101 protein-coding genes and 1 pseudogene (2 of these 102 running past the window's edge) are annotated in these 113,243 nt (G+C 64.3%); 57 read left to right on the forward strand and 45 right to left on the reverse strand.

From position 1 onward, the window contains the following. Positions 1-209, reverse strand: the beginning of a protein-coding gene (locus GTP58_RS16765; protein ID WP_161078432.1) for a GNAT family N-acetyltransferase. It extends 475 nt beyond the left edge of the window; only the first 209 of its 684 coding nucleotides appear in the window; it begins with the start codon at positions 207-209; its stop codon lies off the left edge, out of view. 86 nt (positions 210-295) lie between these two features. Between GTP58_RS16765 and GTP58_RS16770 the strand changes: the two genes are divergently transcribed. After that, entirely contained in the window at positions 296-673 is a 378-nt protein-coding gene (locus GTP58_RS16770) for a homoserine dehydrogenase (RefSeq protein WP_072786080.1), read from the forward strand. Between the two features lie 69 nt (positions 674-742). On the opposite strand, the gene GTP58_RS16775 is transcribed toward GTP58_RS16770, so the two are convergent. From GTP58_RS16775 to GTP58_RS16790, 4 genes are all read right to left on the reverse strand, one after another. Continuing rightward, positions 743-3,358 (reverse strand): BACON domain-containing protein, encoded by a 2,616-nt coding sequence (locus tag GTP58_RS16775; protein WP_161078433.1) that lies wholly within the window; start codon positions 3,356-3,358, stop codon positions 743-745. A 124-nt stretch (positions 3,359-3,482) separates the two neighbouring features. Beyond that, positions 3,483-4,667: a tetratricopeptide repeat protein gene (locus GTP58_RS16780; protein WP_161078434.1), complete on the reverse strand. Its 1,185-nt coding sequence runs from the start codon at positions 4,665-4,667 to the stop codon at positions 3,483-3,485. A 119-nt stretch (positions 4,668-4,786) separates the two neighbouring features. Next, positions 4,787-5,989 (reverse strand): hypothetical protein, encoded by a 1,203-nt coding sequence (locus tag GTP58_RS16785; RefSeq protein ID WP_161078435.1) that lies wholly within the window; start codon positions 5,987-5,989, stop codon positions 4,787-4,789. Beyond that, positions 5,990-6,856, reverse strand: a complete 867-nt coding sequence (locus GTP58_RS16790) for an HDOD domain-containing protein (RefSeq protein WP_072786084.1) — start codon at positions 6,854-6,856, stop codon at positions 5,990-5,992. It lies immediately after the preceding gene. A gap of 209 nt (positions 6,857-7,065) precedes the next feature. Here GTP58_RS16790 and GTP58_RS16795 point away from each other — a divergent pair, with 209 nt between their 5' ends. Beyond that, a complete protein-coding gene (locus GTP58_RS16795) occupies positions 7,066-7,671 on the forward strand; it encodes a DNA-3-methyladenine glycosylase (protein WP_161078436.1) in 606 nt (201 codons plus the stop codon). 132 nt (positions 7,672-7,803) lie between these two features. Here GTP58_RS16795 and GTP58_RS16800 read toward each other — a convergent pair. Further along, positions 7,804-9,204: pseudogene (locus tag GTP58_RS16800) on the reverse strand (methyl-accepting chemotaxis protein); the annotation flags it as partial. Then, positions 9,201-9,662, reverse strand: a complete 462-nt coding sequence (locus GTP58_RS16805; protein ID WP_161078437.1) for a cache domain-containing protein — start codon at positions 9,660-9,662, stop codon at positions 9,201-9,203. The gene GTP58_RS16805 and the pseudogene GTP58_RS16800, both read right to left, overlap by 4 nt. 169 nt (positions 9,663-9,831) lie before the next feature. On the opposite strand from GTP58_RS16805, the gene GTP58_RS16810 reads away from it, so the two are divergent. Genes GTP58_RS16810 through GTP58_RS16825 form a run of 4 tightly spaced genes read left to right on the forward strand, consistent with a single transcriptional unit; the run spans position 9,832 to position 14,356 of the window. Next, entirely contained in the window at positions 9,832-11,256 is a 1,425-nt protein-coding gene (locus GTP58_RS16810; RefSeq protein ID WP_161078438.1) for a KamA family radical SAM protein, read from the forward strand. Between the two features lie 9 nt (positions 11,257-11,265). Next, complete coding sequence (locus tag GTP58_RS16815; RefSeq protein WP_161078439.1) at positions 11,266-12,561, forward strand: MFS transporter; 1,296 nt, start codon at positions 11,266-11,268, stop codon at positions 12,559-12,561. Between the two features lie 7 nt (positions 12,562-12,568). After that, a complete protein-coding gene (locus GTP58_RS16820; RefSeq protein ID WP_229215612.1) occupies positions 12,569-13,468 on the forward strand; it encodes a 2OG-Fe(II) oxygenase in 900 nt (299 codons plus the stop codon). Between the two features lie 33 nt (positions 13,469-13,501). Beyond that, on the forward strand, positions 13,502-14,356 hold the full coding sequence (locus tag GTP58_RS16825) for a fumarylacetoacetate hydrolase family protein (RefSeq protein WP_161078440.1): 855 nt from the start codon (positions 13,502-13,504) through the stop codon (positions 14,354-14,356). Here GTP58_RS16825 and GTP58_RS16830 read toward each other — a convergent pair. Further along, positions 14,331-15,671 carry an aspartate aminotransferase family protein gene (locus tag GTP58_RS16830; RefSeq protein WP_161078441.1) on the reverse strand — a complete coding sequence of 447 codons (1,341 nt, stop codon included), beginning with the start codon at positions 15,669-15,671 and terminating at the stop codon, positions 14,331-14,333. The two genes, GTP58_RS16825 and GTP58_RS16830, sit on opposite strands and share 26 nt — an antisense overlap. A 101-nt stretch (positions 15,672-15,772) precedes the next feature. Here GTP58_RS16830 and GTP58_RS16835 point away from each other — a divergent pair, with 101 nt between their 5' ends. Together GTP58_RS16835 and GTP58_RS16840 are read left to right on the forward strand one after the other, a co-directional pair. After that, entirely contained in the window at positions 15,773-16,333 is a 561-nt protein-coding gene (locus GTP58_RS16835) for a carboxymuconolactone decarboxylase family protein (protein ID WP_161078442.1), read from the forward strand. A 2-nt stretch (positions 16,334-16,335) separates the two neighbouring features. Continuing rightward, complete coding sequence (locus tag GTP58_RS16840; RefSeq protein ID WP_161078443.1) at positions 16,336-17,346, forward strand: serine hydrolase; 1,011 nt, start codon at positions 16,336-16,338, stop codon at positions 17,344-17,346. Positions 17,347-17,417: 71 nt separating this feature from the next. Here GTP58_RS16840 and GTP58_RS16845 read toward each other — a convergent pair whose 3' ends face one another. Genes GTP58_RS16845 through yjgA form a run of 3 tightly spaced genes read right to left on the reverse strand, consistent with a single transcriptional unit; the run spans position 17,418 to position 19,295 of the window. After that, complete coding sequence (locus GTP58_RS16845) at positions 17,418-18,080, reverse strand: alpha/beta hydrolase (protein WP_161078444.1); 663 nt, start codon at positions 18,078-18,080, stop codon at positions 17,418-17,420. Next, a complete protein-coding gene (gene mog, locus GTP58_RS16850) occupies positions 18,077-18,703 on the reverse strand; it encodes a molybdopterin adenylyltransferase (protein ID WP_161078445.1) in 627 nt (208 codons plus the stop codon). The genes GTP58_RS16845 and mog overlap by 4 nt, the downstream gene beginning before the upstream one ends. Next, the gene (gene yjgA, locus GTP58_RS16855) at positions 18,693-19,295 is read right to left on the reverse strand and encodes a ribosome biogenesis factor YjgA (RefSeq protein WP_161078446.1); all 603 of its coding nucleotides are present in this window, start codon (positions 19,293-19,295) and stop codon (positions 18,693-18,695) included. Before yjgA ends, mog begins: the two co-directional genes overlap by 11 nt. Before the next feature lie 95 nt (positions 19,296-19,390). Here yjgA and pmbA point away from each other — a divergent pair, with 95 nt between their 5' ends. Beyond that, positions 19,391-20,743: a metalloprotease PmbA gene (gene pmbA / locus GTP58_RS16860; RefSeq protein ID WP_161078447.1), complete on the forward strand. Its 1,353-nt coding sequence runs from the start codon at positions 19,391-19,393 to the stop codon at positions 20,741-20,743. Between the two features lie 48 nt (positions 20,744-20,791). On the opposite strand, the gene GTP58_RS16865 is transcribed toward pmbA, so the two are convergent. Together GTP58_RS16865 and paaX are read right to left on the reverse strand one after the other, a co-directional pair. Further along, positions 20,792-21,922 carry a M14-type cytosolic carboxypeptidase gene (locus GTP58_RS16865; RefSeq protein ID WP_161078448.1) on the reverse strand — a complete coding sequence of 377 codons (1,131 nt, stop codon included), beginning with the start codon at positions 21,920-21,922 and terminating at the stop codon, positions 20,792-20,794. 119 nt (positions 21,923-22,041) lie between these two features. Continuing rightward, positions 22,042-22,971 carry a phenylacetic acid degradation operon negative regulatory protein PaaX gene (paaX, locus tag GTP58_RS16870; RefSeq protein WP_161078449.1) on the reverse strand — a complete coding sequence of 310 codons (930 nt, stop codon included), beginning with the start codon at positions 22,969-22,971 and terminating at the stop codon, positions 22,042-22,044. Positions 22,972-23,129: 158 nt separating this feature from the next. Between paaX and paaA the strand changes: the two genes are divergently transcribed. From paaA to paaZ, 12 genes are read left to right on the forward strand one after another with little or no spacing between them, the layout of a single operon-like run. Continuing rightward, positions 23,130-24,119, forward strand: coding sequence for a 1,2-phenylacetyl-CoA epoxidase subunit PaaA (gene paaA / locus GTP58_RS16875; RefSeq protein WP_072786099.1), 990 nt, complete (start codon positions 23,130-23,132; stop codon positions 24,117-24,119). A gap of 10 nt (positions 24,120-24,129) precedes the next feature. Further along, on the forward strand, positions 24,130-24,414 hold the full coding sequence (gene paaB / locus GTP58_RS16880) for a 1,2-phenylacetyl-CoA epoxidase subunit PaaB (RefSeq protein ID WP_072786100.1): 285 nt from the start codon (positions 24,130-24,132) through the stop codon (positions 24,412-24,414). Positions 24,415-24,422: 8 nt separating this feature from the next. After that, entirely contained in the window at positions 24,423-25,175 is a 753-nt protein-coding gene (gene paaC / locus GTP58_RS16885) for a 1,2-phenylacetyl-CoA epoxidase subunit PaaC (RefSeq protein ID WP_161078450.1), read from the forward strand. Positions 25,176-25,189: 14 nt separating this feature from the next. Further along, positions 25,190-25,747, forward strand: coding sequence for a 1,2-phenylacetyl-CoA epoxidase subunit PaaD (gene paaD / locus GTP58_RS16890; RefSeq protein ID WP_161078451.1), 558 nt, complete (start codon positions 25,190-25,192; stop codon positions 25,745-25,747). A 4-nt stretch (positions 25,748-25,751) separates the two neighbouring features. After that, positions 25,752-26,831 carry a 1,2-phenylacetyl-CoA epoxidase subunit PaaE gene (paaE, locus tag GTP58_RS16895; protein ID WP_161078452.1) on the forward strand — a complete coding sequence of 360 codons (1,080 nt, stop codon included), beginning with the start codon at positions 25,752-25,754 and terminating at the stop codon, positions 26,829-26,831. A 10-nt stretch (positions 26,832-26,841) separates the two neighbouring features. Next, complete coding sequence (gene paaG / locus GTP58_RS16900) at positions 26,842-27,651, forward strand: 2-(1,2-epoxy-1,2-dihydrophenyl)acetyl-CoA isomerase PaaG (protein ID WP_161078453.1); 810 nt, start codon at positions 26,842-26,844, stop codon at positions 27,649-27,651. A gap of 1 nt (position 27,652) precedes the next feature. Further along, complete coding sequence (paaH, locus tag GTP58_RS16905) at positions 27,653-29,230, forward strand: 3-hydroxyacyl-CoA dehydrogenase PaaH (RefSeq protein WP_161078454.1); 1,578 nt, start codon at positions 27,653-27,655, stop codon at positions 29,228-29,230. Next, positions 29,223-29,741 (forward strand): hydroxyphenylacetyl-CoA thioesterase PaaI, encoded by a 519-nt coding sequence (gene paaI / locus GTP58_RS16910; protein WP_161078455.1) that lies wholly within the window; start codon positions 29,223-29,225, stop codon positions 29,739-29,741. Before paaH ends, paaI begins: the two co-directional genes overlap by 8 nt. A 13-nt stretch (positions 29,742-29,754) precedes the next feature. Further along, a complete protein-coding gene (gene paaK, locus GTP58_RS16915; protein WP_161078456.1) occupies positions 29,755-31,065 on the forward strand; it encodes a phenylacetate--CoA ligase PaaK in 1,311 nt (436 codons plus the stop codon). Between the two features lie 9 nt (positions 31,066-31,074). Then, complete coding sequence (gene pcaF / locus GTP58_RS16920; protein WP_161078457.1) at positions 31,075-32,280, forward strand: 3-oxoadipyl-CoA thiolase; 1,206 nt, start codon at positions 31,075-31,077, stop codon at positions 32,278-32,280. Between the two features lie 2 nt (positions 32,281-32,282). Continuing rightward, a complete protein-coding gene (locus GTP58_RS16925; RefSeq protein ID WP_161078458.1) occupies positions 32,283-32,894 on the forward strand; it encodes a phenylacetic acid degradation protein PaaY in 612 nt (203 codons plus the stop codon). Positions 32,895-32,910: 16 nt separating this feature from the next. Then, positions 32,911-34,956 carry a phenylacetic acid degradation bifunctional protein PaaZ gene (gene paaZ, locus GTP58_RS16930; RefSeq protein ID WP_161078459.1) on the forward strand — a complete coding sequence of 682 codons (2,046 nt, stop codon included), beginning with the start codon at positions 32,911-32,913 and terminating at the stop codon, positions 34,954-34,956. On the opposite strand, the gene GTP58_RS16935 is transcribed toward paaZ, so the two are convergent. Next, positions 34,957-36,183 (reverse strand): Xaa-Pro peptidase family protein, encoded by a 1,227-nt coding sequence (locus tag GTP58_RS16935; protein ID WP_161078460.1) that lies wholly within the window; start codon positions 36,181-36,183, stop codon positions 34,957-34,959. A 147-nt stretch (positions 36,184-36,330) separates the two neighbouring features. On the opposite strand from GTP58_RS16935, the gene GTP58_RS16940 reads away from it, so the two are divergent. Next, entirely contained in the window at positions 36,331-37,941 is a 1,611-nt protein-coding gene (locus tag GTP58_RS16940; protein WP_161078461.1) for an S-layer protein, read from the forward strand. Between the two features lie 16 nt (positions 37,942-37,957). Here the strand turns inward: GTP58_RS16940 and GTP58_RS16945 are convergent, their stop codons facing one another. From GTP58_RS16945 to GTP58_RS17000, 12 genes are all read right to left on the reverse strand, one after another. Further along, positions 37,958-40,216: a M4 family metallopeptidase gene (locus GTP58_RS16945; RefSeq protein ID WP_161078462.1), complete on the reverse strand. Its 2,259-nt coding sequence runs from the start codon at positions 40,214-40,216 to the stop codon at positions 37,958-37,960. Positions 40,217-40,304: 88 nt separating this feature from the next. Beyond that, positions 40,305-40,808 carry a type II secretion system protein gene (locus GTP58_RS16950; protein ID WP_229215613.1) on the reverse strand — a complete coding sequence of 168 codons (504 nt, stop codon included), beginning with the start codon at positions 40,806-40,808 and terminating at the stop codon, positions 40,305-40,307. Next, positions 40,783-41,157 carry a type II secretion system protein gene (locus GTP58_RS16955; RefSeq protein WP_072786113.1) on the reverse strand — a complete coding sequence of 125 codons (375 nt, stop codon included), beginning with the start codon at positions 41,155-41,157 and terminating at the stop codon, positions 40,783-40,785. Before GTP58_RS16955 ends, GTP58_RS16950 begins: the two co-directional genes overlap by 26 nt. Before the next feature lie 4 nt (positions 41,158-41,161). Further along, positions 41,162-41,641, reverse strand: a complete 480-nt coding sequence (locus tag GTP58_RS16960; protein WP_161078463.1) for a type II secretion system protein — start codon at positions 41,639-41,641, stop codon at positions 41,162-41,164. Next, on the reverse strand, positions 41,638-43,599 hold the full coding sequence (locus GTP58_RS16965; RefSeq protein ID WP_229215614.1) for a secretin and TonB N-terminal domain-containing protein: 1,962 nt from the start codon (positions 43,597-43,599) through the stop codon (positions 41,638-41,640). The genes GTP58_RS16960 and GTP58_RS16965 overlap by 4 nt, the downstream gene beginning before the upstream one ends. Next, positions 43,596-44,120 (reverse strand): hypothetical protein, encoded by a 525-nt coding sequence (locus tag GTP58_RS16970; protein WP_161078464.1) that lies wholly within the window; start codon positions 44,118-44,120, stop codon positions 43,596-43,598. The genes GTP58_RS16965 and GTP58_RS16970 overlap by 4 nt, the downstream gene beginning before the upstream one ends. Then, positions 44,117-44,716, reverse strand: coding sequence for a hypothetical protein (locus GTP58_RS16975; RefSeq protein WP_161078465.1), 600 nt, complete (start codon positions 44,714-44,716; stop codon positions 44,117-44,119). Before GTP58_RS16975 ends, GTP58_RS16970 begins: the two co-directional genes overlap by 4 nt. Next, positions 44,704-45,273 (reverse strand): hypothetical protein, encoded by a 570-nt coding sequence (locus tag GTP58_RS16980; protein WP_161078466.1) that lies wholly within the window; start codon positions 45,271-45,273, stop codon positions 44,704-44,706. Before GTP58_RS16980 ends, GTP58_RS16975 begins: the two co-directional genes overlap by 13 nt. After that, positions 45,270-46,169 carry a hypothetical protein gene (locus GTP58_RS16985; RefSeq protein WP_161078467.1) on the reverse strand — a complete coding sequence of 300 codons (900 nt, stop codon included), beginning with the start codon at positions 46,167-46,169 and terminating at the stop codon, positions 45,270-45,272. The genes GTP58_RS16980 and GTP58_RS16985 overlap by 4 nt, the downstream gene beginning before the upstream one ends. Continuing rightward, positions 46,156-47,853, reverse strand: a complete 1,698-nt coding sequence (locus GTP58_RS16990) for a GspE/PulE family protein (RefSeq protein WP_161078468.1) — start codon at positions 47,851-47,853, stop codon at positions 46,156-46,158. The genes GTP58_RS16985 and GTP58_RS16990 overlap by 14 nt, the downstream gene beginning before the upstream one ends. Continuing rightward, positions 47,850-49,076 (reverse strand): type II secretion system F family protein, encoded by a 1,227-nt coding sequence (locus GTP58_RS16995; RefSeq protein WP_161078469.1) that lies wholly within the window; start codon positions 49,074-49,076, stop codon positions 47,850-47,852. Before GTP58_RS16995 ends, GTP58_RS16990 begins: the two co-directional genes overlap by 4 nt. 7 nt (positions 49,077-49,083) lie before the next feature. Beyond that, entirely contained in the window at positions 49,084-51,630 is a 2,547-nt protein-coding gene (locus tag GTP58_RS17000) for a M4 family metallopeptidase (protein ID WP_161078470.1), read from the reverse strand. A gap of 648 nt (positions 51,631-52,278) precedes the next feature. Here GTP58_RS17000 and GTP58_RS17005 point away from each other — a divergent pair. Together GTP58_RS17005 and GTP58_RS17010 are read left to right on the forward strand one after the other, a co-directional pair. Further along, the gene (locus GTP58_RS17005) at positions 52,279-52,935 is read left to right on the forward strand and encodes a hypothetical protein (RefSeq protein ID WP_161078471.1); all 657 of its coding nucleotides are present in this window, start codon (positions 52,279-52,281) and stop codon (positions 52,933-52,935) included. Next, a complete protein-coding gene (locus tag GTP58_RS17010) occupies positions 52,935-53,591 on the forward strand; it encodes a DUF6445 family protein (protein ID WP_161078472.1) in 657 nt (218 codons plus the stop codon). The genes GTP58_RS17005 and GTP58_RS17010 overlap by 1 nt, the downstream gene beginning before the upstream one ends. Before the next feature lie 7 nt (positions 53,592-53,598). Here the strand turns inward: GTP58_RS17010 and argH are convergent, their stop codons facing one another. After that, a complete protein-coding gene (gene argH, locus GTP58_RS17015; protein ID WP_161078473.1) occupies positions 53,599-54,996 on the reverse strand; it encodes an argininosuccinate lyase in 1,398 nt (465 codons plus the stop codon). Positions 54,997-55,092: 96 nt separating this feature from the next. Here argH and GTP58_RS17020 point away from each other — a divergent pair, with 96 nt between their 5' ends. Both GTP58_RS17020 and GTP58_RS17025 read left to right on the forward strand, forming a co-directional pair. Next, the gene (locus tag GTP58_RS17020) at positions 55,093-55,518 is read left to right on the forward strand and encodes a GNAT family N-acetyltransferase (protein ID WP_161078474.1); all 426 of its coding nucleotides are present in this window, start codon (positions 55,093-55,095) and stop codon (positions 55,516-55,518) included. Between the two features lie 202 nt (positions 55,519-55,720). After that, positions 55,721-56,137: a hypothetical protein gene (locus GTP58_RS17025; protein WP_161078475.1), complete on the forward strand. Its 417-nt coding sequence runs from the start codon at positions 55,721-55,723 to the stop codon at positions 56,135-56,137. A gap of 11 nt (positions 56,138-56,148) precedes the next feature. Here the strand turns inward: GTP58_RS17025 and GTP58_RS17030 are convergent, their stop codons facing one another. Both GTP58_RS17030 and GTP58_RS17035 read right to left on the reverse strand, forming a co-directional pair. Beyond that, positions 56,149-57,549, reverse strand: a complete 1,401-nt coding sequence (locus GTP58_RS17030; protein ID WP_229215615.1) for a YfcC family protein — start codon at positions 57,547-57,549, stop codon at positions 56,149-56,151. Positions 57,550-57,557: 8 nt separating this feature from the next. Further along, entirely contained in the window at positions 57,558-58,697 is a 1,140-nt protein-coding gene (locus tag GTP58_RS17035) for a succinylglutamate desuccinylase/aspartoacylase family protein (protein WP_161078477.1), read from the reverse strand. A 173-nt stretch (positions 58,698-58,870) separates the two neighbouring features. Here GTP58_RS17035 and GTP58_RS17040 point away from each other — a divergent pair, with 173 nt between their 5' ends. From GTP58_RS17040 to GTP58_RS17060, 5 genes are all read left to right on the forward strand, one after another. Beyond that, entirely contained in the window at positions 58,871-61,618 is a 2,748-nt protein-coding gene (locus tag GTP58_RS17040; protein WP_229215616.1) for a TonB-dependent receptor, read from the forward strand. 100 nt (positions 61,619-61,718) lie between these two features. Further along, positions 61,719-63,041: a cyanophycinase gene (locus GTP58_RS17045; RefSeq protein ID WP_161078478.1), complete on the forward strand. Its 1,323-nt coding sequence runs from the start codon at positions 61,719-61,721 to the stop codon at positions 63,039-63,041. A gap of 65 nt (positions 63,042-63,106) precedes the next feature. Then, positions 63,107-64,360, forward strand: coding sequence for a cyanophycinase (locus GTP58_RS17050; protein ID WP_161078479.1), 1,254 nt, complete (start codon positions 63,107-63,109; stop codon positions 64,358-64,360). A 64-nt stretch (positions 64,361-64,424) separates the two neighbouring features. Further along, positions 64,425-65,831, forward strand: a complete 1,407-nt coding sequence (locus GTP58_RS17055; protein WP_161078480.1) for an IgA Peptidase M64 — start codon at positions 64,425-64,427, stop codon at positions 65,829-65,831. A gap of 91 nt (positions 65,832-65,922) precedes the next feature. Beyond that, the gene (locus GTP58_RS17060) at positions 65,923-66,390 is read left to right on the forward strand and encodes a hypothetical protein (protein WP_161078481.1); all 468 of its coding nucleotides are present in this window, start codon (positions 65,923-65,925) and stop codon (positions 66,388-66,390) included. A gap of 112 nt (positions 66,391-66,502) precedes the next feature. Here the strand turns inward: GTP58_RS17060 and parC are convergent, their stop codons facing one another. Further along, entirely contained in the window at positions 66,503-68,812 is a 2,310-nt protein-coding gene (gene parC / locus GTP58_RS17065) for a DNA topoisomerase IV subunit A (RefSeq protein WP_161078907.1), read from the reverse strand. Positions 68,813-69,078: 266 nt separating this feature from the next. After that, the gene (locus GTP58_RS17070; protein ID WP_161078482.1) at positions 69,079-71,076 is read right to left on the reverse strand and encodes a DNA topoisomerase IV subunit B; all 1,998 of its coding nucleotides are present in this window, start codon (positions 71,074-71,076) and stop codon (positions 69,079-69,081) included. A gap of 211 nt (positions 71,077-71,287) precedes the next feature. Here GTP58_RS17070 and GTP58_RS17075 point away from each other — a divergent pair, with 211 nt between their 5' ends. From GTP58_RS17075 to GTP58_RS17085, 3 genes are read left to right on the forward strand one after another with little or no spacing between them, the layout of a single operon-like run. After that, positions 71,288-71,608, forward strand: a complete 321-nt coding sequence (locus tag GTP58_RS17075; RefSeq protein ID WP_139260597.1) for a hypothetical protein — start codon at positions 71,288-71,290, stop codon at positions 71,606-71,608. Then, positions 71,605-72,183, forward strand: coding sequence for an AAA family ATPase (locus tag GTP58_RS17080; protein ID WP_161078483.1), 579 nt, complete (start codon positions 71,605-71,607; stop codon positions 72,181-72,183). The genes GTP58_RS17075 and GTP58_RS17080 overlap by 4 nt, the downstream gene beginning before the upstream one ends. 32 nt (positions 72,184-72,215) lie before the next feature. Further along, a complete protein-coding gene (locus GTP58_RS17085) occupies positions 72,216-72,974 on the forward strand; it encodes a TorF family putative porin (protein WP_161078484.1) in 759 nt (252 codons plus the stop codon). Here the strand turns inward: GTP58_RS17085 and GTP58_RS31100 are convergent. From GTP58_RS31100 to dapA, 3 genes are all read right to left on the reverse strand, one after another. Then, positions 72,971-73,606, reverse strand: a complete 636-nt coding sequence (locus GTP58_RS31100) for a hypothetical protein (RefSeq protein ID WP_202413746.1) — start codon at positions 73,604-73,606, stop codon at positions 72,971-72,973. The two genes, GTP58_RS17085 and GTP58_RS31100, sit on opposite strands and share 4 nt — an antisense overlap. Before the next feature lie 270 nt (positions 73,607-73,876). Then, positions 73,877-74,479: a hypothetical protein gene (locus tag GTP58_RS17095; protein WP_161078485.1), complete on the reverse strand. Its 603-nt coding sequence runs from the start codon at positions 74,477-74,479 to the stop codon at positions 73,877-73,879. Further along, on the reverse strand, positions 74,476-75,462 hold the full coding sequence (gene dapA / locus GTP58_RS17100) for a 4-hydroxy-tetrahydrodipicolinate synthase (RefSeq protein ID WP_161078486.1): 987 nt from the start codon (positions 75,460-75,462) through the stop codon (positions 74,476-74,478). The genes GTP58_RS17095 and dapA overlap by 4 nt, the downstream gene beginning before the upstream one ends. 282 nt (positions 75,463-75,744) lie before the next feature. Here dapA and kdpF point away from each other — a divergent pair, with 282 nt between their 5' ends. Genes kdpF through kdpE form a run of 6 tightly spaced genes read left to right on the forward strand, consistent with a single transcriptional unit; the run spans position 75,745 to position 83,954 of the window. Beyond that, on the forward strand, positions 75,745-75,834 hold the full coding sequence (kdpF, locus tag GTP58_RS17105) for a K(+)-transporting ATPase subunit F (RefSeq protein ID WP_072786137.1): 90 nt from the start codon (positions 75,745-75,747) through the stop codon (positions 75,832-75,834). 1 nt (position 75,835) lies between these two features. Continuing rightward, complete coding sequence (gene kdpA / locus GTP58_RS17110) at positions 75,836-77,665, forward strand: potassium-transporting ATPase subunit KdpA (RefSeq protein WP_161078487.1); 1,830 nt, start codon at positions 75,836-75,838, stop codon at positions 77,663-77,665. A gap of 33 nt (positions 77,666-77,698) precedes the next feature. Then, complete coding sequence (kdpB, locus tag GTP58_RS17115) at positions 77,699-79,783, forward strand: potassium-transporting ATPase subunit KdpB (RefSeq protein WP_161078909.1); 2,085 nt, start codon at positions 77,699-77,701, stop codon at positions 79,781-79,783. Positions 79,784-79,825: 42 nt separating this feature from the next. Continuing rightward, a complete protein-coding gene (gene kdpC, locus GTP58_RS17120) occupies positions 79,826-80,425 on the forward strand; it encodes a potassium-transporting ATPase subunit KdpC (RefSeq protein ID WP_161078488.1) in 600 nt (199 codons plus the stop codon). Positions 80,426-80,440: 15 nt separating this feature from the next. After that, complete coding sequence (locus GTP58_RS17125; RefSeq protein WP_161078910.1) at positions 80,441-83,257, forward strand: DUF4118 domain-containing protein; 2,817 nt, start codon at positions 80,441-80,443, stop codon at positions 83,255-83,257. A 1-nt stretch (position 83,258) separates the two neighbouring features. Then, positions 83,259-83,954: a two-component system response regulator KdpE gene (gene kdpE, locus GTP58_RS17130; protein WP_161078489.1), complete on the forward strand. Its 696-nt coding sequence runs from the start codon at positions 83,259-83,261 to the stop codon at positions 83,952-83,954. 7 nt (positions 83,955-83,961) lie between these two features. Here kdpE and GTP58_RS17135 read toward each other — a convergent pair whose 3' ends face one another. The 4 genes from GTP58_RS17135 to GTP58_RS17150 all read right to left on the reverse strand — a co-directional run bounded on the left by GTP58_RS17135 (position 83,962) and on the right by GTP58_RS17150 (position 87,600). After that, positions 83,962-84,876: a GNAT family N-acetyltransferase gene (locus tag GTP58_RS17135; protein WP_161078490.1), complete on the reverse strand. Its 915-nt coding sequence runs from the start codon at positions 84,874-84,876 to the stop codon at positions 83,962-83,964. A 102-nt stretch (positions 84,877-84,978) separates the two neighbouring features. Beyond that, positions 84,979-86,148: a VWA domain-containing protein gene (locus GTP58_RS17140; protein WP_161078491.1), complete on the reverse strand. Its 1,170-nt coding sequence runs from the start codon at positions 86,146-86,148 to the stop codon at positions 84,979-84,981. A gap of 1 nt (position 86,149) precedes the next feature. Next, positions 86,150-86,755 (reverse strand): GNAT family N-acetyltransferase, encoded by a 606-nt coding sequence (locus GTP58_RS17145; protein WP_161078492.1) that lies wholly within the window; start codon positions 86,753-86,755, stop codon positions 86,150-86,152. Further along, positions 86,752-87,600: a MoxR family ATPase gene (locus GTP58_RS17150; protein ID WP_072786145.1), complete on the reverse strand. Its 849-nt coding sequence runs from the start codon at positions 87,598-87,600 to the stop codon at positions 86,752-86,754. Before GTP58_RS17150 ends, GTP58_RS17145 begins: the two co-directional genes overlap by 4 nt. Before the next feature lie 201 nt (positions 87,601-87,801). Here GTP58_RS17150 and GTP58_RS17155 point away from each other — a divergent pair, with 201 nt between their 5' ends. Together GTP58_RS17155 and GTP58_RS17160 are read left to right on the forward strand one after the other, a co-directional pair. Continuing rightward, positions 87,802-88,140, forward strand: a complete 339-nt coding sequence (locus GTP58_RS17155; RefSeq protein ID WP_072786146.1) for a cytochrome c — start codon at positions 87,802-87,804, stop codon at positions 88,138-88,140. A gap of 11 nt (positions 88,141-88,151) precedes the next feature. After that, the gene (locus tag GTP58_RS17160) at positions 88,152-88,493 is read left to right on the forward strand and encodes a cytochrome c (protein ID WP_072786147.1); all 342 of its coding nucleotides are present in this window, start codon (positions 88,152-88,154) and stop codon (positions 88,491-88,493) included. 93 nt (positions 88,494-88,586) lie between these two features. On the opposite strand, the gene GTP58_RS17165 is transcribed toward GTP58_RS17160, so the two are convergent. Next, positions 88,587-89,012: a DUF1841 family protein gene (locus GTP58_RS17165; RefSeq protein ID WP_161078493.1), complete on the reverse strand. Its 426-nt coding sequence runs from the start codon at positions 89,010-89,012 to the stop codon at positions 88,587-88,589. An 81-nt stretch (positions 89,013-89,093) separates the two neighbouring features. Between GTP58_RS17165 and GTP58_RS17170 the strand changes: the two genes are divergently transcribed. Beyond that, positions 89,094-89,675 carry a malonic semialdehyde reductase gene (locus tag GTP58_RS17170; protein WP_072786212.1) on the forward strand — a complete coding sequence of 194 codons (582 nt, stop codon included), beginning with the start codon at positions 89,094-89,096 and terminating at the stop codon, positions 89,673-89,675. Positions 89,676-89,730: 55 nt separating this feature from the next. Here GTP58_RS17170 and GTP58_RS17175 read toward each other — a convergent pair whose 3' ends face one another. After that, the gene (locus GTP58_RS17175; RefSeq protein ID WP_229215617.1) at positions 89,731-90,363 is read right to left on the reverse strand and encodes an RNA pyrophosphohydrolase; all 633 of its coding nucleotides are present in this window, start codon (positions 90,361-90,363) and stop codon (positions 89,731-89,733) included. Positions 90,364-90,565: 202 nt separating this feature from the next. Between GTP58_RS17175 and GTP58_RS17180 the strand changes: the two genes are divergently transcribed. Together GTP58_RS17180 and GTP58_RS17185 are read left to right on the forward strand one after the other, a co-directional pair. Further along, positions 90,566-92,302: a proline--tRNA ligase gene (locus GTP58_RS17180; protein ID WP_161078494.1), complete on the forward strand. Its 1,737-nt coding sequence runs from the start codon at positions 90,566-90,568 to the stop codon at positions 92,300-92,302. Positions 92,303-92,304: 2 nt separating this feature from the next. Continuing rightward, a complete protein-coding gene (locus GTP58_RS17185) occupies positions 92,305-92,907 on the forward strand; it encodes a lytic transglycosylase domain-containing protein (protein WP_072786150.1) in 603 nt (200 codons plus the stop codon). 59 nt (positions 92,908-92,966) lie between these two features. Here the strand turns inward: GTP58_RS17185 and GTP58_RS17190 are convergent, their stop codons facing one another. The 3 genes from GTP58_RS17190 to GTP58_RS31730 all read right to left on the reverse strand — a co-directional run bounded on the left by GTP58_RS17190 (position 92,967) and on the right by GTP58_RS31730 (position 97,118). Next, complete coding sequence (locus tag GTP58_RS17190) at positions 92,967-93,335, reverse strand: SWIB/MDM2 domain-containing protein (protein WP_072786151.1); 369 nt, start codon at positions 93,333-93,335, stop codon at positions 92,967-92,969. Positions 93,336-93,527: 192 nt separating this feature from the next. Continuing rightward, positions 93,528-94,895: a signal recognition particle protein gene (gene ffh / locus GTP58_RS17195; RefSeq protein WP_161078495.1), complete on the reverse strand. Its 1,368-nt coding sequence runs from the start codon at positions 94,893-94,895 to the stop codon at positions 93,528-93,530. Between the two features lie 78 nt (positions 94,896-94,973). Next, positions 94,974-97,118: a hypothetical protein gene (locus tag GTP58_RS31730; protein ID WP_161078496.1), complete on the reverse strand. Its 2,145-nt coding sequence runs from the start codon at positions 97,116-97,118 to the stop codon at positions 94,974-94,976. A gap of 164 nt (positions 97,119-97,282) precedes the next feature. Between GTP58_RS31730 and GTP58_RS17205 the strand changes: the two genes are divergently transcribed. The 11 genes from GTP58_RS17205 to GTP58_RS17255 all read left to right on the forward strand — a co-directional run bounded on the left by GTP58_RS17205 (position 97,283) and on the right by GTP58_RS17255 (position 110,271). Beyond that, complete coding sequence (locus GTP58_RS17205; RefSeq protein WP_072786154.1) at positions 97,283-98,251, forward strand: ABC transporter substrate-binding protein; 969 nt, start codon at positions 97,283-97,285, stop codon at positions 98,249-98,251. Continuing rightward, the gene (locus tag GTP58_RS17210; RefSeq protein ID WP_161078497.1) at positions 98,251-99,075 is read left to right on the forward strand and encodes an ABC transporter permease; all 825 of its coding nucleotides are present in this window, start codon (positions 98,251-98,253) and stop codon (positions 99,073-99,075) included. The genes GTP58_RS17205 and GTP58_RS17210 overlap by 1 nt, the downstream gene beginning before the upstream one ends. Beyond that, complete coding sequence (locus tag GTP58_RS17215; RefSeq protein ID WP_072786156.1) at positions 99,075-99,872, forward strand: ABC transporter ATP-binding protein; 798 nt, start codon at positions 99,075-99,077, stop codon at positions 99,870-99,872. The genes GTP58_RS17210 and GTP58_RS17215 overlap by 1 nt, the downstream gene beginning before the upstream one ends. Before the next feature lie 21 nt (positions 99,873-99,893). After that, positions 99,894-100,697: an inner membrane protein YpjD gene (locus GTP58_RS17220; protein WP_072786157.1), complete on the forward strand. Its 804-nt coding sequence runs from the start codon at positions 99,894-99,896 to the stop codon at positions 100,695-100,697. Further along, positions 100,694-100,990, forward strand: coding sequence for a PP0621 family protein (locus tag GTP58_RS17225; RefSeq protein ID WP_161078498.1), 297 nt, complete (start codon positions 100,694-100,696; stop codon positions 100,988-100,990). Before GTP58_RS17220 ends, GTP58_RS17225 begins: the two co-directional genes overlap by 4 nt. A 12-nt stretch (positions 100,991-101,002) precedes the next feature. Next, positions 101,003-102,685 carry an ATP-binding protein gene (locus GTP58_RS17230; RefSeq protein ID WP_161078499.1) on the forward strand — a complete coding sequence of 561 codons (1,683 nt, stop codon included), beginning with the start codon at positions 101,003-101,005 and terminating at the stop codon, positions 102,683-102,685. A 14-nt stretch (positions 102,686-102,699) separates the two neighbouring features. Continuing rightward, positions 102,700-104,130 carry a sigma-54 dependent transcriptional regulator gene (locus GTP58_RS17235; RefSeq protein ID WP_161078500.1) on the forward strand — a complete coding sequence of 477 codons (1,431 nt, stop codon included), beginning with the start codon at positions 102,700-102,702 and terminating at the stop codon, positions 104,128-104,130. Beyond that, positions 104,127-104,723: a 1,6-anhydro-N-acetylmuramyl-L-alanine amidase AmpD gene (ampD, locus tag GTP58_RS17240; protein ID WP_161078501.1), complete on the forward strand. Its 597-nt coding sequence runs from the start codon at positions 104,127-104,129 to the stop codon at positions 104,721-104,723. The genes GTP58_RS17235 and ampD overlap by 4 nt, the downstream gene beginning before the upstream one ends. Positions 104,724-105,000: 277 nt before the next feature. Further along, positions 105,001-107,925, forward strand: coding sequence for a ribonucleoside-diphosphate reductase subunit alpha (locus GTP58_RS17245; protein WP_161078502.1), 2,925 nt, complete (start codon positions 105,001-105,003; stop codon positions 107,923-107,925). A gap of 79 nt (positions 107,926-108,004) precedes the next feature. Beyond that, positions 108,005-109,117: a ribonucleotide-diphosphate reductase subunit beta gene (locus GTP58_RS17250; protein WP_072786163.1), complete on the forward strand. Its 1,113-nt coding sequence runs from the start codon at positions 108,005-108,007 to the stop codon at positions 109,115-109,117. Between the two features lie 125 nt (positions 109,118-109,242). Then, positions 109,243-110,271 (forward strand): YhcG family protein, encoded by a 1,029-nt coding sequence (locus GTP58_RS17255; RefSeq protein ID WP_161078503.1) that lies wholly within the window; start codon positions 109,243-109,245, stop codon positions 110,269-110,271. On the opposite strand, the gene GTP58_RS17260 is transcribed toward GTP58_RS17255, so the two are convergent. After that, on the reverse strand, positions 110,260-111,747 hold the full coding sequence (locus GTP58_RS17260; RefSeq protein ID WP_161078504.1) for an FAD-dependent oxidoreductase: 1,488 nt from the start codon (positions 111,745-111,747) through the stop codon (positions 110,260-110,262). The two genes, GTP58_RS17255 and GTP58_RS17260, sit on opposite strands and share 12 nt — an antisense overlap. 82 nt (positions 111,748-111,829) lie before the next feature. On the opposite strand from GTP58_RS17260, the gene GTP58_RS17265 reads away from it, so the two are divergent. Then, positions 111,830-112,300: a MarR family winged helix-turn-helix transcriptional regulator gene (locus GTP58_RS17265; RefSeq protein WP_167544301.1), complete on the forward strand. Its 471-nt coding sequence runs from the start codon at positions 111,830-111,832 to the stop codon at positions 112,298-112,300. Positions 112,301-113,167: 867 nt separating this feature from the next. On the opposite strand, the gene GTP58_RS31105 is transcribed toward GTP58_RS17265, so the two are convergent. Continuing rightward, on the reverse strand, positions 113,168-113,243 hold the 3' portion of the coding sequence (locus tag GTP58_RS31105) for a hypothetical protein (protein ID WP_202413747.1). Its footprint extends 899 nt past the window's final position; only the last 76 of its 975 coding nucleotides appear in the window; its start codon lies beyond the right edge, outside the window; its stop codon occupies positions 113,168-113,170.

Consider the following 113,243-nt stretch of genomic DNA (forward strand, 5'->3'; position numbering starts at 1 on the left):
CCAGTCCAGCCGTCGCAGTAGAACTGTTCGCCCGCAGCGCACCACGGCGCCAGCGCGGCAAAGTCCGGCCGGGACGGATCGGCAAAGGCGATGATGGGAGAGAAGCCCTGCGTGTAGCGCCGGATCTGCGCCGTGCCGTTGGAGTATTGCCGGTGCGGGCCATTCAGCGCGTGCCAGAAAATATGGTCCAGCAGGGGAATTGGTTCCATGCGATGTGCCTGAGTGTTATGCTTGTTTGTCTAAAACAGTTTCTGATGGGGTCACGATCGCAGTGTAGCTAAAAAACGGGGGATAAGTGGATACTCAAAAAATCGCCATCATCGGCCTGGGCCGGATTGGGGCGGCATTCTTGCGCAATATGCTGGCCCGCAGTGGGCGTGGTGTGGAACTGGTGGGCGTGGCGGAAACCGGCGACACGCCGGGCCGCCAGGAGGCGGTCACCGCCGGCCTGCATATCGCCACGCTGGACGAGATACTGGCCATGGGCAGCGGCGTGGATATTCTGTTCGACCTGACCGGCATCGCCGCCGTGCGGCGCGAGATCCGCGAAAAGCTGATGGCGCAAGCCAACCATCACACCGTGGTGGCCTCGGAAACCATCGCCCGCCTGATCTGGTCCATGACCACGGACGATGACCTGCCCGTGATTGCCGGCCGCAACACCGGCTACTGACCTCCCTGCAGAAAAAACGCCGCCCGCAGCGACTTGCTGCGGGCGGCGTTTTTATTGGCCGGCGGCGTGTTACGGCCCGATGGCGAGGAAGGTGACGGTGCCGTCGTCGGTAATCGCGCTCAGGACCCAGCCTTCGCCTGACAGCACCATCTGGCGCGGCAGCAGCAGCTTGCCGGTGGTGCTGAGCTTGTACTGCTGCAGGATTTTGCTGCCGGCGCTGTCGTACATATAGATGTCGCTGTTGCCGCTGCGGGTGGCGCCGCCGCAGAAGATGCGGCCATCGATCGACACCTTGATGTTGTTCGGCGCGGCATCGCCGATCGCCATGTAGCCGAGAATCCCGAGGTCGCTGGTATTCATGATGGCGCAGGACTTCGGCGCCGAGGCGGCGCTGTAGATGCGCGTGGCGTCGGCGCTGATCGCCACATCCTGGCCCTGGGTGCCCGGGCTGGCATGGCTGGCGGCGTTGACCTTGGCGGCAAACAGCGTGCCGCCGCCAAAGGTGGCGTAGTCGAGGTTGACGCTGGTGTGCTTGATGCTGCTGGTTTCGCTTTGCTGCACCAGGCGCTTTCCGTCGGCGCTGATGGCCATGACGCCGCCGCCGCTGAGCGGCAGGTCGTTGAGCCGCTTGGTGTCCAGCGTCAGGTAGACCTGGCCATCGCTGAGCAGCAGCAGTTCGACGCCGTTGGGGCGGATCAGCCTGATGCGGGTGTTGCTGGTGCCGGCCACTGCCAGCGGCAGCTGGGCGCTGATGCTGCGCGCGGCCAGGTTGACGATGGTGACGCGGCTGTTGTTGATGTCCACCACGTACAGCGAATCGCCATTGGGCGTCACGGCCATGTCGCCCAGGCTGGACGAGAAGCCGGTCAGCGTGCCTTCCTTGCGTCCCGTGTACACATTGTAGATGTCGATGTAGGCGCCGCCGTTGTGTGCGTACACATACGGGCGCAGCGGATCGGCGACCAGGTTGGTGTAGGGCAGGGCCGCAGTGGTGGTGGCGGCCGGCTTGGCCGCGCCGCGCCACAGGGACACGCGGATCCGTTCCAGCGCGGTCACGTCATTGTCCGACGCGGTGACCGTGATGGTGGCCGTGTTGAGGCTGTCGTCGGTGAGCTGGCTTGGATCGGCGGTCAGGGTCAGCTTGTTGCCGCTGACGGCTACCACCAGCCACGACTGGTCGCTGGTGGCGCTCATGCCGCCAAAGCTGCCGTAGTTGTCGGCGACGGTGATGGTGCGGGTCAGGCGGCTCCAGCCCGGTACGCTAATGAGCGGCACCGCAACTTCCGACGGCAGCAGCTTGTGGGCGTCCTTGTTAATCGAGAACAGCAGTTGCGTGGTGACGCTGTCGCCATTGACCTTGCCGGTGGCGGTGACCATCGCGGAGTTGGCGCCCAGGCCGGTGTTGGCCGGCAAGGCCTTGAAGGTCAGCGTGGTGCCGGCCTGGTTGACGCTGCCGCCGGTAACGTTGGCGCCCAGCCAGCTGGGCAGGGTATCGAGCTGCCATGGCCAGCTGTTGGTGCTGGTGTTGAGGTTGAGCGTGAGCGACTGGCTGCTGCTGAAGTCGCGGCCATACGGGCCGCCAAACGCCATGCTGGCGACCGAGGTCTGCAGCTTGGCCGGCGTCAGGTTGAGCGTGACCGGCAAGGTGCGCGCGGTCTGGTTGCTGGCGGTGAGCGTCACGGCGCCGCTATAGCTTCCGCTGATCAGCTTGCCGACGGTCGGATCGACGCTCAGGATGGTGGTGGCCGGGGTGGCGCCGCTGGTTGGCGATACCGCGAGCCAGGCCGCATTGCTGGCGGCGGTGAAGCCGGTGCTGATCTTGTTGTCGGTGTCCAGGCTGATGATCTGGCTCGGCACCGGCGCGCCATTGACGGCATTGAAGGTGACGCTGGACGACCCGAGCACCAGGCCCGGCGGCAGCACGGTCAGGGCGACCGGCAGCACGACATTCTGGGTATCGCTGGCAATCCTCAGCGTGCTGCTGTAGTCGCCTTGCGCGAGGCCGCTGGCGTCATAGCTGACGGTCAGGCTGCCGTCGCCGTTGCCGCTGGTGGCGCTGAGCTTGAGCCAGCTGGCGCCGCCGTTGCTGGCGGTCCAGCTGCGGCCGCCGCTGGTGATGGCCACGGTCACGCTGGCAGGCGCGGCGCCGCCGGACTGCACGCTGGCGGTCAGCGGCATGGCCGGCACGGCCGTCAGGGTGGTCTGGCCGGCAGGCACTACGGTGATGTCATACGGCAGCGACATGGGCGAGCCGGGGAACTGGCTGGCGCAGGCGTTGTCGCGGCACAGCTTGACGCTGAAGCTGCCTTTGTAATTGCCGGCCGCCAGCGTGGGCGCGGTTTGCAGCGTGGCGTGGTACTGGGTATCGCTGTCGCGCACCACTTGCGCACTCGGCAGGATGACGCCGGTGGTGTCGGTCAGCAGGGCAAAGATGGCGGTGGCGTTGCTGAAATCGCCGGGACGGACCACGGCGGCGGCGACGCTCAGGGTCTGCGAGGTGCCGGCGGTCACGCTGGCAGTGACGGTGGCGGGGGTAAAGTTCAGGGCTGGACTGGTGACGGGAGGCGTGGTGTTACCGCCGCCACCACCACCCCCGCCGCCACCGCCACAGGCGGACAAGACGGCGGCAAGACAGGTGGCGATAAACAGGGGGACGGCGGCGTAAGCGGGCCTGAGTCTCAGCATGACGGAATCCTTGTGGTAGGTGCAGCTTAATTTACTTGCAATTGTTGCGTGAACGCAACTAAGTGTCAAGTAAATGTACCGTTTTATACGGTACTGACTGCTCCAGCATACCACCGGTGTCCGCTTATTTTGCCCTGAGCTGTGCCTCATAGGCGCGCAGGCGGTCCAGTTTGCCTGCATACAGGTCGTGGGCGCCGCGCGTGGTGCTGTTTTCCATGGCCAGCGCCATATGGCTGTCGGCGGCGCGCAGGTTGCCGAGCTGATAATTGGCGACCGCCAGCCAGAAGTGGAATTCATGGTAGTCCGGCACGCGTTCCAGTTCACGTTCGAACATATTCCGGGCCCGCGTGTAATCGCCCAGCTTCATGGCCTCCTGGCCTTGCTGGAAGAAGTAGAACGGCGGGTAGGGTTCGAGCTGGGCCAGGCGGGTGCGCAGCGTGGCCGCCTCATCGAGTTTGTGCTGGCTTTCCAGCGTCTGTGCCAGGTTGGCCAGGTAAATCGTGTTATTGGGCGCCTGGTCATGGGCGTAGCGCAGCGTCTGCTCGGCGGCGTCCGGATTGCCGTGGTGCTGGTAGATCACGCCCAGCGTGTTGTAGGCGTTGAGGAACAAGGGATCGACCTCGGCCGCTTTGCGCGCCGACCAGTAGGCGTCATCGATGTGGCCGATCGACAGCAGCTCGGCGGCGCGGTTGTTGAGAAACATCGCCACGATGGTGGTTTCGCTGAGCGTTCTGGCGGTGTCGCGCGCTTTCGGCGGCACCGGGATGAAGTCCACCGTCAGCGCCGTGGCGGTGTCCATATTGTAGGTCATGTAGGGATTGCGCTCGCTGCGCGCGCGGCCCAGCGACAGGTTGACGTGGTTGCTGGCAAAGTACAGGTTGCCGGCACGGCTCCACACCTCGTCCACCTCGATCTGCTGGAATTGCACCGGCAGGTTGAGTTCGCGCGCCAGCGCGGCGGTCATGATGGCCAGCGACAGGCAGTTGCCGGCGCGCGCCTCAAAGGTCTGGGCGGCGTTGCGGGTGACGGCGGAATCGTATTCGAGCTGGAGCTTGTCGCGGCGGTAGAGCGCGTCAAACAGCATGCGGCGCGTGTCCTTGCCCGGCGAGTTATTGCCTATCTCGCGCTGCAGATAGGCGTGCATGGCCGGGCTCAGCGCAAAGACGCTGCTGGTGTCTACCGGCGCCGATGGCGGCTGGAATAGCTGGTCGTGGAATAGCTGCTGCACCGGCGCGACGGGCGCGACACGTTCACTGGCGCAGCCGCACAGCAGGGCGGCGGCGCACACTAGCATGGCCCATGATTTCATGACAGGTCTCCCTTTGCTGCGGAGCACAAGGCCGGCGCCGCACCAGGCAGCGGAATCTGCGTTCCGCGTTCAGGAAAGTATCCTCGGCTCGCGGGTGACTGTCAAACAGGAAATCGCTTTCAGGCCAGCGGGTCGGCAGAGATGGCAACCTGGGTCAGGCCCAGGCTGGCCAGGGCGTCGGCCAGGTCGTCCAGCGCCGCTTCCAGGTCGGCGCCCGGATCGTGCGGCTTGCCGGCAGTGACCAGCACGGCGCCACCGTGCGACAGCTGGACATGCAGCTGCGGCTCGTCGTCATCGTCCGACGGTGCGATGACGGCTTGCACCGTGGCCGGATCGTGCGCGGCCAGCGCCTGGTTCAGCGTCGACAGCAGGCCCAGCATGTCGTACTCGGACTGGCCCTGGGCGCGCGCGCCAAAGAACAGGTCCTGGTAGAGGAAATTCAGGGTCAGCGCCGGGTCGGCGCCGCGTGCGCGGCCCAGGCAGCGCGCCACCAGCGGCGCATGCTCCTCGGTCCATTTCTGATAACGCTCGGCGCGCTTGGCAAAGTAGGCGTCGGCGGCTTTTTCGCCGGACGGCACCTGATAGAAGACGTCATCGGCGCGCTTGAGCGCAAAGCCGAGCAGGAAGCGCAGTTCGACCGCGCTGTCGTCGGCGCCAAAGCTGGTGGCGGACCAGCCGTGCTGCAGGCTGCGTTCCAGCGCCGGCGCGGCGGCGATTTTCTTTTCGGTCAGCGAGTGGGCCGCTTCGCGCACCATGGCGTGCAGCTGGCCGTAGGTGATGCGTTCGATCTCGCCGAGGTCGTAGGCGTGGCTGACCAGCACCACCTTGGCTTTGCCGCTTTCCAGGCCGGCGCTGGTGAGGCTGTCCAGCAGCGCGTCGTAGGCGTCGCCGTCCTGGAAGTCGGCGGCCGGATCGAGGCCGCCCTGGCTGTGCACGAACACGGGAATCGCAAACGCATCGATTTCCAGGTCGGGCGCGTTGTCGCGGCGCAGGATCAGGTTGGCCGCGCCTTCTTCAATCGCGGTGCGCAGGTAGCGGTAGGCGTCCAGCGCCTCCTCGCGCGCCAGTTCGATGGCGCCGTACAGCACTTCATCCTTGCCCTGCGACAGCAGGCGGCGCAGCAGGCGCTGGAACTCCAGGTGTTTCTGGCTCAGTTCTTCGCGCGTACTGGCGGCCACGATGTCGGCGCCGGCCGATTCGTCGGCCAGGTCCAGCGCCAGCGCGCACAGTTCGGCGGTTTGTTGTTCGTCTTTGGCTTCAGGCGTGTTGGCGGCTTTGCGCGGGGCCGGGGCGGCGCCAGGACGCTTATTATTTTTGGACATTTATCGTTCGGTGTGGAAGGTTTCGTTCAGCTCGTCGAGCAGGTCGGCCGTTTCGTCCTCGGACAGGCCGAGGTGGCGGCAGGCCGCTTCGCCGCCCTTGTCCCATTCGTAGGACATGGTGCGGCCGTGCAGGCGCTGGATGCCTTTTTCCGCCAGCAGCGACAGCGCCACCAGCGAGCGGATGGCGTCGTCGGTGGACGGGTCGTCCAGCACGCGGTAGTCGTGGTGCAGCAGGATGGCCCAGGAGACGTCCGGCGACAGGCCCCAGTTGCGCGCCAGCAGGCAACCGATGGCCGCGTGGTTGGTGCTGTAGCGCGCATCTTCAATTGCGGTGAAAACGCCGCTGGCGTCGTTGCAGGCCTGGTCGTAGGTGTCGGCGTAGTCCTCGAAGCGGTTCATCAGCAGCGGCACGCCGATGTCGCAGAACAGGCCAAAGGTGTGGGCGATGTCGGGCGGGGCGATGCGCAGCTTGCGCGAGGTGAACACCAGCGCCTGCGCGCGGCGCGCGGAGATTTCCCAGAAGGCGTTGAGGTCGGCCTCCTTGCCTTCGATGGCCTGGCGCGCGAGCAGCCCGGTCAGCAGTGCCGCGCACTGGTTGATGCCGAGGAAGTTGATCGCCTGTTCCACCGACTTGGCCTTGCGCGCGGCGCCAAAGAACGGCGAATTGGCCAGCTTGAGCAGGGCGCCGGACATGCCGACGTCGTTGGCGATGATGCGGGCGATACTGCGCGGCGACGGGTCGTCCTTGCCGAGCTCGCGCTGCAGGTCGACGAGCAGGCTGGGCCGTGGCGGAATACGGATGGAGCGCATCAGCGCGTCTTCCACCGCGTTTTCTGTAGGCAAAGCTGGGGCAGCAACTGTCGTCATTGTGTTATTCAAGGGTAAAGGCGGCTCATGGCCTGCGCAACATGCGCAATCTTACCCTCGATTATCGCCGCAAGCAGGCACGGTTTGCGTGAATTTGTCGTGATTTTCTATGCACCGCACCATATTTTGTCGCGTATTGCGTGGAATCGATAACCATTTGGCACGACTTTTGTAATCGTGTGGTCCAGATTGGCATTTAGAATAGATGCATGATTACCACTCTGGCAGACATCGATTTCAGCGCGCCGGCCCAGCTCGTGGCGCCGCAACTCATCGGGGTGACGCTGCTGGTCAACGGCGTCGGCGGCCGGATTGTGGAGGTGGAAGCGTATGACGGCACGGAGCCGGCGTCGCACTGCTATATCGGCCTGACGCCGCGCAATTTTGCCATGTTCGGACCGCCCGCGCGCAGCTATGTGTACCGCTCGCACGGGCTGCACTGGTGCTTGAATTTTGTCTGCCGCGAGCCGGGCCATGGCGCTGGCGTGCTGATCCGCGCGCTGGAACCGCTGACCGGCCTCGACACCATGCGCGCACGGCGCGGCCTGGACGACGAGCGGCTGCAGTGCGCCGGGCCGGGACGGCTGTGCCAGGCGCTGGACGTGACGCGCGCGTTCAACGACCTGCCACTCAGCGCGCCGCCGTTCACGCTGGTCGCGCGCGACCCGGTCCAGCCGCCGCAGGTGCTAGCCGGGCCGCGGATTGGCATTTCCAAGGCGGTGGAGCTGCCGTGGCGTTTCGTGGAAGCCGGTTCGCGTTTTTTGAGCAAGCCCATGCGGGGTGGGCTCGATCTGGAACACGGCAACCGCCGTTGACAGCTGCACGGCCTGGTCCTGCAGGCTGGCGGCCGCAGCGGCGGCCTGTTCCACCAGCGCGGCGTTCTGCTGCGTCACATCATCCATTTGCCCCACCGCCTGGTTCACTTCGGTGATGCCCTGCGCCTGCTCGGCGCTGGCGGCGCTGATGCGGGCGATGATGTCGTTGACCTGCTGCACGGCGGCGACGATGCCCTGCATGCGCGCGCCGGCCTGCTGCACCGAGGCGCTGCCGCTGTCGATGGTGGCCACCGAGGCGGCAATCAGGGCCTTGATTTCCTTGGCGGCGGCGGCCGAGCGCTGCGCCAGCGTGCGGACCTCGGAGGCCACCACGGCAAAGCCGCGTCCCTGCTCGCCGGCGCGCGCCGCTTCGACGGCGGCGTTGAGCGCGAGGATGTTGGTCTGGAACGAGATGCCGTCGATGACGGCAATGATGTCTACGATCTGGCGCGAGCTGGCACGGATCGAGGCCATGGTGTGTACCGCGTCCTCCATCGCGGCGCCGCCATGGCGGGCCAGCTGGCTGGCGTCGGCCGCGAGCTGGCTGGCGTCGCGCGCGTGGACGGCGTTGGCCTGCACGGTGTGGGTCAGCGCATTCATGGCGCTGGCGGTCTGCTCCAGCGAGCTGGCCTGCATTTCGGTGCGCGTCGACAGGTCCAGGTTGCCGCTGGCGATTTCGCGTGCGGCGGTGTCGATCGAGCGCACCGAACCGAGGATGGTGGTCAGCGTTTGCGTCAGCGTGACCATGGTCTGGTCCAGCATGCGCGCGGTGTCGGCGATTTCGTCGCGGCCGTGCTGGCGCTGGCTGGTGGCGAGGCGGCCGGCGGCCAGCGCCATCACCACGTCGGCGATGGTGCGGATGTCGCGCAGCATGGCGCTGCGCACGGCCATGGTGACGCCCAGCGACAGCGCGATCGACAGCAGCACCAGCAGCAGCATGCTGGTGTTCAGCGTGTGGAAGTCGGCCTTGGCGCGCGCGTGGGCCTGCACGCTGAGCTGCTTTTCCAGCGCCGAGAGCTGGGCCAGCTGTTCATTGAGCAGCAGGAACTGCTGTTCTGCGCGCGCCATGGCGTTGGTGGCGATGCTCTGGTCCATCTGCGCCATCTCCATGGTGTCCAGCACGGCCTTGCGGTAGGCGGCCAGCGCCTGCTGCGCCTGGGTGGCGATGGCGCGTTCGGTGTCGGCGGCGGCGGTGTCGCCGGCCAACTGGTGCAGCTGCTGGTCGATGGCGGCGTGGCGGGTCTTGATGTCGCGTGTGAGCGCATCGAGCCGGGCCGGGGCGAAGCTGCCGTTGATCCAGGCCAGTAGCTGGTAGATGTGGGCGTGGGCGTAGCGCGCCTCGCCGCTGATGTCGGCGGCCGCTTGCAGGCGCGCGGCGCGTACCTGCACCAGGTTTTCCAGCGAGGCGTTCTGGCGCACCATGCCGAAGTAGGCCGCGCCCGCGGTGGCGATCAGCAGCACCAGCACCAGGCCGGGCGCCAGCAGCAGTTTGGGACCGATGCGCAGTTTGTTCAGCATGGCGTTCTCGCTCATTTCTTGTAGATGCCGGCTTCCAGCACGACGTCGCCGACGCGCAGGATGTAGGTGGTCTTGGGTTCGATCTTGCCGGTGGTGGGATTCTTGTACTGGTAATCGACCCAGCCCTGGCCTTTTTTGGCTGCCAGCTCGATGATCTCGCGGCGGTATTTTTTACCGCTGGCGTCGGGGATGTCGGTCAGGTCCTTGCCGACGATGGACGGGTTGACCGGGTGCGCCAGCACGATGCCGGTGTGGAGGTCGCGGATGTCGACGTACAGCGCGCCCTGCAGGAAGTCGGGATCCTTGGCGGCGACCTTTTTAATCAGGGCGTCCTTGCCGTTGGCCTTGATGAAGGCGGCGCCTTTTTCCGCCATGGCGATGGCGTCTTTTTCGGTGGGTTCATTGGCGGCGGCTGGCAGAGGCATGGCGGCGGCGGCGACGGCAAGGCAGATGGCGGCGGTCAGGGTGTGCATGGACGGCTCCTGTAGTTGGATGGCCCAATGAACTGTACGCATCTGCACCGGCCGCGAATTGCGCTGGCGCAAGCCCTGCAACATTTCCATGTGTCACTTGATTTGTGGCAATTTGCCGGATGGCAAGCGGCCTAGCATGAGGGCTCTGACTCCCAAACAGGAACCCGCGATGGATACGCCCAAATTCAAACCGTTTATACGCCAGACTATTTCGCACTCCCGCCAGTGGGAGTGGATTCCGCCGGATTTGCAGGAGGCGGTGCAGGTGGTGTCGCATGTGCTGCCGTTCCGCACCAACGAGTATGTGCTCGATCATCTGATCGACTGGAACAATATCCCGGACGATCCGATTTACCGGCTGACCTTTCCGCACCGCGACATGCTGGCGCCGGACGATTATGCGCGCTTGCGCGAGCTGGTGCTGGGCAAGGCCAACCAGCCGGCGCTGGTGGAGCTGGTGCGGCGCATCCGCATGCGGATGAACCCCCATCCGGCGGGGCAGATGACGCACAATGTGCCGCGTGTGAATGATGCGCCGCTCAAGGGCTTGCAGCACAAGTACAAGGAGACGGTGCTGTTCTTCCCCAGTTCGGGGCAGACCTGCCATGCCTACTGCACCTTCTGCTTCCGCTGGCCGCAATTCGTGGGCATGGACGATATGAAGTTCGACGCCAGGGAAACGCACGAGCTGGCGGCGTATCTGCGCGTGCATCCGGAGGTGACGGATGTACTGATTACGGGCGGCGATCCGCTGATCATGAACACGCGGTCGCTGGCGGCGTATATTGAGCCGCTGCTGGCGCCGGAGCTGGCGCATATCCAGAACATCCGCATCGGCACCAAGTCGGTGGCGTACTGGCCGCAGCGGTTTGTGTCGGATCGCGATGCGGACGACTTGCTGCGGCTGTTCGAACGGGTGGTCGCGAGCGGCAAGAACATGGCCATCATGGGCCATTACAACCACGCGGTGGAACTGCGGCAGGAGATGGCGCAGCTGGCGGTCAAGCGCATCGTCGGCACCGGCGCGACCTTGCGCATGCAGGGGCCGCTGATACGGCATATCAATGAAGATCCGGCCTCGTGGGCCGAGCTGTGGCAGACCGGCGTGCGGTTGGGGGCGATTCCGTACTATATGTTTGTCGAGCGCGATACCGGGCCGCGCGAGTATTTCCAGCTGCCGCTGGTGCGCGCGCATGAGATTTTCCAGGCGGCCTACCAGATGGTGTCGGGCCTGTCGCGCACGGTGCGCGGGCCGTCGATGAGTGCATTTCCGGGCAAGGTGGTGATCGACGGGATTGCGCAGATCGGCGGCGAAAAGGTGTTTGCCCTGCAGTTCCTGCAGGCGCGTAACGCGGACTGGGTGCGCAAGCCGTTCTACGCAAAATTCGATCCGCAGGCGACCTGGATGGACCAGCTGAAACCAGCATTCGGCAAGGAGAAGTTTTTCTTCGAGGAGGAGGGCGGCAGCCGCAGCGAATACGGCGTCGCGCCGCCGGGCACACGCAAGGTGATACCGCTGATGGCCGCCACGTCCGCGCGCGGCGAGGGTGCAGCGGCCAGCGGTGGCGGCTGCGATTCACACAACGCGGCCTAGGCGGCGAGCATGCGCGCGCCCGACTCCATACCGGCCGCCACCTCGCCGCTGGCGGCCGGGCGTGAACTGTCCGGCCGCGCGGTGCTGGTGCTGGTGTTCCTGCCGTTCGCGCTGGGGCATTTTCTATCGTGCCTGATCCGCACGGTGAATGCGACGCTGGCGCCGCAACTGGTGGCGGCGCTGGGCTTGACCCCGGGGCAGCTTGGCCTGCTGACCAGCGCATTCTTTTTCGCGTTCGCGCTGGCGCAGCTGCCGGTCGGGATTGCGCTGGACCGCTGGGGGCCGTCGCGCGTGCAGCTGCCGATGCTGTTGCTGGCGGCGGTGGGAACGCTGGCGTTTGCCGGCGGCCAGACGTTTGCGCAGTTGCTGGCGGCGCGCGCTGTCATCGGGCTGGGGCTGGGCGGCTGCTTCATGTCGGCGGTGAAGGCCATCTCGACCTGGATCGCGCCGGCACGCCTGCCGTCGGTGCAGGGCTATCTGATAGCGGTCGGCGGCCTCGGGGCCGCGTCGGCGACCTTGCCGGTGCGGCTGGCATTGCACTATATGGACTGGCGCGGACTGTTTCTGTGGCTGGCGGCAGCGGCGGCGCTGACTGGCATGCTGATACGCGTGCTGTCGCCGTCGCCGCCGGCAGCCACGCGCAAACCGGCGCTGCTGGAAGCGATGCGTGAGGTGTACCGCCATCCGGCTTTCCGCGAGACGGCATCACTGGTGCTGGTGCCGCACATGGTGTTCTTTGGCCTGCAGGGTTTGTGGATCGCGCGCTGGCTCAGCGACGTGGCGGGATTCAATGAGGAGGCGGTCGGCTATCTGCTGTACCTGGGCATGGCGGCGGTGATCTTTGGCGCGATCGCGACGGGCATGCTGACCGAATGGATGGGCCGGCGCGGCGTGCGTAGCATCAGCGTGGCGGCGGTCGGGGTGGCGCTGTTCATTGGCGTGCAGCTGGGCTTTGTGTGCAACTGGCGGCCCAGCTACCAGTTGCTGTCGGTGCTGTTTACGCTGGTGGGCACGGTGACGGGGATCGAGTACACCATCGTCGCACAAAGCCTGCCGGCTGCGCTGACGGGACGAGCGGCCACCTGTCTGAACCTGCTGATCTTCCTGGGCGCCTTTGCGGTGCAGGCGGGATTTGGGCTGGTGGTGGGCTGCTGGCGGCCGGATGGGCCGGGCCACTATCCCGCGGCGGCGTACCAGACGGCGTTTGGCGCGCTGGTGTTGTTGCAGCTGCCCGGATTGCTGTGGTTTGTGCGGCGGCGGGCAGGCAATCCGGTAGAATGGGCTTCCCATCCTTCCCGCCTTTGACGACGCGATGACTGATTCTGCAAATGCTTTTAGCACACTGCCGCAAACCTGGCGCGGCTGGATCATGGACAACCTGGAACGCGGCTGCAGCCCGCTGGACATGGCCAACAGCATGGCCCGCTCGGGCCAGCACAGCATGACGGTGGCACGCGCGGCGATCGACGAGGCGCTGCGCTTGCGCGCCAGCGGCGTTGACGGCAGCGCGCTGGCGGCGCCTGCACCGGCGGCGGAAAGCGTGTTTTCGGCGCCGCGCGAGATGCCTTTCATTGACGTCAGCAGCAACCGCATCGTGGTGCCGGACCGCGAGGTGGAGGTGCTGTTCGTGCTCAAGAAGCCGCAGGTGATCCTGCTCGGGAATGTGCTCAGCGACGAGGAATGCGATGCGATTGTCGAACACTGCGGCGCGCGCTACACGCGGTCGACGGTGACCGCGGAAGCCGATGGCGCCAGCGTGGTGCACGAGGGCCGCACTTCGGAGATGGCGTTCATCCAGCGCGGCGAGGCGGAAGTGGCCGAGCGCATCGACCGCCGGCTGGCGGCGCTGGCGCACTGGTCACCCGAATGCAGCGAGCCATTCCAGCTGCAAAAATACGGCAAGACGCAGGAGTACCGTCCGCACTACGACTGGCTCGATCCGGACAGCGCCGGCCATCGCTCGCACCTGGCGCGCGGCGGCCAGCGGCTGGCGACGTTTGTGCTGTACCTGTGCGATGTGGACCAGGGCGGCGGCACGGTGTTCCCGAATCTGGGGCTGGAGGTGTTCCCGAAGAAGGGCAATGCGCTGTGGTTCCTGAACACCGACAGCAACCACCAGCCCGACCCGCAAACGCTGCATGGTGGTGCGCCGGTGGTCAGCGGCACCAAGATCATCGCCAATAAATGGCTGCGGCAGGAGCGCTACGGGTAAAATGACGGCGATTTTTTAACTGTAGGGTGATGTATGAGATTAGTGCGTTATGGCCGTCCAGGCAAAGAGAAACCAGGCCTGATCGACGAGGAAGGCAAGCTGCGCGACCTGTCGGGCGTGATCGCTGACGTCGATGCGGCGGTGCTGGCGCCGAAGTCGCTGCGCAAGCTGGAGAAGATTCCCCCTGCGTCGCTGCCGCTGGTGCGCGGCAATCCGCGCTTTGGCGTGCCGGTGGCGCGCGTGGGCAAGTTCATTTGCATCGGCCTCAATTATGCCGACCATGCGGCGGAATCGGGCCAGCCGGTGCCGAAGGAGCCGATCGTGTTCATGAAGGCGATCAGCGCGCTGAATGGCCCGGACGATGCGATCATGCTGCCGCAAGGCTCGAAGAAGACAGACTGGGAAGTGGAGCTGGGCGTCATCATCGGCACGCGCGCGCAGTACGTGAGCGAGGCGGATGCGCTCAAGTATGTGGCCGGCTATACGGTGGTCAACGATGTCTCGGAACGCGAGTATCAGCTCGAGCGCGGTGGCCAGTGGGACAAGGGCAAGGGCTGCGATACGTTTGGCCCGGTCGGCCCGTGGCTGGTGACGTCCGAGGATCTGTACGATGTGCAGGATCTGGACCTGTATCTGGACGTGAACGGCAAGCGTATGCAGACCGGGAATACCGCGACCATGATTTTCTCGGTGGCGCAGATTGTCAGCTACCTGTCGAAGTTCATGACGCTGGAGCCGGGCGACGTGATCGCGACCGGCACGCCGCCGGGTGTGGGCATGGGCCGCAAGCCGCAGCGTTATCTGAAGAAGGGCGACACGCTGCGGCTGGGCATCGCCGGTCTGGGCGAGCAGCAGGCGGAAGTTATCGCCTGGACGGCGAAGAAGTAAGCGCTGCCTGCAGCGCGTCGGCGAGGCGGCTGGTGATTTCTGCCAGCTCCGCTTCGCTGGCGATAAACGGTGGCGCCAGCAGAATGTGATCGCCGTGGCGGCCATCAATGGTGCCGCCCATGGGATAGACCATCAGGCCGCGCGCCATGGCCGCCTCCTTGATGGCCGCGTGCAGCGCCAGCGCCGGATCGAACGGCTTTTTAGTGGCGCGGTCGGCCACCAGTTCCAGTCCGATCAGCAGTCCGCGTCCGCGAATGTCGCCGATCTGCGGATGGTTGCTGAAGGCAGTGCGCAGCATGCGCCGCAGCGCCGCGCCGCGCGTGGTGACGGCGCCCAGCAGGTTGTCACGCTGGATGACCTTTTGCACGGCCAGCGCGGCGGCGGCGGCAACCGGGTGGCCCATGTAGGTGTGACCGTGCTGGAAGGCGCCGCTGCCTTCGCGCAGCGCGGCCACGATGGGCGTGCGCGCCAGTACGGCGCCGATGGGCTGGTAGCCTGCGCCCAGGCCTTTGCCCAGCACCACCAGGTCGGGCAGCATGCCTTCCTGTTCAAACGCGTACAGCGTGCCGCAGCGGCCCATGCCGCACATGACTTCATCGAGTATCAGCAGCAGGCCGTATTGGTCGCACAGCTTGCGCACGGCGCGGAAGTAGCCCGGCGTGGGCGGCACGGCGCCGGCGGTGGCGCCCACCACGGTTTCAGCGACGAAGCCGATGACGTTTTCAGGGCCGGTGGCGAGGATGGTTTGTTCCAGTTCGTGCAGCAGGCGGGCGGTGTAGCCGTCGCCGGTTTCATCGTCGGCGCGGTCGCGGTATTCGTAGCAGGGAGAGACGCGCGGAACGTCGATCAGCAAGGGCGCGAATGGAGCACGGCGCCATTCGTTGCCGCCCACGGCCAGCGCGCCCAGCGTGTTGCCGTGGTAGCTCTGGCGGCGCGCGATGAAGGTGGTGCGCTGCGGCTGGCCGCGTTCCAGCCAGTACTGGCGCGCGAGTTTGAGCGCGGTCTCCATGGCTTCCGAGCCGCCCGAGACGAGGTAGACGTGATCGAGGTCGCCGGGAGCGTCGCCGGCCAGGCGGGTGGCCAGTTCCTCGGCCGCTTCGCAGGTGAAGAAGGCGGTGTGGGCGTAGGTGTTGCGTTCGATCTGCGCGTGCATCGCCGCCAGTACCTCGGGATGGGCGTGGCCCAGCGAAGAGACGGCGGCGCCGCCGCTGGCATCGAGATAGTGACGGCCTTCGCTGTCGGTGACGGTAAGGCCGGCGGCGCGCACGGCCAGGCGCGGTGCGCGGCGCAGGTTGCGGTGGATGATGTGGCTCATGGGACGTCCTTTTGTCAGGGGCGGAAGGACGACGATAGCGGCGATTGGCTTGCGGGTTTTTGATGTATGCCGGATCATGGCTGAATACAACAGGAGGCAGCATGGAAGACCAGGACCGGCTTGGACCCATTCCGTTCGCGCAGATGAGCGCGAGCCAGCAGGTGGCGGCGCAGGCGGTGATCGACGGGCCGCGCGGCGCGCTGTATGGGCCGTTCGTGCCGCTGATACGCAGCCCGGAGCTGATGTCGGCGGCGCAGCGCATGGGCGAATACCTGCGCTACCGCAGCGCAATCGGCACGCGGCTGACGGAACTGGCGATACTGGTGACGGCGCGGCACTGGAGCCAGCAGGTGGAATGGGCGATTCACGCGCCGATTGCACGCGACTACGGCGTGACGGCGGAAGTGATTGCGGCCATCGCGGCGCGTCAGCGGCCGGCGGCGATGCTGGCCGATGAGACGCTGGTGTATGACTTCTGCATGCAGCTGCACCAGCGGCAGCGCGTCGATGACGCCACTTACGCGGCGGCGCTGGCGGCGTTTGGCGAGCAGGGCGTGGTGGACCTAATGGGCATCAACGGCTATTACACATTGTTGGCGATGGTGATGAATGCGGCGCAGACAGCGGCGCCAGCGTCCAGCGCCGCGCCGTTACCGGAGTGAGTATGCAATTAAGCAGGTATTTCGAAGAGCTGGCGGCCACGCTGCCGGCCGATGGTCCGGGATTCAGCGCGGCGGTGCTGCGCGATGGCGAGGTGGCGTTCGAGCTGCATCACGGGCTGGCGTCGCTGGAGCTGGGCGTGCCGCTGTCGGCTGATTCGATGTATTACATGGCGTCGGAATCCAAGCAGTTCACGGCGGCGGCAATGCTGTTGCTGGTGCGCGCGGGCGCGATCGGGCTGGATGACGATGTGTGCCGTCATCTGCCGGAGCTGGCGGAGTTTGAGCAGGCTTTTCCTTTGCGCTCGCTGCTGAATCACAGCAGCGGCATACCGGACTACTTCCAGTTCCTGCGCTGCCAGCCAGGCCGGCACGAAGCGGACTACTTCAATAATGCCGACATCCTGAAAGTGATTGCACGCATGGACAGCGTGCTGTTCACGACCGGTGAAAAGCACGGCTACAGCAACAGCAATTACATCCTGCTGGCGGCGCTGGTGGAGCGCTTGAGCGGCATGTCGCTGGGGCGCTATGTGCGCGCTCAGTTGCTGGCGCCATTGGGCATCACGCGCATGGGCTTTGATGAGGACCGGCAGACGGTGCTGCCAGGGCGCGTGTTCAGCTACGAGGCCGATACCGGCGGCACAAGGCCGGGCGGCTACAAACAGCATCTGGGCAATGCGAATACGGTGGGCGATGGTGGCCTGTATGCGAGCGTGCGCGAGCTGCTGTTGTGGGAGCGCGCGTGGCACGCCCAGTGGGCGCAGCCGGACAGCCTGTTGCACGCGATGCTGCAGCCGTCACCGCTCAATGACGGCGTGGCGCCGAGCTATCGTTTCGGGCTGGAGTGGCTGCAGCGGCAGGGGCAGGAGGTGGTGTTCCACAGCGGCTGCCTGTGGGGCTTCAATACGCTGCTGCTGCGCTTGCCGCAACAGCGGCTGTCGGTGATCCACCTGTCCAATTCAGAGCGCGCGGCGCCCGACTGGGAACAGGCACTGGCGGCAGCGCTGGCCTAGCGCAAAAACGGGGTCAGGTCCGTCATTTCTACATGAGCTCGTGTAGAAATGACGGACCTGACCCCGGAGTTTTACAGGACTTTTTTGAGCCAGGCGCTGATGTGCTGGACTTCTTCCTGGCACAGCGAGTGTTGCATCGCGTATTCGTGCCATTCGACGTTGTAGCCCCACTGCACCAGCAGGTCGCGCGAGGCGGTGGCGCGCGCGATCGGGATGACCGGGTCCATGCGGCCGTGCACCAGGAAGATCGGCGTGGCTTTGCTGGCCGGCGTGTGTTCGGTGGCGGCCTGGGCGGCGATCGGCACGTAGCCGGACAGGCACAGCATGCCGGCCAGCGGCGCGCTCTGGCGCAGGCCGGTTTGCAGCGTCATCGCGCAGCCTTGCGAGAAGCCGGCCAGGATGATGCGCTCGTTGGGGATGCCACGCGCGTTTTCGCGCGCGATCAGGGCTTCGATTTTGGCTTGCGAGGCGCGCAGGCCGCCTTCGTCTTCCTGCCGGCCGAGGTCGGTGGCGACGATGTCGTACCAGGCGCGCATGACGTAGCCGCCGTTGACGGTGACGGGCATGGTGTCCGCATTCGGAAAGATGAAGCGGATCGCCGGCAGGCCGGTGAAGTCAAGCTCGTGCAGCATGGGCACGAAGTCGTTGGCGTCGGCGCCCAGGCCGTGCATCCAGATGATGGAGACGGTTGGGTTGGCGCCGGTTTCTTTTTCGATGGTTTGCAGCAGGCTCATGCGGCTCCTTGTGGGCGGATGGCGGATTTGGGTCGGAAGGCTGGGCACACGGCCGCATCGGTTTCCATGTAGGGACCGCCGATGAGGTCGATGCAATAGGGGATGGCGGCAAAGATGCCGCCCACCAGCGGCTTGCCGTCGGCGTCCTTGAGGCCGCCCAGCGTTTCAGCGATGGCTTTCGGCTGGCCGGGCAGGTTCAGGATCAGCGCGGCGTGGCCGGCGCTTTCGCGGATCACGGCGGTCTGGCGCGACAGGATGGCGGTCGGCACGAAGTGCAGGCTGATCTGGCGCATCTGTTCGCCGAAGCCGGGCATTTCCTTGGTGCCCACGGCCAGCGTGGCTTCCGGCGTGACGTCGCGCCGCGCCGGGCCGGTGCCGCCGGTGGTCAGGATCAGGTGGCAGCGCGCGCTGTCGGCCAGCTCGGTCAGCGTGGCTTCGATCTGCGCGCGCTCGTCGGCGATGAGGCGGGTTTCGACGCGGAACGGCGTGGTCAGCGCGGACGCCAGCCAGGCTTGCAGCGCCGGGATGCCCTGGTCGGCGTAGACGCCGCCGCTGGCGCGGTCGGAGACCGACACCAGCCCGATCAGCAGCGTCGGCTCGGTGGCGACGGTGTTACTCGTCATCGGCGTCGGTGCCGGCGTCTTCGTCGTCGGCGATGCCGGCGGCCTTGCGCTTGTCGGCTTCCAGCTGTTTCAGGATCTGGAAGATTTCGCGGTAGGCTTTGGGCGGCTTGTTCTCGGCCTGCTCCTTGCGTGCGTTGCGGATCAGCGTGCGCAGGTGCTGGACCTCGAGCTGCGGATTTTCCGCCAGCAGCGTGGTCAGCGCGTTGTCGTCGGCCAGCAATTTCTCGCGGCGGCGCTCCAGCGCGTGCATGGCGGCGGTTTCCGACTTGGATGCGCCTTTCCAGCTGTCGATGGCTTTCTGGATCAGCGCGACTTCCTCTTCGTCCAGGGTACGCATCTTTTTGCCAACAAACTGCAGCTGGCGGCGACGGCCTTCATGGTTGGTGATGGTCTGGCACATCAGGATGGCCTCCAGCACGTCTTCCGGCATGGGCACGCGCTTGACGCGGTCGCGCGGGGCTTCGACCAGGATTTCGCCCATCTTTTGCAGGGCGTTGGACTGGCGCTTGGCCTCGGATTTGGAAGGGCGCTCGTACTCTTCTTCGAACTCGGAAGAGCTGAAGCCGACGGCGCCGCGGTTAGGATTTACCATATTATTAACTTTCGCTAGGGCGCATGGCTGCACCCTCTAAACTGTAAACGACTGCTATGATAACTGTTTTAGCGGTCACCCGAAGAAAACAGCCCATGAGCGATACCTATTTTACCCATACCCAGGACCAGTTAAAGCAGCTCGCACGCGATGTGCTGGGCTATGCGAAAGCCCAGGGCGGCACCGATTGTGCCGTCGAAATCAGTGAGGGCAGCGGCCTGTCTGTGTCGGTGCGCAAGAGCCAGATCGAGACCATCGAGCAAAATAAAGACAAGGGCATGGGGGTGACGGTGTTCATCGGCCAGCGCCGTGGCAATGCCTCGACCTCGGACTTTTCGCCTGCCGCGCTGAAGGCGACGGTGGAGGCGGCCTACAACATCGCGCGCTTTACCGCCGATGACGATTGCGCCGGTCTGGCCGACGCCGACCAGCTGGAAATGGCGCCGCGCGACCTGCAGCTGTTCTATCCATGGGAGATCGCGACCGCCGAGGCGGTGGCGCTGGCGCAGCGCGCCGAAGCGGCCGCGTTTGCGGTCGATCCGCGCGTGACCAATTCGGAAGGCGCGGGCGTGCACGTGCAGCAGTCGCACTTTGTGGCGGCCAACTCGCGCGGCTTTATCGGCGGTTATCCGTTTTCGCGCCACACGCTGTCGGTGGCGCCGATTGCCGGCAAGGGCGCCAAAATGCAGCGCGATGACTGGTATTCGTCGGTGCGCGATGCGGCCAAGATGTCGTCGCCGGAACAGATCGGCCGTTATGCGGCAGAGCGCGCGCTGGCGCGTCTGAATGCGCGCAGCATTGATACGCGCAACTGCCCGGTGCTGTTCGAGGCGCCGCTGGCGGCCGGACTGCTGGGCGCGTTTGTGCAGGCCACTTCGGGCGGTGCGCTGTACCGCAAGTCGTCGTTCCTGCTCGACTCGCTGGGCAAGCAGGTGCTGCCGGCGCACGTACAGATTTATGAAGATCCGCATGTGATCGGCGGCGTCGGCTCGGCGCCGTTTGATGAAGAGGGCGTGCGGACGGTGCAGCGCGATGTGGTCAAGGATGGCGTGGTGCAGGGGTATTTCCTGTCGACCTATTCGGCCCGCAAGCTGGGCATGAAGACTACCGGCAATGCGGGCGGTTCGCACAATCTGTCGCTGACCTCGTCGCTGACGCAGCCGGCCGATGATTTTGCCGGCATGCTGCGCAAGATGGGCACGGGCCTGCTGGTCACGGAACTCATGGGGCAGGGCACCAACTACGTCACCGGCGATTATTCGCGCGGCGCGGCCGGCTACTGGGTGGAGAATGGCGTGATCCAGTATCCGGTCGAGGAGATCACGATTGCCGGCAATATGAAGGATATGCTGGCGCAGATCGTGGCGGTCGGTAACGATGTGCTGGTGCGCGGCACCAAGCAGACCGGCTCGATCCTGATTGAAAATATGGTGGTGGCGGGGTCTTAAGCCGTACGGCTGCGGCGCCACGCAATGTGGCGCCGCAGTGTCCGGCAGTTACTGCTGCGCCAGCAGCGATTGCAGCACGGGCTGCAGGATCGCCTTGCCCAGCTCGGCGCTGCGGGCGCCGTTCCAGCCGGTGTCCGGGTCTGGATCGTTGGCGTTGTCCTTGAACGGCATCTCCAGCGTCAGCGACAGGCAGCCGAACGCGTGGCTGATATGCGGCGAACCCATGGTCAGCGTCTCTGCCGTGTACGGGGTTTCGCCGTAGCCGAATTCGTCCTGGAAGTCCGGGCTGGCGATCAGGAAGTTATCGATGAAGTACTGCTGCGCTTCGATCTGGTCCGGCGTGAAGTCCGGCAGCGATTCGCTGCCCGCCACGAACACGTACGGCAAGCCTTCGTCGCCGTGGATGTCCAGGCACAGGTCGACGCCGACTTCGTGCATCTTCTGCTTGACCAGGAAGACTTCCGGGCTGCGTTCCATGGTCGGGTTCAGCCATTCACGGTTGAGGTTGGCGCCGGCCGCGTTGGTGCGCAGGTTGCCGCGCACCGAGCCGTCCGGATTCATGTTCGGCACCACATAGAACACGGCTTCCTTCAGGCACTGGCGGCCAAACGGATTGGCCGGGTCCAGCAGCGCTTCGACGAAGCCTTCGACAAACCATTCCGCCATGGTTTCACCCGGGTGCTGACGGGCGATGACCCACACCTTCTGCTCCGCTTCCGGATCGCCGATCACCAGCATGTTGAGGTCGCGGCCATCAACCGTGTTGCCCAGGTCAACCAGCTTGACCAGCGGCGACAGCTGGGCGTTGTCCAGCAGCGCCAGATGGCGTTCCCACGAATACGGCTCGAAGTAAGCGTAGTAGACGCTGTCGTACTCGGGCGTGTGGTTGATGGTCATGGTCTTGCCATCGTAGGTGGTCGGCACGCGGAACCAGCTGTCGCGGTCGTAGCTGGCGACGGCCTGGTAATCCTTCCAGCCATCCGGGTAGGCGGCGCTGCCGGCGTTCAGGAAATTCATGGTCAGCGGCGTGCCCTGCGCGCCCTGGACGCGGTAGTAGAACCACTGAATGATGTCGGCGTGGGAGTCCTTGCGGATGTTCAGGTCAATGGCGGCCGGATCAGCGGCGCGGACCACTTCGATAGCGCCGGCATCGAACTGCTGGCTGATTTTGATAGGCATGGCGGAATCCTGGTGAATTCTATGAAAATAGTTGGACGCGCTTATGGCGCGGAGCCGACATGATACAGGCTCATGCGCCAGTGCGCCGGTTTACTGCGCTGCCACGCCCCGGGCTGACCTCAAGCCAGCCCGCCAAAACGGTCGAAGAAGGCTGCTTCGGCGGCAGGGGCGGCGGCGTCTTCGCGGTGTAGGGCGGCGTCGATGTGCTGTTCGGCGGCGGCGTAGACCAGCACATAGATTTGCCGCGCCAGTTCGTAGGCGAGCGCGCCCGGCCACGGTGTCGGCAGCAGCTCGACCGGCAGTTGCGGGTCATGCAGCTGGACGCGGCGGTAGGCGTGGATCAGCAGCGTGCGTACCACAAACGCCGCTTCCGGCGCCAATGCCGCGCCATCGGTCGTGCCCGCGCGCAGCGCCGCCAGCAGCGGCTCGAACTGGGCGATGAAGCGGTTGTAGCCGGCCGCCACGCCTGCCACATCCCAGCCCGCCGCCACCAGGTCGCTGAGCGGGCGTGCCGCCACCTGGCGCATCGACTTGCCCTGCACCACAAACAGCCTTCCGGCCACGCCCAGCCGCTTGAGCAGCTCGTCGAGCGCCGGGCCGTCGGCTGCCGGATGGCCCATGATGCCGGGCGCAATCACGCTATAGCCTTCCCACAGCAGTTCCTTGCGCACGCTGGCGCGCTCGGCGGCGTTGAGCGCGCCGTCGCCGTTGAGCACCAGGGTCCAGCTGCCGTCCCAGTGCACATTGGGCGGCGCGTAGATGCGGCGGTAGGCGTGCACAAAGCGCGCCATCGCATCGGGCGTGATCGCATACGATGCGCGGCGGCCGTCGCGCTGTGCGCCCAGCCAGCCCTCCTGCGCCAGCCGGAACACCGAGGTGCGCAGCAGGCGGTCGTTGACGCCAAACGGCGCCAGCAGCTCGATCAGACTGCCCAGCCACACCATGCCGCCATGGGGCACGATGGCATCGCCAAAGATGGTGACCACCAGCGATTTCGAGCGCGGCGGGTCACTGGCCAGAAATCCGGCAATCCAGTCGTTGCAATTCATAGGCAGCTTACTAATCTGTACATGGAATCAATAGTTTACTTTTGCCGCGCGCTGGCCGCAGCAAAAAATTAACATAATGCACCATTTTAATATGAGTCAAAATAATCGTAGTCAAACGAAAATATGTATCGTAATATGTGGAGAAGGAGGAGACAGCCATGTACGCACAACTGGTAGAGACCGGCCTGAAACAGGTCCGCACGGCCGACGACATGAGCGCCGAAGAGCGCGCGTTCCAGGCCCGTATTGACGAGGGCATCAAAATCGAGGCCAAGGACTGGATGCCCGAAGCCTACCGCAAAACCCTGATACGCCAGATCTCGCAGCACGCCCACTCGGAAATCGTCGGCCAGCTGCCGGAAGGGAACTGGGTCACGCGCGCGCCCACGCTCAAGCGCAAATCCATCTTGCTGGCCAAGATCCAGGACGAAGCCGGCCACGGCCTCTACCTGTACAGCGCCGCCGAAACGCTGGGCGTATCGCGCGACGAACTGCTGGCCGCGCTGCACAGCGGCAAAGCCAAATACTCCAGCATCTTCAATTACCCGACCCTGAGCTGGGCCGACATGGGCGCGATCGGCTGGCTGGTGGACGGCTCGGCCATCATCAACCAGATTCCGCTGTGCCGCTGCTCGTACGGCCCGTATGCGCGCGCCATGATCCGCGTGTGCAAGGAGGAATCGTTCCATGCGCGCCAGGGCTACGACATCATGCTGTCGCTATGCCGCGGCACGCCCGAACAGAAGGCCATGGCGCAGGATGCGCTGAACCGCTGGTGGTGGCCGTCGCTGATGATGTTCGGGCCGTCGGACGCCGAGTCGGTCAACAGCGCGCAATCGGCCGCGTGGCGCATCAAGCTGTTCTCCAATGACGAACTGCGTCAGCGCATGGTCGACCAGACCGTGCCGCAGGCCGAATACCTGGGCCTGACCGTGCCCGATCCTGACCTGAAGTGGAATGCCGAACGTGGCCACTACGACTTCGGCGCCATCGACTGGGCTGAATTCCACAATGTCCTCAAAGGCAATGGGCCGTGCAACCGCGAGCGCCTGCGCACCCGCGTGCAAGCCTGGGACGATGGCGAGTGGTTCCGCGACGCGCTGGTCGCCCACGCCGACAAACAAGCCGCGCGCGCCGCTGCGGCCTAAGGAGACAAGCATGAGTAAAGAATGGCCATTGTGGGAAATTTTCATCCGCAGCCAGCATGGACTGGCGCACAAGCATGTGGGCAGCCTGCACGCACCGGACGCCGAGATGGCGGTCAATAACGCGCGCGACGTCTACACGCGCCGCAATGAAGGCGTCAGCATCTGGGTGGTGCGCGCGGCCGACATTGTTGCCAGCAGCCCTGGCGACAAGGGCGCGCTGTTCGAACCGTCCAACAGCAAGGTGTATCGCCATCCAACCTTCTTCCCGATGCCGGAAGAAGTCAAAAACCTGTGAGGCCGGGCATGGACGACAAGGTCAACTACCTGCTGCGCCTGGGCGACAATGCGCTGATCCTGAGCCAGCAGCTGTCGCAGTGGTGCGGCAAAGGCCCGGCGCTGGAAGAAGACATGGCGCTGACCAACGTCGCTTTGGACCTGCTGGGCCAGACCCGCATGTGGTACGAATACGCGGCCGAACTGGAAGGCGCGGGCCGCGACGAAGACACGCTGGCCTATCTGCGCGACGCCCACGACTTCAAGAACTGCCTGCTGCTGGAACAGCCCAACGGCAATTACGCTGACACGCTGGTGCGCCAGTTTTATTTCGACACCTGGCACTACTTCGTGATCGAAGGCCTGACGCGCAGCAGCGACGCGCGCATTGCCGCCATCGCCGAGAAGTCGCTCAAGGAGGTGACCTACCACCTGCGCCGCAGCGGCGACCTGATGGTGCGCCTCGGCGACGGCACGGAACTGAGTCACGCGCGCACGCAAAACGCCGTCAACGAATTGTGGATGTACAGCGGCGAAGTATTTGCCTACGACGCCGTGGATGAGGCCATGGTGGCCGCCGGCGTGGCGCCCGCCACCAACGAACTGCGCGCACACTGGCTGGCGCACGTGGCCGAGATCCTGGCCGAAGCCACGCTGGCCATGCCGCCCGCTGACGCCTGGATGCAGAAAGGCGGCAAGCAAGGCCGCCACAGCGAGCACCTGGGCTACATCCTGGCCGAGATGCAGTTCCTGCAGCGCGCCTACCCCGGCGCCACCTGGTAAGCAGCGAGGCTGCCATGACCACCGCCACCGTCGTCCCCGCGCAAGCGGGGATCCATGCAGAGCAAATATGGGCCTGGCTCGGCGAAGTCCCGGATCCCGAAATCCCTGTCATCTCGATTGTCGACCTGGGCATCGTGCGCGACGTACAGATAGCCGGCGATGGCGCATACGACATCACCATCACACCCACATATTCGGGCTGCCCGGCCATGCAGGTGATTGCCGACGCCATCACCGAGGCGCTGCATGCGCACGGCGTGGCCGAAGTACGGCTGCACAACCAGCTGTCGCCCGCCTGGACCACCGACTGGATGAGTGAAGCGGGCAAGCTTGCGCTGCAAGGCTACGGCATCGCACCGCCCGCGCAGCAGGTCATCGACATCAGCGGCTTGCGTGGCGGCGCCCGTGCTGCCGTCTCACGTCGCGCTGCTGCTTCCACGCCACGCATCGCCTGTCCGCACTGCGGCTCCGCGCACACCGAAATCACCAGCCAGTTCGGCTCCACGCCTTGCAAAGCGCTGTACAAATGCCTGGCCTGCCGCGAGCCATTCGATTACTTCAAGTGCCACTGAGATCATGAGCAAATTCCACCCGCTGACCATCGCCCACGTGCGCAACGAAACGCGCGACACCATCGCCGTCACCTTCAACGTGCCCGCCGAACTGCAGGACAGCTTCCGATTCCAGCAAGGCCAGCATCTGACGCTGCGCGCGCAGATCGGCGACGAAGACGTTCGCCGTTCCTACTCGATCTGCTCCGCCGTGCAGGACGGCGCGCTGCGCGTTGCCATCAAGCGCACCCAGGGCGGCCTGTTCTCCTGCTGGGCCAACGACACCTTGCAGGTTGGCCAGACACTGGACGTGATGCCGCCCATGGGCCACTTCAATGTGCCGCTGGATGCCTCCAGCGCCAGGCACTACCTGGCGTTTGCCGCCGGCAGCGGCATCACGCCCATCCTGTCTATCATCAAGACCACGCTGGCGACAGAGCCCAACAGTCGCTTCACGCTTTTCTACGGCAACCGCGCATCGTCCTCGGTGATCTTCAAGGACGAACTGTCCGACCTCAAGGACACCTACCTGGAGCGCCTGAAACTGGCCTACGTCATGAGCCGAGAGCAGCAGGACATCGAACTGTTCAACGGCCGCATCACCAAAGACAAGGCCGCGCAATTCCTCAAGTACTGGGTGCGCGTGGAAGACATCGACACCGCCTTCATCTGCGGCCCGGAAGACATGATGCTCGGCGTCTCCGCCGCCTTGCAGGAAGCCGGCATGCCGAAACAGAACATCAAGATCGAACTGTTCGCCGCCAGCATCCCCAAACACCAGCACCAGCCGCGTGCCGCCGCCAGCACTGCCGCCCATCAGCAGACCGAAGTCACCGTCATCATGGACGGCAACGCCACCAGCTTCAGCATGGAGCAGGACAAGGAATCGCTGCTCGACGCCGGCCTGCGCGCGGGCCTCGACATGCGCTACTCGTGCAAAGGCGGCGTGTGCTCCACGTGCCGCTGCAAGGTCATCGAAGGCCAGGTCGATATGGACGTCAACTATGCCCTTGAAGACTACGAAATCGCGCGCGGCTATGTATTGAGCTGCCAGAGCTTCCCCACCACCGCCAAAGTCGTCATCGACTTCGACCAGGCAGAATAACGGAGACACCATGGATTACCAGAACATCCTGTTCGACATCAGCGGCGGCGTCGCCACGCTGACGCTGAACCGTCCGGATAAGCTGAACAGCTTCACGCAAGCCATGCATGACGAAGTGCGCCACGCCATCAAGCGCGTCGCCAGCGCGGCCAGCAGCGGCAACAGCGACGAAGTACGCGTGCTGGTGCTGACCGGCGCCGGGCGCGGTTTCTGCGCTGGCCAGGACCTGTCCGACCGCGCAGTGGAACCAGGCGCCCGCGCCGTCGATCTGGGCGACTCGGTCGAGAAAAACTACGCGCCGATGGTGCAATCGCTGCGCGCACTGCCGCTGCCCGTGATCTGCGCCGTCAACGGCGTGGCCGCTGGCGCTGGCGCCAACATCGCGCTGGCCTGCGATATCGTGCTGGCCACCCAATCCGCTTCATTTGTCGAAGTGTTCTGCAAACTGGGCCTGATCCCCGACACCGGCGGCACCTATTTCCTGCCACGCCTGGCCGGCAGCGCGCGCGCCATGGGCCTGGCCATGCTGGGTGAAAAACTCACTGCCGAAAAAGCCGAAGCCTGGGGCCTGATCTGGAAAGCCATTCCTGACGCGGACTTCGCCGCCGAAGTGCAAGCGATGGCACGCCACTTCGCCAGCGCGCCAACCAAGGGCCTGGCCTTTACCAAGCAAGCCTTGCACGCCAGTCCGCACAACAGCCTGCAGCAACAGCTGGCGCTGGAGTGCGAAATGATGAGTGAACTGGGACGCAGCGACGACTACCGCGAAGGCGTCAGCGCCTTCATGGAAAAGCGCGTGCCACAATTCAAGGGGCGCTGAGATGGCGGTCCTGCACACTGACCGCAGCGTCGCCGTCATCGGCAGCGGCGCCATGGGCGCGGGCATCGCGCAAGTGGCTGCCGTTGCCGGCTACACCGTGCGTCTGTACGACAGCCGCACGGAAGCCGTGGCCAAAGCCATCGCCGACATCGCCGCCGCGCTGAACAAGCTGGTCGCCAAGCAGCGCATGGACGCCGTCGACTGCGCCGCCGCCATCGCACGCCTGCACGCCACACCGGCGCTGGCCGACGTTGCCGACGCCGGCCTGGTGGTTGAAGCGATTGTGGAAAACCTCGACGCCAAACGCGCGCTGTTCGTGCAGCTGGAAGGCATCGTGGCCGACGACTGCATCCTGGCGACCAACACCTCGTCGATCTCTGTCACCGCCATCGCGGCCGGCCTGCGCGTGCCGGGCCGGCTGGCCGGCATGCACTTCTTTAATCCCGTGCCGCTGATGGCGCTGTGTGAAGTGGTCAGCGGCCTGGCTACCGACGCCGCCGTCGCCCAGACCGTTTATGACACCGCCGCCGCCTGGGGCAAGAACCCGGTACATGCCAAGTCGACGCCGGGCTTCATCGTCAACCGCGTGGCGCGGCCGTTCTACGCCGAAGGCTGGCGCCTGCTGAACGAGCAGGCCGCCGATGCCGCCACCATCGATGCCGTGCTGCGCGAAGCGGGCGGCTTCCGCATGGGACCTTTCGAGCTCATGGACCTGATCGGCCATGACGTCAACTTCTCCGTCACGCAATCGGTATTCAACGCCTACTTCCAGGATCCGCGCTTCACGCCATCGGTGCTGCAGCAGGAAATGGTGAATGCCGGTTTCCTTGGCCGCAAGGCGGGGCGCGGCTTCTATCAGTACGGCGACGGCGCCGTCGCGCCGCAAGCGCAGCAGGAAGCCGCGCAGCGCAAACCGGAATACGTCAGCTACACCATGGAGCAGGGCGCCGCCCATGCGGTGGGCGGCGCGGTGATCGACGCACTGGCGTCGCGCCTGCGTGCGGCCAACATCGAGATCGTGCAGCGCAAGACGCCGGAAACCATCCGTCCCGCCGGTCCGCATGACGACGCGCCAGCCTTCCATTGCAACGGCGCCGCCGTCTACCTGACCGACGGCCGCAGCGCTACCCAGCGCGCGCGCGACAACCACCATCCCGACACGGTGCTGTTCGACCTCGCGCTGGATTACGGCAGCGCCAGACGCATCGCCATTGCCTGCGCCGATCAGTGCTCGCCTGCGGCCTGCCAGGCCGTGGTCGGCCTGCTGCAGGCGGCCGGTTTCACCGTCACACGGCTCGACGACGTGCCCGGCATGGCGGTGATGCGTACGGTCGCCATGCTGGCCAACGAAGCCGCTGACGCTGTCAATCAGGGCGTCTGCAATGCCGCCGCTGCCGATACCGCGATGCAGAAAGGCGTCAACTATCCGCGTGGTCCGCTGGCATGGGCCGACGCGGTCGGCATTGAGCACATCGTGCGCGTGCTGGCCAACCTCGGCGCCAGCTACGGCGAGGACCGGTACCGCGTGTCGCCGCTGTTGCGCCGCAAGCAGGCCAGCGGAGGGCGCTTCCATGAATAAGCTGCTCGACACGCCAGCCGTTGCATCGGCGTCCGCGCCGGCGCATGCCGCCGGCCGGCCGGTTGCTGGCAACGCCGCTGAACGCGCGCAGGCGCAGGCTTTGGCGGAGGCGGTTGGCGCCGCCATGTATGCACGCGATCCCGCTTCGCAAGGCCTGGGTATGCGTATCGATGCCATTGGACCCGGCCATGCGCGCCTGTCCATGCCGGTGCGCGCCGACATGCTGAACGGCCACCAGACCTGCCACGGCGGCTTCATCTTCGCGCTGGCCGACAGCGCGTTCGCGTTTGCCTGCAACAGCCATAACCTGGTCACCGTGGGCGCCGGCTGTACCATCGACTACATCGCCCCCGGCCGAGAAGGTGACGTGCTGACTGCGATCGCCGTCGAGCAAACGCTGAGCGGCAAGACCGGTGTGTACGACGTCAAGGTCAGCAACCAGGATGGCGTCACGGTCGCCCTGTTCCGCGGTAAATCGCACCGCATTCAGGGCACCGTGATACCCGCATAAAGAGGAGACACCGATGGTCCAACGCACACCCGATCCCGCCGATCTGGAGCCGATCGAGCGCGCCAGCCGCGACGAACTGCAAGCGCTGCAACTGCAACGCATGCAGTGGACGCTGAAGCACGCCTATGAGAACGTGCCGCACTACCGCGCCGCGTTCGACCAGGCAGGCGTGCATCCGGATGATTTGCGCACGCTGGCTGACCTGGCCAAGTTCCCGTTCACCGGTAAAAAAGACCTGCGTGACAACTATCCCTTCGGCCTGTTCGCGGTGCCGCAGGACCGCGTGGTGCGCGTGCATGCGTCCAGCGGCACTACAGGCAAGCCGACCGTGGTCGGCTATACCCAGAGCGATATCGACACCTGGGCGCACGTTGTGGCCCGCTCGATCCGCGCTGCGGGCGGGCGTCGCGGCGACATGGTGCACATCTCCTACGGCTACGGCCTGTTCACGGGCGGCCTTGGCGCGCATTACGGCGCCGAACGCCTTGGCTGCACCGTCGTGCCCATGTCCGGCGGCCAGACCGAAAAACAGGTGCAGCTGATCCAGGACTTCAAGCCATCGATCATCATGGTCACGCCGTCCTATATGCTGAACATCATCGAGGAATTCCAGCGCCAGGGCCTGGACCCTGTCGCCAGTTCGCTCAAGGTCGGCATCTTCGGCGCCGAGCCCTGGACTGACGCCATGCGCGCCGAGATCCAGCAGCGCGCCGGCATCGATGCCGTTGACATCTACGGCCTGTCGGAAGTGATGGGGCCGGGCGTCGCCAGCGAGTGCATCGAAAGCAAGGACGGCCCGGTGATCTGGGAAGACCACTTCTACCCGGAGATCATCGATCCAGAAACGGGCGAGGTGCTGCCGGACGGCGAAGAAGGCGAGCTGGTATTCACCTCGCTGAGCAAAGAGGCGCTGCCCATCATCCGCTACCGCACCCGCGACCTCACACGCCTGCTGCCGCCCACCTCGCGCAGCATGCGCCGCATCGGCAAGATCACCGGCCGTTCGGACGACATGCTGATTATCCGTGGCGTCAATGTGTTCCCGACCCAGATCGAGGAATTGATCTGCAAGATGCCGAAACTGGCGCCCCAGTATCAACTCGTCATCAGCCGCGAGGGACATCTCGACAAGCTGGACGTGCTGGCCGAACTGCGTCCCGAGACGGCCACCGATGACGTGGAAGCGCTGGCGCGCGAGCTGCAGCAGCGCATCAAGACCAATGTGGGCGTCAACACCACCGTCAAACTGCTGCCGCCCAATGGCATCGAACGCACGCTGACCGGCAAGGCCCGCCGCGTGATTGACCAGCGCCCGAAAAACTAAGGAGACAATGTGAATCAAGCCTATATCTGTGACGCCATCCGCACACCCTTCGGCCGCTACGGCGGCGCGCTGTCCGGCGTGCGCGCGGACGACCTGGCCGCGCTGCCGATTGCCGCACTGATCGCCCGTAACCCCGGCGTCGACTGGACGCGCGTGGATGACGTCTACTATGGCTGCGCCAACCAGGCTGGCGAAGATAACCGCAACGTTGCACGCATGGCGGCGCTGCTGGCCGGGCTGCCGGTGGACGTCCCCGCCAGCACCATCAATCGTCTGTGCGGCTCGTCGCTGGACGCGGTAGGCATGGCGGCGCGCGCCATCAAATCCGGTGAAGCGCAGCTGGTGATTGCGGGCGGCGTGGAGAGCATGTCGCGCGCGCCGTTCGTCATGGGCAAGGCCGACAGCGCGTTCTCGCGCGCTGCCAAAATCGAGGACACCACCATCGGCTGGCGCTTCGTCAATCCGCTCATGAAGGCGGCGCATGGCATCGACTCCATGCCGGAAACGGCGGAAAACGTCGCGCAGGAATTCGGCATCAGCCGCGCCGACCAGGATGCGTTTGCACTGCGCAGCCAGCAGCGCTGGGCCGCCGCCCACGCAGCTGGCGTGTTTCGCGATGAGATCGTGCCGGTGACGCTGCCGCAGCGCAAAGGCGACCCGAAGATCATCGATACCGACGAACATCCGCGCCCGGAGACCACGCTGGAGATGCTGGCCAAACTCAAGGGCGTGGTGCGTCCCGATGGCAGCGTCACTGCGGGCAACGCATCCGGCGTCAACGACGGCGCCTGCGCGATCCTGCTGGCCTCCGCCGCAGCGGCCGAGCAGTACGGCCTGCGCAAGCGCGCGCGCGTGCTGGGCATGGCCACGGCCGGCCTGGCGCCGCGCATCATGGGCTTCGGTCCGTCGCCAGCGTCCAAGAAGGTTCTGGCGCAGCTTGGCCTTTCCATCGCCGACATGGATGTGATTGAACTCAACGAAGCGTTTGCCGCACAGGGCCTGGCCGTCACGCGCGACCTTGGGCTGGCCGACGATGCGCCGCACGTCAATCCGAATGGCGGCGCCATCGCCATCGGCCACCCGCTGGGCGCCTCCGGCGCGCGCCTGGTACTGGCAGCGCTACACCAGCTGGAACGCACCGGCGGCCGCTATGCGCTGTGCACCATGTGCATCGGTGTGGGCCAGGGCATCGCCGTCGTTATCGAACGGGTATAACCATGGTCAAGGTCTACGAAATCAATGGCGTTATACCGGTGGTCCACCCGACCGCCTATGTCCATCCCAGCGCAGTATTGATCGGCGACGTCATCGTCGGTCCGCGCTGCTATATCGGCCCGCTGGCGGCGCTGCGCGGCGATTTCGGCCGGCTGATCCTGGAGGAGGGCGCCAACCTGCAGGACACCTGCGTCATGCACGGCTTCCCCGGCTGCGACACGGTGGTCGAACAGGATGGCCATATCGGCCATGGCGCCGTGCTGCATGGCTGCCGCATCGGCCGCAATGCGCTGGTCGGCATGAATAGCGTCATCATGGACAACGCGGTGGTCGGCGCAGACAGCATCGTCGCCGCGATGAGCTTCGTGCGCGCCGGCATGGAGATCCCGCCGCGCAGCCTGGCGGTTGGTTCCCCCGCCAAGGTCGCGCGCGAACTGCGCGACGATGAAATCCAGTGGAAGACCGGCGGCACCGCGCAGTACCAGGAATTGGCCGTCCGCTCCATGCAGACCATGCGCGAAACCGAGGCGTTGACCGCGCCCGAGCCGGACCGCAAACGCATCCATTGGGACAGCGCGCTGCCGCTGCACCTGCACAAGAACGCCTCAGCCTAATCAACGGAGACTCCCCATGGCATCAACCCTGCAAAGTTTCATCGCTGGCCGCTGGATTGGCAGTGAATCCGCCACGCCGCTGCACAGCGCCCTGACCAATGCGGTGATTTATCACACGCATGCCGACCGCATCGACTTCGACGAAGCCGTCACCTACGCGCGCAAGACGGGCATTCCCGCGCTGATGCAGATGAACTTCCAGCAGCGCGCCCAGCGCCTGAAGGCGCTGGCGCTGTATCTGATGAGCCGCAAGGAAGAGCTGTACGCCATCTCGCACCAGACTGGCGCCACGCGCGCCGACAGCTGGGTGGACATCGAGGGCGGCACCGGCACGCTGTTCGCCTACGCCAGCATGGGCAGCCGCGAGCTGCCGTCGTCCAATGTGCTGCACGAAGGCCCGGCCATGGCGCTGGGGAAGAACGGTGGTTTCTCCGGGACCCACATCCTGGTACCGCGCGGCGGTCTGGCGGTGCACATCAACGCCTTCAACTTCCCGATCTGGGGATTGCTGGAGAAATTCGCACCAAGCTTCCTGGCCGCCATGCCGTGCATCGGCAAGCCGGCCACCGCCACCAGCTATCTGACCGAAGCGCTGGTGCGTCTCATGAACGAGTCCGGCCTGCTGCCGGAAGGCGCGCTGCAACTGGTGATCGGCAGTACCGGTGATCTGCTGGACCGCCTGGGCGGCAGCGATGTGGTGACTTTCACCGGCTCCGCCGAGACCGCCGCCAAGCTGCGCACCAACCGCAACCTGATCACCAACGCCGTGCCGTTCACCGCCGAAGCGGATTCGCTCAACTGCGCCATCCTGGCGCCGGATGTGACGCCGGATGACGTTGAATTCGACCTGTTCGTCAAGGAAGTCGCGCGCGAGATGACCGGCAAGGCTGGGCAGAAGTGCACCGCCATCCGCCGCATCATCGTGCCGGAGAATCTGGTGGATGCTGTCGGCACGCGCCTGCGTGAGCGGCTGGCCAAAGTCAGTGTGGGTGATCCGTCGGTGGAAGGTGTACGCATGGGCGCACTGGCCTCGCGCGACCAGCTGCGTGACGTTGCCGAACGCGTCGAACTGCTCGCGCGCGGCAACGAGGTGCTGTTCAGCGCCCGCGATGGCTTCCAGCCTGTGGGCGAAGGTGTGGCGGAAGGCGCCTTCTTTGCGCCCACGCTGCTGCTGTGCCGCGACGGCCACCGCAACGACGCGGTGCATGACGTCGAGGCGTTTGGTCCGGTCAGCACCATCATCAGCTACAACGGCATCGACGAAGCGCTGGCCCTGGCTGCGCGCGGCAAAGGTTCGCTGGTCTCGACGCTGGTGACCAGGGATCCGGCCATTGCCGCTTACGCTGTGCCGATGGCGGCGGCCTCGCATGGCCGCGTGCTGATACTGGACAAGGAAGCGTCGGTTGACTCCACCGGCCACGGCTCGCCGCTGCCGCAACTGAAGCACGGTGGCCCGGGGCGCGCTGGCGGTGGCGAGGAGCTGGGCGGCATCCGCGCCGTGCGCCATTTCCTGCAACGCGCGGCGGTGCAAGGCTCGCCGACTATGCTGGCGGCGGTGACTGGCGAATATGTACGCGGCGCCAAGGTGCAGGAGAGCGAAGTCCATCCATTCCGCCGCTATTTCGAAGACCTGAATATCGGCGACTCCCTGCTGACGCATCGCCGCACCGTGAGCGAAGCGGACATCGTCAACTTCGGCGGCGTGTCGGGCGACTATTTCTACATGCACTTTGACGAAATCGCTGCCAAAGACACGCAGTTCGGCCAGCGCATCGCGCACGGCTACTTTGTGCTGTCCGCCGCAGCGGGGCTGTTCGTGTCGCCTGCGCCAGGACCGGTGCTGGCCAACTACGGCCTGGATAACCTGCGCTTCATCACGCCGGTCGCCATCGGCGACACCATACGCGCGCGCCTGACCTGCAAACGCAAGGTTGACCGCAACCGCACCGACGACAAGGGCGTAGGCCAGGGCGTCGTCGCCTGGGACGTGCAGGTCACCAACCAGCGCGATGAGCTGGTGGCCAGCTACGACATCCTGACCCTGGTGATGAAGCGCGCCTGATCAGCGCTTCAAGCCAAACGGATCGTCGATGCTGTGGGCGGGTTCGGTGAACCATTTCGGACCGTTTGCGGTCATGTAGAAATGGTCCTCGTGGCGGACGCCGAATTCGCCCGGAATGCAAATCATCGGTTCGTTGGAGAAGCACATGCCGATGTCCAGCGGGGTCTTGTCGCCGCCCACCAGGTAGGGCCACTCGTGGATATCGAGACCGATGCCGTGGCCGGTGCGGTGCGGCAGGCCTGGCAGCTTGTAGCCGGGACCGAAGCCGTCGGCTTCCAGTGAGCGGCGCGCGGCCTGATCGACTTCTTCGCATGGTACGCCCAGCTGCGCTGCCGCGAATGCCGCCGCCTGCGCTTTCTTTTCGCTGTTCCACACCGAACGCTGACGCTCGCTGACCGGACCATACACGTAGGTGCGCGTGATGTCGGAAATGTAGTTGTGCAGCTTGCAGCCGGTGTCGATGAGTACCGTGTCGCCTTGCTTCAAGGTCTGCACGTAGCTGACGCCGTGCGGATAGGCGGTCGCTTCGCCGAACAGCACGATCACGAAATACGAACCACCTGCGGCGCCGACTTTGCGGTGTGCGCGGTCGATGAAAGCCTCCACTTCTTTGGTAGTGATGCCTTCACGCAGAATGCTGGCGGTGGCGACGTGCACCGCCAGCGTCATGTCCTTGGCGCGCTGCATCAGTGCGATTTCGGCGGCGGACTTGCGGGTGCGGCAGTGTGCCGTGACGGGGCGTGCATTCTCCAGGGCATAGCCTTCGGCCAGCGGACGGATGCCGTCATAGATGAAGAACGCCGCGCTCTCGCAGATGCCGACGCGCGGCGGCTGTGCAGCATTCGGCGCGATGCCCATGCGTTTGAGCACAGCGATAAACAATGCGTACGGGCTCTCGTGCTCATGCCAGCAATTGACCGCACCATCCACCAGCATGAAGTCCTTCAGCGTGCTTTCTTCAAACGCCGGTGCGATGTATTCCACGGCGCCTTGCGCCGGCAGGATGGCGCCTACCATGCGCTCGCTCGCATGCCACTTGGTGCCGGTAAAGTAGGTCAGGTTGGCGCCAGCGTTGATGTAGATTGCTGCGATGCCTTGCGCCTGCATATAGGCTTGCGCGCGCGCGATGCGCTGCAGATGTTCGTCTTTGCCGATAGGGACTGCGCCCGCAGTCATGTCCGACAAGGAGGCCAACGCCTCTTCCATGGTCTTTCCGCCAATAGTCATTTTTATATCCCTGTTGTGATGCGCGAGGATCGCTCTTCGTGAGCTTTCGATCATATCAGTTTTGCGCTTCCGTGGACCATGGTCATGCGCCCGTAACACGCGATTGATAAGGTGCGCGCACCATTGTTTACACTTCAGGATAGCTCAATGCTGCACAATAAATTCATGATCCCTTCCGCCGTCGCCATCATGCTGACCGTCGCTGCCTGCGGCGGTGATTCAGAGCCCGCCAGCGTTGTGCCGCCGCTTCCTGCGGGGCGCTGGATCGCAGGCGATCTGCATACCCACACCACGCAGTCGGCAGACGCGGATGTCAGCCAGACGCTGGAGAAGATCCTCGGCAAGGCCTTTAGCAGCTATGGCCTGGACTGGATGGCGGTTTCCAACCATTTACGCGTATCGACGCGTGACGAAAAAGGCATAGCGCTGGCGGCGTCGATTCCGATGTCGGTGGGGGCGGAGCGCTACGAAATTCCGCGCGTGCAGGCACTGCAAGCTGCCGGTACCTATGCCGACAAACTGATCTTCTCCGGCTTCGAGTGGGATATGCCGACGCATGACCATATCGGCATTGGCCTGTTTGAAGGTACGGACAAACTGAGCTCCAGCACCAAGGGCATGAAGGAGTTCGAGTATCTGTTTACCACGCGCGATGCCGCGATGTTTGATGCCGCCGATGTCGCCGCCTGGAAGGCGAAATACGGCGAGACGCGCTACAACAAAACGGCCGACGATGCGCTGCAGGCGATCAACTGGCTGAAGCAGAATTATCCGAACACCAGCTACGCCGTCATCAATCACCCGTCGCGCAATAAAGGCAGCTACAGCATTGCCGACTTCCGCGCGTTTAACGATGCGGCGCCCAACATCATGTTCGCGATTGAAGGCATGGTTGGCAATCAGATGGAACCGGACCGTGGCGGCTACACAGCTGCCTACACCGATGACAACGCGCTGCTGCGTGTCTACGGCGGCGTGGACTATATCGTGGCCAAACTGGGCGGCCCATGGGACGCGCTGCTGGGCGAAGGCCGCCGCATCTGGAATCTGACGGATTCGGACACGCACTTCAAGATCGTTGGCGGCAATAGCAGCGGCTACTTCCCTGGCGAATATGCCAAGAACTATGTGTTCAACAGCGCCACCGGCCAGGCGGTTGTAAAAGACCTGCTGGCAGGCCTGCGTTCGGGGAAAATGTTCTCGGTGTATGGTGACCTGATTAACGCGCTGGACTTCAACCTGGCCAGCAAGGATGACCGCAAGGAGATGGGCGGCGAACTGAAAGTCGCCAGCGGCGACAAGGTGACCATCACCATCCGCTTCAAGACGCCGGCCCGGAACAATTACGAAAAGCCGGTGGACAGCGGCACGCCTGCCAACGTCAAGCCGGTGGTCGATCACGTGGATCTGATCGTGGGCGATGTGGGGGCAAAGGCGACGCCTGGCACGGCAGCCTACAGCGTCGCCACCAATGCCAGCACCAGGGTCGTCAAGCGTTTCAGCAGCGCGGACTGGAAGGTGGATTCGGATGGTTACTACAGCGTCACCTACGAAACCACGGCCAGCAAGAATCAGTACTTCCGCCTGCGCGGCACCAATCTGGGAACCAATGTCGCCGGCCTGACGCAAGGCGGTGAGCCGCTGGCCGATCAGCGCACCGGCACCACCGACAATACGCAGCGCTTCAACGACATCAATGATCGTAACTACCGCAGCCTGTGGTTTTATTCGAACCCGGTGTTTGTCACGCTGCGTTGATCATTTGATTATTTGATTATTTGGTTAGCAGGCTGACTTTGTCGAGCACAAAGGAAGTCTGCCGCGCGCGGTCTTCACGCATGGCGAATGACAGTGTTACCTGCTGCCCTTTGAACGGCAGCAGGTCGAAGCTGCGGATCTGGTAGCCGTCGGCGGGCGTCAGATTAGTGTAGGTGGCCAGTGTGGCGAGTATGGCGCTGCCGCTGGCCGCGCGCAGCGAAACCACCATGGTGTCGTGGATGGCGCTGCCGGTTTCGCTGGTGTCGATGTGCAGCGCGAAGCTCAGTTGTGCGCTGGTCGCGGCGGCCGGGATCTGCACGCGCTGCGTCAGCGTCTCGCTGCTGCGCCGGCCGTTTCCGCCCAGCCAGGCGTAGCGCGTGCCTTCGTACGGCGCCTGGCCGCTGTGCGCGCCGATCACGCGGGTGGTGCCGCGCCAGCCGGTGCCGCCGTTTTCAAAGCCGCCGTTGGTGATGCGCTCCACCGCCTCGCCGCCATCTCCACCGCCGCCACCCTCGTCGATATCGGCGCCGACGTTGATGGCGGCGTAGGCGCGCTGCACGGCGATGGCTTCTTTCGAGGTGCCGCCATACAGCTCCTGTGCCGCTTGCAGCACTTTGTTGCGCGCATCGGCATAATTGGTGGAAGAGGTGAATTTGGTGGTCAGCGCCTTGAACCAGATGCGATAGGCCTTGTCGTTGCCGATGCCGCTCATGGCGGCCGGCGTGCGGGTCAGATAGGGGCTGTAGTAGTCGCCGGTGGTGTCGGCTTTGGAACCTTGCGAGAGAAAATAGAACATCCGGTTATTCGGTCCGCTGGCGTAGTGCACGTCCAGGTTTTTCAGCACGCTGCTCCACGCGTCCGGGCTGCGGCCGTCCTTGCTGGGTTTATACAGCCAGCGCAGTGGTTGGCCGCTCTTGCTGATCTCTTTGCCCATCATCCAGTCGTTGCCGGCAGCCGGTACACTGCTGCCCGTGTCGCCGTTGCGCGCATAGGCTTCCACCATTTCGCCGCCGATGTCGGAGTTGGATTCATTGAGTCCGCCGGATTCGCCGGTGTAGATCAGGTTCGCGGTTGCCGCCGTAACTCCGTGCGACATTTCGTGGCCGATGACGTCGATCGCCCCCAGGCTGTAAAAGCTGTTGCCGTCGCCGATGTACATGCATTTGCAGCTGTCGTCATAAAAGGCGTTGTCGTAGGCCGTGCCGACGTGGGCGGCGATGTAGGTGGCGGTGTTGTTGCCGTCCAGTGATTGCCAGCCAAGCACATTCTTGTTGGTGTCATAGGTGTTCATCAAGCCCCACAGCGCATTGACGGCGGCAGTCTGGCCGTTGGCGTCGGTGGTGCTGCCGCCGCTGTACTGTTTGCCGTCGCCCCAGGTATTGCTGTTGTTGGTGTAGGTGCTGCCGGGGTTGGGATTGTTGGGCGAGCTGTGGTCGGCGTTGGTGATGGCCATGCCGCCATATTTGCCGCCCGTGCCGCGCGCGGCGTCCAGCATCTGGAAGCCGCTGGCGGTCTGGGTGGTGTTGATCGGCACTTGGCCGTTGTACTGGCTGTTGCCGGTGCCGGTCACGGTCTGCAGCGCCGGCCACTTGGCGATGATGGCGCCGTCGCGCGCATCGACCACCACGTCGTAGTAAACCAGCTTGCCGTCCAGCGCCATGCGCAGCCGCACCATGTAGGCCAGCGCGTAGCGGTCCACCACTTCGCTGACGTCGAGCGCGTTGAGCTGGTCGTCGGGCTTGTCGCCGGCGGAGCTGGCGCGTATGGTTTTCATCACGGGATAGATCAGCAGCTCGGCGCTGGGCGGCCAGCGGTGCGTGGCGCTGGCGGCAACGTCCTGCACGGCGGCGCGGATGGCGTCATCGGCGGTCAACGTCGGGGTGAGGTCGGCGGGTGTGGGCGGTGCGGCCAACGGCGCGGCGCCCGGCGTGGTTGCGGCCGGAGCGATGCCCGGACGGCGATCGGAGGAGGCGACGCTGACGATATCGCCAGCCGCATTGGTTACCACCACCGATTCGGAGCCGAACACGCGCAAGCCTTTGTAGGTGTGCTGGGCGCGCGTGATTTTCTGGCCGGTGATGCCGGGGTGCTGGCTGCTGATGCGGAAGCTGTAGTCGTTGGTCAGGCCCTGGTGCGCGTCCAGGGCGGTGAGCCTGGCCATCAGCCCCGCGCTTTCCTGCGGCGTGGCGACGGTCACCGGCGCGGACATCAGTTGAGCGGCATGCAGCGGAACGCCGGCCAGGCACAGCGCCAGCAGGGGTGAGCGTAGTTTCATGACTTCCTCCCAGGTTGGTTGACGGAAGATTCACGCTATGCCGTGGCACCGGGAGGGGTTCTGTGCTGCGTCAACAAGCGCGCCGATTTCAGTGTTTGACACCGTCACCGGGCACCGGTGTGAACAGGTCGTAGGGATAGGTGAACACCCAGTCGGCGTAGCGCGTCTTGTTGGCCAGGCCGACATCGTCGTCGTCGAAGTTGCCCTGCTTGATGGGGCGTTGGGTGGACAGCGAACGCAGGCCGACGATGCGCCCCTGCTGCCGGACCAGCACCCAGTCCGGCTTGCCGGTGACGGGGTCGTTGTACAGCCGCCGCAGGTAGCGGCGCGCGCCGGGGAAGCGCGGGTCCTTGAGCAGCTCTTCCAGCGTCAGCGGATACTGGTTGGGCTGGCCCGGTGCGGTGTAGTAGCGCTCCAGCGCGACGCGGAATTCGTGGCCAATGAAGATCAGCTCACGCTCCTTGTCGCGCCGCGTGGCGGTGGCATACAGGTCGGCGGCGATGGTCAGCCCCACGCCCATGAACGCGATCAGCATGAGCGTCCACAGGTAGGCAAAGCCGCGCTGCTCAGAACTGATCGAAGGACGTGCCATCGCGGGTTTTTCCTTTGGCGCCGCTGCGGACATCGGCGATGCCGGGTTTGTCGGCGTCGGGCGAGGGCAGCAGCTGCCAGGTGGCGGCGGATTCGGTGACGGGGTCCAGCGGTACCTGGCGGAAGTAGTGCAGTGTCACCAGGTCGGCCAGTGCGGCCGGGTACTCGCCTTTGTCGGCGTAGTATTTGTCGATGCCGCTGCGTAGCACCTGCAGGTTTTCGCGCAGCGCCACTTCCTTGGAGCGCTCGACCGAGCTGAAATAGCGCGGCACGGCGATGGTCAGCAGCAGCGAGATGATGGCCAGGACCACCAGCAGTTCGACCAGCGTAAAGCCATGGATGCGTTTCATAGGCTCACCATAGTTTCAGCGGGATGCCGTTCAGGCCCGTCTTTTCGGAGCGCGAGCTGACGTCGAACACGTCGTCGCCTTCGGACGGATTATCGGCCGGGGACGCGTAGCTGCGCAGCGACCAGCCGGTTTGCTTGTCCGGTCCGTCCTGCGCGGCAAACGGGTCGGCCGGGATGCGCCGCAGGAAGTACATATTCTGCTTGCGCGCGCTGCGCTGGTCGGGCATGCCGTTGACCAGGTCCTCCAGCTTTTTCGGGTAGCCGGAATCGCCGATGGACAGCTTGATGTGGCCATTGTCGGCGGCGCGCTTGTAGGCGTCGATGGCCTGGCGAATCTCGATCAGCGCGGTGCGCAGCCGCTGTTCTTTTTCGCGCTGCACGGCCATCTGCGCCATGGGCGCCGCCACCATGGCCAGCGTGGCAAGGATGGACAGGGTAATCATCAGTTCGATGAAGGTGAACCCTTGCTGGCCGTGGTGCGTCATGGCTGCTGGCCTTTGCGTGGCGCGGCGGAGGCGGGGGCAGGATCGCCGCCGGTCATGGACGAACCGCCCGTCATGCTGCTGGCGGCAGCGGCGGGCGCGCTGGACGTGGTGGCGGCGGGCGCTTCCTGCTGGTTGTCGTCCGCAGCGGCGTTGGCGGAGAAGCTGGATGACGATGACGACGCGGCGGCTACCTGCACGCGGCCGCCGATGTCGGAATCGGTGCCGGCATTGAATTCCGCCACCGCCAGCTCGGGCCGGCGGATCGAGCGCAGGATGCGCGGTGTGATCGACAGCACGATCTCGCTGCGCGTGTTGTCGTCCTTCTGCGTGCCGAACAGGCGGTTCAGCACGGGCAGCTGGCCGATGCCCGGCACCTTGTTGGCGGTGACGCGGTCTTCGTCGTTGATCAGCCCCGCCAGCACCTGGGTCTCGCCATCCTTGAGGCGCAGCACGGTGGAGGCGCTACGGGTGCCGATCTGGTAGGCGGTGGTGCCGGACTTGCTGTACACCTCCTTGACCACGCTGCTGACTTCCAGCGCGATCTTGATGGCCACTTCGTCGTCCAGGTAGACATTCGGCTCGACGTCGAGCTTGAGGCCGACGTCGATGTAGTTGACGCTGTCGGCGCTGACACCGTTGTTGGTGGTGACGGTGATGACCGGCACGCGGTCGCCGATCAGCACCTTGGCCTTGTCCTTGTTGCGCACACGGATGCGCGGATTGGCCAGCAGGTTGCTGTCGGTGTCGTTGCGGTTGGCGTTGAGCGTGACCGGGCCGATGCCGGCGGAGATGGTTTTGCCGGTAATGTTGCGCAGGTCGTTCACCAGCAAGCCGTTGATCTGGTCACTGCCGATCAGTTTGAGCGTGGCGGAATCCGGCCACTGGACGCCAAGCTGCTGGATGCTGGTGCGCTTCACTTCCAGTACTTCCACTTCCAGCATGACCTCGGGGTCGGCGACATCCTGCACGGCGATGATGCGCTCGGCCATGCGGACCATTTCCGGCGTATCGCGCATGATGATGGTGCCGATGCGTTCGTCGGTGACGATGTCCTTGGCCTTGAGCAGCGTCTTGAGCGTGAACGCCACGGATTTGACGTCGGCGTTGGCCAGGAAGAAGCTGCGCACCACGAGCTGCTGGTAGTCCTTCACCTTCTGCGGGTTGTTGGGGTAGATGGTGATGGCGCGTTCGCCGGTGACGCTCTGTTCGAGCTGGTTGGCGCTCAGCAGCATGGTGATGGCTTCTTCGATGCTGGTGTCGCGTACCGAGATGGTGGCGCGCAGGTTGGGATCGACGTCGCGGTCGAAGACGAAGTTGAGGCCGGAGACGCGGCTGATGAGGTCAAACACGGAGCGCAGCGGCGCGTCGCGGAATTCCAGCGTGATGGGCTTGCGGTAGGCAGCCGCCAGGCGTCCGCTGGCGGGACGCAGCCGGGTCTGGGCGTCGGCGAGGCGTACTTGCAGGTTTTGCAGGGCGCGCTGGTTGGGCCGTTGCACCAGCAAGGGGCGCAGCAGCGCCTGCGCCTGGGTCAGATTGGCGTCGCCGCCGCGCTGGTACAGCGCTTCCGCATCCGCCAGCACCTGCTGCTGTTTCTGGTCCTGTGCCAGCGCTGCCAGTCCCTGGCGGGCGACGACGTTGGCGGCATCGATGGCCAGCGCTTGCTGGAAGCTGGCTTCCGCCTCGGCGGCCTGGCCCTTAATGCGCAGCGTTTCACCACGCGTGTTGTAGGCGTTGACCAGCCGCAGTTTGCGGTTCAGCAGGACCAGGCGGTATTCGGCGTTGTGCGGGTCGTCGCGCACGGCCTGTTCCAGTTTGGCCAGGCCGGGTTCAACCTGGCCGGCGTCCAGCAGGGCATTGCCTTCCTTGAAGGCGGAATTGCTGGCGCAGGCGGTGAGCAGCAGCGTGGCGGCCAGTGCGGAGGACAGCGCAGCAAGGCGGAATGGCATCAAAGGTTTCAATTGGTGTCCCCTACAACAAGTGTTTGTGGTTGGTTGAGCGGCAGGTAGAGCACATGCAGGGTGCCGTCGCTGACGCGTTCGAGGCGGTAGCTGTCGTTAATCTTTTCGCCGGGCCGGGCGATGACGTTCTGGCCATCGACCTGGAAGAAATAGGCAGTATTGCCGTCGTCGGAGTAGCGGCCCAGGTACTGGAACGGCAGTGGTGGCGGGCCGCTGGCGGCTTCGGCTTGCGGCGCCGCCGCGCGGGCCTCGGCCGGCTTCAACGGCGCAGACGGCGCCGCCTGGCCGCCCCAGCTCTGCTTGGCGAAGGCGTCGCCCAGTTCTTCGTCGCTGACGCGTGCGTGAATGTGCAGATCGACGGTTGGTGCGGCGGCGGGCGCCTCGGCCGCTGCAAGTGCGCTGGCCGGCGCTTCGCGCGGCGTGGCGGCGGCCGGGGTGACGACCACGCCGTCGTCGTCGGGCGCAAACCAGGCGGCCAGCACGGTGGCTGCGGCGGCGATGCCCAGGACTGCTTTTCTCATGGCCGCTGCTCCATCTGGCGTACCAGCAGGACGAACTGCAGGCGCGCTTCGACGGCGCCCGAGGCGATCTGCTCGCGCTTGAAGGACACCGATTCCAGCGTCAGCGAGGGCAGGGCCTGCAGCACGTTGATGATGAATTCCTGCACGCGCGGGAAGTCGGCTTTCACCGGCAGCGTGATGCGGTAGCGCAGGAAGCTGCTGCCGGCATCCTGTTCCGGCTTGTATTCGGCCTTGGCCAGCGTGATGCCGCTTTGTTCGGCGAGGCGCACCATCTCCTTGAGCATGTCGGGGATGGTGTCGTGTGCGGGCAGGAAGGCCTGGAAGGCGGCCACGCCATCGGCGCTGGTGGGCGCGGCGACACGCGGCGCGGCCGCGCTGTGGACGGCAGTGTTGATTTCCTGCGTCAGCAGTTGCTGGCGCTGCGCCAGCTGCGTGGCATGCCATTGCAGCAGCACGGCGACGGCGATGGCGGCCACGCCGGCAATGGCGCCGGGGCCGGCCTGGCGCAGCAGGCGGCGGGCTTGCCAGCTATGGCGCGCGGTGTGCTGCGGCGTGCCGCGCCAGTTGGTCAGGGATGCGAGTTTTATTCGCGCCATAGGGCCTCCAGTTGGAAGCGGTAGGCGTCGCCCGCCGCTTCGTGCTTGATCAGGTAGACGGAGCGGAACAGGCGCTGCTGGTTAAGGAAGGCCAGGTAGTTCAGCATGTCTTGGGCGGTTTGCGCTTCGGCGCTGATTTTCAGGACGCCGGCCGGCGTGGCCGCAGTGTGGGTGGCGTTGCTTTCGCCGTCCTGCGGCGGCTGGCCGTTGAGGTCCAGGCCGAGCAGGGCGACGTGGATGTCCTCGGGCGCCTGCACGGTTTTGAGCAGGCGCACCACGGGCAGGTTGAGCTGGCGTACGGCGCCGGCAATCACGGCCAGCTGTTTGTCGAGCGCCTGTTGCCGCTGCGGCGACAACGCGGGCTGGTTGCGGCGTGCGGCGCTGCGTTCGCTGCGGGCGGCTTGCGTGTCGAGGCGGTGCTGCAGGCGCTGGACTTCCTGCATGGGACCAAGCCAGTGGTAGGCGGCGCTGGCCAGCGTGATGGCGCCCACGGCCGCCAGCGCCAGGCGCCAGCCTTGCAGCGGCGCGCTGCGCGGAATGAAGTTGAGGGTGCTCATGCGGCGGCCTCGATCAGGGTGGCAGGAGCGGCGCCATACAGGTCGTCGGCGAGTTCGAATTGCTGCGGTAGCGCGGCAGCGGGCGGCGCCGCCAGATTGATGACGGTGACGCGGGGGATGCCGGCCAGTTCGGGCATGCGCAGCAGCCAGCGCTGCCAGGCTTGCGGCAGTTCGCGCGACCAGTCGGCGTTGCTGGGCTGGGTGTGCAGGGCGCTGATGCGGCCGCGCGTGATGGCGGCCAGCGTCAGACGGCCCGGTTCGGCCAGGGCCAGCGCCAGCGCGCCAGGGGCCGATCTGGCGCTGGCGCCGGTGCCAGTGCTGATGCGGGGCAGCCAGCGCAGCGCAGCGCCTAGCGCGGGTTCGATGGCGTGGCATGGGTGGCCGCTGGCCTCGGCCAGCACGGTCAGGGCTTGCAGCAGTGCGCTGTCGATGCCGCAGATGGCGCGCGCATGGCCGTAGGGCGCGTCGTCGGCGACGATGCGCCAGCCCAGCGCGGCGTCGCCGTACAGTGCTGCCAGCTGCATTTGCAGGAAGCGGTGGGCGGCCGGTTCGGATAGCAGGGCGTCGCTCCACGGTACGATCGCCAGTTGCTGCCAGCGGCTGGACAGGCTGACTTCCAGCGGCAGGCCGGCGAGCGACATGGCGCCAGCGGCGGCGCTGGCGGCGTCGCCGCGCGCCTGCAGCAGCAGTGCGTGCAGCGCGTCAACGGCGGGCTGCCAGTGGCCGCCGGGGTTGGCCAGCGCGATCTGCTGCTGGCTGCCGTCGATGAGGCGCTGGCCCTGGCGCACGGCGGCGCGCAGCTGGTGCGGCGCCAGGTGTACGCACAGGGTGCGCGGCGCCATGCCGCGCTGGCGGACGGCGTGCAGCAGCTGCCGGAGTTGCTTAGTAAGTGACACGATTCAGCTCCTGCAAAGTGGTTTCACCCAGCCGCACCAGGTCCAGGCCAGCGCTGCGCGCGAGCCGGAAGCCCATGGCGGCGGCTTCTTCTTTCATGCGGCTGACGGGCGCGCGAGTGCAGATCATTTCGCGCATGGCGTCGTTCAGCACCAGTACTTCGGCCACCGCCTTGCGGCCCTTGTAGCCGCTGCCGCGGCAATGGCCGCAGCCGGCACCCGCCTTGAATACCCAGCCGTCGACGGCGGCGGCGGTGAGGCCGCTGTCGTGCAGCTCGGCCGGATCGGGCGCCACTTCCACCGCGCAGTGCTCGCAGTTGAGGCGCAGCAGGCGCTGGGCGACGATGCCGTTGAGCGCGGCGGCGAAGCTGTAAGGATCGACGCCCATGTGCAGGAAGCGGCCCACCACGTCAAACACGTTGTTGGCGTGGACCGTGGTGAATACCAGGTGGCCCGTGAGCGAGGCCTGCACGGCGATCTGCGCGGTTTCGTCGTCGCGGATTTCGCCGATCATGATTTTGTCGGGATCGTGGCGCAGGATGGAGCGCAGGCCGCGCGCGAAGGTCAGGCCCTTTTTCTCGTTGACGGGAATCTGCAGCACGCGCGGCAGGCGGTATTCGACCGGGTCTTCGATGGTGACGACCTTGTCGCGGCCCGTGTTGATTTCGGTGATGGCGGCATACAGCGTGGTGGTCTTGCCGGAGCCGGTGGGGCCGGTCACCAGCAGCATGCCGTGCGGCTTGGCGGCCAGGCGGCGGATCTGCACGATGGCGTCGGCGTTGAGGCCCAGGCTTTCCAGCCGTAGCGACTGCGCGGCTTCGGTCAGTGCGCGCCGGTCCAGCAGGCGCAGCACGGCGTCTTCGCCGAAGATGTTGGGCATGATGGAGACGCGAAAGTCGATCTCGCTGCCTTTCACGCGCACCTTGAAGCGGCCGTCCTGCGGCACGCGGCGTTCGGCGATGTCGAGTTCCGCCAGCACCTTGATGCGCGAGATGATCTGTTCGGCCATCTGCAGGCCCTGCACCTGGCCGGCCTGCACCAGCACACCGTCGACACGGTATTTGATGGTCAGGCTGTTGGCTTCGCACTCGAGGTGGATGTCGCTGGCCTGGAATTTGAGCGCGTCGTAGATGGTGGAATTGACCAGCTTGACCACCGGGCTGCTGTCTTCGCGGATGCGCAGCAGCGAGATGTCTTCGACGCCCGCTTCGGGTGTGTTGTGGCTGTCGTCTCCGTCGGCGCCCAGCATGCCGGCCATGGCCTGCTGCACGCTTTCCTGCTGCGCCAGATAGGCGGCCAGGTCGTCGGCATGTGCCAGCGCCACGCTGTAGTCGCCGGCGATGGCGTAGCTGGCCCAGTGCAGCGTGTCGTCGGCCAGCGGGTTGGCGATGACCAGCGTGGGCGCAGCCAGCGCGCCGCCGTTGCCGTCAGCGCGCAGCAGCACGCAGTCGCGCTGGACGCAGTCAGTGTAGGGCAACAGGTCAAACGCCGGCAGCGCCGCCTGCAGGCGCGCCATGGGCCAGGCCGGATAGCAGAACAGCGCGGCCAGCTGGCGCGTGAATTCTTCCGCCGTCAGGCCGCATTGTTCCTGCAGCAGCGCCATGGCGGGACGGCCTTGCGCCAGCGCGGCGGCGCGCGCGCCGTGCAGCAGTTCGGGCGTGAGGATGGCCGGTTCGCGTGCATTCATGAGAGACTCCCTGCCAGTTCAAAAATCGGCATATACATGAGGACCACCACGCCGCCGATGACCACGCCGATAATGGTCATCAGCAGCGGCTCCAGCAGGCGCGAGGCCCAGTCCACCCAGCGGGCGAATTCTTCGTCGTGGAAGCTGGCCGAGCGCTCCAGCATGTCGCCGAGGCGGCCGGTGTTTTCGCCGACCTTGAGCAGCGACTGCGCCACCGGCGTGGCCAGGCCTTGCTGCTCGAGCGCGGTGGAAAACGGCAGGCCCTGTTCGACGGCGCGCCGCGTCTGCGCCAGCGCCAGTTGCTGGGCCGGCGTCAGCATGGCGCTGCCCATGGCCAGCGCCCGGGTCAGCGGGATGCCGGCGTGCAGCAGCAGGCTCAGGGCGCGGTAGAAGCGCGCCAGGCGGAACTCGGCGGCGCGCGCGGCCAGCAGCGGCAGGCGCAGCACGGCTTGCAGCATGCGCTGGCGCGCGCGCGGGTTGGTGGCGGCGTGGACGGCTGCTACCACCACGGCCGCCAGCGCGCCTGCGCACAGCCACGGGTGGGCAGCCAGCGTCCGGCCCATGCCCAGCAGCAGTTGCGAGGCCCACGGGATCTCGCGTCCGGCGCTTTCGTACACCACGCTGAAGCGCGGCACCACGTAGCCCATCAAGAACAGCGTGACCAGCGTGCCGACCACCAGCAGCATCACGGGGTAGATCGCGGCTGACACCAGCTTTTTGCGGATGGCGTCGAACTGTAGCTGGTAGCTGACAAAGCGCGCCAGCGCCTGAGGCAGGTGGCCGGAGCGTTCGGCCGCGTGCACGGTGGCGATGTACAGGTCGGGGAAGATGGCCGGGAACGTGGCCAGCGTGTCGGAAAAGCTCAGGCCCTGCTGCATGGCGCGCTGCAGCGCGGCCAGGATGGCGCGGGCGCCGGCGCGGGTTTCCTTGTTGTGCAGGGTGGCGATGGCTTCGCTGAGGTTGAGGCCAGCCTCCAGCAGCGCCAGCAGCTCCTGGCTGAATTGCAGCAGCGGGAACGCTTGCGCGCCGCGGCCGCCAGTAACAGGCAAACGCGCAGCGGCCGGCGCGTGCTGATCCGCACCGTCGTTGCCGACAGTGGCGATGCTCAGCACGCGCCAGCCGCTGCGCGCTGCCTGCCGGATCGCCTCCGCCTCGCTGGCGGCGGTGATCGCGACAGACTGCGGGCCGGCAGGCCCGCCTTGTACTTCTAGCCGATACTGCATCGCTGCCTTACTGGGTGATCAGGCTGACCTTGTCCACCACGAAGGAAGTTTGCAGGGCCGAGTCTTCGGTCATGGCAAACGACAGCGTTACGGTCTGGCCTTTGTATGGCAACAGGTTGAAGGTACGGACCTGGTAGCCGCTGGCCGCGTTCAGGTTGGTGTAGGTCGCCAGCGTGCCCAGTACCGTGCCGCTGCTGTTCTTGACCGTGACTACCAGCTTGTCGTAAGCGACGTTGTCGGTTTCCGCGGTGTCGATGTGCAGTGCGAAGCTCAGGCTGGCGCTGGTGGCGGCCGATGGAATGGCCACGCTCTGGGTCAGCGTTTCAGTCGCGGTTTTGCCGTTGCCGCCCAGCCAGGCGAACTTGGTGCCTTCGTAGGCGGTCTGGCCGCTGTAGTTGCCGATCACGCCCGTGGTGCCGCCCCAGCCGGTGGTGCCGGACTCGAAGCCGCCGTTGGTGACGCGTTCGGTGCCGGTGCCGCCGCCACCGCCCACGGTCAGCGTGGCGCTGCTCGAGGTGGCGGTTTTGACTGGCGACGAAGCGTCGCTGACGATGGCGTAGAAGGTGGCGCCGTTGTCGGCGGTTTGCGCCGTCAGCGAGTAGGTGGCCGAGGTGGCGCCACTGATCGCTGCGCCGTTACGGTACCACTTGTAGCTGTATGGCGCGGTGCCGCCCGTGGCGCCAACGCTGAACGAGGCAGTGGCGCCAGCGGCGACGCTGACGTTGGCTGGCTGGGTCGAGATCGACACGCCGCCGGTGCCGCCTGCTTCATCGATGTCGGTGCCGACGTTGATGGCCGCATAGGCGCGCTGCACGGCGGTGGCTTCTTTCGAACCGACGCCATACAGTTCCTGCGCAGCGGCCAGCACTTTGGTGCGGGCGTCAGCGTAGTTGGTGGACGCCGTGAACTTGGTGGTGGCGGCCTTGAACCAGATGCGGTAAGCCTTGTCATTGCCGATACCGCTCATTGCGGCCGGGCTCTTGGTCAGGTACTTGGAGTAGTACTCGCTGCTCGAGCTCGAGTTCGAACCTTGCGACAGGAAGTAGAACATGCGGTTGTTCGGGCCGCTCGAGTAGTGGACGTCGAGGTTTTTGATGGTGCTGCTCCACGCATCCGGGCTGCTGCCGTCCTTGCTTGGCTTCCACATCCAGCGCAGCGGCTGGCCGGATTTGCTGATTTCCTTGCCCATCATCCAGTCGTTGCCGGCCGGGATCACGGTGCCGGTGCCGCCGTTGCGCGCATAGGCTTCCACCATTTCGCCGCCGATGTCGGAGTTGGACTCATTGAGGCCGCCCGATTCGCCCGAGTAGGTCAGGTTGGAGGTAGCGTCGGTGACGCCGTGCGACATTTCGTGGCCGATCACATCGATCGAGCCGAGGCTGGTGAAGCTGGAGCCGTCGCCGATGTACATGCACTTGCAGCTTGGGTCGAAGAAGGCGTTGTCGTAGTTGTTGTCGACGTGGGCGGCGATGTAGGTGGCGGTGTTGTTACCGTCCAGCGATTGCCAGCCCAGCACGCTTTTGAGCGTGTCGTAGGTGTTCATCAGGCCCCACAGCGCGTTGACGGCAGCGGTCTGGCCGTTGGCGTTGGTGGTGCTGCCGCCGCTGATGTACTGTTTGCCGTCGCCCCAGGTGTTGGTGGAGTTGGTGTAGATGCTGCCGGCGTTCGGGCTGTCGGCCGAGCTGTGGTTGGCGTTGGTGATGGCCATGCCGCCGTACACGCCGCCGGTGCCGCGCGTGGCGTCCAGCATCTGGTAGGTGCTGCCCGACAGCGTGGTGTTGATCGGCACGCTGCCGTTGTACTGGCTGTTGCCGGTGCCGACCACGGTCTGCAGCGACTTCCATTGCGCAATGACGGCGCCGGTCTTGGCGTTGACGATGGTGTCGTGGTACACCACCTTGCCCTTGTCGGCCATGCGGGTCTGCACGTAGTAGGCCAGCTCGTAGTGGTCAACCACGTCTTCGAGGTCGAGCGCATTCAGCGCGGCTTCCGATTTGTTGAGGGCCGAGGCTACGCGCACCGATTTGACCACGGGCCAGATCAGCAGTTCGGCCTGTGGCGCCCAGCGGTGTACGCCGCTGGGTGCGACTTGCTTGACCACCAGCGCGATGGCGTCGCCGCTGCTCAGCGATGGCGTCAGGTCCTTGAGTGCTGGCGCCACGCCGTCGCCCTTGGTGCCGTTGACCACCGACTGGTTGCCGGCCAGGCCAGCGCGGCGGTCGGACACCGATTCGCTGACGATGTCGCCTGCGGTGTTGGTGACCACTACCGATTCCGAACCGAACACGCGCAGGCCTTTGTAGGTGTGCTGGACGCGTGTGATTTTCTGGCCGACCACGCCAGGGTGCTGGCTGCTGATGCGGAAGCTGTTGTCTGCGCTCAGACCGCGTTCGCTGTCGAGCGAGGTCAGCTTGGCGACCAGGCTGGCGCTTTCCTGCGGCGAGGCCTGGTTGACAGGGGCTGCCATGAGTTCGGCAGCAGCGTTGGCGGTAGGGCAGATCACCGGCAGGGTAGCGGCGACGGCAACAGCAAGCAGGGGCTTACGTAGGTTCATTTCTTCTCCATGAGCGGTTGTAGTTGGTCGCCGGCGTGGTACGCAATCAACATGAATACGGCGAGTGGAGCGCACGTTATTCCTGTCGTGCCAGCAGCGTCAAAAAAAATTAAAAATGAGTCAGCGGCGCACAAAATGTCTGAAATGAGACATTCCCCTGAGGCACTGAATAATGCTGCGGTGATGCAGGAGCCCAGTAACGGCGGGGCGTATAACAGATGGGCGCGCGCGGCGCACGCACGATAGGGCGGTTTTGTGTGGTATCCACAACGAACTAGGCGGGGGCCTCTATTTTCGGCAACCACGCAACACTCTGTCGGCTAGCGGGGTAAAAGCTGGTTGCAGAATTTTAATATTGCGAATTAAACTACTTGAATCCGCGCACACGCGGAGACATAAAAAAGCGCAGGGCACGACCCATATAACATTCGCGCATAAGCAAATCAGGAAGAGAAAAAATGACCGCACACCCACTGCCGCATCGTCGTTCCATCCGCCCGCCGCGTTTGCTGCGCATCACCCACGCTCCGCCCGCCTGACGGCTGCCAGATCACGCCCGTCTGCCGCGCCCCTTCCTGCCGGGTGCGCTGACAGGCGCCTACCTCTGTTGACTATTGTTCCGCCGTGGGCGGACGAGGGGGATCTTTTATGCTGTCGATTTCGACCAAAGTGGAACGCATCGTGCTGGAGTCGGCCTTCCTGACCGAAGGCCTGCGGCGCGGCTTGATCAATCTGTCGGAGCTGGCGCGCCAGCTGCAGCCGCAGCTTGAGAGCGATTTGTGGAAGCCGGTGGGGCAGGCGGCGGTGGTGATGGCGCTGCGCCGCGTGGCCGAGCGCCTGCCGCAGGAACCGCAGCACCGCACCCGGCCGCTGCGCCAGGGCGGCGAGCTGACCACGCGCACCGAGCTCACGGAATATACCTATCGCTATTCGGATAGTATCCAGGAGTGCCACCGCCAGCTGCTGGTGGAGGCCGAGCCGATGCGCGGCGCGTTTGTGACGGTGACGCGCGGCGTCAACGAGGTGATGGTGATTTGCAGCGGCGCGCTGACCGGCGTGGTGGAGTCGGTATTTGCACGCGAACGCCTGCTGGCGCGGCAGAACAACCTGAGCGCGGTGACGCTGCACCTGAATCCGGACACGCGCCGCACGCCCGGGATTTACCACGCCATCCTCAAGCAGCTTGCATGGGACAAGGTGAGCCTGATTAATATGATTTGTACTTATACGGAACTGACGATCCTGCTGGAGCAAAGCCAGACCGGCGCGGCGTTCTCGGTGCTGTCGCGACTGGCCCTGCACTGATGGCACGGCCGACACTGACCTACCGCAAGCCGCAGCTGGGACGCGACTACTGGGTGCTCGACGGGGTGCTGCCCAATGCAGCGGAGGTGGCGCAGCGCTGTTTTGCGCGCGAGGCATGGGAGCTGGGGGCGCCGCACCGCGCCGAACCGTGGCCCGGCATGCGCAGCCAGGGTGCGCTGCTGCCGGACGAGCTGGCGCAGGTGGAAGCCTGGGTGCGCAAGGTGACGGGAGCGAAGAAGCTGTGGCAGCAGGCGACGCCGCAGGGCAGTACCCTGAACCACAATTATGTGCAGCTGGTGGGCGGCATCGAGTCGGGGCCGCGGCCGCACACGGATTCGCTCAAGCTGTGCCGCTATGCGGCGGTGATTTATCTGTCGCCCGAGCCGATGCCGGCGGCAGGGACTTCGTTTTACCGGCTGCGCTATCCGGACGGCACGCTGGGCGGCAATTACTGCAGCCCGCCGCATGCGAACCTGCGCGAGGCGCTGGGCGTGACCAGCCTGCCCCCGCAGGCCTGGCATGAAGAAGTGCGCGTGGAAAACCGCTTCAACCGCATGCTGCTGTACCGGGCCAATCTGGTGCACTCGGCCAGCAGCTATTTTGGTTGCGACCATCATGACAAGCGCATGACGGCCGTGTTTTTCTGGATGGCTTAGCTGTCGCTTAGCCGGCCAGCTGGGCGCGTACGCGGGCAATCGCCAGACGCACCTGGTTGGGCGCGGTACCGCCCACGTGGTCGCGTGCAGCCACCGAGCCTTCCAGGGTCAGCACGGCAAACACGTCGTCCTCGATCAGCGTGGAGAACGCGCGCAGCTGTTCCAGCGACATTTCGGCCAGGTCGATCTTGAGGTCGTCGCAGGCGCGCACGGCGTGCGCCACGGCTTCGTGGGCATCGCGGAACGGCAGGCCTTTCTTGACCAGGTAGTCGGCCAGGTCGGTGGCGGTGGCGTAGCCTTGCAGTGCGGCTGCGCGCATGGCGTCCGGCTTGACGCTGATGCCGCCGGCCATGTCGGCAAAGATGCGCAGCGTGTCGACCACGGTGTCGACGGTGTCGAACAGCGGCTCCTTGTCTTCCTGGTTGTCCTTGTTGTAGGCCAGCGGCTGGCCTTTCATCAGGGTCAGCAGGCCCATTAAATGGCCGTAGACGCGGCCGGTCTTGCCGCGCGCCAGTTCCGGCACGTCCGGGTTTTTCTTTTGCGGCATGATCGACGAGCCGGTGCAGAAGCGGTCGGCAATGTCGATGAAGCCCACGCGTGGGCTCATCCAGATGATCAGCTCTTCCGACATGCGCGACACGTGGGTCATGATCAGCGAGGCGGCGGCGGTGAATTCAATCGCAAAGTCGCGGTCGGAGACGGCGTCCAGCGAGTTGTGGCAGACGTCGTCGAAACCCAGCGTCTTGGCCACGCGCACGCGGTCGATCGGGAAGGTGGTGCCGGCCAGTGCTGCGGCGCCCAGCGGCAGGCGGTTGACGCGCTTGCGCGCATCGGCCATGCGCTCGGCGTCGCGGCCGAACATTTCAACATAGGCCAGCATGTGGTGGCCGAAGGTGATCGGCTGCGCCACTTGCATGTGGGTGAAGCCGGGCAGGATGGTGTCGGCGTTCTTTTCGGCCAGGTCGGTCAGTGCGCTGCGCAGGGCGTTCAGCAGCTGCAGCACGTCGTCGATGGCGGCGCGCACGTAGAGGCGGATGTCGGTTGCCACCTGGTCGTTGCGCGAGCGGCCCGTGTGCAGGCGCTTGCCGGCGTCGCCTACCAGTTCGGTGAGGCGTTTTTCAATATTCAGGTGGACGTCTTCCAGGTCCAGCAGCCATTCAAACTGGCCGGCCTCGATTTCGGCGCTGATCTGCGCCATGCCGCGCTCGATCTCGGCGCGGTCGTGGGTGCTGATGATGCCCTGGGCGGCCAGCATTTCAGCGTGGGCCAGCGAGCCCTGGATGTCGGCCTTGGCCAGGCGCTTGTCGAAGAATACCGAGGCGGTGTAGCGTTTGACGAGGTCCGAAACGGGTTCGTTGAAGCGGGCCGACCAGGCTTCGGCCTTTTTGGAAAGTTGTGCAGTCATAGTCAAATGTAGGAAGTGCGCGTAGGATCAGCTGCTGATTATAAACCGTCAGCTGCTGCAAAATCCGTCAACCTTGTCTAGACAACCGTGGAAAACATGAGCATTCTGCGCATTACTACCGATAAAGCGGCACTCGACTTGCCGATGATTCATCAGTTTCTGAGCGAACGTTCCACCTGGGCCATCGGCATTCCGCTGGCGCTGGTGGAGCGGGCCATCGACAATTCGCTGTGTTTTGGCGCTTATCTGGATGGCCGGCAGGTGGGTTTTGCACGGGTGACCACGGATTACGCCACGTTTGCCTATCTGGCCGATGTGTTTGTGCTGGAGCCGGAGCGTGGCAAGGGTTATAGCAAGCAGCTGGTGGAGGCGGTATTGTCCCACGCGGATTTGCAGGGGCTGCGCCGCTTCATGCTGGCCACCAGCGATGCACATGAACTGTACACGCGCTACGGTTTTACTCCGCCGGCCCGCCCGGCCACGCTGATGGAGCGTTATTTTCCGAGTATTTATTCCAACTGATGCCGGGTATATAGACACGGTTGTTCCTCCCGGCTGACTGCCTCGTTTTGTCTCGTTTCGCCTCGTTTGATGCCTCGTTTTTTGTGGCCCACCCCGAACTTCCCTAGGGAGATGGCGGTCTAATAAAAAGAAACGAGGCACTGGAGAAGACAACATGAGACAAAACGAGGCAGTCACTGTAACTATTAAACCCCGTGTACATATGGCACTGTTTCACGCGCTCTGGAAGCACCAGGACCGGCGCTCGGTGGACCATATTGCCACCATCGCCATCAAGGAATGGATGGCCCGCAACTATGGCCGTCCTGTGGAGCGTGGCTACCAGTGGAAAAACCTGTTCCTGCCGCACGGGACCCGCTTGCGTATCAACCACTGTTACATGAGCCACTTCGCCCAGGTGGAGGGGGATCTGCTGATCGCTGAAGGAAGGGTCGTCACGCCGCGTGGCTGGGCTAACGAGGTATGCGGCTGTGTGCGTAACGCGTGGCGCGACATCTGGGTGCAGCGCCATTACACGGAATGCTGGATGCGCGCAAGTGACTGGCGCACTGGCGAGGCGGCAAATCCACGCCGTCCCGCGGTTGAGCGGCGGCGGCATGCGCGCCGCCTTGCCGACTGATTACCGGCTGACTATTGCCAGTTCATCAGGCACGGCGGGATCAGCAGCGCCAGTGCCAGCACGGCGTAGATCAGCTGCAAGGGGATCATCCATTTGGCCCAGGTGATCCACGGGATGCGCGCCAGTGCCAGCACGCCGACCGTGATGCCGGACGTCGGTATCATTGGCGTGGTGAACTCGCCGAACTGGAACGCCAGAATCGCGGTCTGCCGCGTCACGCCGACCAGGTCGGCCAGCGGCGCCATGATGGGCATGGTCAGCGCGGCCTGGCCGCTGCCCGAGTGGATGAAGAAGTTGATCACGGTCTGGATGCCAAACATCTTCCACGCCGCGAACACCGGATGCACCGATTGCACCAGCGGCATCAGCGTATGCAGCATGGTGTCAATGATGTGGGCATCGCGCGCCAGCACCAGCGTGCCGCGCGCCAGCGCAATCACCAGCGCCGTGCCGACCAGGTCGCGCGCGCCCTGCATGAAGCCTTCCACGATCTGGCTCGAATCAAGCCGCCCGACCAGACCGATCACGATGGCCATGCTCAGGAACAGTGCTGCAATTTCGTCGATATACCAGTCGTAGTGCACCACGCCGCCCACCATGACCACCAGCGAACCGGCGAAAATCCACAGCACCAGTTTGTGGCGCGCAGTCATGCCGTGGAAGTCGCTGGCTGCGCCTTTCGGCAAGTCCTTGCGCTTCTCCAGGTCCAGCGCGTAGGTCGGGCTGAGCTGCGGATTTTTCTTCACGCGCGCCGCGTACCACATCAGGAACAGCACCGTGACTGTGGTGGCGATACACCACACGATGAGGCGGTAGCCCCAGCCGGAAAACACCGGCACGCCAGCAATGCCCTGGGCGATGCCGACGTTGAACGGATTCAGGAACGCCGCCGAAAAGCCCACCTGGGAGCCGAGGAAAGGAATCGATACGCCGACCACCGTGTCATAGCCCAGCGCCAGCGCCAGCGGCACGAAAATCAATATAAACGGTATGGCTTCTTCATTCATGCCGAAGGTGGCGCCGCCGATCGAGAACATGGTGACAAATACCGGGATCAGCGCCTTCTGGATAAACGCCGAACTCTCATGCGCCTTGGCCAGCGACTTGATCATTGAGTCGATGGCCTCAGTCTTCTGCAGCACGGCAAACGCGCCGCCCACGATCAGCACGAAGCCGATGATCTGCGCCGCTTCGACAAAGCCCTTGATCGGCGCCTTGAGCAGCGCCACCAGTCCTTGCGGCGCACTTTCGATGTAGTGGAAACTGTCCGGATTGATCAGCTGCTTGCCGTTGACCAGATGCGTGTCGTACTTGCCGCCCGGGACCAGCCACGTGGCGGTTGCAATCAGCGCCAGGATGATGAACAGCAGGACAAAGGTATGTGGCAGTTTGAATTTTTTGGTGGTCGTCATTGTCGTCATCATGCGCTCAGCAGGTCGCCTTCACGATAGGCCTTGGCGCTGGCGACTTTGCCAACGTTCATACCGCGTATCACATGGCGATGCGCGCTGCGCGCAAAGAACACGCCGTCCACCGTGGCGCGTACCACCGTGGTGTCGCCGCTCACCGGATCGATGAGGTCTGCAATCGCATCGCCGGCCACCACGCGTGCACCGAGTTCGCGCGTGTACACCAGGATGCCCGCATGCGGCGCATACAACGGTTCGACGCCTTCCAGCGGCGTGGCCGCGCACAGCGGTTCCGGCAGCACCGCTGCTGCGGCCTGCGCTGCGGCGTCGTCGGCATGCAGCAGGCCTTGCAGCGTCAGGAACTGCAGTAGGCCCGCGGCGTCCTTGCGCGCCAGATCGTAGCTGACTTCCATCTCGCCGCGCAGCTCTACCGTGGTGGACAGGCAGGCGGCTGGAATCGGGAACTGGTGCTCGAAGTGTTTGTCGAGGTCCCACCAAAGGCGGCTGCATGCTTCGTCAAACGGTTCGCCGCCCGCCTCGTAGGCCAGCAGTGTCGCGTGCGAACCCATGATCGCCGACAGCGGCGCGATGCCTTCGGCCAGCGGCGTGCCGGCGTAGATGTGCAGCACGGCTTCGTTATCGCAGTGCAGATCGAGCACGATGTCGGCGTCGATGGCCAGCGTCATCAGGGTTTTCTTGAGCGTTTCCGCATCGGTGGCCGGCTGCCACGCCGCGATCGAGGCGCGCGCATGTTCGCGGATCAGCGCCACGTTGCTTACCGCATCGGCGCCCAGTTTGCCCGCCAGCGATTTTTTCAGGTCGCCCGCCACGTGCTTGTAGGCGCGGTTGAAATTCACGCCCGTGGTCAGGTCGAAGCGGCCGAACGCGGCGCCGTGGATGGCCTGCGCCAGCCCGATCGGATTGGCGGCCGGCACCAAGATGATTTCGCCGCTGATCTTCCCGGCCGCTTCCAGCGCCGTCAGCTCCTTGCGCAGGAACTGCGACACCAGCATGCCTGGCACTTCGTCCGCATGCAGCGAACCCTGGATATACACTTTTTTGCCGCTGCCCGGCGTGCCGAAATGGAAACTGGTCAGCGTGTACGCGGCATTCGCGTGGGGGCCGGAGAGGGGGTGTTGATGTACTTGCATGGCGTTGTCAGCGTGTTATCAGCGTATTAAATGAAGGATTGAGTATGTAGCACTATTTTCACAAAGTAAATCAGCTAGCCGACAAAGCAAGGGTGCTTTCTTGAGTTTTTGGCTACAACTGCGTACAGTTAGTTTAAATGAATTATTTATATAACGAATATCGGGGAGTGAATATGACAGCACGGAAAACGATGATGGCGCGCGCGGTACAGCTGGCGCTGGGCGTGGGGGCCGTGGCCGGCGTCATTGGTCAGGCTAGCGCGCAGGCCGGCGCGCAGGACGCCGCGCCCGCCGCTGCACCGGCACCGATGGCGCGCGTGGAAATCACCGGCTCGGCCATCAAGCGCATCGAAGCGGAAACCGCGCTGCCCGTGCAAGTCATCACGCGCGAGGAAATCGACAAGGTCGGCGTCACCACTGCCTCGGAAATCCTGGCGCGCCTGTCGGCCAACGTCGGCGGCCTGACCGACGCCGCCAGCATCACCGACGGCAAGGACCAGCGTGGCTTCAACAGCGCCAACCTGCGCGGCATCGGCACCTCGTCGACGCTGGTGCTGCTCAATGGCCGCCGCATGGCCAACTTTGCCTCGCCCGGCGACGATAGCGGCGTGGACCTCAACAACATCCCGGCGGCCGCCATCCAGCGCGTGGAAGTGCTGCTGGACGGCGCCTCGGCGCTGTATGGCACCGACGCCATCGGCGGCGTGATCAACTTCATCACGCGCAAGGATTTCCAGGGAGTGGAACTCAACGTCTATGGGCTCAAGACCAAGGAAGGCGGCGCCGGCAAGCGCACCGCCAGCATCAGCGCCGGCCATGGCGACATCAGCAAGGATGGCTACAATGTGTTTGCGGTGCTGGACCTGCAGCGCACCGATGCGCTGAGCACCTCGCAGCGCAGCTTCATCAACGACCTGCGCATCCCCGAGCGCCTGCCGCACCTGCTGTCGGGCTATACCTCGCCGGCCAATATCCGTCTGAGCGGCGACCAGCGCGACTACCTGGCCGCGCATGGCTTCACCATCAACGGCAAGCCGATCACCAGCAACATCATCAACCCGTCGGTGCCGAACTGCGCGCCGCCCGCCAATCTGTACCTGCCGGCCGGCACCGGCGGCGTCAATGGCTGCACCTATAACTACATGGGCGACACCGAGCTGTATCCGAAGTCGGACAAGGCCAATTTCCTGTCGCGCGGCGTGCTGCAGCTCAATCCCGACAACCAGCTGTACGCCGAGGTGGCGCTGAGCCGCTCCAAGACCTGGTACGCGGCATCGTCGGCACGCGTGCGCGCTTATGTCGACCATTCGGTGATCCCGGCGCTGGCCGGCTACGACCTGGGCTCGGACGAGGCGGGCGGCGACGGCGAAGTGGAACTGCGCATCCGCCTCAACGAAGCGGGCCGCCGCACCTCGGAACTGACCAGCGAAAGCCAGCGCTATGTGCTGGGCCTGACCGGCAGCCGCAATGGCTGGGACTATGACGTCGCGCTGAACCACAGCGTCAACGTGATCCGCGACCGCGACACCCACGGCTACCTGCTGTACAACGAGCTGGTCAAAGGCATCACCGATGGCCTGGTCAATCCGTTTGGCCCGTCCAGCGCGGCCGGCCTCAAACTCATCGACAGCCTGCAGGTCAACGACGAGGTGCGCCATGCGCGCGGCACCATGGATTCGGTGGACTTCAAGATTTCGCACGCGGTCGGCACGCTGGCCGGCGGCGACGCCGCGATGGCGGTGGGCGGCGAGGTGCGCCGCGAGAAGACCGACTACAACCCGTCGGCCCTGCTCATGAGCGACAACATCAATAACGACGCCGCGCCCGAAGGCGGCCAGTCCACCAGTTATGGCCGCAACATCCAGGCCGTGTACGGCGAGCTGCTGCTGCCGTTCACCAAGCAGTGGGAAGCGCAGCTGTCGGCGCGCTACGACCATTACCAGGTGGTGGGCGGCGCCGCCAGCCCGAAAGTGGGCGTGAGCTATATGCCGACCAAGACCATGCTGTTCCGCGCCTCGGCCGGACGCGGTTTCCGCGCGCCGTCGATGACCGACCTGTATCGCCCGATGCAGGTCAGCGCCACCGCCACCCTGCCGGACCCGGTCTACTGCGCCACGGTGGACAACAACTACGCCGACTGCGCCAACGCGTGGGAAACCCACCGCCATTCCAATCCCAACCTGAAGCCGGAGCACAGCCGCCAGTTCTCGCTGGGCATGGTGCTGCAGCCTAGCAAACAGGTGATGCTGTCGCTGGACTACTGGAACATCAAGCGCACCGACCTGATTGCGGAAGTCGGCGATGACATCGTGCTGGCCAATCCGGCCAAATACGGCAACCTGGTGCACCGCGACGAAGACGGCTATATCGACTACATCGATATGTACAAGGAAAACCGCGGCGCGCAGAAGGCCGCCGGCCTCGATCTGACCATCGACTACCGTGGCGTGCAGACCTTTGCGGGCCGCTTTGGCGGCCGCCTGTCCGGCACCTATGTGACCGATTCCAAGATCCAGAACGAGCCGGGCGACGCCTATGTCAGCAACCTGGCACGCTTTGTCACCGATGGCGTGGTGCAGCGCTGGCGCCATACCATCACGCTGGACTGGGACAACGGCCCGTTCGCGGCCAGCCTGTCCAACACCTATTCGAGCGGCTATGAAGACCAGAACTCGGCCATCAACACCGATGATGGCAGCGTGGTGACGGCCAACCATGTAAAAGCCTATTCGCTGTGGGATGTGAGCGGCTCGTGGCAGGCCAGCAAGGCGCTCAAGCTGCGCGTCGGCATCCAGAACCTGCTCGACACGGCGCCGCCATTCTCGAATCAGGCCTATCATTTCATCTCGGGCTATGATCCTACCTATACCGACGTGCGTGGCCGTCGTTTCTTCGCGAATGTAAATTACGCATTCAAGTAATGCGTTTTTAAGCAATAGCTTGGTATCATCTGGCAGTAATCCAGTAGTAACGTACGGCGCCCGGCGACAGCCCGGCGCCGGTTTTCATCGGAAGGGCAACATGAATGTAACTGGTTTGACGCTACAGCGCCTGTGCATGCGGCTTTGCATGCTATGGCTGCTGGCGTTCGCCGGCGCCAGCGTGCAGGCGGCCGTGACGACGCCGGTCACCAAAGTGCAGGTGCCGGGCAAGAGCAGCAAGCCAGCCAAGGCGGTGCCGCCACCCAAGCCGGTGCTGGCGCCGCCGGCGGGCAACCTGGTCATCATCGGCGGCGGCCTGCGCGCGGAAAACGCCGAGGTCTGGCAGCGCATTGTGATGCTGGCCGGCGGCAAGGGCGCGCGCATCGGCGTGTTTGGCTCGGCCTCGATCAACCCCGAGAACGCGGCCCAGGCCACGGTCAACAAGCTGAATCAGTACGGCGCCCAGGCGTTTGCGATTCCGCTCGGCGTCACCTGGCCGAACAGCGATTACCGCAAGGCGGCAGAAGACCCGGAAACCGTGGCCATGATCCATTCGGCCACCGGCATCTATTTCACCGGCGGCGACCAGGCGCGCATCACGCGTGCGCTGGTGCGTCCGGACGGCAGCCACACGGCGGCGCTGGATGCGGTGTGGGACGTCTACCGCGACGGCGGCGTGGTGGCCGGCAGCAGCGCCGGCGCGGCCATCATGAGCACCACCATGTTCTACGACGCCAAGCCGACGCTGGACATGCTGAAAATGGGCGTCAGCGACGGCCACGAGATCGCGGCGGGCCTGGGCTTCATCGGCGACGATGTGTTTGTCGACCAGCACCTGCTGGTGCGCGGCCGCTTTGCGCGCATGATCCCGGTGATGCTGAAAAAGGGCTACCAGATCGGCCTCGGCATCGACGAGAACACCGCCATGGTGGTCAACGCCCGGCGCGATGTGGAAATCATCGGCTACAGCGGCGCGCTGCTGCTGGACCTGTCGGCGGCGATTACCGACCGTGGCATCAAGGGCTTCAATATCTCGAACGCCACCATCAGCTATCTGGACCGGGGCGACAAGTTCAATCTGGTCACGCGCGAGTTCACGCCGTCGCCGGACAAGGCCGACAACAAGCTCGATCCGAACCAGCCCGACACGCGTGAGCCGGTCTACACCAACGATATCCTGGGCAATAATGCGGTGCTGGACCTGATGGTCAACCTGATCGACAACGCCCAGCAGGACGCCATCGGCATCGCGTTTGGCAATCCGCGCGACTTCAACCCGGAGCTGGGCTTCGAGTTCCGCTTCTCCAAGACCATCAACAGCGTCGGCTACAGCTCGACCGAGGTGGAGGCGTATTCGGTGCTCAAGCTGCGCATGGACATCCGGCCGATCCAGCTGCAGCAGCCGCTGTATCGCTACCGCTAGTCCGGCTTAAGGTATATTAATGGGACGGCGCCGCAAGGCCTCGTCCCATTTTCTTTGGAGCCGGTATGCGTATGGCGGTCAAATTCCTGTTACAGATTGCGTTGTTGCTGGCCATGCCGCTGGGCGCCGCTGCCGCCGGCAAGCAGGCTGGGTCTTCCATGCCGACGCCGGCGGCCGATGGCCCGCGCGGTTCGCTGGTCATCATCGGCGGCGGCCTGCGGCCCGACAACGACGCCGTCTGGCAGCGCATCGTGCAGCTGGCGGGCGGCAAGGGCGCGCGCATTGCGGTTTTCGCCTCGGCCGCGGCCGACCCGGCGCCGGTGGCGGCGGCGATTGTCGATTACCTCAACCGCTACGGCGCCGATGCCTTCCAGGTGCCGCTGGCCGTCAAGCTGGCCGACAGCGACTATCGCAAGGCGGCCGACGACCCGCTGCTGGCCGATGCCGTGCGCGGGGCCGGAGGCGTGTTTTTCTCGGGCGGCGACCAGGCGCGCATCACGCAGGCGCTGGTGCGCGAGGACGGCAGCCGCAGCGCCGTGCTGGACGCGGTGTGGGAGGTGTACCGCAAGGGCGGCGTGGTGGCTGGTAACAGCGCCGGCGCGGCGGTCATGAGCACCACCATGTTTTATGCGCCCAAGACCGTGTTTGCCACGCTGCGCGGCGGCGTGCGTGACGGCGAGGAAATCGCACCGGGCCTGGGCTTTATCGGCGACGACGTGTTCGTCGACCAGCATTTCCTGGTACGCGGGCGCTTTGCGCGCATGATTCCGGCCATGCTCAAGAAAGGCTATAAATTCGGCCTCGGCATCGATGAAAACACCGCGATGGTGGTCGATAGCCGGCGGCGTGTGGAAATCATCGGCAGCAAGGGCGCGCTGCTGGTCGACCTGTCGCAGGCCACCACCGATGCGGCCAGCGCCGGCTTCAATATCGCCAATGCGCGCATCAGTTATCTGGATAATGGTGACCTGTATGATCTGGCCACGCATACGTTTACACCGTCTGTCGCCAAGGCGGGCGGACGCATGCAGGCGCACCAGGCGCTGGTGGCCGATCCCGTGTTTTCGCCGGATATCCTGGGCCGCAACGCGCTGGTGCAGCTCATGGAAAGCCTCATGAACAACCGCCGCAACGAAGCGATCGGGATTGCCACCAGTGGCCGCAACACGCCGCTGCCGGAGCTGGGCTTCCAGTTCACGCTGAGCAAAACGCGCGACAGCGTCGGCTACGCGTCTGCCGCGCCGCAAAGCTACTCGATCCTCAATATGCGCCTGGACATCCGCCCGCTCGACATCGGCCAGTCGCTGCGCACCCAGTAAGCTCGCCGCCGCAGCGGGACCGGTCTACAATGGCGCTCACATTTCAACTGACCGCAGGACCACCATGATCCGCTATCTCTCCTCTTTGCTGGCGCTGGGCGCATGCGCTTCGGCGCTGGCCGCGCAACCGGCCACCGTCCGCCTCGACTATCTCCACAGCGGCAACGCGCTGGATGAACACTACGCCATGGAGCGTGTGGTGATCGAGCCATTGCCGTGGCCAGGCAATCTGTCGCAGACCATCGACAACACCAACCGTGGCAACAACCTGGTGGAAGTGGTGGATGCCAAGACCGGCAAGCTGCTGTACTCGCGCGGCTTCTCGACTGTGTTTGCCGAGTGGCGCAGCACCGAGGAGGCGGCGCGCATCAACCGCGGCTTCCAGGAGTCGGTGCGCTTTCCCAAGCCTGAAGCACCCGTCAAAGTCCGTATCCTCAAGCGCGATGAACGCAATCTGTTCTCGGTGGTCTGGACGGCCGACGTCAACCCGGACGCGATGGATGTGATCCGCAAGCAGCCGCCGGCGCCGGTCAAGCCGATCGGCATTCGTGTCAACGGTCCGTCCGAAGACAAGGTCGATCTGCTCATCGTCGGCGATGGCTATACCCAGGCCGACATGAAGAAATTCGAAGCGGCTGCGCGCCGCCTTGCCGACCATCTGTTCGACACCTCGCCGTTCAAGGAGCGCGCCAAGGACTTCAACGTCTGGGCCATTGCGCTGCCGACCAGCGAATCGGGCGTGTCGCGCCCATCGACTGGCGTGCACCACGCCTCGCCGATCGGCGCCCGCTACGATATCTTTGGCAGCGAACGCTATGTGCTGACCACCGATAACCGCGCGCTGCGCGAACTGGCGCAGTACGCGCCGTATGAGTTCATTGAAATCCTGGTCAATAACGAGACCTATGGCGGTGGCGGCATCTTCGGCCAGTTCAGCACCGCGGCGGCGGACAATGACTGGGCCAACTATCTGTTCGTGCACGAATTCGGCCACCACTTTGCGGGTCTGGCCGATGAGTACTACACGTCGCCGGTGGCCTATGCCACCGGCGGCGAGCGCCGCGAACCGTGGGAACCGAATGCCACGGCGCTGCACGATCCGGCCAATATCAAGTGGAAGAAGTTTGTGAAGGAGGGCACGCCGCTGCCGACGCCATGGCCGAAGGAAGCCTATGAAACAGCATCGCGCGCCTACCAGAAGGAGCGTGCGGCGCTGCGCACCAATAACCGTCCCGAGTCCGAGATGAGCGCTTTGTTTACGCGCGACCTGAAGCAAAGCACGGCCTTGTTCTCGCCCGATCCGCAGCGCCACACGGTCGGGGCGTTTGAGGGGGCCAACTATGAAGCCACCGGCTATTACCGGCCAGAGATGCAGTGCATTATGTTCGACCGCAGCGAGCAATTCTGCGCCGTGTGCGCGGACGCGATTACCACCATCATTGACCTGTATTCCCGGCCGGCAAAGCAATAAGGCGGTTTAGTACGCTAGCGTACAGAGTGTTGAGCTCAGCAGGAATAAGCTGTGTCTCACGTACTCCAACAACACCGAAAGGGATCACATCATGAACAAAATTATCGCCGCTCTGATCGCAGGTCTGTTCGCTACCGCCGCTTTTGCTCAAACCTCGGACGTCGCCAAAGCGCAAGCTGACGCGAACAAGGACGTCGCCAAGGCCGAACAGAAAGAAATGAAAGCGGATGCCAAGGCTGACAAAAAAGCCCACAAAGCTATCGCCAAGGCTGACAAAACCCATGACGAGCAGTCGGCCAAGGTAGCCGTGGAACAGGCGAAAGCCAACGAAAAAGTGGCCAAGGCTGATCCTGAAGACAAAGCTAAAGCTGCCGCCAAAGGCGACAAGGCTGTAGCGAAAGCGGAAGAAAAAGCTGAGAAAAAAACCGTGAAAGCAGACGCGAAAGCGATCAAGGAATCGGTTGATGCTACCGCTGACAAAGCGCTGGCTGCCAATAAAACCGCTGCGACCAAAGCCAAGGCTGACGCCGAAGTGAAAGAAGCCGCTGCCAAGCACTAAGCTTAAGCGCTAACCCGCAAGGCGTTAAAAAGGGTCGGACCCCATGCGGGGTCCGACCCTTCGTCTTTTGCGTGAGCCGCAGTGCCAATCGGCACATCAGGGGACGTGCGGCTTAGACGATAGGCACTAACCCCGTTGGCTTGATTTTGGTGGCCAGCTCTTTGCCTTTGCGTGCGCGTTTGCCGAAGTGGACGGCCAGCGCGGATGCGGACAGTCTTTCTTCCTGCGCTTTGCCGCCACGTCCGGTGCCGTACACGGTCACGCCTTTCTGGCTGATCGGCTTGGCCGACAACAGGGTTTCCTTGTCGGCCAGTTCCATCAGGATCACGCCGCGGCCGCCGTTGGTCAGCACCTTCATTTCGTCCATGCCGAATACCAGTACGCGGGCGCCGGAAGACAGTACGGCGACTGCGCTGGCGGTGTCCGGGATCACGGTCGGCGGCAGCGGGGTGTCGCCGTCGTCCAGCGTGATGAAGGATTTGCCGCCTTTGATGCGGCTGACCATGTCGCCAGCCTTGGTCTCGAAGCCAAAGCCTGCGCTGGTAGCCAGCATCAAGCGTGTGGCGGCGGCGCCTGCGAAGTAGTGCAGGATGCGGGCGCCCGGCGCCAGGTCGATCAGGGTGGTGACCGGCACGCCGTCGCCGCGCGCGTTTGGCAGTGCGGCTACTGGCACGGAATACACTTTGCCGTTGCTGCCGAAGGCTAGCAGGTTGTCGACGGTGCGGCATTCAAACGCGCCGTAGAGGGTGTCGCCGGCTTTGAACGTGAACTGGGTGGCGTCGTGGCCGATGCCGGTACGGGCGCGTATCCAGCCTTTTTCCGAGATGATGACGGTGACCGGTTCGTCCACTACTTTCTGTTCGACCACGGCTTTCTGTGCTTCTTCGATCAGGGTGCGGCGGGCGTCGCCGTAGGTCTTGGCGTCGGTTTCGATTTCCTTGATGATGGCGCGCTTCATCGACGCTGGGTTGTCCAGCAGGTCTTGCAGCACTTGCCGGTCTTTGCGCAGTTCGGCCAGTTCCTGTTCGATCTTGATCGCTTCCAGGCGCGCCAGCTGGCGCAGGCGGATCTCGAGGATGTCTTCGGCCTGGATCTCGCTCAGTTTGAAGCGGGCGATCAGCGCCGCTTTCGGTTCGTCCGAATTGCGGATGATGTGGATGACTTCATCGATGTTGAGCAGGATGGTCTGGCGGCCTTCCAGGATGTGGATGCGCGCGTCGACCTTGCCCAGCTTGAACTGGGTGCGGCGGGTGACGGTGGCAAAACGGAAGGTGATCCACTCCTGCAGGATGTCGGTCAGGCCTTTCTGGCGCGGACGGCCATCGCCGCCGATCATCACCAGGTTGATCGAGGCCGAGGATTCCAGCGAGGTATGCGCCAGCATCATCAGCATGAATTCGGTCTGGTCCTGGTTTTTCGATTTCGGTTCGAACACCAGGCGCACTGGCGCCGCGCGGCCCGATTCGTCGCGGATGGTGTCGAGCGAATTAAGGATCAGCGATTTGAGCGCCAGCTGTTCCGGCGTCAGGGTTTTTTTGCCCAGCTTGATTTTCGGGTTGGTCAGTTCTTCGATTTCTTCCAGCACCTTTTGCGACGAGGTACCCGGCGGCAGTTCGGTGACCACGGCCTGCCACTGGCCACGCGCCAGTTCTTCGATCTTCCAGCGTGCGCGCACTTTCATCGAGCCGCGGCCGGTGGCGTACATGTCGGCGATCTGCGATGGCGGGGTGATGATCTGGCCGCCGCCCGGGAAGTCGGGGCCGGGCACCAGCGCCATCAGCTCGCTGTGGCTGATCTTGGGATTGCGGATCATGGCGACGGCGGCCTGCGCCACTTCGCCCAGGTTGTGCGACGGGATTTCGGTGGCCAGGCCGACTGCGATGCCGGAGGCGCCGTTCAGCAGCACCATCGGCAGGCGTGCTGGCAGCAGGCACGGTTCTTCGGTCGAGCCGTCGTAGTTGGCCTGGAAGTCGACGGTGCCGAGGTTGATTTCGTCCAGCAGTACTTTGGCGATCGGGGTCAGGCGCGCTTCGGTGTAGCGCATCGCGGCGGCGCCGTCGCCGTCGCGCGAGCCGAAGTTGCCCTGGCCGTCGATGAGCGGGTAGCGCAGCGAGAAGTCCTGCGCCATGCGGACCATGGCGTCGTACACCGACTGGTCACCGTGCGGGTGCAGCTTACCAAGGACATCGCCGACCACGGTGGCCGATTTGCGCGGCTTGGCGGTGCTGTTCAGGCCCATTTCGTTCATTGCGTACAGGATGCGGCGCTGTACCGGCTTCTGGCCGTCGCAGACGTCGGGCAGGGCGCGGCCCTTGACCACGGAGATGGCGTAGTCGAGGTAGGCGCGTTCGGCAAACGTGGACAGGGTCAGCGAGTCGCTGCCGTCGCCATCATCGCCGCCGCCCGGCGGGCCGCCGAACATGCCGCCGTCGCCGCCATCGCCATTGCCGTCGTTGCCATTGCCGCCGCCGCTGGCGCCATCGCCGTTGCCGTCAGCGCCGCCATCGTCCGCGCTGGCATCGCTGCCGGCTTCGATGGGGGCGGGTTGGCCGTGGGCGTGAGCTTCTGCGGGCGCGTGGACCGGTGCGCTGGCGGTGCTGGCCGCTGGCGCAGCCTGGCCGGCGGCCGAGCCCTGGGCCGGCGCCGGTTCGTCAAAGAGATTTGCTTGAGTCATAGTGTGGTTCTATATCAGATATCTGCGTCGGCTTCGTTGCCGTGTTCTTCGATCCAGGCGCGGCGCGCGGCCGCTTCGCCTTTGCCCATCAGCATATTGAAGCGGGCGGCCGATTCGCTGTGGCCATAGCCACCCAGCGATACCGGCAGCAGGCGGCGCGTGTCCGGGTTCATGGTGGTTTCCCACAGCTGTTCGGCGTTCATCTCGCCCAGGCCCTTGAAGCGCGAGATCGACCAGGCGCCTTCCTTGAGGCCGTCCTTGCGCAGCTTGTCCTCGATGGCCACCAGTTCGCCGTCGTCGAGCGCATACAGTTTCTGGATCGGTTTCTTGCCGCGCGCCGGCGCGTCAACGCGGTACAGCGGCGGACGGGCGATGCAGATATTGCCGTTGGCGATCAGGCCCGGGAAGTGGCGGAAGAACAGGGTAAGCAACAGCACCTGGATGTGCGAGCCGTCGACGTCCGCATCCGAGAGGATGCAGATTTTGCCGTAGCGTAGGCCGGACAGGTCGGGCGTGTCGGTGACGGTGTGCGGGTCGACGCCGATGGCCACCGAGATGTCGTGGATTTCGTTGTTGGCAAACAGGCGGTCCTTGTCGGTCTCCCACGAGTTGAGCACCTTGCCGCGCAGCGGCAGGATGGCCTGGAATTCCTTGTCGCGGCCCATCTTGGCCGAGCCGCCCGCCGAGTCGCCCTCGACCAGGAACAGTTCGGTGCGGTCGGCTTCATTGGATTCGCAGTCGGTCAGCTTGCCCGGCAGGACGGCCACGCCCGAGGATTTTTTCTTCTCGACTTTTTGCGCCGAGCGCAGACGCGATTGCGCCTGCTTGATGACCAGTTCGGCCAGCTTTTTGCCGTAGTCGACGTGGTGGTTGAGCCACAGCTCCAGCGCCGGCTTGGAGAAGGTCGAGACCAGGCGCACGGCGTCGCGCGAGTTCAGGCGCTCCTTGATCTGGCCCTGGAACTGCGGGTCCAGCACCTTGGCCGACAGCACGAAGGAGACGCGCGCAAACACGTCTTCGGGCAGCAGCTTGACGCCCTTGGGCAGCAGCGAGTGCATCTCGACGAAGTTCTTGACGGCGCCATACAGGCCGTCGCGCAGGCCCGATTCGTGGGTGCCGCCGTTGGGCGTCGGGATCAGGTTCACATACGATTCGCGCACGATGGCGCCCTGTTCGGTCCACGCCACCACCCACGACGCGCCTTCGCCTTCGGCAAAGCCTTCGGCGTCCGGGCCGGCAAACTGTTCGCCCTCAAACAGCGGGATCAGGGTTTCGCCGTCGGTGGCTTGCGCCAGCGCTTCGGTCAGATAGCCGCGCAGGCCGTCGTTGTACTGCCAGGTCTGCGATTCGCCGCTTTTGGCATTGGCCAGCGTGACGGTGACGCCCGGCAGCAGCACGGCCTTGGAGCGCAGCAGGCGTTGCAGCTCGACCTGCGAGATGGCCGAGGAGTCAAAATATTTGGCGTCCGGCCAGACGGTGACGCGGGTGCCGGATTTCTTGGCATCGCGCGGCGCCACCACCGACGACAGCGGCTCGACCACGTCGCCATGTTCGAACGCCAGATTGTGCAGGCCGGTGCCATTGGGCTCCTTGCGCCACACGGTGATTTCCAGGCGCTTGGACAGCGCATTGGTGACCGACACGCCAACGCCGTGCAGGCCGCCCGAGAAGGCGTAGGCGCCGCCCTTGCCCTTGTCGAATTTGCCGCCCGCGTGCAGGCGCGTAAATACGATTTCCACGGTGGGCACGCCTTCTTCCGGGTGCAGGCCGACCGGGATGCCGCGGCCGTCATCTTCCACCGTGACGCTGCCGTCGGCGTTCTGCGTGACGATGATGTTTTTGCAATTGCCGCCCAGCGCCTCGTCGGCGGCATTGTCGATCACTTCCTGAATGATGTGCAGCGGGTTCTCGGTGCGGGTGTACATACCCGGGCGTTGCTTGACGGGTTCCAGGCCCTTGAGGACGCGGATGGATGATTCGCTGTAGTCAGAAACTGGTTTTTTAGTGGCCATACGGAGCAAGCTTGATATTTTGATACTGGGTTTATGTACAGTTCACGGATTGTTTGCGTATTCTATCCTCAACTGCGCAAACTGCGCGGCAAAAATTGCGCACTGCGCAATTTATACACGATGTTTACAACGCCAGCCCGCCTTTTTAGACCGTTTTTACGCGCCGGTCGATAAGCTTTCCCCTATCGAAACGATGAACGGGAGGTAAGCCATGCACGCCTTTTTCCACACCCAGGCCGCCCAGCGCCGCGTCCCCAAGGCCGCCGAAGCGCGCGCCCGCAGCCCGCGTCCGTGCCTGCTGCAGCTGACGGTGGAGGTCGAGGCCCTGAGCGCATTGCGCGCGCTGGTGGCCCGTACCTGTGGCGATGCCCTGCAGTTCATGCGCGTGGAAGTGTGCGACCACGGCGCCCGCGTCAAGGTCTGGCTATGCCTGTCGCGCGTGCTGGCCGGGCAGGTGATGGCGGCCGTGATGCGCGCCTTGCCGGGCGCGGAATTCGGCCGTCTGACGCCGCTGGCGCAGAGGTCAGCATGATTATCGCCATTGCCAGCCCCGGTGGCGGCGCCGGCAAGACCATCGTTGCCAACAACCTGGCGCTGCTGCGCGCGCGGGCTGGCCGCAAGGTGATGCTGGTCGATACCGACCCGCGCGCGGCGTCCTGCGCCTGGTGCAGCGAGCTGGCGGCGGCCGGCGTATTGCCGCGCTTTGCCGCGCGCGCGATTACCGGCCGCGCGCTGCTGGACGAACTGGAACTGCTGCGCGTGCGCTACAACGACATCGTGATCGACACCGAAGGCCGCGACACGGCCGAAAGCCGCGCTGCGCTGATCGCCGCGCGGCTGGCGGTGGTGCCGGTGACGCCCGAACAGGTCGACCTGGCCAGCCAGTACAAGCTGATTGCCCGACTCAATTCTGCGCGCATGTTCAATCCGGGCCTGCGCGTGCTGTTTGTTCTGGTTGGCGGCGCCGACGCGCCCAGCGACGAGGAGCGCGCCGCCGTGCGCGCCTACGTGGCGCGGGTGATGTCGGCCACGCTGGCCAGCACTGTGATTCACGGCGCCGCGCCAGCCGATATGGACGCGCTGTACCGCGAAGTTTTCAACCACTGAACCATTGAACCACTGATAGAAGAAAGTAGAACATGAAAAAGTTAGTACTCGCCGCCGCCGTTGTTACCGCCTTGACCACGATCGCGGGCGGCGCCCGCGCCGAAGATGCCGCCGCGCCAGCCGCTGCGGCGCCGGACAATGCGGTCAGCTTCAACGCTGCGGTGATCAGCGATTACCGCTATCGCGGCATTTCGCAGACGCGCTTGAAACCGGCCTTGCAGGGCGGCGTGGATTATGTGAACAATCCGACCGGCCTGTATGTGGGTGCTTGGGCCTCGACCATCAAGTGGATCAAGGATGCGGGCGGCGATGGCAATGTGGAGCTGGACGTGTATGCCGGCAAGCGCGGGCAGGTGACGGCTGACGTGTCCTACGATGTCGGCGTGCTGACTTATGTGTATGCGTCTAACGCGCTGCCGGTCAATGCGAATACCACGGAAATTTACGGCCAGCTGGGTTATGGCCCGGCGTATGTGAAGTATTCGCATGCGACCACCAATCTGTTTGGCATCGCTAACAGCAAGAACAGTGGTTATCTGGATGTGGGCGCGAATATCGATGCGGGTGAGGGCTGGACGGTGAACCTGCATGCGGGCCGCCAGGAAGTGAAGCATAACGATGCTTCTTCCTATACGGACTGGAAGCTGGGCGTGACCAGGGACTTTGGCGTGGTCACCGGCGCGCTGGCTGTGATCGGCACCAACGCGGATAAAAACGCCTACGCCTCGCCAGCCAACGGCAAGTTCCTTGGCAAAACTGCGTTGCAGCTGACCGTCAGCAAGGTCTTCTAGGACGAGGGTTGGCGCGCAGCGGCCGAATGTTTGCGGCGGCTGCGCCGTTTACCGTGCTTGTGGCGCTTGCCAGCTGGAGCAGATTTGCTTTTGGCGGGTTTGGCGGCCACCTGCACGGCGGGAAGCGCCGATGTTGTCGCTGGTATTTGCGCTGGCGCTGGCGCGGTGTTGCTCGTAGCCGTATTGGCGCCGAACAGGCGTGCAATGGCGGCTTTGTGCTGCGCGCGGCAGACGTCGGCCAGCACCCATAGCTCGCTGCCCGGGAAACGCAACCAGACGGCTTTCCAGGCGTTGCGGTTGCCGCTGCCTTTGAGGTTGGCAAAGCCCGATGGCGACACGGCTTGTTCGCCATATCTGATTTCTGCTCCCTGTACGACGGCAAAATAGTGGGTGCGGCCAAAACTGGCGCGCAACCTTGTGCCATCGGGCAGAAACAGCTGCTTCCACTGGTAGCCATCGTCCACTGTTGCTGCCTGCTCGGCCGGCGCGGCAGGAGCTGGGTTGATATAGGCGCGGATCGCGTCGCAGATGATGGGTTCAAGCTGAAAATCCGGCCAGAAGAATCCGGAGTGTGCGCCCAATTCTTCCAGTACATCGGGAGGCAGGTGGATGATGCAATTGTAGGTATTCATCAGGGCATGCATATGGGGTCTCCCAGAAAGGCGGTTTTACTAAGCGCTGCTAGTTCCTCCTAAGGAGTACTACTGTGCGCTATCGCTTACTAAAAATGACCGGTGGAACGCTAAATCGGTCGGTCTTTAGTATTAGAGCCATTGCACGATTTTTAGTTCCGCGTTTAGCGTTCCGTAGGTCGAAATATTAGTAATGCGCGCCAGTTAGCAAGAGATAGGCAATTTTAGTAAAACCGGTAAAAAAAGAACCCCCCATGCATGTCCTCCCGCTTACAAAGGGCAGGCGCGCGGAAACAGCGCGCTGGCGCAGGCGGCCGCTGGCAGAGGGCGGAAGACTTCCTGATAGAGGTGGCGCACCTCAGGGGCACACAGCTTACGATCCTGCTTGTGGACTGCCAGCGCCAGTTCACTGTGGCGCGAGTGATAAGTATCGTGGCCGTCCTCAAGCACCAGCGTATCGGCCAGGCGCGCCTGCGGCAGCTGGGCGACAAACACCAGCAGACAGCCGGCCTGATGCGCCGTTAGCGGCAGGCGGCCATGGGCGACCGTCACCAATATCCGCACGCAAGGATTCACGGATTGCAGACGCTTCAGGCGTGCCAGCATGGCGGCGCCGTCGTCGCGTTCCAGCGACTCAGGGCGCAGCAGCACCAGCACCACGCTGGCGCGGGCCAGCGCGCTGGCCGGGGTGCTGCAGTCCGCCGGGTGCGCCGCGTTCACCACCAGATCGTCGTAGAGCTGCGCATCGTAAGGGCCGGGATTGGGCGCCACCAGCAGCACACGCTTACCGGCGGCCACGCGCAGCATGGCCAGATCCTCCGCCAGATCGGCGACCGCGCTGTCGCCATCCACACCAGTGAGGGCGACGATCATATGGCCGCCATGGCGTGTGCCAGCGAATAGCGGGCTGCCGCCACCGACATCGCCGATGCCGATGCCGACGCCGATGACGCTGAAATTGACGACTCGGTGCGGTAAGCCGGGATGCTGTCCAGCGCCGCCAGCGCGGCGGCCAGCTTTTCCCTGCAAGCCGCCGTAGCGGGCACCATCGGCAGCCGCAGCTCATCGCGCAGCAAGCCTTGCATGCTCAGAGCCGCTTTCAATGGCGCCGGATTCGGCTCCGAGAACAGCAGTTGCATCATGGGCAGCAGGCGCGCCGACAGGGAACGTGCCTCGGCCAGCCGCTGTGCGCGTACCAGATCGTACAGCTGCACATACAAATCCGTGCGGATGTGGGCGGACGCAGAAATCGCCCCGTGTGCACCGCCGCATAAGGCCGAAAACAGCAGCACATCGTCGCCGCACAGCACCGACAGCGGCGTGTGCTGCACCAGATCCGCCATCTGCTGAAGGCTGCCGCCGGCTTCCTTGATGGCGGCAAACTGCGGGCGTTCCGCCAGCCTACGCGCCGTGGCCAGCTCCAGGTGGACACCAGTGCGCGCAGGCACGTTGTACAGCACGATGGGCCGGGCGGTGGCGTCGGCAATCGTCTCAAAATGGCGCAGCAAGCCTTCCTGCGACGGCCGCACATAGGCTGGCGTGGAGACCAGATAGCCGGCCAGGTCCTCGTCGTCAAACTCCAGCACGCGGCTGGCGGCGGCAAAGGTATCGCTGCCGCCTATGCCCATGAGCACCGGGCAGCGCTTGCGCGCGACTTCCAGCACGGCCGCCAGCGCGGCGCTCTGTTCGGCCAGATCCAGCTGCGGCGCTTCGCCGGTGGTGCCGGATACCACCAGGCCGTGGGCGCCGTCAGCGATTACGCGGTCCGCCAGGCGCTGCAGCAGCGACAGATCCAGCTCGCCGTGATGCATGGGCGTGACCAGTGGCACCCAGATGCCGTGTAAACAAGTGTCCATGATGTTCCTACGTCGTTGCGATGCCACCAGCGTAGCCCTGCGCCCGTAAAAATGGTCTAAAGAGTCGCGCGCCGGGCGTAAAGAAAACATAAATTTTTACGGTTTGTTTACACCCCTCCGGCAAGTCTTTACAAAATCTTTAGACCCTTTTGGCTAACCTTCACAGCATCAAAACAAGACCTGTGAGGGTGTGATGGACTTTATATTTTTGGCAGCGACGCTGCTGTTCTACGCAGTGACCGTGGCCATGGCCGCCGGTTGCGACAAGCTGGGAGGCCAGCCATGAACACGTTCTATGTGATCGGCGCGATTGCCGCTGCCGGCCTGCTGGTCTACCTGGTGGTGGCCCTGCTCAAAGCGGAGGACCTGTAATATGACCACGCAATCGATCGTTTTGCTCATCGTCTTCCTGGCTGTGCTGCTGGCGCTGGCCTGGCCGCTGGGCATCCTGCTGACCCGCGTCGGCAACGGCGACGCCGGTACCAGCCCGCTGCCCGGCTTCGGCTGGCTGGCCCGTGTGGAACGTCTGATCTACCGCGCCGCCGGCATCGCCGGCCAGGATGGCAAGGTCGCTGGCCAGGGCTGGAAGTCTTATGCTTTCGCGCTGCTGCTGTTTAGCGTGATAGGCGCGCTGGTTACCTATGGCCTGCAGCGCGTGCAACTGTGGCTGCCCCTGAATCCCCAGGCGATGGCCAACGTCAGCCCGGATTCCGCGTTTGACACCGCCGTGAGCTTTGTCGCCAACACCAACTGGCAGGGCTACGCCGGCGAGCAGACCATGAGCTACCTGACCCAGATGCTGGTGCTGGCGGGCCAGAACTTCTTCTCGGCCGCCACCGGGATTGCCGTGGCCTATGCGCTGATCCGCGGCTTTGCCTCGCGCTCGGCGCAGTCGATCGGCAATTTCTGGGGCGATGTCACGCGTTCGACGCTGTACGTGCTGCTGCCGCTGTCGCTGATCCTGTCGGTATTCCTGATGGGCCAGGGCGTGATCCAGAACTTCTCGGCCTATCAGGACGTGCAGCTGATCGACCCGGTCACCTACACCCAGCCGAAAGTGGGCGCCGATGGCCAGCCGCTCAAGGATGCCAAGGGCGAGCCGGTCACCGAAACGCTGACCGCCACTACCCAGAACATCGCCATGGGTCCCGTCGCCTCGCAGGAAGCCATCAAGATGCTGGGCACCAATGGCGGCGGCTTCTTCAACGCCAACTCGGCGCACCCGTATGAAAATCCTACGGCGCTCAGCAACTTTGCCGAGATGCTGGCCATCTTCCTCATCCCGGCCGCGCTGTGCTTTGCGTTTGGCCGCATGGTCGGCGACCAGCGCCAGGGCTGGGCCGTGCTGGGCGCGATGACGGTGCTGTTTGTGGTCTGCACCTGCGTGCTGATGGGCGCCGAACAGACTGCCCACCCGGGCCTGCAGGCCTTGAACGTCGACCAGTCGGCCAGCGCGCTGCAGTCGGGCGGCTACATGGAAGGCAAGGAAACCCGCTTCGGCATCAGCGCCTCGTCGCTGTTCGCGGCGGTCACCACCGCTGCCTCGTGCGGCGCCGTCAACGCCATGCACGACTCGCTGACGCCGGTCGGCGGCCTGATACCGATGCTGCTCATGCAGTTCGGCGAAGTGATTTTCGGCGGCGTCGGCACCGGCCTGTATGGCATGCTGGTATTTGCCATCCTGGCCGTGTTCATCGCCGGCCTGATGATCGGCCGCACGCCGGAATACCTGGGCAAGAAGATCCAGTCGTATGAAATGAAAATGACCTCGATTGCCATTCTTGTCACGCCGACGCTGGTGCTGGCCGGTACCGCGATTGCCGTGCTGTGCGAGGCGGGCAAGGCCGGCATCGCCAACCCGGGCGCGCACGGCTTCTCGGAAATCCTGTACGCGTTCACCTCGGCCGCCAACAACAACGGCAGCGCGTTTGCCGGCCTGTCCGCCAACACGCCGTTCTACAACACCATGCTGGCGATCGCCATGTGGTTCGGCCGCTTTGCCATGATCGTGCCGATCCTGGCGATTGCCGGTTCGCTGGCCGGCAAGCAGCGCCTGGACGCCAACGCCGGCACCATGCCGACCCACGGCGGCATGTTCATCGGCCTGCTGTGCGGCATCGTGGTACTGGTCGGCGTGCTCAATTACGTGCCCGCGCTGGCGCTGGGTCCCGTCGTCGAACACTTGCAGCTGTTTGCAAAATAAGGAGTCACCATGTCACAAGCAACGCAAAAAGAGATGACCCTCTTTACCAACCCACCGGCCCAGAAACTGCGCATGTTCGACTCGCAGCTGGTGGTCCCTGCCATCGTCGACTCGTTCCGCAAGCTGCACCCGCGCACCCAGCTGCGCAGCCCCGTGATGTTCGTGGTGTATGTCGGCAGCATCATCACCTCGCTGCTGGCGGTGCAGGCGCTGACCGGCCAGGGCGAAGCGCCGGCCGGCTTCATCATCGCCGCCTCGGTGTGGCTGTGGTTCACGGTACTGTTTGCGAACTTCGCCGAAGCGCTGGCCGAAGGCCGCAGCAAGGCGCAGGCGGCCTCGCTGCGCAGCCTCAAGCAAACCGTCACCGCCAAGAAGCTGGCCACGCCCAAGCATGGCACCACCTGGCTGCCGCAGGCGGCGCTGGACCTGCGCAAGGGCCACTACATCCTGGTCGAAGCGGGCGACGTGATCCCGATCGACGGTGAAGTCATCGAAGGCGTGGCCTCGGTCGACGAAAGCGCCATCACCGGCGAATCGGCGCCCGTGATCCGCGAATCGGGCGGCGACTTCTCGTCGGTGACGGGCGGCACGCGCGTGCTGTCGGACTGGCTGGTAGTCAAGGTCACGGCCAATCCCGGCGAGACCTTCCTCGACCGCATGATCTCGATGGTGGAAGGCGCCAAGCGCCAGAAGACGCCCAACGAAATCGCGCTGACGATACTGCTGGTGGCGCTGACCATCGTGTTCCTGGTGGTGACCGTGACGCTGCTGCCGTTCTCGCTGTTCTCGGTGGCTGCCGCCGGTGCCGGTACGCCCGTCACTATCACCGTGCTGATCGCGCTGCTGGTGTGCCTGATCCCGACCACCATCGGCGGCCTGCTGTCGGCCATCGGCGTGGCCGGCATGAGCCGCATGATGCAGGCCAATGTGATTGCCACCTCGGGCCGCGCGGTGGAAGCGGCGGGCGACGTCGACGTGCTGCTGCTGGATAAAACCGGCACCATCACGCTGGGCAACCGCCAGGCCTCGGCCTTCGTGCCGGCGCCCGGCGTCAGCGAGCAGCAGCTGGCCGACGTCGCGCAACTGGCCTCGCTGGCCGACGACACGCCGGAAGGGCGCAGCATCGTGGTGCTGGCCAAGCAGAAGTTCAACATCCGCGAACGCGAAATGGCCACGCTGAACGCCACGTTTGTGCCGTTCACCGCGCAGACGCGCATGAGCGGCGTGGATATCGCCGGCCGTGAAATCCGCAAGGGCGCAGCCGACACCGTGCGCAAATACGTCGAGTCGCTGGGCCAGCCCTATCCGGCCGACACCGCGCGCGCGGTCGACGACATCGCGCGCCGCGGCAGCACGCCGCTGGTGGTGGTCGATGGCGGCCGCGTGATGGGCGTGGTCGAACTCAAGGACATCGTCAAGGGCGGCATCAAGGAGCGCTTTGCCGAGTTGCGCCGCATGGGCATCAAGACCGTCATGATCACCGGCGACAACAAGCTGACCGCCGCCGCGATTGCCGCCGAAGCGGGCGTGGACGACTTCCTGGCCGAAGCCACGCCTGAAGACAAGCTCAAACTGATCCGCAGCTACCAGGCCGAAGGCCGGCTGGTGGCGATGACCGGCGACGGCACCAACGACGCCCCGGCGCTGGCCCAGGCCGACGTTGCCGTGGCCATGAACTCCGGCACCCAGGCCGCCAAGGAAGCGGGCAATATGGTCGACCTGGACTCGAATCCGACCAAGCTGCTGGAGATCGTCGAAATCGGCAAGCAGATGCTGATGACGCGCGGCTCCTTGACCACGTTCTCGATCGCCAACGACATCGCCAAATACTTTGCCATCATCCCGGCCGCGTTTATCGGCACCTTCCCGCAACTGAAGGCGCTTGACGTGATGCAGCTGGCCAGCCCGGCGTCGGCCATCATGTCGGCGGTGATCTTCAACGCCCTGATCATCGTGGTGCTGATCCCGCTGGCGCTCAAGGGCGTGCAGTACCGCGCGATCGGCGCCGTGGCCCTGCTGCGCCGCAACCTGCTGCTGTACGGCGTGGGCGGCATCATCCTGCCGTTCATCGGCATCAAGGCCATCGACCTGCTGCTGACCGCCTTCCATCTCGTTTAATCCATCTGCCCCCGCGCTGCGGGGGCGCTACAAGGAGCCATCATGGCATCGCAACTGCGTCCCGCCCTCACCATCTTTGCCGCCCTGACGCTGGTCTGCGGCGTACTGTATCCGCTGGCCGTGACCGGCATCGGCAGCGCCGCGTTTAACGCGCAAGCGGCCGGCAGCATCGTAGAAGTCAACGGCAAGGCGGTCGGCTCGTCGCTGATCGGCCAGGCCTTCACCTCGCCGCAGTACTTCTGGGGCCGGCCATCGGCCACCGCGCCCATGCCCAACAACGCCGCCGGCTCGGGCGGCGCCAACCAGGGACCGACCAATCCCGCCCTGATCGACGCCGTCAAGGCCCGCATCGACGCGCTGCACGCGGCCGAAACGGCCAGCGGCGTGCCATCCGGCGCCGCCATTCCCATCGACCTGGTCACCGCCTCGGCCAGCGGCCTCGATCCCGACATCAGCGTGGCCGCGGCGCGCTACCAGGCCGCGCGCATCGCCGCCGTCCGCAAACTCAGCGCCGAACAGGTCGCCGCCCTGATCGCGGCCCACCAGCAGCAGCAGTGGCTGGGCTTCTTCGGCGAACCGCGCGTCAACGTGCTGGCGCTGAATCTGGCGCTGGACCGCGCCAAGCCCTACGTGAAAGGGTAAAATCCGCGCATGGCCATGTTCCCCTCCGACCCCGTCCGTCAGGATCCCGCGCGACCTGATCCCGATGCGCTGCTGGCGCAGGTGCAGGCGCAGGAGCGCAAGGCCGCGCGCGGCAAGCTGCGCATCTACTTTGGCGCCTCGGCCGGCGTCGGCAAGACCTACGCCATGCTGGCCGCCGCGCGCAAGCTGCAGGACAGCGGCCAGCCGGTGCTGGTGGGCGTGGTGGAAACCCATGGCCGCATCGACACCGCCGCCATGCTGGCCGGGCTGGACCTGCTGCCGCTGCGCGCGATCGAGCACCGCGGCAAGCGCATCGCCGAATTCGACCTCGATGGCGCACTGCAACGCCAGCCGCCATTGATCCTGATGGACGAACTGGCGCACTCCAACGCGCCCGGCTCGCGCCACCCCAAGCGCTGGCAGGACGTCGAAGAACTGCTGGAAGCGGGCATCGACGTGCTCACCACCGTCAACGTCCAGCACCTGGAAAGCCTCAACGACGTGGTGGGCGGCATCACCGGCATCCGCGTCGGCGAGACCGTGCCCGACACCGTGTTCGACCAGGCCGACGAAGTGGTGCTGGTCGACGTGCCGGCCGACGAACTGCTGGCACGCCTGCGCAGCGGCAAGGTGTACCAGGCGCCGCAGGCCGAACGCGCCGCCAAGAACTTTTTCCGCAAAGGCAACCTGATCGCGCTGCGCGAGCTGGCGCTGCGCCGCACCGCCGACCGCGTCGAAGACGACGTGCGCGCCTACCGCGTCGAACAGTCGATAGCCGACATCTGGAAGACCGGCGCCGCGCTGCTGGCCTGCGTGGGACCGCGCGCGGACGGCGAACACACGGTGCGCAGCACGGCGCGCCTGGCCGGCCAGCTGGGCACCGGCTGGCACGCCGTGTACGTCGAGACGCCGGCCCTGCAGCGCCTGCCCGCAGCCCAGCGCGAGCACATCCTCAAATCGCTCAAGCTGGCCGAAGAACTGGGCGCCACCACCGCCGTGCTGTCTGGCCAGGACATTGCGCTGGCGGCGCTTGACTATGCGCGCAGCCACAACCTGTCCAAACTCGTGGTCGGCCGCGGCCACCGCACCTGGCCGTGGCGCGCGCCGCACATCAAGCGGCTGGCGCAGTTCGCACCGGACCTGGACCTGATTGAAATTGGCGTACCGCGCAACGAGGCGGCCATGCCCCGTACTGACACCAGCGACGGCGATGGCCACGGTGGCCGGGAGCAGGGCAGCAGCGATGGCCTGGGCAGCGCAGGCGCCGAACTGGCCGGCGTGGCGCTCGACCAGCGCCGCCCGGCCACCGGCTACCTGATCGCGGCCGGTGCCAGCATCGCCACCGCGCTGGCGGCCACGCCGCTGCTGGCCTACCTCGACCTGGCCAACATCGCCATGCTGTTCCTGCTGGTGGTGGTGCTGGTGGCCGTGCGCTATGGCCGCGGACCGTCAGTGCTGGCCACCTGCGTCAGCGTCGCCTGTTTCGACTTCTTCTTCGTGCCGCCGCGCTTCACGCTGGCCGTCAGCGATTTCCAGTACGTCATCACCTTTGTGGTGATGCTGGCGGTCGGCCTGATCACCGGCCACCTGACCTCCGGCCTGCGCTTCCAGGCGCGCGTCGCCTCGCAGCGCGAACGCCGCTCGCGCGCGCTGTACGAATTTGCGCGCGAACTGTCCGGCGCTCTGCAGACCGAGCAAATCTTCGACACCACCCAGAGCGCCATCCAGCGCGCATTCCGCGCCCGCGCCACGCTGCTGCTGCCCGACGACGACGGCCGCCTGCAAGCGCCCACGCTCAACGCCAGCGACAGCGCCACGCGCACCCACCTGTCCGTGCTGGACACCGGCATCGCCCAATGGGCGTTCGACCGCGCCGAAGCGGCCGGCCTGGGCACCGGCACCTTGCCGGCCAGCCGCATCTTCTACCTGCCGCTGGTGGCGCCGATGCGTACGCGCGGCGTGCTGGCGATCGAACCCGAGCAGCGGCGCTGGATCCTGATTCCCGAACAGCGCCAGCAACTCGACACGTTTGCCGCGCTGGCCGCCATCGCGCTGGAGCGCGTGCACTACATCGAAGTGGCGCAGAACGCGCTGGTCAGCATGGAATCCGAACGCTTGCGCAACTCGCTGCTGGCGGCGCTGTCGCACGACCTGCGCACGCCACTGACCTCGCTGGTCGGCCTGTCCGAAGCGCTGGCCGGTTCGCGTCCGGCGCTCAGCGAGGCCCAGCAGGCGAGCGCCCAGGCGCTGCACGACGAAGCACGGCGCCTGAGCACCATGGTGGCCAACCTGCTCGACATGGCGCGCATCCAGAGCGGCGACGTGCAGTTCAACCTGCAATGGCAGCCGCTTGAAGAAGTGGTGGGCAGTGCCTTGCGCGCCTGCACCGCCGCGCTCCAGCAGCACCGCGTCAGCACCCGCCTGCCGGCCGACCTGCCGCTGCTGCGCTACGACGCCGTGCTGATCGAGCGCGTGCTGGCCAACCTGCTGGAAAACGCGGCCAAGTACACGCCGCCGGGCGCGCGCATTGAAATCAGCGCCGCGCTGCACGGCGCCTGGATCAACGTCATGGTTTATGATGACGGCCCGGGCCTGCCGCCCGGCCGCGAAGAAGCGCTGTTTGAAAAATTTACGCGCGGCGAACGCGAATCGGCCAAGCCCGGCGTCGGCCTGGGACTGGCCATCTGCCGCGCGATCGTCAGCGCGCATGGCGGCAGCATCCACGCCGCCAGCGGCCATGGCGTCGCCAGCCCGGCCTCGCCGCTGGGCGGCGCCGCCTTCACCTTCACGCTGCCGCTGGGCACACCACCGGCCATGCCGGACGAGGAATAAGATGAACGACACCGCGCCGACCGCCCTGCTGGTCGAAGATGAACCGCAGATCCGCCGCTTTGTGCGCGCCGCGCTGGAAGAAGAGGGCTGGCAGGTGCACGAAGCGCCGGGCCTGCAGCGCGGCCTGATCGACGCCGGCACCCGCAAGCCCGACCTGATCGTGCTGGACCTGGGCCTGCCCGACGGCGACGGCATCGACTTCGTCACCGACCTGCGCAAATGGTCCAGCGTGCCCGTGATCGTGCTGTCGGCGCGCGTCAGCGAAGCCGACAAGATCCGCGCGCTCGACGCCGGCGCCGACGACTACCTGACCAAGCCCTTTGGCACCGGCGAACTGCTGGCGCGCGTACGCGCCACGCTGCGCCGCCAGCGCCAGCCGGCCGCCGACAGCGCGGGCCTGGTACAGTTCGGCGACATCGCCGTTGACCTGCAGCACCGCCGCGTCACGCGCGCGGGCGCACACGTGCACCTGACGCCGACCGAATACCGCCTGCTGGCGGTGCTGGTGGCCAATGCCGGCCGCGTGATGAGCAACCCGCAGCTGCTGCGCGCCGTGTGGGGGCCGTCGCAGGCCGAGAACGGCCACTACCTGCGCATCTACATGGGCCACCTGCGCCACAAGCTCGAAGCCGACCCCACCCAGCCGCGCTACCTGCTGACCGAGACTGCGGTCGGCTACCGCCTGCAGCTGCCGTAAGCGCGCCTCAGCTGCGCGCCATGACCTGGTAGCCGCGATGGTCGCCCAGCGGCTGGAAGCTGCGCCGCTGCAGCATCTGCATCATGAGCGAACCGGCATGGCAGGCCACCACCAGGCTGCGGTGCTGGTAATGGGTGCAGAAAAAGTTCACCAGCGCCGCGCCGACGCCGCGCTGGCGGAAGCGCGGCGCCACCGACACCGCATGCAGCTCGCGCTCCGGCCCCTTGTTGCCATCCAGTCCCAGCACCATCATATAAGCGGCCAGTTCGCCGTCCATCTCCGACACCCAGAACTCGATCGGCACCACGCTCTGGCCGCCGGTCCACAGCTCGCGCATGGCCGCGCCTTCCGTGATGCCCTGGCGGAAAGCGTCGGCCAGCGTGGCCTGGCGCGCGCTGTCGGTGACCGCCGCGTCAAAGCCGCCGGCCTCGCCGGCCAGCGTGGTCAGCTGGACGATGGCCGGCACGTCGGCCAGCACCGCGCGGCGGATCGTGGCTTCCAGCCGGTGGCGATGGCGTGCCAGCCTGGCCTTGCGCTGCAGGCTGCTGCTGTGGCGCAGCAGGCGCTGCACCAGATCGCGCACCTGCCATGTCAGCAGCGCTGCCAGACCGTAAAAGGCGGCGCTTTGCAGCAGGTCGTACAGCAGCATGGCGGCGCCGTCGCGCTGGCGCATCAGATAGAAGTCCAGCACGCGCGCGCCGCTCGCGCCCAGCACCGCCAGCAACGTCGCGCCACGGCCCAGACGCCAGGCGCACAATGCCACCGGCAGCATATAGAACGGCGAGAACGACAGCGAGGCGCCGCTGCCGATATCGAGCACGAAGATCAGGGCCAGCAGGCCGGTGGCGCATACGGCGACCTCGCGCGCACCTGCGCGCCGCAGCCGCCGCACCATAGCAGAAGAGAGGAATGGACGAAACATGGCGCCAGCCTAAGGGCTGAACTGCTGAGCTGCAACTTGATTCTTGTATAGAATTGTTTCGCGTTTTTCCTAATCGATAAGGCTTTTGCTGCTATGTAAATTCTATTTGCTCAGGGTACGCATGGCCCGTTCCAGGCCATCCATGGTCAGCCCGAACATGCGGTTGTTCATGAGCTGGCGCATGATGGACACCGACTGCCGGTATTGCCAGATGCCTTCCGGTTCCGGATTGAGCCAGACGAATTTCGGGAACGCCGCCGTGAAGCGCGCCAGCCACACGCTGCCGGCCTCCTCATTGTTATATTCCACCGAACCGCCCGGTTGCAGGATTTCGTACGGGCTCATGGTGGCATCGCCGACAAAAATCAGCTTGGTGTCGGGCGGATACTTGCGCAGGATGTCCCAGGCCGGGAAGCGCTCGGCATGGCGGCGCCGGTTGTTCTTCCACAGGTGGTCGTAGACGCAGTTATGGAAGTAAAAGAAGTCCATATTCTTGAACTCCGACTTGGCCGCCGAGAACAGCTCCTCGGTGCGTTCGATGTGATCGTCCATGGTGCCGCCGACGTCAAACAGCATCAGCACCTTGATGTTGTTTTTTCGCTCAGGCTGCATCTTGATATCGAGGTAGCCGGCATTGCTGGCGGTGGCGCGGATGGTGTCGTCGAGCGCCAGTTCCTCGGCCGCGCCGTGGCGCGCAAACTTGCGCAGGCGGCGCAGCGCCACCTTGATGTTGCGCGTGCCGATTTCACGCTCGCCGTCGTAATCCTTGTAGCTGCGCGCCTCCCACACCTTGACCGCGCTGCGGTTGCCGCCTTTGCCACCGATGCGGATGCCTTCCGGATTGGTGCCGCCATGGCCGAACGGCGAGGTGCCGCCGGTGCCGATCCAGCGGTTGCCACCTTCGTGGCGCTCCTTCTGCTCCTGCATGAGTTCACGCAGCCGGTCCATGAGCTTGTCGTAGCCGAATTTCTCCAGTGCCGCGATCTGCTCCGGCGTCAGCTCGCGCTTCATGCGCTGCACCAGCCAGTCGAGCGGAATGCTGGCCTGCTCGTCAAACACCGCGTTGATGCCCTTGAAGTACTGGCCAAACGCGCGGTCGAACTTGTCGAAGTGGGCCTCGTCCTTGACCAGCGTCAGGCGCGCCAGATAATAGAAATCGTCCAGCGAGGCGGTGATGACCTGCCGCTGCATCGCCTCCAGCAAGGTCAGGAACTCCTTGATGGTGACCGGGATTTTCGCATCCTTGAGCGTGAAGAAAAAATCGATGAGCATGTCAGCGCACTCCGTGCCGGGCCAGCTTGTCGCGCAGGTGGGCCTTGACCTCCGGCCATTCGCCGGCCGTGATGCTGTACATCACCGTATCGCGCACCGTGCCGTCGCGGCGCACCGCGTGGTGGCGCAGCACGCCATCCTTTTTCGCGCCCAGGCGCTCGATAGCCGCCTGCGAGGCATGGTTGAAATTGTCAGTGCGCAGGCCCACCAGCGCCGCGCCCAGCGTTTCAAACGCGTGGGTCATGAGCAGCAGCTTGCAGGTGGTGTTGACGTGGGTGCGCTGGTGGCGTTTGCCATACCAGGTATAGCCGATCTCGAGCCGGCCGATGGCGGGCACGATGTCGTGGTAGCTGGTCGTGCCCATGAGCGCACCGCTGGCCGCGTCCACCACGGCAAAGGCCAGCCGGGTCGGCCGCTGCTCGATGGCCTTATGGATATAGGCGTCCACCTCGTGCGGCTCCGGCACCGAGGTCACGCGCAACTGCCACAGCGCGCCGTCTTCCGCAGCGGCGCGCAGCGCGGGCGCGTGGTGCAGGCCCAGCGGCTCGAGGCGCACGCCATGCAGCGTCAGCGTGAGCGGCAGTGGCGTTTCGAACGATGCGCTCATCGGTTGGCCCGTACCATGCTGATCAGGCGCTCGAACAGGTGGACATCCTGCTCGTTCTTGAGCAGCGCGCCATGCAGCGGCGGCACGATGGCTTTCTGGTCCTGGCTGCGCAGCGCCTCGGGCGGAATGTCTTCCGCCATGAGCAGCTTGAGCCAGTCGAGAAATTCCGAGGTGGACGGCTTCTTCTTGAGACCCTGCACCTCGCGCACCTCGTAAAAGGTCTGCAGCGCCTGCGCCAGCAGCTCCTGTTTCAGCTGCGGATAGTGCACGCGCACGATCTGCTCCATGGTGTCGCGGTCGGGGAACTTGATGTAGTGGAAGAAGCAGCGGCGCAGGAACGCGTCCGGCAGCTCCTTCTCATTGTTGGAGGTGATGATCACCAGCGGGCGGTGCGTGGCCTGCACCATCTCGCGCGTCTCGTAGACGTAGAACTCCATGCGGTCCAGTTCGCGCAGCAGGTCGTTCGGGAACTCGATGTCGGCCTTGTCGATTTCATCGATAAGCAGCACCACCGGCGCGGGTGCGGTAAACGCCTGCCACAGCACACCCTTGACGATGTAGTTGTGGATATCGCGCACGCGCTCGTCGCCAAGCTGGGAGTCGCGCAAACGCGACACGGCGTCATATTCGTACAGGCCCTGCTGCGCCTTGGTGGTGGACTTGACGTGCCACTGCATCAGCGGCATGTTGAGCGCGGCCGCCACTTCCTCGGCCAGCATGGTCTTGCCCGTGCCCGGCTCGCCCTTGATCAGCAGCGGACGCTGCAGCGTGAGCGCGGCGTTGACGGCCAGCTTCAGATCATTGGTGGCGACGTACTGGTCGGAGCCTTCAAAACGTGCTTGCATGGGGGATATCCAGAGTCAAAAAGATCAAACAGTATAGAAGGAAACGCTAGAGGCCGGGCTCGGGACGCGGCTGGGACCCGTGTTGTTTATAAAAAATACTTAGGTTAGAATCCCTGCACAAATAGTACAAAAGTCAATATAGTGACACCGTGGTAGTAGTATCCGAAATACGCTGTATCCGTTTACTTACTTAGAGACACCATGAAAAAACTCACCGCACTCCTCGTGCTCGCAGGCTTGTCCCACGTCGCCGTCGCTGCGGAAGTTGTGGGCAGTGCCCAGAACGCCAAAGCCAAGATCGAAATGTGCATCGGCTGCCATGGCATTCCCGGCTACAAAGCCACCTTCCCCGAAGTGTACCAAGTCCCCATGATCGGCGGCCAGTCGGCCAAGTACATCGAAAGTGCGCTCCAGGCTTACAAAAAGGGTGACCGCAAACATCCGTCCATGAAGGGCATTGCCGCCACTTTGTCGGACCAGGATATTGCCGATGTCGCGGCGTTCTACTCGCAGCAGACCCGCACTGCCGACCCGAAATGAGGACCGAGTTCATGAAAAAACTGATCGCTGCACTGGGCTGCACCCTGATCGCCGCTGGCGCCCACGCGGGCGGCAACGTCGATTCCGGCAAGGCGCTGACTGAAAAATACGCGTGCTTCAGCTGCCACGGCAAAGACTTCAACACCCCGATCGACCCCAGCTATCCCAAGCTGGCCGGCCAGCACAAGGACTACCTCGAGCACGCGCTCAAGGCCTACAAGCGCGGCGACGGCGCCAATGGCCGCAACAACGCCATCATGACGGGCCAGGTCAAACCGCTGAGCAACCAGGACATCCAGGACCTGGCCGCCTACCTGCACAGCCTGCCCACCAGCCTAGCCGTGCACCGCTAACAATCCGGGGTCAGTTCTTGCAATCCAACACGAGCTCTGCTGTAGCGACCGCTACAGCAGAGCTCGTGTTGGATTGCAAGAACTGACCCCGGATTACAGGCGGCGTTTGATGGCTTCGATGTAGGCCAGGCCGTCGGGCGGGGTGCCGGTGCGCTGGGCGTTCCAGATCATTTCGCCCAGGCATTCCATGATCTCGTGCTGGGCCGCATGGGCGTCGTCGCGCTTGAGCGTGAGCTCGGTGGCCAGCGCGCGGATGCCGGGCGGCTGGTCGATCGAGATTTGCTCGTCAATCGACAGGTGCATCGACAGGTGCAGGAAGGGATTGGCCTGCGCGCCTTCGACCTGGTAGTTGCGCGTGAGCGCCGTCTCGACGTCGCCCAGCACGTCGTGGTATTCGGGATGGTGGCGTATCCAGTCGGCCGCCATGGTTTCCAGCGGCGTCAGGATCTCGTTGGCGCGCTGCTTGCGGAAGGTCTCGCAGAAAAAGCGGCGCACATCGTCGGAAGAGGGATTAAACATGGCGCCATTGTACCTGTTGCAGAGGTGCCGCAGGCGGCGCTGCTGGTAAGATGGCGGTTTGACCAACTTGCCATGGATGCCATGCTGAACCAATCCGCCCTCGATACCCTGTTCTACAACGCCCACACCCATAATGGTTGGCAGGACCGCCCGGTCGACGATGCCGTGCTGCAGCAGCTGTACGACGCGCTGCGCTGGGCGCCGACCGCCGCCAACGGTGCGCCGGCCCGGCTGGTGTTTGTACGCTCGGCGGAGGCCAAGGCCCGACTGGCGCCGGCGCTGTCGGAAGGCAATCTGGCCAAGACCCTGGCCGCGCCCGTCACCGTGATCGTCGGCATGGACATGGAGTTCCATGAAAAGCTGCCGCAGCTGTCGCCGGCGGTGGATGCGCGCTCCTGGTTTGCCGGCAATGACGCGGCGATCCAGGCGACCGCGTTCCGCAATTCCTCGCTGCAGGGCGGCTACCTGATCCTGGCGGCGCGCGCGCTGGGCCTAGACGTGGGGCCGATGTCGGGCTTTGACCACGCTAAGGTCGATGCGGCGTTCTTTGCCGGTACGCCGGTCAAGTCCAACTTCCTCATCAACCTCGGCTATGGCGACGCCAGCAAGGTGCGTCCGCGCGCGCCGCGCCTGTCGTTTGACGAGGCTTGCCAGATCGTCTGATGGGTTGACCGCTGCAGATAAAAAAACGGGACAGCCCAGGCTGTCCCGTGTTGCATCATGCGCTGTTTTTGCCGTCGCTGGCCGCCGCTGCGCAGTCAGGCTGCTCGGCGGTGGTGGCCAGCGCGGTCGCCGCCGCCGGGGCGGACGCCGGCGTGCTGCGCGCATGGGGCTGGCGCAGATAGCGCGAGCCATGGCGGCGCTCATGTCCATTGGGCGGCCAGGTCAGGAAGCGCGACAGCTCCTGCAAGGCGCGCTGATAGACTTCGCGCTTGAATTCAATCACGACATCGAGCGGGACCCAGTAATCATGCCAGCGCCAGGCGTCAAATTCCGGATGGTCGGTCAGGCGCAGGTTGACGTCGTTGTCGCGCGCACACATGCGCAACAGGAACCAGATCTGCTTCTGGCCACGGTAATGGCCGCGGATTTCCCGCTTGATGAAATGGTCCGGCACCTCGTAGCGCAGCCAGTCGCGGGTGCGACCGACGATCTTGACGTGCTCGGCCCGCAGACCGATTTCCTCTTCGAGCTCCCGATACATCGCCTGTTCCGGCGTTTCTCCGTATTTGATACCGCCTTGCGGAAACTGCCATGAGTGCTCGCGCACCCGCTTGCCCCACCACACCTCGTTATGGGCGTTGAGCAGGATGATGCCGACGTTGGGCCGAAACCCTTCACGATCGAGCATATTGCACCTCAAACTTTCTGCGGCTGTGCTCCCGTCTTATCTTTTTGCCCACAAAATGGCATACCGGCGGGGTTTTCGGGATACGAAAACGGCCGGCGGGCCCTGATTTGAACGCATTTGTATAAAGTATGGGTGCATCAGCCAGCTAATCCTTTAAAATTAGGTTGATTATAACTCTCTCTTTTTAAAAAGAATTCACCGTATGCGCGCGTCACGTTTTTTTATTTCCACGCTTAAAGAAGCACCTTCGGATGCCGAGATCGTCAGCCATCAGTTAATGATGCGCGCCGGCATGATTAAACGGCTGGGTTCGGGCATCTACACCTACATGCCGATGGGCCTGAAAATCATCCGCAAGGTCGAAGCCATCGTCCGTGAAGAAATGAACCAGTCCGGGGCCGTCGAGCTGCTGATGCCGCTGATTCAGCCGGCTGAACTGTGGCAAGAGACCGGCCGCTGGGACAAGATGGGCGCCGAACTGCTGCGTATCAAGGACCGTCACGGCCGCGAGTTTGCGTTCCAGCCCACGGCGGAAGAAGTCATCACCGATGTTGTTCGTTCGGAAATTAAATCCTACCGCCAACTGCCGTTGAATTTTTACCACATCCAGACCAAATTCCGCGACGAACGCCGTCCGCGTTTCGGCCTGATGCGCGGCCGCGAGTTCACCATGAAGGATGCCTACTCGTTTGACCGCGATCTGGCCGGTATGCAAGCGTCGTATCAGATCATGTATGACGCCTATGTGCGTATCTTCAACCGTTTCGGCCTGAAGTTCCGTGCGGTAGCAGCCGATAACGGCGCGATTGGCGGCACCGGCTCGCACGAATTCCACGTGATCGCCTCCACCGGCGAAGACGCGCTGGTGTACTGCCCGACCTCGGACTACGCGGCCAATATGGAAGCGGCCGAAGCGCTGGCGCTGAACGCCACCCGTCCTGCCGCCGCGCAGGCGCTGAGCAAGCCGGCGACGCCAGGCGCGACCAAGTGCGAGCAGGTGGCCGAACAGCTGGGCCTGCCGCTGTCGCAGACCGTCAAGACCTTGGCGCTGACCGTCGAAAACGAGCAGGACGGCAAAGTCACTAAACAGTATTTCATGTTGTTGTTGCGTGGCGACCACGAACTCAACGAAGTCAAGGTCGGCAAGGTGGCGGGCCTGAACGCCCACCGCTTCTCGACCGAGCAGGAAATCCTCGAGGTCTACGGCTGCGTGCCGGGCTACCTGGGACCGATCAACACCAAGCTGCCAGTCACCGTGGTGGCCGACCGCACCGTTGCCAACATGGCCGATTTCGTCTGTGGCTCCAATGAGGAAGGCTACCACTACGCGGGCGCCAACTGGGGCCGCGACTGCGCCGAGCCACACCTCGTGGCCGACCTGCGCAACGTGGTGGAAGGCGACGCCTCGCCGGACGGCAAGGGCGTGCTGGCGATCGAGCGCGGCATCGAAGTGGGCCACGTGTTCCAGCTCGGCACCGCCTACTCGGCAGCCATGAAAGCCACCTTCCTCGACGAAAACGGCAAGCCGGCACCGCTGCAGATGGGCTGCTACGGCATCGGCGTCACGCGCATCCTGGGCGCCGCCATCGAGCAGAACTTCGACGACAAGGGCATCATCTGGCCGACCGCGATTGCACCGTTCGAGCTGGTGCTGTGCCCGATGGGCATGGACCGCAGCGACGCGGTGAAGGAGGCGGCCGAGCAGCTGTACGCGCAAGCCACCGCCGCCGGCATCGACGTGATCCTGGACGACCGCGGTCAGCGCCCTGGCCAGATGTTTGCGGACTGGGAGCTGATCGGCGTGCCGCACCGCGTGGTGATCGGCGACCGTGGCCTCAAGGAAGGCAACCTGGAATACCAGGGCCGCCGCGACACCGAAGCGAGCGTCGTGCCGGTGGCCGAGATCCTGGCCTTCATCCAGGGCAAAATGGCGCAGTGAGCATGTGGCTGTCCCGCTGGCTGATGGCGGCGGTGCTGGTGTTGCTAGCCTTGCTGGCACCGCTGGCGCTGGCCGGCAACCAGAAGGAAGAAGCGCTGGCGGACTCGGTGCGGCTGGCGCTGTCCAACGCCATCAAGGACGCGACGCCGCCGACGCCGGCGTTCCGCAATCCGTCCGACCGGGCGCGCTACCAGAACTGGCTGGAAACCATGTCCTACCGGCTGCAGCGCAAGCTGCCGGACGACCAGACCCGCAGCGAATTCCTGGCCACGGTCTGGTACGAAGCGCGCCGCGCCGGGCTGGATCCGGGCATGGTGCTGGGGCTGATCCAGGTGGAATCCGCCTACCGCAAATATGCCGTCTCGCTGGCTGGCGCGCGCGGCTACATGCAGGTGATGCCGTTCTGGACCAATGTGATTGGCGACCGCAACCGGCGTGCGCTGTTCGACATGCAAACCAATCTGCGCTATGGCTGCGCCATCCTGCGCATGTACATCGACATGGAAGCGGGCAACCTGTTCCTGGCGCTGGGCCGCTACAACGGCAGCCGCGGCAAGCCCGACTATCCCAACGCCGTGCTGGCCGCCTGGAATCACTGGAAGTAAGCGTCGGGGCATAAAAAAACCGGGGCGATCCCCGGTTTTTTTTCGGCTCTGACTCCAGCTTATTTCAGGTGGTCGGAAATGAGCTTGGTCATTTCGAACATGGAAACCTGGGCTTTGCCGCCGAATACGGCTTTCAGCTTGTCGTCGGCGTTGATCATGCGGCGGTTGGCCGGATCTTGCAGATCGTGCTTTTTGATGTAATCCCACACTTTTTTGGTCACTTCGGTACGCGGCAGGGCTGCTGCACCGACGACGGCGCCCAGGGAGGCGGATGGCGTCATCGCTTTCATGAAGGCGGCGTTAGGCTTACGTGCTGCAGGTGCTTTTTTCGCTGCTGGCTTGGCTGCTGCTTTTACAGGTGCTGCTTTTTTTGCGGCAGGCTTTGCCGCCGGTTTCTTAGCTGGTGCTGCTTTTTTGGCTGTTGCCATATTCGAGCCTCCTTAACGTACACATAGAAAATTGCGCAATTGATCGCACCGGCTAATATTGGTGGGGTTTTAACCTGTGCGCAAGTGTTTTTCGCGTTTTTTCCCGGAAACACCACGCAAACACGGGGCCAGGCCCGTGTTTGCCCTGTTTGCGGGGCGTCGGAGGCTGTTTTAAGGCGGACGGCAAGCTGCTTAGCGCATGCCCGGCATCATGCCCTTCATGGCGCGCATCATCTTCATCATGCCGCCGCCGGACAGTTTTTTCATCATGGTCTGCATCTGTTCGAACTGGTTCAGCATGCGGTTCACTTCCTGCACCTGCACCCCGGCGCCGGCCGCGATGCGGCGTTTGCGCGTGGCTTTGATGAGTTCCGGCTTGGCGCGTTCGGCCTTGGTCATCGAATCGATGATGCCGACCATGCGGCGCACCTGCTTGTCGGCCTGGCCCATATTGGCGTTGCCGGCGGCCTGCTGGAACTGCGCCGGCAGCTTGTCGACCAGGCTGGCCATGCCGCCCATATTCTTCATCTGGCTTAACTGCGCCTTGAAGTCGTTCATGTCGAACTTGCCGCCCGACTTGACCTTGGCGGCCAGGTCGGCAGCCGCCTTGGCGTCCACGCCCTTGCGCGCTTCTTCCACCAGCGCCAGGATGTCGCCCATGCCCAGCACGCGGTTGGCCATGCGCGCCGGGTCGAATGCTTCCAGGCCGTCGAGTTTTTCCGAGACGCCGGCAAACTTGATCGGCTTGCCCGTGATGTGGCGTACCGACAGCGCCGCGCCGCCGCGCGAGTCGCCGTCCAGCTTGGTCAGCACGATGCCGGTCAGCGGCAGTGCGTCGTTGAACGCCTTGGCGGTATTGATGGCATCCTGGCCCAGCATGGCGTCGACCACGAACAGGGTTTCAATCGGCTTGACCGCGCTGTGCACGGCAGCGATTTCCTGCATCATTTCTTCGTCGATGCCGAGGCGGCCGGCGGTGTCGATGATGAGCACGTCGTGGTAGTGCTTCTTGGCCCAGTCCAGCGCGTTGAGCGCGATGTCGACCGGCTTGTCCTGCGCGGTGGACGGGAAGAAGTCGGCGCCCACTTGCGCGGTCACCGATTGCAGCTGGGCGATTGCGGCCGGACGGTAGACGTCGGCCGACACGGTCAGCACTTTCTTTTTCTTTTCTTCCTTGAGGTATTTGGCCAGCTTGCCGACGGTGGTGGTTTTACCCACACCCTGCAGACCGGCCATCAGGATGATGGCGGGCGGCTGCTGGGCAAAACTCAGCTGGGCCGCTTCCGGCCCGAGGTCGGCGCCCATCAGGGCGGCCAGCTCGCGCTGCACCACGCCAACCAGCGCCTGGCCAGGCGACAGCGAGGAAATCACTTCCTCGCCCAGGGCTTTGTCCTTGACGCGGGCAATGAATTCGCGCACGGCCGGCAGGGCGACGTCGGCCTCCAGCAGCGCCATGCGTACTTCGCGCAGCATTTCAGCGGTATTGGTTTCGGTCAGGCGGGCCTCGCCGCGCATGGTCTTGACGACCTTGGCGAGGCGTTGAGTCAGATTATCTAGCATGGTGAACGATCAGTCGGGGTAAGGCGGCTCTGGGCCGGACAATGGCCGCCATTTTACCCCATCCGGCCTGGCTTGGCCTTAGTGCGGCACCGTCAGGCGCATGATGGCGCCGCCGGAGAACAGGGCGAAACTGTAAGGACCGGTCTTGACCAGGTGGGATGGATGGTCCAGATAGCCAGGCAGTGCGCCACTGCGGGTAAAGCTTTTGCCGGGTGTGCCCGCGATGATGCTGGTGTCCAGCGCGGGCGTGGTGCGGATCACAACACCCTGTGCAGCGTCGATGCGGTAGGTGTTGCCCGACGCATCCGCAACGACATTCAGCGTGGCCGGCGGCAGAATGATGGAGGTGACGGCGCCAGCTGGCGTGATTTTGGTATAGCGCACCTTGTTGTCATACGCTTCATAGCCGTACAGGTTGCCATCGGCGTCTATCCCCAGCAGCGACAGGCCGAAGAAATGGGCGGCCGCCCCGACGCCGTCCTTCCAGTCGGTCGAGGGCAGGGCGCCCGCCAGCACCGTGGTGCTGCCATCCGGCGCGATCTTGAAAATGCGCGAACCGACCTGGGCGGCGGTGGGCGAGATAGTCTGGCTGGACGAGACATAGGTGTTGCCGGCGGCATCCACCACCAGGCCGGTCAGATAACCGATGTCGGCGGTATGCACAATGGTGCTCACCACGCCTGCCGGCGTCACCTTGCGCAGGCGCAGGCCGGTTGCCAGCGGACCATCGATAGGGCTGGGATCGTCGGCAACATACAGGTTGCCGGCGGCGTCCGCGCCCATGGTATTGAACGCGTAGTTAAAGCGGGCAGCAGCGCCCGTGCCATCGACATCGCCAATGCCGGCGTCGCGCATCTTGCCGACAAACGGCACCGTGCTGCCGTCCGCCTTGAGTTTTTGAATCTGGGCGTTTTGCAAAACATACAGCGCATTGTTCGGGCCGGTCAATACACTGCCGTCGCCAGCGGTCATGACGCTGCTGACGACGCCGGCGGGCGTGATGGTGCGCAGCCGGTATTCCATTTTTTGTGGGGTCGCATAGGTGTCATAGCCGACCAGGTTGCCGTCGCTGGTCAGCGCCAGGTTGTATAGCTGGCTGAAGCTGGCCGCCTTGCCGGCGCCATCCGCCGGTCCACGCGTGACGCTGACCGCGCCAAACGTGCCGGCCACGGTGCTGGTGCTGCCGTCGGCCGCTATCTTGCGCACCACCTGGCCGCCATCATTGACATAGAGATTGCCTTTGCCGTCCGGCGCCACGGCCTGGATGCCGCTGAAACGCGTGGCCGCGCGGTTGCCATCCACCGCCGGCCTTGGATAGGCACCGCCGGTGACCGTGCCGCTCAGCACGGCGACCTGGCCGCTGAACGACACCGTATCCACGCGCTCCAGCTGATACACATACAGCGTGTTGTTGTCGGCGGCCAAAGTCAGTACCGGGGTCATGCCGGCCCGGACTTTGGCGATGGTGCTGATGCTGCCGTCCAGCGCCAGTTTGCGGATCGGTACGTCCGAGCCGGGAATGTTGTTGAGACCGTAGATATCGATGAAGTAAATGCTGCCGTCCGGCCCGGCAACCGGGGAAATCGGCTGGCCCAGGCTGGCCGTGCCTTTGGGACCATCGACGTAAGACCGGGCCGTGCTCAGCACGGTGGTGACCGCGCCGTCGGGCGTGATCTTGCGCAGCGATGGCAGGTCGTCCGCCAGGTACAGATTGCCGCCGGCGTCGGTGCTGATCTGGACCGCATATTCCAGCCGGGCCTCGGTACCCGTGCCATCCAGGTGGCCGTAGCCGCCATCATCGCCTGCCAGCAGGCTCAGGCGCGGCGTGTCCGCCGGATGCAGCGTGAGCGTGAAGGATTTGCTAGCGCCGTTGGCGGTGGCGGTAACAGTGACCTTGGTGTCCGCGCTCACCCCGCCGGCTGGCGGCAGATAGTTGATGCTGGTGCCGCTGCTGGCCGACAGCGCGCCCGGATTGCCCGCGCCCAGCGTCCAGCTAACGGTGGAACTGTCCGATGGGGTCGCGGTCAGCGTCAGCGGCGTGCTGCCGGTGATGCTTTGTTCGCTGCTGCCGCCCAGCGTCAGCGTGGTGGCGGGCGCTGGCGTCGGGGTGGGCGCGGGTGCAGCTGGCGTGCTGCCGCCGCCGCCACCGCATGCCGTCAGCATGGCGGCAAGCAGGATGGCCGAGGTCAGGGCGGGAAGGGCGCGGCGAGATGATTGTTGCATGATGGTTCCGTTATTCAAAATATTATCTTTACGATTTAGTAACGGCATCCTAAGCGTATTGGCATATTAAAAATGTGACAACCGTCACAAATGACATTTTTTACAGATGCACTGCGGGGCTTGGTATGATTCCCGCACTGAACAAAAACACCGAGGAGTAAGGGATGAGACTGAAAGCGATCTGCGTAGCAATGACCGCCATGACCCTGTTGGGCAGCGCCCAGGCGCAGGATGTGGTGCGATTGGGGAATCTGAAGTTTGCCCACTACGGCGCCGTTTCTTATATCAAGGAGATCGCTCCCAAGTGCGGCATCAAGGTGGAGGAGCGCGTGTTCGCCAAAGGCCTGGATGTGATGCAGGCCATCATTGCCGGTGAGCTGGACGTGGGCACCACGGCCTCGGAAGCTGCGATCTCGGGCCGCGCCGGCGGCGCGCCGATTTACGTGGTGGCCGGCTTTGCCAAAGGCGGCGCGCAGCTGGTCAGCCGCGCCGATCTCAAACTGAAAACCGTGAAAGACCTCAAGGGCAAGAAGGTCGGCGTCACGCGCGGCGGCATCCAGGAAGTGCTGCTGCTGGCCGAGCTGCAGCAGAACGGCCTGAGCGTGTCCGACCAGCCGGGCAAGGATGTGCAGCTGGTGTTCCTGGCGTATGCCGACCTCAATCAGGCGCTGCTGGGCAAGCAGATCGACGCCATGATGCAGTCCGAGCCGCAATCCTCGCAGGCCATCAACAAGGGCTTCGGCAGCGAGATGATCAAGCCTTACGACACGCCGATCGGCGAGCCGGTGCGGACCATGGTGATGACCGAGAAGTTCTACAAGGAGAAGCGGGCGCTGGCCGAGAAGTTCATGAACTGCTTCGTGCAGGCCACCAAGACCTTTATCGACAACAAGGCCATCGCCGAGAAGTATGTACGCGAGGTAGTGTTCAAGGGCCAGATCACCAAGGATGATTTTGACGACGCCATCGGCAATTCGCCCTACAGCTACGACATCACGCCCGAGCACATCCAGACCACCACCGATGTGATGGTCAAGACTGGCGTCGGCCGCATGGCCAAGCCGCCCGTGGCCAAGGACTGGGTCAAGACCGATTTGCTGGAAGCGGCCAAGAAATCGCTGGGCGTTAAATAATGGTGGCCACGTCGTCGTGGCGCCAGGTCGGCATCGGCCTGGTCCTGCCGGCCGTGATTATCGTGCTGTGGCAGGCGGTGGCGCAGCTGGGCTGGGTCAATCCGCAGGTGCTGCCGTCGCCGCTGGCGGTGGCGGAGAAGTGGGTGGCCTACCTGTTGCCGCTGCAGCCGTATGATCCGGCGGCCGGCAGCTGGCTGCACTGGGCCGTGTCCGGCGAGCTGATTACCGATTCGCTGAGCAGCCTGTACCGCGTGCTGCTGGGCTTCCTGATCGGCGGCGGACTGGCGTTGCCGCTGGGTCTGGCCATGGGCATGAGTCCGCGCGTCTACGACTGGTTCAATGTGCTGGTGCAGATGGTGCGGCCGGTGCCGCCGATTGCGTATATCCCGCTGTCGATGCTGTGGTTCGGCCTGGGCAATCCGCCGGCCGTGTTCCTGATCGCGCTGGGCGCCTTCTTCCCGGTGCTGATGAACACCATTGCCGGCGTGCGCCAGGTGGATGGCATTTATATCCGTGCCGCGCGCAATCTGGGCGCGTCCAGCTTCACCATGTTTACCCGCGTGATCCTGCCGGCCGCCGTGCCCTACATCCTGTCCGGCGTGCGGATCGGCATAGGCACCGCGTTCATCGTGGTGATCGTGGCCGAGATGGTGGCCGTGAACAATGGCCTGGGCTTCCGCATCCTGGAGGCGCGCGAGTACTTCTGGTCCGACAAGATCATCGCCGGCATGATTACCATTGGCCTGATCGGCCTGGCCATCGACGTCGGCATGAACAAGCTGAATAACCATCTGCTGCGCTGGCACCGCGGGCTGGAGAACTGATGAGCGCCTCCCATATCGTTGTATCCAATGTCAACAAGGTGTTCCAGAGCGCCGAGCGGGAAGTGGTGGCGCTCAAGGACATCAACCTGGAAATCCCGCAGGGCCAGTTCGTCTGCCTGCTGGGGCCTTCCGGCTGCGGCAAGTCGACGCTGCTCAATGCGGTGGCCGGCTTTGCGCCGCCTTCGTCGGGCAGCATTACCGCCGACGGCAAGGCCGTTACCGGCCCAGGCCCGGAACGCGGCATGGTGTTCCAGGAATATGCGCTGTTCCCGTGGATGACGGTGGCCGACAACATCGCGTTCGGCCTGCAGATCAAGGGCCAGCCCAAGGCGCAGATCCAGGCCACGGTCGACCAGCTGCTCACCATGCTGTCGCTGCAGGACTTCCGCAACCGCTATCCGAAAGACCTGTCGGGCGGCATGCGCCAGCGCGTGGCGATTGCGCGGGTGCTGGCGCTGGATTCCCCGATCATGCTCATGGACGAGCCGTTCGGCGCGCTGGACGCGCTGACCCGGCGCAACCTGCAGGACGAGCTGCTGCGCATCTGGGCCGAGCTGAAAAAGACGATCATCTTTGTCACCCACTCGATTGAAGAGGCGATTTACCTGGCCGACCGCATCGTGGTGATGACTTACCGCCCCGGCACCGTCAAGCGCGACCTGCTGATCGAGCTGCCGCGCCTGCGCGACCCGGCGTCGGCCGAGTTCAATGCCCTCAAGCGCGAGCTGGGCCAGCTGGTGATGGAAGAGCAGCAACGCCATCACCACGACGAGCTGCGCCTGGCAGCCGTGGATTGAGCGATGGTGTAAACTGCCGGGATGCAGATCTCTTCTTTTATCGCAGCCATCGTGCTGTACATCGTGTGCGCCGCCTTGCCTTCGCGCCGTGGCGGCCTGATTTCGGCCGTCACACTGGCGGCCTGGCTGCTGCACGGCGCCGGCCTGTGGTCGGAAATCGCCGCAGGCGGTGCGCTGCGCTTCGGCTTTGCCGCCATGCTGTCGTCGGCCTTGTGGGTGTCGGTGGCCGCGTACTGGATAGAAAACCGGAATTTCAGCCTGGATGGCCTGCGCCGCCTGGTCATGCCCAGCGCCGCCGTCGCCGCCGCGCTGCAAGTGGTCTTCCCTGGCAACCTGGTGCCGCTGGAAGGCAAGTCGCCGCTGTTTGGCTGGCATATCGCAATTGCCACCATGGCCTACAGCACGCTGACGATAGCCGCCTTCCACGCCGTGCTGATGGCCTTGCAGGAGGCGCGCCTGCATGCGCGCAGCGACAAGAAATCCTTCCTGTCCGGCGCGCTGGACCAGCTGCCGGCGCTGCTGACCATGGAAAAGCTGTTGTTCCGCATGATCGGCTTTGGCTTCACCCTGTTAAGCCTGACCGTGCTGTCGGGCATCGTGTTCTCGGAAGAGCTGTTCGGCCAGGCGCTGAAATGGGACCATAAATCGGTCTTCACCATGCTGTCATGGATGCTGTTTGCTGCGCTGCTGGCGGGCCGCCGCTTCCGTGGCTGGCGCGGCAAGACCGCGCTGAGCTTCACGCTGGCCGGCTTTGCGACTTTGCTGCTGGCCTACGTCGGCAGCCGTTTTGTGTTTGAAGTGGTTTTACATAAGGGTTGGGCATGAGCCGTATCATTTTCTGGCTGGCGCTGATTTTCCTGGTGATCTTTGCGATCCGTTCCAAGATCCGCGAGGCGCAGAAGCGCCAACAGCAGCAGTTCCGTCAGCAACAGCAGCCGGCGCCGCAAGCGCCGCAGCAGCAGACCTACCGGGAGCGCGCCGCCAGCCAGGCCGCCAATGACGCCGAGGTGATGCTGCAGTGCGCGCATTGCGGCATCTTCTATCCTGCCTCGGAAACGGTGCAGGCCAATGGCCGCGACTACTGCAGCGCGGCCCATGCGGCGCTGCCGTCCGCCTGACCGCCCAGCGCCGTGATCGCGCGCCTGCAAGCCTTGTCGGCCGAATCGCGCGCAACCTTCTGGCGGTCGCTGCAAACGCTGAACGCCACGCGCGTGGTGATTGCGCTGGTGCTGCTGGTCTACCTGAGCTTTGACAGCCGCGGCCTGCGCGCTTCGGGCCAGTACCTGTATCTGCAAATCTGCCTGATGTATCTGGGGCTGGCGATCGGCTTTGCGCTGTCGGCGGTCTACCTGCAGCGCCGTTTCGTGCTGCAGCTGCTGCCGCAAATCGCCATCGACCTGGTGTTTATCTCCTTGCTGTACCTGGCCGGCGGTGGCATGCGCAGCGGGCTGGCGATCCTGTACCTGTTCCCGCTGGCCGGGCTGGCGATCCTGGCGCCGCTGATGCTGTCGCTGTTTTGCGCCTCGCTGGTGGCGCTGTTCATTCTGGGCGACACCACCTGGCAAATCTTCCTCAGCGAAAGCGAACATGACGTGATGCAGGCCGGCCTGTACGGCGCCGCCTTCCTGGCCGCCGTGCTGGTGGTGAACCGCATGGCCGCCAAACTGATCGGCCAGGAGGAGCTGGCCATCCGGCGCGGGGTGGAGGTCAACGTGCAGCAGGCCGTCAACCGGCTGGTGATGGCGAATATTGTGGACGGCATCCTGGTGGTCGATCCCGACGGCCAGGTGTTTGCCGGCAACCCGGCGGCGCAGAAGATGCTGGGCCTGGTCGGACCGGAACTCAGGTTCAAGCTGTCCGCCGCGGCGGCGCTGGTGCCGCTGGCGCAGGCGTATCACGCGTGGCGCATCGATCCCGCGCGTTCCACTGTGTTCCTGACTATCAAGCCGTTCAACGACGCGGCGCTGGAAGACGTCACTGCCGCCTGGAGCGCGCGCCGCAACCTGGCTGCCCATTTGAAAGTCCGCTTTGCCGCCGCCGACACGCATGGCCTCGGGGCCGAACGCAGCGTGATCTTTCTGCAGGACGTCACCGGCATTGAAAATCAGGCGCAGCAGCTGAAACTGGCCTCGATGGGACGCCTGACCGCCAGCATCGCGCACGAGGTGCGCAATCCCTTGTCGGCGATTGGCCACGCCACTGCGCTGCTGGGGGAAGACCTGGGCGACCCGGTGCACCAGCGTTTGCTCAAGATCGTGGGTGACAATGTCACGCGCGTGAATCGCATGGTGGAAGACATCCTGCAGCTGTCGCGCAAGGCGCAGTCGCACATCGAGCCGCTGGCGCTGGATGTCTTCCTGGCGGAACTGCGTGCGGAATTCATCGAGACGCACAGCCTGGCGCCGGAGATCGTGAGCCTGATTGTGGCGCCGGATACACAGGTGCGCTTCGACGCGCTGCACCTGCGCGAGGTGGTGCTGAACCTGCTCAACAACGCCGTGCGCTATGCCAGCGGCGGCCGGCATTCCATCCGTCTCGACGTCGTGCACGATACGGCGCAGCGCCTGGAGCTGCATGTGCAGGATGATGGTCCCGGCATTTCACCCGAAGTGCGGGCGCATTTGTTTGAGCCGTTTTACACCACATCCAGCAAGGGCACGGGACTGGGGCTGTATCTGGCGCGGGAATTGTGCTTGAATAATGAAGCGCGGCTGGACTATGAATATCGTTTCGATAATCAGGACAGCGCCGACGGCAGCCCCGCCCTGAGCGGACGCTTTGTTATCACCTTCGCCTGGCCTGGGCAGAAGTAAGGAAAGGCTGTTTGATGAGTGCTCGCTCCCCGCAGGCCCCGCGTTCGCCGCGTGTGCTCGTCGTTGACGACGAGGCCGACCTGCGCGAACTGCTGGAACTGACCCTGCTCAAAATGGGGCTGGATGTCGACAGCGCCGCCTCGCTGGCCGAAGCGCGCGCGCTGCTGGTGGACACGGAATACCAGCTGGTGCTGACCGACATGCGCCTGCCGGACGGCCTGGGACTGGAGCTGGTGCGCGAAGTCACGGCGGCGTACAAGAACACGCCGGTGGCGGTGGTGACGGCTTTCGGCAGCACCGACAACGCCGTCATCGCGCTCAAAGCCGGGGCGTTCGACTACATCTCCAAGCCGGTGGCGCTGGACCAGTTGCGCGTGATGGTGCAGTCGGCGCTGCGCCTCAACGCCGGGCCGGCAGCGGTGCAGGCGCCCAGCGCCGCGCCCACCGTCAGCCGCCTGCGCGGCGAGTCGGCCGTGATCCAGGCCTTGCGCGCGCAGATCGCGCGGCTGGCGCGGTCGATGGCGCCGGTGGCGATCCACGGCGAATCGGGCAGCGGCAAGGAGCTGGCGGCGCGCGAGATCCATGCGCAAAGCTCGCGCGCGGCCAAGCCCTTCATCGCCGTCAACTGCGGCGCGATTCCCGAGGCGCTCATGGAAGCCGAGTTCTTTGGCTACCGCAAGGGCGCTTTCACCGGTGCGGTCGATGACCGTGAAGGCTTCTTCCAGGCGGCCAACGGCGGTACGCTGATGCTGGACGAGGTGGCCGACCTGCCGCTGGCCATGCAGGTCAAGCTGCTGCGCGCGATCCAGGAGCGGCGCGTGCGCAAGCTGGGCGCCACGGCCGAGGAACCGGTCGATGTGCGGATTGTCAGCGCCACCCACAAGAACCTGGCGCAGTGCGTGGAGCAGGGCAGCTTCCGCCAGGATCTGTTTTATCGCCTGAACGTGATTGAACTGAGTCTGCCGCCGTTGCGCGAGCGGCTCGACGACCTGGACGTGCTGACGGCCGCCATCCTTGAACGCCTGGGCACCTTTGAGCACAAGGTGGCGCTGGGGCCGGGCGTGCTGGAGGCGCTGCGCGGCTATGCGTTTCCCGGCAATGTGCGCGAGCTGGAAAACATCCTCGAGCGCGCGCTGGCGTTTGCCAACGGCGGCGTGATCCAGGTTGGCGACCTGGCGCTGAAAGGTGCGCGGCTGGCCGACATGGCGGCTGCGCCGCTGCCGTCGCCGATGCCGGCGGCGCCATCGGCCGTGCCGCCGCCGAATCCGGACAGCCTGCCCAGCAGCCTGCCCGAGTATCTGAACCAGGTCGAGCGCGAGATCATTTTGCGCGCGCTGGCGCAGACGCAGTTCAACCGCACGCAGGCGGCGCAGCTGCTGGGCATCAGCTTCCGCCAGCTGCGCTATCAAATGCAGAAATTGAATATTCAGGAGCCGGAAGCGTGAGTTTTTTTGACGGCTGGCTGCCGCAGGCAGTCCGCTATGACAGTCCCTATTTCGATGCACGTCCCGGTCCGGTGCCGGACGATATAACGCTGCTGGTGGTGCACAACATCTCGCTGCCGTGCGGGCAGTTCGGCGGGCCGCATGTGTCCGACCTGTTCTGCGGCCGGATCGACTATAATGCTGACCCCTCGTTCGCCGACCTGCGCGGGCTGAAGGTCTCCAGCCACTTTTTCATCCGCCGCGATGGCCGCGTCATTCAGTATGTTTCTGCTAACGACAGGGCCTGGCATGCGGGCTTGTCCAGCTTCCGCGGCCGTGAAAAATGTAATGATTTTGCGATTGGCGTGGAGCTCGAGGGCAGCGACTTTGTGGCGTTTGAAGCGGCGCAGTACGAAGCGCTGGCCGCACTGACCATCGCGTTGCAGCAGCACTATCCGCTGACCGGGGTACAGGGACATGAACACATAGCACCGGGCCGCAAGACCGATCCGGGGCCATTATTTGATTGGGAACATTATCAAAAACTGCTTAAGAAAGCGGCAATGTTAGTAGGCGCTAGCGCCACACTTGGCTTCCCTGTTGGGCTTCCTTAAAGTCAAGAGAAAAATTGCTGGAAACATCAAAATTTCTCACTTGCCGTGCTCCAGTGTGACCACTACAATCAGTGGATAGGTTCTGACCAATCACTAGATATAGTAGTTCCCATGACACCAGTTCTTAAACTATTTGCAATCCTTCCTGGTCAGACGAATACCCTTTTTATTGCCGTTTAACTGGACAGCAGTCAGGTCCGGACGCTTCATTTTTGCCTTTTTTTATACACACACACGGCGCGCAGCTATGACTGCACGTAGTTATCGGGGAGCTTAAATGCAATCTACTCAAGACATCACCATCAATCCAGCGCTGGTACCTGCGGCCGCTGCGAGCGCCGCCAGCAGCCCGGTTACCGCTGCCAGCGACCTCGGTGACTACCGCATCATCCGCCGTAACGGCGCGGTCGTCGCGTTTGAGCCGTCGAAAATTGCTGTCGCCATGACCAAGGCCTTCCTGGCCGTCAACGGCGGCCAGGGTGCTGCGTCCGCCCGTGTGCGCGAACTGGTGGAACAGCTGACCGCCAGCGTGGTGTCGGCGCTGGTGCGCCGCCAGCCATCGGGCGGCACCTTCCACATCGAAGACGTGCAAGACCAGGTTGAACTGGCCCTGATGCGTTCGGGCGAACATGACGTGGCCCGCGCCTACGTGCTGTACCGCGCCAAGCATATGGAAGAGCGCCGCGCCGCCAAGGAAGCCGCCGGCGCCGCTGCCGCCATCAATGCACCGCAAATCCATGTGCTGGAAAACGGCGAGCGCAAGCCGCTGGAACTGGCGCGTGTCACCAGCCTGATTGGCGCCGCCTGCATCGGCCTGGAAAAACACGTGGATGCCGACGCCATCGTCGCTGAAACCCTGAAAAACCTGTACGACGGCGTACCGGTCGAAGAGCTGCACAAATCCGCCATCCTGGCTGCCCGCGCGCTGATGGAAAAGGATCCGGCCTACTCGCAGGTGACCGCACGCATCCTGCTGCACACCATCCGCAAGGAAGTCTTCGGCAAGGAAGTGGCGCAGGGCGCCGCCGCTGCGGAATACGTGACCTACTTCCCGCAGTACATCGCCAAAGGTATCGCCGCTGAACTGCTGGACACCAAACTGGGCGAATTCGACCTGGCCCGCCTGGCCAAAGCCATCGTTGCCGACCGCGACCTGCAGTTCGGCTACATCGGCCTGCAAACCCTGTACGACCGCTACTTCCTGCACGTGCGTGACGTCCGCATCGAAATGCCGCAGGCGTTCTACATGCGCGTCGCCATGGGCCTGGCCCTGAACGAAGCCGACCGCGAAGCGCGCGCCATCGAGTTCTACAACCTGCTGTCGACCTTCGACTTCATGTCGTCGACCCCGACCCTGTTCAACTCGGGCACCCAGCGTTCGCAGCTGTCGTCGTGCTACCTGACTACCGTGTCGGACGACCTGGAAGGCATCTACGACGCCATCAAGGAAAACGCCCTGCTGGCGAAATTCGCCGGTGGCCTGGGCAACGACTGGACTCCGGTGCGCGCACTGGGCGCCCACATCAAGGGCACCAACGGCAAATCGCAAGGCGTGGTGCCGTTCCTGAAAGTGGTCAACGACACCGCTGTGGCAGTCAACCAGGGCGGCAAGCGCAAGGGCGCAGTCTGCGCCTACCTGGAAACCTGGCACATGGACATCGAAGAGTTCCTGGACCTGCGCAAGAACACCGGCGATGACCGCCGCCGTACGCACGACATGAACACCGCCAACTGGATTCCTGACCTGTTCATGAAGCGCGTGATGGAGAAGGGCGAGTGGACCCTGTTCTCGCCATCCGACACCCCGGACCTGCACGACCTGGTCGGCAAGGCCTTCGAAAAAGCCTACCTGGGCTACGAAGCCAAGGCCGCCGCCGGCGAAATCCGCGTGTTCAAGAAAATCCAGGCGCTGGACCTGTGGCGCAAGATGCTGTCGATGCTGTTTGAAACCGGCCACCCATGGATCACCTTCAAAGATCCATGCAACATCCGTTCGCCGCAGCAGCACGTGGGCATGGTCCACAGCTCCAACCTGTGCACCGAGATCACGCTGAACACCGGTCCGGACGAAATCGCCGTCTGCAACCTGGGCTCGGTCAACCTGCCAGCCCACATGAAAGAAGGCAAGCTGGATCACGTCAAGCTGCAGAAAACCATCCGCACCGCGATGCGCATGCTGGACAACGTGATCGACATTAACTACTACGCGGTTGAAAAAGCGCGTAACGCCAATATGCGTCACCGTCCGGTGGGCCTGGGCGTGATGGGCTTCCAGGACTGCCTGCACATGATGCGCGTGCCGTTCTCGTCGATGGAATCGGTGCAGTTTGCCGACACCTCGATGGAAGCCGTCTGCTACTACGCCTACCTGGCGTCGACCGAACTGGCGGAAGAGCGCGGCCACTACGCGTCGTACAAAGGTTCGCTGTGGGACCGCGGCATCCTGCCACAGGATTCGATCAAGCTGCTGGCCGAAGAGCGCGGCGGCTACCTGGAGCAGGATCTGTCGGCGGCCATGGACTGGACCCCGGTGCGCGAACGCATCGCCAAGTTCGGCATGCGTAACTCGAACTGCGTGGCGATCGCTCCAACCGCCACCATTTCGAACATCATTGGCGTGTCGGCTTGCATCGAACCGACCTTCCAGAACCTGTACGTGAAGTCCAACCTGTCGGGCGAGTTCACCGAGATCAACGCCTACCTGGTGCGTGACCTGAAAGCACGCGACCTGTGGGACGAGGTGATGATCGCCGACCTGAAATACTTCGACGGCTCGCTGGCCAAGATCGACCGTATTCCAAACGACCTGCGTGACATTTATGCAACCGCGTTTGAAGTGTCGCCAAGCTGGCTGGTGGAAGCGGCATCGCGCCGCCAGAAGTGGATCGACCAGGCCCAGTCGCTGAACATTTACATGGCTGGCGCATCGGGCAAGAAACTGGACGAGACCTACAAGCTGGCATGGCTGCGTGGCCTGAAAACCACCTACTACCTGCGTACCACGTCCGCCACGCATACCGAGAAATCGACCTCCAAGACCGGCGCCCTGAACGCCGTGCCAGTGGATGGTGGCCTGGCTGCTGCGGCCGCCTCGGCTGCGCCAGCCGCACCGGCACCGGTCAGCGCCGACGTGGAAGACGGCGCCGCCTGCTACCTGCGTCCTGGCGACGACGGTTTCGAGGAATGCGAAGCCTGCCAATAAGCCTATCGGCTATAAGCTAGAGCGCGCCATCCCCGCCGGGGATGGCGCATCATCACATATATATTAGAGGAACCCCATTATGTCGTTGTCCTGGGACGAAGAGGCCGCACCAGCGGCATCACAAATCAATCAAGCTGCGCTGGCCGCCTCCGAAGGCACGGCCGAGCAGGTCGCGCTGCGCGTCAATGCAGACGACAAGCGCATCATCAACGGTAAAACCGACGTCAACCAGCTGGTACCGTTCAAATACAAATGGGCCTGGGATAAATACCTGGCCGGCTGCGCCAACCACTGGATGCCGCAGGAAGTGAATATGCAGCGCGACATCGAGCTGTGGAAGAACCCGAACGGCCTGACCGACGACGAGCGCCGCCTGGTCAAACGCAACCTGGGCTTCTTCGTGACCGCCGACTCGCTGGCTGCCAACAACATCGTGCTGGGCACTTACCGCCACATCACCGCGCCAGAGTGCCGCCAGTACCTGCTGCGCCAGGCGTTTGAAGAGGCGATCCACACCCACGCCTACCAGTACATCGTGGAATCGCTGGGCCTGGACGAGCAAGAGATCTTTAACGCCTATAACGAGGTCAAATCGATCCGTGACAAGGACGAGTTCCTGATCCCGTTCATCAACACGCTGACCGATCCATCGTTCACCACCGGCACCGTGGAGCAGGACCAGAAGCTGCTGAAATCGCTGATCGTGTTTGCCTGCCTGATGGAAGGCCTGTTCTTCTACGTCGGCTTCACCCAGATCCTGGCGCTGGGCCGCCAGAACAAGATGATGGGCGCTGCCGAGCAGTACCAGTACATCCTGCGCGACGAATCGATGCATTGCAACTTCGGCATCGACCTGATCAACACCATCAAGATGGAAAATCCGCTGCTGTGGACCCCGGCCTTCAAGGAAGAGATCAAGCAGCTGTTCCTGCAAGCCGTGGACCTGGAGTACGCCTACGCCGAAGACACCATGCCGCGCGGCGTGCTGGGCCTGAACGCCACCATGTTCAAAGGCTATCTGCGCTTCATCGCCAACCGCCGCGCCACCCAGATCGGCCTGGAAGCACTGTTCGACCAGGAAGAGAATCCATTCCCATGGATGAGCGAGATGATCGACCTGAAGAAAGAGCGTAACTTCTTCGAGACCCGCGTCATCGAATACCAGACCGGCGGCGCGCTGAACTGGGATTAATCCCTTCCGCCTCCCATTGAAAGCCCCGCCAAATCGCGGGGCTTTTTCTTTTGGGGCAGCTCAATACAGCATCTCCGAGCGCGCGTAAGAGTGATCTCTGGCCTATTACCCGGAGGAGAGCAGTGATGAATACATCTGAACTGACGCTGACGCACGATCTGGATGTTTTGCATGCGGAGCTACGCACCTTGATTGCCGCCAGCCGCCAGCGCCTGGCGGCCACCGTCAATGCCGAATTGAGCCAGCTGTATTGGTCGATTGGACGGAGACTATCGATTGAAGTGCTGGCGGGAGAGCGAGCCGAGTATGGCACGCAGCTCATGCGCCGCTTGGGGAAACAGCTGGAGCAGGAGTTTGGACGAGGATTCGAAACGCAAAACTTGCGGCGCATGGTGCAATTTGTGCAAGCATTTTCCAATTTAGAAATTGTCGTGACACTGTCACGACAATTGAGCTGGAGCCACTTTGTCGCCCTGACTAGTGTGAAGTTAGAAACTGCTCGCTCGTATTACGCGAAGCAAAGTGTTGCGGAGCACTGGAGCGTGCGGGAATTGCGGAGGCAGATCGGGCGAAAGGGCTATGAGCGTAGTCAGATCGCTAGCGCTGCTGCGGAACCATCTTCCGTGGCGGCGACTGCCGAAGGTATTTTTAAAGATCCCTATTTTCTGGACTTCCTCGGCTTGCGCGATGGTTATGATGAGGCTGATCTTGAGTCGGCCATCCTGCTTCAGCTAAAGGCCTTTATCCTGGAACTGGGCAAGGGCTTTGCTTTTGTCGAGCGCAAGAAGCGAATGATTATTGATGGCGAGGACTTCTATCTGGACCTGCTGTTCTTCCACCGTCGCCTGCGCAGGCTGGTGGCGATAGAGCTGAAGCTGGGGCGGTTCAAGGCAGCCCATAAAGGGCAGATGGAGCTGTATCTGAAGTGGCTGGACCGGTACGACCGCCAGCCTGGGGAGGAAGCGCCGATTGGCTTGATCCTGTGTGCGGAGTCCAGCAAGGAGCAGGTCGAACTGCTGCAGATGCACAAGGATGGCATTACGGTCGCCGAATACTGGACCGAATTGCCGCCAAAGGCGGAACTGGAGCGTCAGCTCCGCTTGGCGCTCGCGGACGCGCGCGAGCGCCTGGAGCGCAGAAAGTTAGCCCACTAACTCATCCATGTACCTGGCCAGCGCCGGGCTGCTCTCTTCGTGGGTGAGGACGGCGAGGTAGCCGTCGGGACGGAGCAGGGCGATGTCGCCGGGCTCGAAGCCGTAGGCATCGCGCAGATGGCCAGCTGGATCGCGCAGCTCGGCATGCTCGCCGACGTTGATGATGCGCAGGCCCGGGCGTGCGTTGAACACGGGCGCCCCTTCCGCCTCATAGCGCAGCATAATCCAATCCCCTGATTTCAATAGCGAAAACAAACGCACTGGCTGGCCACCCGCGCCCACGCACGGTGCGTCCGGCGCGCGATAGCCGGCGCGCACCGGTGCATCGTCGCCACGTTCATCGACCGACAGCGCGGAGACGGGATAGCCCAGATCCAGCTGCTGCTGTTCGCGGCCACGGCGCAAGTCACCGCGCTCGCGCGCCGCATCGAGCAGGCGCGTGGCCATGCCCAGCATGCCGGCGGCGATCTCGCGCCGTTCTTCTTCATAGCTGTCGAGCAGTGACGCGTCGGCGCCATTCACCACCGCCGCCAGTTTCCATCCCAGATTCCAGGCATCCTGCACGCTGGTGTTGAGACCCTGGCCGCCAGTCGGTGGATGGATGTGCGCAGCATCGCCGGCAAGGAAGATGCGGCCCACTTGATAGCGCTCTGCTAGCCGTGCGCTCATCGCGTAGTCCGAACGCCAGTGGACGGCCTGTATCTCGATGTCGGTGCGGCTGGTGCGCTCGGCGATGGCGGCGGCAATGCCAGCATCGGTCAGATCGAATTCGCCTTCCAGTGGTATCGGCATCTGCAGCTGGAACAGCGGCGTGCCCTGCAAAGGACAGAGGCTGATCTGATTCGGTCCGCTGCCCCAGCGATGCCACACGTCGCGCGACAGACCGCTGAGCGTCAGATCCGCCACCACGGCGCGCGCGTTCAGCGACTCGCCAGGGAAGTTGACGCCCAGCGTCTTGCGCACGAAGCTGCGGCCGCCGTCGGCGCCCACCATATAGCGTGCGCGGATGGTGATGTCGCCATCGACGGTCTGCACCTGCGCGGTGACGCCATCGGCATCCTGCTCGAAGCCGGCCAGCGCATGGCCATAACGCGGCGCATGGCCCAGCTCCGCCAGGCGCGTGCGCAGGATGCCTTCGGTCAGATACTGCGGCAGCATCAGCGGTTCGCCGTACGGCTCGTCCGGCGTGGCGGCCGTGGCGCGCACCGTTACTTCATCGTGGTAGCCGCCGTCCGCATGGTAGTGACGCTGCGCCGGATACGGACCGCCAGCGGCGATCATGCGGTCGGCCACGTCCAGCGCCTCGAAGATTTCCAGCGTGCGTGGCTGGATGCCTTTGCCGCGCGAACCGGCGAAGGGCGCTGCGATCTGGTCGATAAGCAGGAACGGAATGTTACGGCGGGCGAGGTCGATAGCCAGCGTCAGGCCAGCGGCGCCAGCGCCGCAAATCAGGATGTCGGTGTGGATGGTGTTCATGTGCCTCTCCTTTTATGTGTGTATTTTGCACATATTATTCCGACTTAAAATCGCTGTCAAGAACTATGTGTATAATGCACATATGAATAAAGATATCCGCGAATTGCATGACGCGCTGCTCGACATCATCGGCTTCATGAGCCGCCCCGAGCCCGACGTCGAACTCATGTCCGATATGGCGATGCCGCTTGAGCGCGCGCTGCTGCCGCTATTGGTACGCATCGAACGCCGGGGACCGATCGGCGTGGTGGAGCTGGCCGATCTGGTTGGCCGCGACTACACCACTGTCAGCCGCCAGGTGGCGCGCCTGGATGAACTGGGGTTGGTGGTACGCCGTGCCGGCACGCGCGACAAGCGTGTGCGCGAAGCCGAAGCGACAGAGCTGGGCCGCGAGATGGCGGACGCCATCGACCGCATGCGCGAGCAGCTGGTCAGTGAGCTGATGGCCGATTGGACCAACGCCGAGCGCCGCGATCTGGCGCGACTGCTCAAGCGCATGGCCGCCGGCATGAATGAGTGGGTGGCGCGCCGCAAAACCGAAGACGACGAGTAACGCCCCATCGCATTTCAAACGCCGCCTGTGCTGGTATGCCTTAACGCCGATTTACACCAGCACTGTACGATCATCACCGCATCCATTTCTCACTTCACCCGCGTCGATCACGCACTCTAAAACGCAGGCGCAGTGCGGCACACCGCTGCATTCCGCTTGCTATTCGCCTTACTCTGTCTCATAATCGCGACGAATTAAAAACAGCGAGTGGTGATGGCGCGCAGTTCAAGCGCAAGCGCTCTCGGATTCGGAAGCGGGCGATACGATTTCCTGGCCAGATTTGGCGGTATCGAAGAAACCCAGGCGGTATAAGGCTTACTTTGAAGTGCGAATTTTCCGGCGCGATGCGCGCGGCACTTCCCGAACCCGATTGAGCGCGCGTGCAGACCGCGCGACGACGCAAGCGAGCACGCCGGATGCACATGTGTATGTGAGCTGGCGAGCGTAAGTCGAAAAAAAAGCGCGCGAATATCTATCGTGCCGGTTGCGCACCGACAAGGTTTTCGTGTACTTTACGAACTTGAAAATGCGTGATTTAAATAGTGCGAAAATTTTCGGATGATCGCAGCACGCAGAGATGACCGCGATACGGGATACAGATTCAAACAGATATGCACAAGACCACGCCGTTTTTGTTCAACCGTCTTGCCTGATTCGATTCAGGCCGGGCGGTTTTTTGTTTGAAAACGAAAACCGTGACGTGGCTGCGACGTAGATTCCTGGAGCTGAGCATACGCCCGGATCACCGCAAAACGTCGCGACAAGATTTGTATTCGCACGCCGCTCCGGCCTCGGACGGCGGGTGAATCGATGGCTGAAGCGCTGCACTTGTGAGGAGATGCAGCAGTTCAGCTAGTGCCGAATTCATTAGCGCAAACGGTTATGGTTTGCGCCGATGAATAATTCGCCTGGCCCAATTCCGGGTTGGACGGGTTTTAAATCT

It is taken from the genome of Duganella sp. CY15W (assembly GCF_009857555.1).
Classification (GTDB): Bacteria; Pseudomonadota; Gammaproteobacteria; order Burkholderiales; family Burkholderiaceae_D; genus Rugamonas; species Rugamonas sacchari.

What these genes read in the sequence shown, in the direction of transcription:
- GTP58_RS31730 (WP_161078496.1), bottom strand. Translation starts at nt 97,118, where the DNA reads ATGCAACAATCATCTCGCCGCGCCCTTCCCGCCCTGACCTCGGCCATC.
- paaI (WP_161078455.1), top strand. Translation starts at nt 29,223, where the DNA reads ATGAATAAGCTGCTCGACACGCCAGCCGTTGCATCGGCGTCCGCGCCG.
- GTP58_RS17010 (WP_161078472.1), top strand. Translation starts at nt 52,935, where the DNA reads ATGGCACGGCCGACACTGACCTACCGCAAGCCGCAGCTGGGACGCGAC.
- GTP58_RS17075 (WP_139260597.1), top strand. Translation starts at nt 71,288, where the DNA reads ATGCACGCCTTTTTCCACACCCAGGCCGCCCAGCGCCGCGTCCCCAAG.
- paaA (WP_072786099.1), top strand. Translation starts at nt 23,130, where the DNA reads ATGTACGCACAACTGGTAGAGACCGGCCTGAAACAGGTCCGCACGGCC.
- GTP58_RS17050 (WP_161078479.1), top strand. Translation starts at nt 63,107, where the DNA reads ATGCGTATGGCGGTCAAATTCCTGTTACAGATTGCGTTGTTGCTGGCC.
- GTP58_RS31100 (WP_202413746.1), bottom strand. Translation starts at nt 73,606, where the DNA reads ATGAATACCTACAATTGCATCATCCACCTGCCTCCCGATGTACTGGAA.
- GTP58_RS17020 (WP_161078474.1), top strand. Translation starts at nt 55,093, where the DNA reads ATGAGCATTCTGCGCATTACTACCGATAAAGCGGCACTCGACTTGCCG.
- GTP58_RS17045 (WP_161078478.1), top strand. Translation starts at nt 61,719, where the DNA reads ATGAATGTAACTGGTTTGACGCTACAGCGCCTGTGCATGCGGCTTTGC.
- GTP58_RS16785 (WP_161078435.1), bottom strand. Translation starts at nt 5,989, where the DNA reads ATGTCCAAAAATAATAAGCGTCCTGGCGCCGCCCCGGCCCCGCGCAAA.
- GTP58_RS17025 (WP_161078475.1), top strand. Translation starts at nt 55,721, where the DNA reads ATGGCACTGTTTCACGCGCTCTGGAAGCACCAGGACCGGCGCTCGGTG.
- GTP58_RS16845 (WP_161078444.1), bottom strand. Translation starts at nt 18,080, where the DNA reads ATGAGCCTGCTGCAAACCATCGAAAAAGAAACCGGCGCCAACCCAACC.
- paaD (WP_161078451.1), top strand. Translation starts at nt 25,190, where the DNA reads ATGACCACCGCCACCGTCGTCCCCGCGCAAGCGGGGATCCATGCAGAG.
- GTP58_RS17150 (WP_072786145.1), bottom strand. Translation starts at nt 87,600, where the DNA reads ATGCAAGCACGTTTTGAAGGCTCCGACCAGTACGTCGCCACCAATGAT.
- GTP58_RS16975 (WP_161078465.1), bottom strand. Translation starts at nt 44,716, where the DNA reads ATGGCGCGAATAAAACTCGCATCCCTGACCAACTGGCGCGGCACGCCG.
- parC (WP_161078907.1), bottom strand. Translation starts at nt 68,812, where the DNA reads ATGTTCGGCGGCCCGCCGGGCGGCGGCGATGATGGCGACGGCAGCGAC.
- paaX (WP_161078449.1), bottom strand. Translation starts at nt 22,971, where the DNA reads ATGAATTGCAACGACTGGATTGCCGGATTTCTGGCCAGTGACCCGCCG.
- GTP58_RS16980 (WP_161078466.1), bottom strand. Translation starts at nt 45,273, where the DNA reads ATGAGCACCCTCAACTTCATTCCGCGCAGCGCGCCGCTGCAAGGCTGG.
- GTP58_RS16820 (WP_229215612.1), top strand. Translation starts at nt 12,569, where the DNA reads ATGACTGATTCTGCAAATGCTTTTAGCACACTGCCGCAAACCTGGCGC.
- paaC (WP_161078450.1), top strand. Translation starts at nt 24,423, where the DNA reads ATGGACGACAAGGTCAACTACCTGCTGCGCCTGGGCGACAATGCGCTG.
- GTP58_RS16775 (WP_161078433.1), bottom strand. Translation starts at nt 3,358, where the DNA reads ATGCTGAGACTCAGGCCCGCTTACGCCGCCGTCCCCCTGTTTATCGCC.
- paaG (WP_161078453.1), top strand. Translation starts at nt 26,842, where the DNA reads ATGGATTACCAGAACATCCTGTTCGACATCAGCGGCGGCGTCGCCACG.
- GTP58_RS17220 (WP_072786157.1), top strand. Translation starts at nt 99,894, where the DNA reads ATGCAGATCTCTTCTTTTATCGCAGCCATCGTGCTGTACATCGTGTGC.
- GTP58_RS16805 (WP_161078437.1), bottom strand. Translation starts at nt 9,662, where the DNA reads ATGCACACCCTGACCGCCGCCATCTGCCTTGCCGTCGCCGCCGCCGCC.
- kdpA (WP_161078487.1), top strand. Translation starts at nt 75,836, where the DNA reads ATGACCACGCAATCGATCGTTTTGCTCATCGTCTTCCTGGCTGTGCTG.
- GTP58_RS17185 (WP_072786150.1), top strand. Translation starts at nt 92,305, where the DNA reads ATGTGGCTGTCCCGCTGGCTGATGGCGGCGGTGCTGGTGTTGCTAGCC.
- GTP58_RS17125 (WP_161078910.1), top strand. Translation starts at nt 80,441, where the DNA reads ATGTTCCCCTCCGACCCCGTCCGTCAGGATCCCGCGCGACCTGATCCC.
- yjgA (WP_161078446.1), bottom strand. Translation starts at nt 19,295, where the DNA reads ATGGTAAATCCTAACCGCGGCGCCGTCGGCTTCAGCTCTTCCGAGTTC.
- kdpC (WP_161078488.1), top strand. Translation starts at nt 79,826, where the DNA reads ATGGCATCGCAACTGCGTCCCGCCCTCACCATCTTTGCCGCCCTGACG.
- GTP58_RS16810 (WP_161078438.1), top strand. Translation starts at nt 9,832, where the DNA reads ATGGATACGCCCAAATTCAAACCGTTTATACGCCAGACTATTTCGCAC.
- GTP58_RS16935 (WP_161078460.1), bottom strand. Translation starts at nt 36,183, where the DNA reads ATGACTATTGGCGGAAAGACCATGGAAGAGGCGTTGGCCTCCTTGTCG.
- GTP58_RS17165 (WP_161078493.1), bottom strand. Translation starts at nt 89,012, where the DNA reads ATGTTTAATCCCTCTTCCGACGATGTGCGCCGCTTTTTCTGCGAGACC.
- GTP58_RS16835 (WP_161078442.1), top strand. Translation starts at nt 15,773, where the DNA reads ATGGAAGACCAGGACCGGCTTGGACCCATTCCGTTCGCGCAGATGAGC.
- GTP58_RS17175 (WP_229215617.1), bottom strand. Translation starts at nt 90,363, where the DNA reads ATGCTCGATCGTGAAGGGTTTCGGCCCAACGTCGGCATCATCCTGCTC.
- paaH (WP_161078454.1), top strand. Translation starts at nt 27,653, where the DNA reads ATGGCGGTCCTGCACACTGACCGCAGCGTCGCCGTCATCGGCAGCGGC.
- paaK (WP_161078456.1), top strand. Translation starts at nt 29,755, where the DNA reads ATGGTCCAACGCACACCCGATCCCGCCGATCTGGAGCCGATCGAGCGC.
- GTP58_RS16780 (WP_161078434.1), bottom strand. Translation starts at nt 4,667, where the DNA reads ATGAAATCATGGGCCATGCTAGTGTGCGCCGCCGCCCTGCTGTGCGGC.
- GTP58_RS17055 (WP_161078480.1), top strand. Translation starts at nt 64,425, where the DNA reads ATGATCCGCTATCTCTCCTCTTTGCTGGCGCTGGGCGCATGCGCTTCG.
- argH (WP_161078473.1), bottom strand. Translation starts at nt 54,996, where the DNA reads ATGACTGCACAACTTTCCAAAAAGGCCGAAGCCTGGTCGGCCCGCTTC.
- GTP58_RS17140 (WP_161078491.1), bottom strand. Translation starts at nt 86,148, where the DNA reads ATGCTCATCGATTTTTTCTTCACGCTCAAGGATGCGAAAATCCCGGTC.
- GTP58_RS17265 (WP_167544301.1), top strand. Translation starts at nt 111,830, where the DNA reads ATGAATAAAGATATCCGCGAATTGCATGACGCGCTGCTCGACATCATC.
- paaE (WP_161078452.1), top strand. Translation starts at nt 25,752, where the DNA reads ATGAGCAAATTCCACCCGCTGACCATCGCCCACGTGCGCAACGAAACG.
- GTP58_RS16940 (WP_161078461.1), top strand. Translation starts at nt 36,331, where the DNA reads ATGCTGCACAATAAATTCATGATCCCTTCCGCCGTCGCCATCATGCTG.
- GTP58_RS17170 (WP_072786212.1), top strand. Translation starts at nt 89,094, where the DNA reads ATGCTGAACCAATCCGCCCTCGATACCCTGTTCTACAACGCCCACACC.
- GTP58_RS17205 (WP_072786154.1), top strand. Translation starts at nt 97,283, where the DNA reads ATGAGACTGAAAGCGATCTGCGTAGCAATGACCGCCATGACCCTGTTG.
- GTP58_RS16815 (WP_161078439.1), top strand. Translation starts at nt 11,266, where the DNA reads ATGCGCGCGCCCGACTCCATACCGGCCGCCACCTCGCCGCTGGCGGCC.
- GTP58_RS17255 (WP_161078503.1), top strand. Translation starts at nt 109,243, where the DNA reads ATGAATACATCTGAACTGACGCTGACGCACGATCTGGATGTTTTGCAT.
- GTP58_RS17080 (WP_161078483.1), top strand. Translation starts at nt 71,605, where the DNA reads ATGATTATCGCCATTGCCAGCCCCGGTGGCGGCGCCGGCAAGACCATC.
- GTP58_RS17145 (WP_161078492.1), bottom strand. Translation starts at nt 86,755, where the DNA reads ATGAGCGCATCGTTCGAAACGCCACTGCCGCTCACGCTGACGCTGCAT.
- GTP58_RS17245 (WP_161078502.1), top strand. Translation starts at nt 105,001, where the DNA reads ATGCAATCTACTCAAGACATCACCATCAATCCAGCGCTGGTACCTGCG.
- kdpB (WP_161078909.1), top strand. Translation starts at nt 77,699, where the DNA reads ATGACCCTCTTTACCAACCCACCGGCCCAGAAACTGCGCATGTTCGAC.
- dapA (WP_161078486.1), bottom strand. Translation starts at nt 75,462, where the DNA reads ATGGACACTTGTTTACACGGCATCTGGGTGCCACTGGTCACGCCCATG.
- pmbA (WP_161078447.1), top strand. Translation starts at nt 19,391, where the DNA reads ATGAGCGATACCTATTTTACCCATACCCAGGACCAGTTAAAGCAGCTC.
- GTP58_RS17040 (WP_229215616.1), top strand. Translation starts at nt 58,871, where the DNA reads ATGACAGCACGGAAAACGATGATGGCGCGCGCGGTACAGCTGGCGCTG.
- GTP58_RS17135 (WP_161078490.1), bottom strand. Translation starts at nt 84,876, where the DNA reads ATGTTTCGTCCATTCCTCTCTTCTGCTATGGTGCGGCGGCTGCGGCGC.
- GTP58_RS17070 (WP_161078482.1), bottom strand. Translation starts at nt 71,076, where the DNA reads ATGGCCACTAAAAAACCAGTTTCTGACTACAGCGAATCATCCATCCGC.
- ffh (WP_161078495.1), bottom strand. Translation starts at nt 94,895, where the DNA reads ATGCTAGATAATCTGACTCAACGCCTCGCCAAGGTCGTCAAGACCATG.
- kdpE (WP_161078489.1), top strand. Translation starts at nt 83,259, where the DNA reads ATGAACGACACCGCGCCGACCGCCCTGCTGGTCGAAGATGAACCGCAG.
- GTP58_RS16925 (WP_161078458.1), top strand. Translation starts at nt 32,283, where the DNA reads ATGGTCAAGGTCTACGAAATCAATGGCGTTATACCGGTGGTCCACCCG.
- mog (WP_161078445.1), bottom strand. Translation starts at nt 18,703, where the DNA reads ATGACGAGTAACACCGTCGCCACCGAGCCGACGCTGCTGATCGGGCTG.
- GTP58_RS17210 (WP_161078497.1), top strand. Translation starts at nt 98,251, where the DNA reads ATGGTGGCCACGTCGTCGTGGCGCCAGGTCGGCATCGGCCTGGTCCTG.
- GTP58_RS16950 (WP_229215613.1), bottom strand. Translation starts at nt 40,808, where the DNA reads ATGGCACGTCCTTCGATCAGTTCTGAGCAGCGCGGCTTTGCCTACCTG.
- GTP58_RS16945 (WP_161078462.1), bottom strand. Translation starts at nt 40,216, where the DNA reads ATGAAACTACGCTCACCCCTGCTGGCGCTGTGCCTGGCCGGCGTTCCG.
- GTP58_RS17160 (WP_072786147.1), top strand. Translation starts at nt 88,152, where the DNA reads ATGAAAAAACTGATCGCTGCACTGGGCTGCACCCTGATCGCCGCTGGC.
- GTP58_RS16990 (WP_161078468.1), bottom strand. Translation starts at nt 47,853, where the DNA reads ATGAATGCACGCGAACCGGCCATCCTCACGCCCGAACTGCTGCACGGC.
- GTP58_RS17260 (WP_161078504.1), bottom strand. Translation starts at nt 111,747, where the DNA reads ATGAACACCATCCACACCGACATCCTGATTTGCGGCGCTGGCGCCGCT.
- GTP58_RS17085 (WP_161078484.1), top strand. Translation starts at nt 72,216, where the DNA reads ATGAAAAAGTTAGTACTCGCCGCCGCCGTTGTTACCGCCTTGACCACG.
- GTP58_RS17060 (WP_161078481.1), top strand. Translation starts at nt 65,923, where the DNA reads ATGAACAAAATTATCGCCGCTCTGATCGCAGGTCTGTTCGCTACCGCC.
- GTP58_RS16830 (WP_161078441.1), bottom strand. Translation starts at nt 15,671, where the DNA reads ATGAGCCACATCATCCACCGCAACCTGCGCCGCGCACCGCGCCTGGCC.
- GTP58_RS17250 (WP_072786163.1), top strand. Translation starts at nt 108,005, where the DNA reads ATGTCGTTGTCCTGGGACGAAGAGGCCGCACCAGCGGCATCACAAATC.
- GTP58_RS16995 (WP_161078469.1), bottom strand. Translation starts at nt 49,076, where the DNA reads ATGCAGTATCGGCTAGAAGTACAAGGCGGGCCTGCCGGCCCGCAGTCT.
- GTP58_RS17215 (WP_072786156.1), top strand. Translation starts at nt 99,075, where the DNA reads ATGAGCGCCTCCCATATCGTTGTATCCAATGTCAACAAGGTGTTCCAG.
- GTP58_RS16840 (WP_161078443.1), top strand. Translation starts at nt 16,336, where the DNA reads ATGCAATTAAGCAGGTATTTCGAAGAGCTGGCGGCCACGCTGCCGGCC.
- GTP58_RS16955 (WP_072786113.1), bottom strand. Translation starts at nt 41,157, where the DNA reads ATGAAACGCATCCATGGCTTTACGCTGGTCGAACTGCTGGTGGTCCTG.
- GTP58_RS16865 (WP_161078448.1), bottom strand. Translation starts at nt 21,922, where the DNA reads ATGCCTATCAAAATCAGCCAGCAGTTCGATGCCGGCGCTATCGAAGTG.
- GTP58_RS17035 (WP_161078477.1), bottom strand. Translation starts at nt 58,697, where the DNA reads ATGCAAGTACATCAACACCCCCTCTCCGGCCCCCACGCGAATGCCGCG.
- GTP58_RS16970 (WP_161078464.1), bottom strand. Translation starts at nt 44,120, where the DNA reads ATGAGAAAAGCAGTCCTGGGCATCGCCGCCGCAGCCACCGTGCTGGCC.
- GTP58_RS16795 (WP_161078436.1), top strand. Translation starts at nt 7,066, where the DNA reads ATGATTACCACTCTGGCAGACATCGATTTCAGCGCGCCGGCCCAGCTC.
- GTP58_RS17180 (WP_161078494.1), top strand. Translation starts at nt 90,566, where the DNA reads ATGCGCGCGTCACGTTTTTTTATTTCCACGCTTAAAGAAGCACCTTCG.
- GTP58_RS17000 (WP_161078470.1), bottom strand. Translation starts at nt 51,630, where the DNA reads ATGAACCTACGTAAGCCCCTGCTTGCTGTTGCCGTCGCCGCTACCCTG.
- GTP58_RS16790 (WP_072786084.1), bottom strand. Translation starts at nt 6,856, where the DNA reads ATGACGACAGTTGCTGCCCCAGCTTTGCCTACAGAAAACGCGGTGGAA.
- GTP58_RS16960 (WP_161078463.1), bottom strand. Translation starts at nt 41,641, where the DNA reads ATGACGCACCACGGCCAGCAAGGGTTCACCTTCATCGAACTGATGATT.
- paaZ (WP_161078459.1), top strand. Translation starts at nt 32,911, where the DNA reads ATGGCATCAACCCTGCAAAGTTTCATCGCTGGCCGCTGGATTGGCAGT.
- GTP58_RS17235 (WP_161078500.1), top strand. Translation starts at nt 102,700, where the DNA reads ATGAGTGCTCGCTCCCCGCAGGCCCCGCGTTCGCCGCGTGTGCTCGTC.
- GTP58_RS17225 (WP_161078498.1), top strand. Translation starts at nt 100,694, where the DNA reads ATGAGCCGTATCATTTTCTGGCTGGCGCTGATTTTCCTGGTGATCTTT.
- GTP58_RS16825 (WP_161078440.1), top strand. Translation starts at nt 13,502, where the DNA reads ATGAGATTAGTGCGTTATGGCCGTCCAGGCAAAGAGAAACCAGGCCTG.
- GTP58_RS17155 (WP_072786146.1), top strand. Translation starts at nt 87,802, where the DNA reads ATGAAAAAACTCACCGCACTCCTCGTGCTCGCAGGCTTGTCCCACGTC.
- GTP58_RS17030 (WP_229215615.1), bottom strand. Translation starts at nt 57,549, where the DNA reads ATGACGACCACCAAAAAATTCAAACTGCCACATACCTTTGTCCTGCTG.
- kdpF (WP_072786137.1), top strand. Translation starts at nt 75,745, where the DNA reads ATGAACACGTTCTATGTGATCGGCGCGATTGCCGCTGCCGGCCTGCTG.
- GTP58_RS17095 (WP_161078485.1), bottom strand. Translation starts at nt 74,479, where the DNA reads ATGATCGTCGCCCTCACTGGTGTGGATGGCGACAGCGCGGTCGCCGAT.
- GTP58_RS17005 (WP_161078471.1), top strand. Translation starts at nt 52,279, where the DNA reads ATGCTGTCGATTTCGACCAAAGTGGAACGCATCGTGCTGGAGTCGGCC.
- paaB (WP_072786100.1), top strand. Translation starts at nt 24,130, where the DNA reads ATGAGTAAAGAATGGCCATTGTGGGAAATTTTCATCCGCAGCCAGCAT.
- GTP58_RS17190 (WP_072786151.1), bottom strand. Translation starts at nt 93,335, where the DNA reads ATGGCAACAGCCAAAAAAGCAGCACCAGCTAAGAAACCGGCGGCAAAG.